General features: G+C 67.6%; 76 protein-coding genes, 1 tRNA gene and 10 pseudogenes. 37 read left to right on the top strand and 50 right to left on the bottom strand.

Going from position 1 to position 93,361, the window contains the following annotated elements:
• Positions 1-84: 84 nt before the first annotated feature.
• The 3 genes from ID132_RS00420 to ID132_RS00410 form a co-directional block, all read right to left on the bottom strand.
• Positions 85-1,458, bottom strand: a complete 1,374-nt coding sequence (locus ID132_RS00420) for an LCP family protein (protein ID WP_193127576.1) — start codon at positions 1,456-1,458, stop codon at positions 85-87.
• 145 nt (positions 1,459-1,603) lie between these two features.
• Entirely contained in the window at positions 1,604-2,014 is a 411-nt protein-coding gene (gene purE, locus ID132_RS00415; protein WP_459562412.1) for a 5-(carboxyamino)imidazole ribonucleotide mutase, read from the bottom strand.
• 59 nt (positions 2,015-2,073) lie between these two features.
• Positions 2,074-3,210 carry a 5-(carboxyamino)imidazole ribonucleotide synthase gene (locus ID132_RS00410; protein ID WP_125106893.1) on the bottom strand — a complete coding sequence of 379 codons (1,137 nt, stop codon included), beginning with the start codon at positions 3,208-3,210 and terminating at the stop codon, positions 2,074-2,076.
• 159 nt (positions 3,211-3,369) lie between these two features.
• Between ID132_RS00410 and ID132_RS00405 the strand changes: the two genes are divergently transcribed.
• Positions 3,370-3,951: a GtrA family protein gene (locus ID132_RS00405; RefSeq protein ID WP_235988147.1), complete on the top strand. Its 582-nt coding sequence runs from the start codon at positions 3,370-3,372 to the stop codon at positions 3,949-3,951.
• A gap of 23 nt (positions 3,952-3,974) precedes the next feature.
• Here the strand turns inward: ID132_RS00405 and ectB are convergent, their stop codons facing one another.
• Genes ectB through ID132_RS00390 form a run of 3 tightly spaced genes read right to left on the bottom strand, consistent with a single transcriptional unit; the run spans position 3,975 to position 6,756 of the window.
• Positions 3,975-5,237, bottom strand: coding sequence for a diaminobutyrate--2-oxoglutarate transaminase (gene ectB / locus ID132_RS00400; protein ID WP_459562411.1), 1,263 nt, complete (start codon positions 5,235-5,237; stop codon positions 3,975-3,977).
• A gap of 38 nt (positions 5,238-5,275) precedes the next feature.
• Complete coding sequence (locus ID132_RS14525) at positions 5,276-5,866, bottom strand: PH domain-containing protein (RefSeq protein WP_125106891.1); 591 nt, start codon at positions 5,864-5,866, stop codon at positions 5,276-5,278.
• Positions 5,863-6,756: a biotin--[acetyl-CoA-carboxylase] ligase gene (locus tag ID132_RS00390; protein WP_164509745.1), complete on the bottom strand. Its 894-nt coding sequence runs from the start codon at positions 6,754-6,756 to the stop codon at positions 5,863-5,865. The genes ID132_RS14525 and ID132_RS00390 overlap by 4 nt, the downstream gene beginning before the upstream one ends.
• A gap of 159 nt (positions 6,757-6,915) precedes the next feature.
• On the opposite strand from ID132_RS00390, the gene ID132_RS00385 reads away from it, so the two are divergent.
• Entirely contained in the window at positions 6,916-8,523 is a 1,608-nt protein-coding gene (locus tag ID132_RS00385) for an acyl-CoA carboxylase subunit beta (RefSeq protein WP_193127574.1), read from the top strand.
• Positions 8,523-8,786: an acyl-CoA carboxylase epsilon subunit gene (locus tag ID132_RS00380; protein ID WP_125106888.1), complete on the top strand. Its 264-nt coding sequence runs from the start codon at positions 8,523-8,525 to the stop codon at positions 8,784-8,786. The genes ID132_RS00385 and ID132_RS00380 overlap by 1 nt, the downstream gene beginning before the upstream one ends.
• Before the next feature lie 24 nt (positions 8,787-8,810).
• Here ID132_RS00380 and ID132_RS00375 read toward each other — a convergent pair whose 3' ends face one another.
• Positions 8,811-10,109: a class I SAM-dependent RNA methyltransferase gene (locus ID132_RS00375; protein ID WP_193127573.1), complete on the bottom strand. Its 1,299-nt coding sequence runs from the start codon at positions 10,107-10,109 to the stop codon at positions 8,811-8,813.
• A 56-nt stretch (positions 10,110-10,165) separates the two neighbouring features.
• Between ID132_RS00375 and ID132_RS00370 the strand changes: the two genes are divergently transcribed.
• The 3 genes from ID132_RS00370 to ID132_RS00360 all read left to right on the top strand — a co-directional run bounded on the left by ID132_RS00370 (position 10,166) and on the right by ID132_RS00360 (position 12,160).
• A complete protein-coding gene (locus tag ID132_RS00370) occupies positions 10,166-10,384 on the top strand; it encodes a hypothetical protein (protein ID WP_193127572.1) in 219 nt (72 codons plus the stop codon).
• Positions 10,385-10,422: 38 nt separating this feature from the next.
• Positions 10,423-11,058 carry a Maf family protein gene (locus tag ID132_RS00365; RefSeq protein ID WP_125106885.1) on the top strand — a complete coding sequence of 212 codons (636 nt, stop codon included), beginning with the start codon at positions 10,423-10,425 and terminating at the stop codon, positions 11,056-11,058.
• Between the two features lie 70 nt (positions 11,059-11,128).
• Positions 11,129-12,160 (top strand): hypothetical protein, encoded by a 1,032-nt coding sequence (locus tag ID132_RS00360; RefSeq protein WP_125106884.1) that lies wholly within the window; start codon positions 11,129-11,131, stop codon positions 12,158-12,160.
• A gap of 56 nt (positions 12,161-12,216) precedes the next feature.
• Here ID132_RS00360 and ID132_RS00355 read toward each other — a convergent pair.
• Positions 12,217-14,323 (bottom strand): annotated as a pseudogene (locus tag ID132_RS00355) (ABC transporter ATP-binding protein).
• Positions 14,320-16,052, bottom strand: a pseudogene (locus ID132_RS00350) (ABC transporter ATP-binding protein). Before ID132_RS00350 ends, ID132_RS00355 begins: the two co-directional pseudogenes overlap by 4 nt.
• A 204-nt stretch (positions 16,053-16,256) precedes the next feature.
• On the opposite strand from ID132_RS00350, the gene ID132_RS00345 reads away from it, so the two are divergent.
• The 6 genes and pseudogenes from ID132_RS00345 (at position 16,257) to ID132_RS00320 (ending at position 21,698) form a co-directional block, all read left to right on the top strand.
• Positions 16,257-17,225 carry a helix-turn-helix transcriptional regulator gene (locus ID132_RS00345; RefSeq protein ID WP_193127571.1) on the top strand — a complete coding sequence of 323 codons (969 nt, stop codon included), beginning with the start codon at positions 16,257-16,259 and terminating at the stop codon, positions 17,223-17,225.
• A 94-nt stretch (positions 17,226-17,319) separates the two neighbouring features.
• Positions 17,320-19,074: pseudogene (locus ID132_RS00340) on the top strand (acetyl/propionyl/methylcrotonyl-CoA carboxylase subunit alpha).
• A 169-nt stretch (positions 19,075-19,243) separates the two neighbouring features.
• Entirely contained in the window at positions 19,244-19,627 is a 384-nt protein-coding gene (locus tag ID132_RS00335) for a hypothetical protein (protein WP_193127570.1), read from the top strand.
• A gap of 145 nt (positions 19,628-19,772) precedes the next feature.
• Positions 19,773-20,177, top strand: coding sequence for a GntR family transcriptional regulator (locus tag ID132_RS00330; protein ID WP_193127569.1), 405 nt, complete (start codon positions 19,773-19,775; stop codon positions 20,175-20,177).
• 1 nt (position 20,178) lies between these two features.
• On the top strand, positions 20,179-20,877 hold the full coding sequence (locus tag ID132_RS00325) for an ABC transporter ATP-binding protein (protein WP_241209135.1): 699 nt from the start codon (positions 20,179-20,181) through the stop codon (positions 20,875-20,877).
• Positions 20,874-21,698: a hypothetical protein gene (locus tag ID132_RS00320; protein WP_193127568.1), complete on the top strand. Its 825-nt coding sequence runs from the start codon at positions 20,874-20,876 to the stop codon at positions 21,696-21,698. Before ID132_RS00325 ends, ID132_RS00320 begins: the two co-directional genes overlap by 4 nt.
• 80 nt (positions 21,699-21,778) lie before the next feature.
• Here ID132_RS00320 and ID132_RS00315 read toward each other — a convergent pair whose 3' ends face one another.
• Together ID132_RS00315 and ID132_RS00310 are read right to left on the bottom strand one after the other, a co-directional pair.
• On the bottom strand, positions 21,779-23,161 hold the full coding sequence (locus ID132_RS00315; RefSeq protein ID WP_125106875.1) for an aspartate aminotransferase family protein: 1,383 nt from the start codon (positions 23,159-23,161) through the stop codon (positions 21,779-21,781).
• A 183-nt stretch (positions 23,162-23,344) separates the two neighbouring features.
• On the bottom strand, positions 23,345-24,778 hold the full coding sequence (locus ID132_RS00310) for an NAD(P)H-quinone dehydrogenase (protein ID WP_125106874.1): 1,434 nt from the start codon (positions 24,776-24,778) through the stop codon (positions 23,345-23,347).
• Positions 24,779-24,827: 49 nt separating this feature from the next.
• Here ID132_RS00310 and ID132_RS00305 point away from each other — a divergent pair, with 49 nt between their 5' ends.
• Both ID132_RS00305 and ID132_RS00300 read left to right on the top strand, forming a co-directional pair.
• A complete protein-coding gene (locus ID132_RS00305; RefSeq protein WP_193127567.1) occupies positions 24,828-25,706 on the top strand; it encodes a purine-nucleoside phosphorylase in 879 nt (292 codons plus the stop codon).
• The gene (locus tag ID132_RS00300; protein WP_193127566.1) at positions 25,703-27,427 is read left to right on the top strand and encodes a phospho-sugar mutase; all 1,725 of its coding nucleotides are present in this window, start codon (positions 25,703-25,705) and stop codon (positions 27,425-27,427) included. Before ID132_RS00305 ends, ID132_RS00300 begins: the two co-directional genes overlap by 4 nt.
• Here the strand turns inward: ID132_RS00300 and ID132_RS00295 are convergent.
• From ID132_RS00295 to lysA, 6 genes and pseudogenes are all read right to left on the bottom strand, one after another.
• On the bottom strand, positions 27,424-27,891 hold the full coding sequence (locus tag ID132_RS00295) for a PTS sugar transporter subunit IIA (RefSeq protein ID WP_193127565.1): 468 nt from the start codon (positions 27,889-27,891) through the stop codon (positions 27,424-27,426). The two genes, ID132_RS00300 and ID132_RS00295, sit on opposite strands and share 4 nt — an antisense overlap.
• Positions 27,888-29,051 (bottom strand): adenosine deaminase, encoded by a 1,164-nt coding sequence (locus tag ID132_RS00290; RefSeq protein WP_193127564.1) that lies wholly within the window; start codon positions 29,049-29,051, stop codon positions 27,888-27,890. The genes ID132_RS00295 and ID132_RS00290 overlap by 4 nt, the downstream gene beginning before the upstream one ends.
• A 185-nt stretch (positions 29,052-29,236) precedes the next feature.
• Positions 29,237-30,049: pseudogene (locus tag ID132_RS00285) on the bottom strand (amino acid ABC transporter ATP-binding protein).
• A complete protein-coding gene (locus ID132_RS00280; protein ID WP_125106868.1) occupies positions 30,046-31,038 on the bottom strand; it encodes an amino acid ABC transporter permease in 993 nt (330 codons plus the stop codon). The pseudogene ID132_RS00285 and the gene ID132_RS00280 overlap by 4 nt, the downstream one beginning before the upstream one ends.
• Entirely contained in the window at positions 31,038-31,934 is an 897-nt protein-coding gene (locus tag ID132_RS00275) for an ABC transporter substrate-binding protein (protein ID WP_193127563.1), read from the bottom strand. The genes ID132_RS00280 and ID132_RS00275 overlap by 1 nt, the downstream gene beginning before the upstream one ends.
• 23 nt (positions 31,935-31,957) lie before the next feature.
• Positions 31,958-33,286 carry a diaminopimelate decarboxylase gene (lysA, locus tag ID132_RS00270; protein WP_193127562.1) on the bottom strand — a complete coding sequence of 443 codons (1,329 nt, stop codon included), beginning with the start codon at positions 33,284-33,286 and terminating at the stop codon, positions 31,958-31,960.
• A gap of 124 nt (positions 33,287-33,410) precedes the next feature.
• On the opposite strand from lysA, the gene ID132_RS00265 reads away from it, so the two are divergent.
• On the top strand, positions 33,411-35,024 hold the full coding sequence (locus ID132_RS00265) for a helix-turn-helix domain-containing protein (RefSeq protein WP_193127561.1): 1,614 nt from the start codon (positions 33,411-33,413) through the stop codon (positions 35,022-35,024).
• A gap of 40 nt (positions 35,025-35,064) precedes the next feature.
• Here ID132_RS00265 and ID132_RS00260 read toward each other — a convergent pair whose 3' ends face one another.
• The 7 genes and pseudogenes from ID132_RS00260 to ID132_RS00235 all read right to left on the bottom strand — a co-directional run bounded on the left by ID132_RS00260 (position 35,065) and on the right by ID132_RS00235 (position 43,365).
• Positions 35,065-36,348 carry a thymidine phosphorylase gene (locus tag ID132_RS00260; protein WP_125106864.1) on the bottom strand — a complete coding sequence of 428 codons (1,284 nt, stop codon included), beginning with the start codon at positions 36,346-36,348 and terminating at the stop codon, positions 35,065-35,067.
• 33 nt (positions 36,349-36,381) lie between these two features.
• Positions 36,382-36,807 (bottom strand): cytidine deaminase, encoded by a 426-nt coding sequence (locus ID132_RS00255; RefSeq protein WP_125106863.1) that lies wholly within the window; start codon positions 36,805-36,807, stop codon positions 36,382-36,384.
• Between the two features lie 15 nt (positions 36,808-36,822).
• Positions 36,823-39,378, bottom strand: a complete 2,556-nt coding sequence (locus ID132_RS00250) for an ABC transporter permease subunit (RefSeq protein ID WP_193127560.1) — start codon at positions 39,376-39,378, stop codon at positions 36,823-36,825.
• Positions 39,368-40,866, bottom strand: a pseudogene (locus ID132_RS00245) (ABC transporter ATP-binding protein). Before ID132_RS00245 ends, ID132_RS00250 begins: the two are co-directional and overlap by 11 nt.
• A 139-nt stretch (positions 40,867-41,005) precedes the next feature.
• The gene (locus ID132_RS14520; protein WP_328743243.1) at positions 41,006-41,422 is read right to left on the bottom strand and encodes a BMP family lipoprotein; all 417 of its coding nucleotides are present in this window, start codon (positions 41,420-41,422) and stop codon (positions 41,006-41,008) included.
• A gap of 134 nt (positions 41,423-41,556) precedes the next feature.
• Positions 41,557-41,961: pseudogene (locus ID132_RS14515) on the bottom strand (BMP family ABC transporter substrate-binding protein); the annotation flags it as partial.
• A 285-nt stretch (positions 41,962-42,246) separates the two neighbouring features.
• On the bottom strand, positions 42,247-43,365 hold the full coding sequence (locus ID132_RS00235) for a mannose-1-phosphate guanylyltransferase (RefSeq protein WP_125106858.1): 1,119 nt from the start codon (positions 43,363-43,365) through the stop codon (positions 42,247-42,249).
• A gap of 126 nt (positions 43,366-43,491) precedes the next feature.
• Between ID132_RS00235 and ID132_RS00230 the strand changes: the two genes are divergently transcribed.
• The 5 genes from ID132_RS00230 to ID132_RS00210 all read left to right on the top strand — a co-directional run bounded on the left by ID132_RS00230 (position 43,492) and on the right by ID132_RS00210 (position 48,368).
• Positions 43,492-44,640, top strand: coding sequence for a glycosyltransferase family 4 protein (locus ID132_RS00230; protein WP_125106857.1), 1,149 nt, complete (start codon positions 43,492-43,494; stop codon positions 44,638-44,640).
• 167 nt (positions 44,641-44,807) lie between these two features.
• The gene (sdhC, locus tag ID132_RS00225) at positions 44,808-45,230 is read left to right on the top strand and encodes a succinate dehydrogenase, cytochrome b556 subunit (protein ID WP_193127559.1); all 423 of its coding nucleotides are present in this window, start codon (positions 44,808-44,810) and stop codon (positions 45,228-45,230) included.
• Positions 45,231-45,242: 12 nt separating this feature from the next.
• Positions 45,243-45,692: a succinate dehydrogenase hydrophobic membrane anchor subunit gene (locus tag ID132_RS00220; protein WP_193127558.1), complete on the top strand. Its 450-nt coding sequence runs from the start codon at positions 45,243-45,245 to the stop codon at positions 45,690-45,692.
• A gap of 55 nt (positions 45,693-45,747) precedes the next feature.
• The gene (gene sdhA, locus ID132_RS00215; RefSeq protein WP_193127557.1) at positions 45,748-47,586 is read left to right on the top strand and encodes a succinate dehydrogenase flavoprotein subunit; all 1,839 of its coding nucleotides are present in this window, start codon (positions 45,748-45,750) and stop codon (positions 47,584-47,586) included.
• A gap of 23 nt (positions 47,587-47,609) precedes the next feature.
• Entirely contained in the window at positions 47,610-48,368 is a 759-nt protein-coding gene (locus tag ID132_RS00210) for a succinate dehydrogenase iron-sulfur subunit (RefSeq protein ID WP_193127556.1), read from the top strand.
• 111 nt (positions 48,369-48,479) lie between these two features.
• Here ID132_RS00210 and ID132_RS00205 read toward each other — a convergent pair whose 3' ends face one another.
• Positions 48,480-49,241 carry a TSUP family transporter gene (locus ID132_RS00205; RefSeq protein WP_459562410.1) on the bottom strand — a complete coding sequence of 254 codons (762 nt, stop codon included), beginning with the start codon at positions 49,239-49,241 and terminating at the stop codon, positions 48,480-48,482.
• A 172-nt stretch (positions 49,242-49,413) separates the two neighbouring features.
• Positions 49,414-51,072: a phosphoenolpyruvate--protein phosphotransferase gene (gene ptsP / locus ID132_RS00200; RefSeq protein WP_193127555.1), complete on the bottom strand. Its 1,659-nt coding sequence runs from the start codon at positions 51,070-51,072 to the stop codon at positions 49,414-49,416.
• Positions 51,073-51,155: 83 nt separating this feature from the next.
• Between ptsP and ID132_RS00195 the strand changes: the two genes are divergently transcribed.
• The 8 genes and pseudogenes from ID132_RS00195 (at position 51,156) to ID132_RS00165 (ending at position 58,229) form a co-directional block, all read left to right on the top strand.
• Positions 51,156-52,475: a YihY/virulence factor BrkB family protein gene (locus ID132_RS00195; protein ID WP_193127554.1), complete on the top strand. Its 1,320-nt coding sequence runs from the start codon at positions 51,156-51,158 to the stop codon at positions 52,473-52,475.
• Between the two features lie 10 nt (positions 52,476-52,485).
• Complete coding sequence (locus tag ID132_RS00190; protein WP_125106849.1) at positions 52,486-53,325, top strand: exodeoxyribonuclease III; 840 nt, start codon at positions 52,486-52,488, stop codon at positions 53,323-53,325.
• 78 nt (positions 53,326-53,403) lie between these two features.
• Positions 53,404-54,429 (top strand): tryptophan--tRNA ligase, encoded by a 1,026-nt coding sequence (trpS, locus tag ID132_RS00185; RefSeq protein ID WP_193127553.1) that lies wholly within the window; start codon positions 53,404-53,406, stop codon positions 54,427-54,429.
• Between the two features lie 31 nt (positions 54,430-54,460).
• Positions 54,461-54,748, top strand: a complete 288-nt coding sequence (locus ID132_RS15415) for a glycosyltransferase (protein ID WP_459562408.1) — start codon at positions 54,461-54,463, stop codon at positions 54,746-54,748.
• Complete coding sequence (locus tag ID132_RS00180; protein ID WP_459562409.1) at positions 54,666-55,256, top strand: glycosyltransferase; 591 nt, start codon at positions 54,666-54,668, stop codon at positions 55,254-55,256. Before ID132_RS15415 ends, ID132_RS00180 begins: the two co-directional genes overlap by 83 nt.
• On the top strand, positions 55,253-55,876 hold the full coding sequence (gene ribA, locus ID132_RS00175) for a GTP cyclohydrolase II (protein ID WP_125106846.1): 624 nt from the start codon (positions 55,253-55,255) through the stop codon (positions 55,874-55,876). The genes ID132_RS00180 and ribA overlap by 4 nt, the downstream gene beginning before the upstream one ends.
• Positions 55,877-55,930: 54 nt before the next feature.
• Positions 55,931-56,290, top strand: a complete 360-nt coding sequence (locus tag ID132_RS00170; RefSeq protein ID WP_125106845.1) for a hypothetical protein — start codon at positions 55,931-55,933, stop codon at positions 56,288-56,290.
• Positions 56,291-56,299: 9 nt separating this feature from the next.
• Positions 56,300-58,229 (top strand): annotated as a pseudogene (locus tag ID132_RS00165) (ABC transporter ATP-binding protein).
• A gap of 3 nt (positions 58,230-58,232) precedes the next feature.
• Here the strand turns inward: ID132_RS00165 and ID132_RS00160 are convergent.
• The 8 genes from ID132_RS00160 to ID132_RS00130 form a co-directional block, all read right to left on the bottom strand.
• Positions 58,233-58,814, bottom strand: a complete 582-nt coding sequence (locus ID132_RS00160; RefSeq protein ID WP_125106843.1) for an isochorismatase family protein — start codon at positions 58,812-58,814, stop codon at positions 58,233-58,235.
• Between the two features lie 52 nt (positions 58,815-58,866).
• Complete coding sequence (locus ID132_RS00155) at positions 58,867-59,538, bottom strand: D-alanyl-D-alanine carboxypeptidase (protein ID WP_235988158.1); 672 nt, start codon at positions 59,536-59,538, stop codon at positions 58,867-58,869.
• On the bottom strand, positions 59,438-60,130 hold the full coding sequence (locus ID132_RS00150; protein WP_235988157.1) for a D-alanyl-D-alanine carboxypeptidase: 693 nt from the start codon (positions 60,128-60,130) through the stop codon (positions 59,438-59,440). Before ID132_RS00150 ends, ID132_RS00155 begins: the two co-directional genes overlap by 101 nt.
• Before the next feature lie 167 nt (positions 60,131-60,297).
• Entirely contained in the window at positions 60,298-61,728 is a 1,431-nt protein-coding gene (locus tag ID132_RS00145) for an MFS transporter (RefSeq protein ID WP_193127551.1), read from the bottom strand.
• Positions 61,729-61,834: 106 nt separating this feature from the next.
• A complete protein-coding gene (locus ID132_RS13035; RefSeq protein WP_211198180.1) occupies positions 61,835-62,134 on the bottom strand; it encodes a M20/M25/M40 family metallo-hydrolase in 300 nt (99 codons plus the stop codon).
• 20 nt (positions 62,135-62,154) lie between these two features.
• Entirely contained in the window at positions 62,155-62,889 is a 735-nt protein-coding gene (locus tag ID132_RS00140; protein ID WP_235988154.1) for a M20/M25/M40 family metallo-hydrolase, read from the bottom strand.
• A gap of 167 nt (positions 62,890-63,056) precedes the next feature.
• Positions 63,057-64,280, bottom strand: coding sequence for a M24 family metallopeptidase (locus ID132_RS00135; RefSeq protein WP_193127550.1), 1,224 nt, complete (start codon positions 64,278-64,280; stop codon positions 63,057-63,059).
• 99 nt (positions 64,281-64,379) lie between these two features.
• A complete protein-coding gene (locus tag ID132_RS00130; RefSeq protein WP_193127549.1) occupies positions 64,380-65,303 on the bottom strand; it encodes a LysR family transcriptional regulator in 924 nt (307 codons plus the stop codon).
• 105 nt (positions 65,304-65,408) lie between these two features.
• On the opposite strand from ID132_RS00130, the gene ID132_RS00125 reads away from it, so the two are divergent.
• On the top strand, positions 65,409-66,890 hold the full coding sequence (locus ID132_RS00125; protein WP_193127548.1) for an aminotransferase class I/II-fold pyridoxal phosphate-dependent enzyme: 1,482 nt from the start codon (positions 65,409-65,411) through the stop codon (positions 66,888-66,890).
• Between the two features lie 77 nt (positions 66,891-66,967).
• Here ID132_RS00125 and ID132_RS00120 read toward each other — a convergent pair whose 3' ends face one another.
• Entirely contained in the window at positions 66,968-68,377 is a 1,410-nt protein-coding gene (locus tag ID132_RS00120; RefSeq protein WP_193127547.1) for a cation:dicarboxylate symporter family transporter, read from the bottom strand.
• A gap of 155 nt (positions 68,378-68,532) precedes the next feature.
• Between ID132_RS00120 and ID132_RS00115 the strand changes: the two genes are divergently transcribed.
• The gene (locus ID132_RS00115; RefSeq protein WP_193127546.1) at positions 68,533-69,807 is read left to right on the top strand and encodes an ATP-binding protein; all 1,275 of its coding nucleotides are present in this window, start codon (positions 68,533-68,535) and stop codon (positions 69,805-69,807) included.
• Positions 69,804-70,499 carry a response regulator gene (locus ID132_RS00110; protein WP_193127545.1) on the top strand — a complete coding sequence of 232 codons (696 nt, stop codon included), beginning with the start codon at positions 69,804-69,806 and terminating at the stop codon, positions 70,497-70,499. The genes ID132_RS00115 and ID132_RS00110 overlap by 4 nt, the downstream gene beginning before the upstream one ends.
• A gap of 497 nt (positions 70,500-70,996) precedes the next feature.
• Here the strand turns inward: ID132_RS00110 and ID132_RS00105 are convergent.
• The 7 genes and pseudogenes from ID132_RS00105 to ID132_RS00075 all read right to left on the bottom strand — a co-directional run bounded on the left by ID132_RS00105 (position 70,997) and on the right by ID132_RS00075 (position 80,623).
• Positions 70,997-71,069 (bottom strand) — tRNA-Thr (locus ID132_RS00105).
• Between the two features lie 73 nt (positions 71,070-71,142).
• Positions 71,143-72,789 carry an alpha/beta hydrolase gene (locus ID132_RS00100; RefSeq protein WP_125106834.1) on the bottom strand — a complete coding sequence of 549 codons (1,647 nt, stop codon included), beginning with the start codon at positions 72,787-72,789 and terminating at the stop codon, positions 71,143-71,145.
• A 37-nt stretch (positions 72,790-72,826) separates the two neighbouring features.
• A complete protein-coding gene (locus ID132_RS00095) occupies positions 72,827-73,927 on the bottom strand; it encodes a DNA polymerase III subunit delta' (protein WP_328743171.1) in 1,101 nt (366 codons plus the stop codon).
• Positions 73,928-73,983: 56 nt separating this feature from the next.
• Positions 73,984-74,610, bottom strand: coding sequence for a dTMP kinase (gene tmk, locus ID132_RS00090; protein WP_193127543.1), 627 nt, complete (start codon positions 74,608-74,610; stop codon positions 73,984-73,986).
• 14 nt (positions 74,611-74,624) lie between these two features.
• Positions 74,625-77,419: pseudogene (topA, locus tag ID132_RS00085) on the bottom strand (type I DNA topoisomerase).
• Positions 77,420-77,639: 220 nt separating this feature from the next.
• Positions 77,640-79,010 carry an APC family permease gene (locus tag ID132_RS00080; protein WP_193127542.1) on the bottom strand — a complete coding sequence of 457 codons (1,371 nt, stop codon included), beginning with the start codon at positions 79,008-79,010 and terminating at the stop codon, positions 77,640-77,642.
• Positions 79,007-80,623 (bottom strand): amidohydrolase, encoded by a 1,617-nt coding sequence (locus tag ID132_RS00075; protein WP_193127541.1) that lies wholly within the window; start codon positions 80,621-80,623, stop codon positions 79,007-79,009. The genes ID132_RS00080 and ID132_RS00075 overlap by 4 nt, the downstream gene beginning before the upstream one ends.
• Positions 80,624-80,745: 122 nt before the next feature.
• Between ID132_RS00075 and ID132_RS15045 the strand changes: the two are divergent.
• Both ID132_RS15045 and ID132_RS00065 read left to right on the top strand, forming a co-directional pair.
• Positions 80,746-80,889, top strand: a pseudogene (locus ID132_RS15045) (LacI family DNA-binding transcriptional regulator); the annotation flags it as partial.
• A gap of 148 nt (positions 80,890-81,037) precedes the next feature.
• Positions 81,038-81,751 (top strand): substrate-binding domain-containing protein, encoded by a 714-nt coding sequence (locus tag ID132_RS00065; protein WP_328743168.1) that lies wholly within the window; start codon positions 81,038-81,040, stop codon positions 81,749-81,751.
• Between the two features lie 149 nt (positions 81,752-81,900).
• On the opposite strand, the gene ID132_RS00060 is transcribed toward ID132_RS00065, so the two are convergent.
• The 6 genes from ID132_RS00060 to ID132_RS00035 all read right to left on the bottom strand — a co-directional run bounded on the left by ID132_RS00060 (position 81,901) and on the right by ID132_RS00035 (position 86,506).
• Complete coding sequence (locus ID132_RS00060) at positions 81,901-83,142, bottom strand: hypothetical protein (protein ID WP_193127538.1); 1,242 nt, start codon at positions 83,140-83,142, stop codon at positions 81,901-81,903.
• Between the two features lie 109 nt (positions 83,143-83,251).
• The gene (locus ID132_RS00055; protein ID WP_193127537.1) at positions 83,252-83,737 is read right to left on the bottom strand and encodes an Rv3654c family TadE-like protein; all 486 of its coding nucleotides are present in this window, start codon (positions 83,735-83,737) and stop codon (positions 83,252-83,254) included.
• A 44-nt stretch (positions 83,738-83,781) separates the two neighbouring features.
• Positions 83,782-84,153, bottom strand: coding sequence for a TadE family type IV pilus minor pilin (locus tag ID132_RS00050; RefSeq protein ID WP_193127536.1), 372 nt, complete (start codon positions 84,151-84,153; stop codon positions 83,782-83,784).
• Between the two features lie 8 nt (positions 84,154-84,161).
• Positions 84,162-84,362 (bottom strand): DUF4244 domain-containing protein, encoded by a 201-nt coding sequence (locus tag ID132_RS00045; RefSeq protein WP_125106825.1) that lies wholly within the window; start codon positions 84,360-84,362, stop codon positions 84,162-84,164.
• A 46-nt stretch (positions 84,363-84,408) separates the two neighbouring features.
• Positions 84,409-85,338 carry a type II secretion system F family protein gene (locus ID132_RS00040; protein ID WP_193127535.1) on the bottom strand — a complete coding sequence of 310 codons (930 nt, stop codon included), beginning with the start codon at positions 85,336-85,338 and terminating at the stop codon, positions 84,409-84,411.
• Positions 85,331-86,506, bottom strand: a complete 1,176-nt coding sequence (locus tag ID132_RS00035) for a TadA family conjugal transfer-associated ATPase (RefSeq protein ID WP_235988145.1) — start codon at positions 86,504-86,506, stop codon at positions 85,331-85,333. The genes ID132_RS00040 and ID132_RS00035 overlap by 8 nt, the downstream gene beginning before the upstream one ends.
• Before the next feature lie 131 nt (positions 86,507-86,637).
• On the opposite strand from ID132_RS00035, the pseudogene acs reads away from it, so the two are divergent.
• Positions 86,638-88,571 (top strand): annotated as a pseudogene (gene acs / locus ID132_RS00030) (acetate--CoA ligase); the annotation flags it as partial.
• Between the two features lie 131 nt (positions 88,572-88,702).
• On the opposite strand, the gene ID132_RS00025 reads toward acs, so the two are convergent.
• Both ID132_RS00025 and ID132_RS00020 read right to left on the bottom strand, forming a co-directional pair.
• Entirely contained in the window at positions 88,703-89,164 is a 462-nt protein-coding gene (locus tag ID132_RS00025) for a RidA family protein (protein ID WP_193127534.1), read from the bottom strand.
• A 27-nt stretch (positions 89,165-89,191) separates the two neighbouring features.
• Entirely contained in the window at positions 89,192-89,365 is a 174-nt protein-coding gene (locus tag ID132_RS00020) for a DUF4177 domain-containing protein (protein WP_328743157.1), read from the bottom strand.
• On the opposite strand from ID132_RS00020, the gene ID132_RS00015 reads away from it, so the two are divergent.
• The 3 genes from ID132_RS00015 to ID132_RS00005 are packed head-to-tail and all read left to right on the top strand — an operon-like array spanning position 89,337 to position 92,936.
• The gene (locus ID132_RS00015) at positions 89,337-90,080 is read left to right on the top strand and encodes a transglycosylase domain-containing protein (RefSeq protein ID WP_459562407.1); all 744 of its coding nucleotides are present in this window, start codon (positions 89,337-89,339) and stop codon (positions 90,078-90,080) included. The genes ID132_RS00020 and ID132_RS00015 overlap by 29 nt on opposite strands.
• Entirely contained in the window at positions 89,996-92,002 is a 2,007-nt protein-coding gene (locus tag ID132_RS00010) for a transglycosylase domain-containing protein (protein ID WP_193127532.1), read from the top strand. Before ID132_RS00015 ends, ID132_RS00010 begins: the two co-directional genes overlap by 85 nt.
• Before the next feature lies 1 nt (position 92,003).
• The gene (locus tag ID132_RS00005) at positions 92,004-92,936 is read left to right on the top strand and encodes a metallophosphoesterase (RefSeq protein ID WP_193127531.1); all 933 of its coding nucleotides are present in this window, start codon (positions 92,004-92,006) and stop codon (positions 92,934-92,936) included.
• Positions 92,937-93,361: the final 425 nt, after the last annotated feature.

The raw sequence follows: 93,361 nt of genomic DNA, 5'->3' as shown, positions 1-93,361 counted from the left end.
TGTAACTTGCCATCACTTTGTGTCGTGGGCCCGGCCACGTGCACGGGTCGGCCCTTCGACAAGCTCAGGGACCGGATGCGCGCGCTACTGCGTCGCGTTCGGGTCGTTGCCCGCCAGGGCGTCCTCGATGAGGGTGTGGCCGTACTCGTAATCGGGCACGACGTCCTCGATCTGGAACAGCGGCGGCGCGAGGTCGAGGCGGATGTTGTCGTCGCGGCCGCGCGACTTCAGCGCGAGGTCGGCGATGATGCCGATCTGCCCCTTCGGGATGTCAGTTGTCACGACCTCGTCGAGGGAGTTCATGATTGCCCTCGAGTGCTGCACCATGGCGCCGGGCAGCTGCGCGATGATCGCGTCCTGCAGCTCGCGCTGCCGCTCCATGCGGGCGTAGTCGGTGGTTTCGTAGCGCGAGCGGGCGTACCAGAGGGCGTGATCGCCGTTCAGCGTCTGCAGGCCAGGCTCGATGTACGCCGTCGGCGGCGTCCAGCCGGGTGAGCCATCGTCGTTGATGCCCATCGCGATGCGCTCCTTGACGTCGATCTCGACGCCACCCATCGCATCCACGAGGTCGGCAAACCCCTGCATGTTGATCATCACGTGGTACTGAATGTCGAGGCCGGTGATCCACTCGACCGCGTCCTTCGTCGCCTCGATGGCCGGCTCGGAGCCGTGGTCGGCCGCATCCTGGTACATGTCGTAGTTCCACACCGTCACCTCGGTGTAGACCGAGTTGAGGTAGCAGACGTCGACGTTGCAGCCCGTGTAGCCATCGGGATACATGTCGTGCATCGGGCCGTCGACGAAGCCAAAATCGGTGAGCGTACGCGGCAGACCGATCGTCGTAACCTGGCCAGTGAACGCGTCGAAGCTCATGACGCTGATCGAGTCGGGGCGCACGCCCTCGCGGTCCGCGCCCGCGTCACCGCCGAGCAGCATGACGTTGATGCGGCCGTCGGCGGGCAGCTTTAGCCCCGCGCTGCCGCCGCCGAAGATGTTGTCGACGGTGTTCCGCACGACGCCGATCTGCGTCGCGATGAAACCGCCAACGAACACCGGAATCACTGTCGCGATCAGCGCGACCACGAGCACCAGGCCGCGAGCGAGCGCATCCACGCGAATGAGCCTCGCTTGCCGCATCGTCTCGACCATCGTCACGGCCATCCAGAGGCCGTAGCCGAGGAACACCCACGCGAGCAGCCGCAGCCCCCAAGACGTGGTCAGCGGGAAGAACAGCGCACTGCGGAGCACGAACCAAAGCACGAGCACTGCGATGAGCACGTACACCCACAGCAGCCAGAGCCGCAGCCCCGCGCGCCCGAATCGGCGGTTGCCGGCAAGCAGCGGGCCAGCACCCGGCACGAGCAGGTTGGCGACGAGTAGCCACCAGGCTCGCCGAGTCATGAACTCGGGTGAGGACACGTCGGGCTGACGCAGCGGGCGGGCGAAGGATGAGTGCATAAATGAAAGGCCTAGGTCGCGGACGCGAAGGGGCGCGGCTGACGGAACACCGCAATCACGCCCCGAGGGAATATACCCGGCGCGCTCGCGAAAAACCGTCGGCCAAGCCGAACGCTAGAGCTGCGCCTTGAGCGCCGCGTTCTTCTCATCGACCATCGCGGTGAGCCCGTCGGCGTACTCCTGCAGCCGATCGGCCACTGCCGCGTCGTGCGANACCGAGGATGCGCGCGGCGAGAATTCCCGCGTTCTTCGCGCCGCCGATCGACACGGTCGCGACCGGGATGCCCGCGGGCATCTGCACGATCGACAGCAGCGAGTCCATCCCGTCGAGATACTTGAGCGGCACGGGCACACCGACCACCGGCAGCGTGGTCATCGAGGCGACCATGCCGGGCAGGTGCGCCGCGCCGCCGGCGCCCGCGATAATCACCTCGAGGCCGCGCGAGCGCGCCTGCCGGGCGTAGTCGACCAGCTTGTCGGGCGTACGGTGGGCCGAGACGACCTCGACCTCGCAGGCGACCCCGAACTCAGCGAGGATGTCGCGGGCCTCGTGCATGACTCGCCAGTCGGAGTCTGAGCCCATGATGATGCCCACGCGGGGCGTCGCGTCCGTGGTCATTCCGCGATCTCCTCATCGTCGAACGTCGCGGCCGCGGATCGCGCGGCGTAGGCGACCTCGTCGAGGTTGCCACCGGTCACGGTCACGTGGCCCACCTTGCGGCCGGGGCGCGCCGACTTGCCGTAGGTGTGCAACTTCGCCTCGGGGTGGCGGGCCATCACGGCGGCGAAGCGATCGGTGATCGCTTCGTGCTGCGGGCCGCCGAGAATGTTGATCATGACGCTCGCGGCCTCGCGGGCGCTCGCGTCGCCAAGCGGCAGGTCGAGCACGGCGCGCAGGTGCTGCTCGAACTGGCTCGTGCGAGCGCCGTCGATCGTCCAGTGCCCCGTGTTGTGCGGGCGCATCGCGAGCTCGTTGATGAGCACGCGATCGTCGGTGGTTTCAAACAGCTCGACCGCGAGCACACCGGTCACGTCGAGGCCGGATGCGATCTGCTCGGCGATCGCGCGCGTCACCTCGCGCTCGCGTGGGGAGGCGGAAGGAGCCGGGGCGAGCACCTCCTTGCACACGCCGTTCTGTTGCACCGACTCGACGAGCGGCCAGGCCACGATCTCACCGGAGGGTCGGCGCGCGACAAGCTGCGCGAGCTCGCGGCGGAAGTCGACGAGTTCCTCAACGAGGAGCGCCTCGAAGTCGCCGAACCAGTCGGCGCCCTCGCTGCCGGCGCGCACGATGCGCACGCCGTGGCCGTCGTAGCCGCCGCGGGGCGTCTTCAGCACCGCCTCGCCGTCGTGCGCGGCGATGAATGCGTCAAGCTCGGCCTCGGTGCGTACCTCGGCCCACTCGGGCACCGGCGCGCCGAGTTCGGTGAGGCGGCGACGCATCGCGAGCTTGTCCTGCGCGAACTCGAGGGCGTGGGGCCCGGGATGCACGGCGACGCCGTCGTCGACGAGCGCCCGGAGGACGTCCTGCGGCACGTGCTCGTGGTCGAAGGTGACGACGTCGACCCCGCGGGCGAACTCGCGCACCGTCTCGAGGTCGCGGTAGTCGCCGACCTCGGTCGCCGCGAGGCGTGCCGACGAGCCCTCTGTCTCGGCGAGCACGCGGATCTCAATGCCAAGTTCGAGCGCCTGCGGCACCATCATTCGGGCGAGCTGGCCGCCGCCGATAACACCCACGATTGGCACTGGCATGAAAATCCTCCGCTCGTTGTATGACGTGCACGCTGGCCGCCGACATCCTCTCCATTGTGGCATCCACAACCGCCAGATCAGCGTGCGCAGGGGTCTCTCATGCGAGAATGGTCGACGGCCCGCGAGGACTTTCCCTGCACCCGACCCATCGGACACGCATTGACTGAACAGCAGCATCCCCACCACGATCCGTCGTGGCGCGACACCAGGCACCCCCAATCGGGTGCGATCGCGATCATTGCTGCTGAAGAGGCCGACGCGCGAACCCACCCCGGCAATCACCCCCGCCGCGGCACCCGCGACTGGTGGGGCCACCTCTTCAAGCAGCTCATGAAGTTCGGGCTCATCGGCGGCCTCGGCGTCGTCGTCGACATGGGCGTGTTCAACTGGCTGCGCGCGACAGTGCTGTCGCCCTCCGAGGTCACGTGGGGCCCGATGGCCGCGAACATCATCGCGACGCTCGTCGCGATCATCTTCAACTGGGCCGGCAACCGCTTCTGGACGTTCCGCAAGGAACGCCACCACACCTCAACCTCGCGCGAGGCGATCGAGTTCTTCGCCGTCAGCCTCGCCGGCATGCTCATCGGCCTGCTGCCGCTGTGGTTCACCCACTACGGCATGGGCTGGACGAGCCCGATCGCCGACAACATTTCAAAGCTGGTCGGTATCGGCCTCGGCTCGGTTTTCCGCTTCGTGCTCTACCGCTGGTGGGTTTACTCCCCCAGCCGCGCGACCGCCTAGCGGCCGCGCGACCGGCGGACTAACTAGCTCGCGACGGCGGCGAGGTTCCGGGCCGAGCGCGCGAGCACATCCACGCCGGCGCGCAGCTCGTCGAGCTCGATGACGAGCGGCGGCAGGAACTTGAGCACCTGATCGTCCGAGCCGGCGCACTCGATGATGACGCCGTTCTTGAAGGCTTCCTTGCTCATGCGGCCGGCCCACGTGCGGTCGGCCTTCGACTCGACGCCGTAGACGAGGCCGCGGCCGCGCACCTCGAGCTCGAGGGCGGGATGCTCGGCGGCGAGCTTCTCGAGCTCCTCGCGCAGCAGCTCGCTGCGCTCGGCGATGCCGCGCTCGAACTCGTCGTTCGTCCAGTACGTCTCGATAGCGCGCTGCGCGGCGACGAACGACAGGTTGAGGCCGCGGAAAGTGCCCGAGTGCTGACCCGGCTTCCAGATGTCGAGATCGGGGCGAATGAGCAGCAGTGCCATCGGCAAGCCATAGCCACCGATCGACTTCGAGAGCGTGACGAGGTCGGGCACGATTCCCGAGTCTTCCCAGCTGAAGAACTNGCCGGTGCGGCCGACGCCGACCTGGATGTCGTCGACGATGAGCAGAATGTCGCGGTCGGCAGTGAGCTTGCGCAGGTGCTGCAGCCACTCGCGCGAGGCGACGTTGATGCCGCCCTCGCCCTGCACCGTCTCGACGATCACGGCGGCAGGGGCGTCAACGCCGCCCGATGCGTCGTCGAGCATCTTCTCGAGCAGGTCGAGCGTGTCGAAGTCGGCGCCGAGGTAGCCGTCGTAGGGCATCCGGGTGACGTTGCCGAGGTTGACGCCGGCGGCCTTGCGGAAGCCCGAGCCCGCCGTGGCCGCGACCGCGCCGAGCGAGACGCCGTGGAACGCGTTCGTGAAGGCGATGATGTTGCTGCGGCCCGTCGCCATGCGCGCGAGCTTCAGCGCCGCCTCGACGGTGTTGGCGCCGGTCGGGCCCGTGAACTGCACGCGGTAGTCGAGTCCGCGGGGCGTAAGGATGTGCTGCTCGAACGCCTCGAGGAACTCGCGCTTCGCGCTCGTGGCCATGTCGAGGCCGTGCACGATGCCGTCCCGCTCGATGTAGTCGAGCAGCGCCTGCTTGAAGTTGTCGTTGTTGTGCCCGTAGTTGAGCGTTCCGGCACCGGCAAAGAAGTCAATGTACTCGGTGCCGTCTTCAGCGATGAGTCGCGACCCCTTCGCCGAGGTGAACACGGCTGGGAATGCGCGGATGTACCCGCGGACCTCAGATTCGCGTCGTTCAAATACATCCATGCTCATGTAGGCCTCCTAGTTATTGCAGTGGTTTGACCCTACCGCTCGGGGTTTCCCGTCAGCTCACGCAACGCCTGGGTCACGGTGACCGCGTTCGGCACGTCGCGCAGTTGCATCCGCAGTCCAGATACCGAGAGCAACGTGATCGTGCCGCTGCCGAAAATCGCCTGCCAGGCGTTGCGGCGCATCTCGACGCTCGAAACGACATGATGCGGTAGCTCGTGGGTGGTGTTGTGCGGTTGGCCCTTGCGGGTCGAGGTGCGATAGGTGGTGATGGTGTAGCGGGTGCGCAGCCAGAGAATGATCGGCACGAAGCCGAGCAGCACCAGCGCGACGGCCGCGATGATGCCCCACCACAGCCACGGGCCCGACTCGCGCAGCTCGCGAAACGCGTAGCCAATGAACGCGGCGCACACGATGATCACGAGGCTCGGGATCACGATGCGATTCGCGTGCTGCCGGATGCGCGCAATGGTCACCTCGGCGACGCCGCGCGGAGGCTGCGCCTGGTGCGCCGGCTGCGCGTGGCGGGGCGGATACGCGGCGTCGCTCGATTGCGGTTGGTCGGCGGCCTGCGGCGGGCCAGCGTGCTGCGGGTGCCCGCCTCCGGGTGCGAAGGGGCTGCTCACGCGAGCGACCCGTCGTCGAGGCGTAGGTGCTGCACGTCGCCGACGCGCACGGCGTGCTCGGTGCCGGCGTCGTCGGTGACGAGGAGTTCGCCCGTCGAGGCGACCCCGCTCGCGGTGCCGACGAGGTCGGTGTCTTCGAGACGGCTGACGCGTACGCGGCGGCCGAGGGTCGTGAGGTTGTCTCGCAGCTCGGCCGCGAGCCCTGAGGCCTCGGCGTCGCCGTTGTGCGCGATGAGGGCGTCGATGCGCGAGGCGAGCTCGCCGACGTACCGGACCGTCAGGTCTTCGTGTGGCACGTGGAGGCCGAGGTCGGCGATCGACGTCGCGTTCGCGAGCGCGTCGGCGTTCGCGAACGCCTCCGACACCTGGGCCGCGGCGAAGGCGGCACCCGCGGCCGCCGGCGGCGCGACGATCGGGATCGGCGTCGTGAGTGCCTGCGGGTCGCGCAGGTTGATGCCGGTGCCGACGACGCAGGCGAAGCGCTCGCCGCCCGCGATCACACCGAGGATTTCGCCGAGGATGCCCGCGGTCTTGCGGCCCTCGATGAGCACGTCGTTCGGCCACTTCAGCTGCAGGCGACTCGCCTGGTGGGGGCCCGCCAGCTCGGCGAGGGTAGCCCGAAGCGCGAGGCCAGCGGCAAGGGTGACCCAACCAATCGACGTGCGCGCCGCATCCGCCGAGAACTCGAGATATGTCGAGATGGCGAGCGACGCATCCGGGGTTTCGATCCACTCGCGGTCGAGCCGGCCGCGGCCCGCTGTCTGGTTCGTGGTCGCGAGGGTCTGGAACTGCGCGAACTGCTCCTCGTCAGCGAAGCGGCGGCGAACGGCGTCATTCGTTGAGTCGACGGTGTCGAGCCATTCGATCTTGGGTCCCCTGGCAGCAGTCATAGTGCTCCCATTATTGGCCGCATCGGCCGAGATCGGGCTGCATCCGTGCGTGATCATGGAGCACCCTGCCGCGCTTTGTGGCATTCGTCAAGAATCTTCCGCGATGTATACGAGGTTTCATCCACAGATTGGGACCCCGGCGCGTATAGGGTGGGCAGGATGAATGACAAGCCCGCCGCGAGCGAGCCCGAGGTCGACCTCTCGACCGCAGGCCGCATCCGAGACCTGAAGCACCGCCACGCCGAGGCCGTCACCGACGCCGAAGCTCGTGCCGCCGAGAAGCAGCATGCCAAGGGCAAGAACACCGCCCGCGAACGCATCCTTGCGCTGCTCGACCCGGGCTCGTTCGTCGAGTTCGACGAGTACGTGCGCCATCGCACCACCGCGTTCGGCATGGACAAGAGCCGGCCGTTCGGCGACTCCGTCGTGATCGGCACCGGCACGATCCACGGCCGCAACGTCGCCGTCTACTCGCAGAACTTCACGGTGTTCGGCGGCTCGCTCGGCGAGGTCGCCGGGCAGAAGATCGTGAAGATCATGGAGCACGCGCTGAAGACCGGCGTGCCGATCATCGGCATCCTCGACTCGGGCGGGGCGCGCATCCAGGAGGGCGTGATCGCGCTCGGTAAGTACGGCGAGATCTTCCGTCTCAACACGCGCGCGTCGGGCGTGATCCCGCAGATCTCGATCGTCATGGGCCCCGCGGCCGGTGGCGCCGTGTACTCGCCCGCACTCACCGACTTCGTGATCATGGTCGACAAGACCTCGCACATGTTCGTCACCGGCCCCGACGTCATCAAGACTGTCACGGGCGAGGACGTCGGCATGGAGGAGCTCGGCGGCGCGCTCGCCCACAACAAGGTGTCGGGCGTCTCGCACTACCTCGCGTCGGACGAAGACGATGCGCTCGACTACGCGCGCAACCTGCTCAGCTACCTGCCCGACAACAACCTCGCCGAGCTGCCGACCTACGACGCTGTCTCGACCCTCGAGGTCACCGACGCCGACCGCCAGCTCAACACGATCGTGCCCGACTCGCCGAACCAGCCGTATGACATGCTCTCGGTGATCGAGTCGGTCGTCGACGACGGCGAGTTTCTGCAGGTGCAGGAGCTCTATGCGCCGAACGTCATCGTCGGTTTCGCCCGCCTTGAGGGCTCGCCGATCGGCATCATCGCGAACCAGCCGAACCAGATGGCCGGCACGTTGAACATCGCCGCGGGCGAGAAGGCGGCGCGCTTCCTGCGGATGTGCGACTCGTTCTCGATCCCCATCGTCACCCTCGTCGACGTGCCCGGCTACCTGCCCGGCACCGAAGAGGAGTGGTCGGGCGTTATTCGCCGCGGCGCGAAGCTGCTCTACGCATACGCCGAGGCGACCGTGCCGCTCGTCACCGTGATTCTGCGCAAGGCCTACGGCGGCGCATACATCGTCATGGGTTCGAAGCAGATCGGCGCCGACCTCAACTTCGCGTGGCCGACCGCCGAGATCGCCGTGATGGGCGGCCAGGGCGCCGTGAACATCCTCTACCGCCGCGACATCAAGGCCGCCGAGGAGGCGGGTGAGGACGCCGCCGCGCTGGGCAAAAAGCTCGCCGACGAGTACACGTACTCGGTGGCGACGCCGTACCTCGCGGCCGAGCGTGGCGAGCTCGACTCGATCATCGAACCGGCGTCGACCCGCGTCACGCTGACGAAGGCGCTGCGGTCGCTGCGCTCGAAGCGCGCGTCGCTGCCACCGAAGAAGCACGGGAACATTCCGCTCTAATGTCGAAGCAACCAAAGGTCCGGATTCCGGATATCGACCTCACCGACTCGCTCACGCCGGGCGACGCGCGACTGCCGCGCGGCAACCCGACCGAAGACGAACTCGCCGCGATTGCGGGCACCCTCGGCGTCATGTTCACCGCGGGTGTGTCGGTCGACCGCCCGCGCGACCGCCCCGCGCGGCTCACACCCTGGCAGCGCACGCAGCGCGCCACGCGTGGCGGCGTCACCGCGCAGCAGATCCTCACCGACCGCTACCGCTAGCGAGCGCCCGCGCGGCACCGCCTGCTAGTGGGCGGCGCGGATGAAAGTGGCCACGGCCTCGACGTGGTGCGTGTTCGGGAAGAGGTCGAAGGCGCGCAGGCGGGTGAGTTCGTAGCCGCGCTCGCGCAGGAGTCCGGTGTCGCGGCCGAGCGCGACGGGGTCGCAGGCCACGTAGATGAGTTGCTGCGGCTCGAGCGCCGCGAGCGCGTCGATCACTGGGGCCTTGGCGCCCGAGCGCGGCGGGTCGAGCACGACGGTGCCAGCGGCGAGGGATTCGCGCAGCGACGCATCCGCCGTCGTAGCCAGCCCGCGCAGGTAGCGGTCGACCGCCGAGGTCACCGCCGAGGTGCCCTCCCAGCGGGCAAGGTTCGCGGCGGCGTGCGTCGTGGCTTCCTCGGCCACCTCGACCGACTCGAGCCGGATGCCCGGCTCCCCCGCCGCGGCCGCAAGCGCCGCACCGAGCAAGCCGACGCCGCCGTAGAGGTCAAGGTGCTGGGCTGCGGCGTCGAAGTGCTCGCGATCAAGCGCCTCGCCGACCGCGTCGAACAGGGTCGTCGCGGCGCCGCGGTGGATCTGCCAGAACCCGTCTTCGTTCACGTCGAACGCGAAGTCGTGCACTCGCTCGTGCACGATGCCGGCAGCGCGGGCCGGCTTCGCATCGGGGCGGCGAAGTAGGTGCACCTCGTGGTCAGCCGGCGCGACGAAGTCAATGCGTCCGGGCGAACGCGAGCCGGCGCGGATCTCGGCGAGCGCCGACTCCTCGATGTCGCTGAAGGCGAGCGGCAGGTCGTCGACATCGACGATGCGGTGCGATCGGGCGGCATACGGCCCGACGCGCTTGTCGGCATCGACGTGCAGCGTGAGGCGGGTGCGCCAGCCGGTGCCGCGCGACTCGTCGTCGCCGGGCAGGCCCGCCACCTCGAGTTCGCCAAGCAGCGCGCCATCGGCGTCAACGCCGCCGAAGCGGACCATCGCATCGGCAAGCACGCGCCGCTTTAGCTCGCGCCCGAACTCGGGCAGGGTGTGCCCAAATTCGGCACCGCCGGCGCGATCCTCAGGCGCACGGTCGAGCGACGCCGCCGCCCAAACGTGCTCCTGACGCTCGGGCGCGGCCTCGAGCACGCGCAGCGTCTCGCCACGGGCGAAGCGCTTCTTCACTTCGGCGACGCGCACCTCGACGCGCTCGCCGGGCAACGCATCCGAGACAAACACGACCCGTCCCGACTCGTGGCGAGCGACGAAGATGCCGCCGTGGGCTACATCGCCGACGGTCAGTTCAACGATCTGGCCCGGAACGAGCTCGGATGCAGTGGTTTCAGTCACGCCAACAAGTCTAGTTGGCGCGGCCCGCTGCGGTCCCGGCTGCTAGCGTTGGCGCGATGAGTACTCCGAAGGCACCGAAGCGCAAGGGCGGCGTCGCCCTCATGATCGTCGGCATCATTCTCATCGTTGCCGGGGCACTCAGCTCGGACGGCATCAAGCGCAGCGCCGGCGACGACATCGCGATGGCGGTCTCGCTCATCCTCACGCTCGTGTGCCTCATCGCGGGCATCGTGATGTTCGTGCTCGGCCTGCGCATCCGCACGCGCCGCGACTGACGCCGGCCGCGTTCACCCGCCTGCCTAAACTGGCGCGCATGTCGTTGATTCTTGCCTCCACCTCCCCCGCCCGCCTCGAGGTGCTCCGCGCCGCCGGCATCGAGCCCATCGTGCGCCCGAGCGACGTCGACGAGGATGCGGTGCTTGCGGCCGCGGGCTCGCTCACGCCGGCCGAGACAGTCCTGACGCTCGCGCGCGCGAAGGCGCTCGCGGTGGCCGATGGCGAGGATACGCTCGATGGCTTCGTGCTCGGCGGCGACTCGATGTTCGAGGTCAACGGCGTGCTTCAGGGCAAACCGCACACGCCTGAGCGCGCCCGCGAACGCTGGGAACAGCAGCGCGGCAAGAGCGGCACGCTGTGGTCGGGCCACTGGCTCGTCGATCGGCGCGAGGGGCACGACGGCGCGGTCGGCGTCGGCGCCGTGAAGTCGGCGACCCTGACGTTCGCTGACGACCTCGACGACGCCGAGATCGACGCGTACGTCGCCTCGGGCGAACCACTCTTCGTCGCGGGCGCCTTCACAATCGACTCGCTCGGTGGTGCCTTCATTGACCGTATCGACGGCGACCCATCGACGGTCATCGGCATCTCGTTGCCCGTCGTGCGTCGTCTCGTGCGCGAGCTCGGCGGCTCGTGGCCTGCCCTCTGGAATCGCCCAGGCGCCGCGAGCTAGCGCGACTGGGGTGTGGCGGGCCGCTGCTCATGCGACGATGGAGCAAGCCCACCGAACAATGGAGATTCGCGTGACTCGACGCCTGAGCCCCGCCCCTTTCGCCCTCACCGCGGCAGCGATGCTGTTGCTCACCGGATGCGCATTCGGCGGCTCCGACCCCCGCCCGTCCGCGACGCCACCGCCGGTGAATGAGTCGCCCGGTGCATCCTCGACGCAGACCGCCGCGCCCGAAACGACCGATGCCGCCGAGACCGCGCCAGTGTCGACGCTGAGCTGCCCCGGCGTGATGGCGCACGATGCTGCGTTCGACCTCTCGATGCCCGGCTGGGGCCTCAAGGAACAGGTCGCCGTCACCGGCGGCACCTTCCAGCTCGACAAGACCGGCGCCACCGGCACCGCGACGCCCATCGATCGCGGCCTCAGTTGCTCGATCTACGGCAGCGACTACGAGGTGGGCGTGCTCTATTCCTACGTGGAGACGTCTGACTCGTTCGACGCGTTCATTGCCGACCTCGAAGCCAACAACTACACACTCACCGATACCCCGACGCCGAACGTGGCCTTCTATCGAGTCGAGGGCTCCGAGAGCGAGGGCCACGGTTTCGACCACTTTGCGGCGATTGGCGATGGCTGGGCGGTCGTCGGATGGTCGGCGCTCGACCGCGAACTCAATGCGACGCTATTCACCGGCGAGTACCGCGATGTCGACCCCAACGACTATGTGTCGAGCGAACAGGCGACACTCGGTTGCTCGATGTTTCTCGGGGAGCAACTCGAAACCGACGCGACGACGCAGGTACCGATTCTTCAGGAGAGTCACCTCAGCCTGCTCCGCGGCGGCGAAAACGCGCTCACGACCAATCGAGACCCCTACTCAACCAATTTCGACGTGCTCTGCGACCAGGTCGTCTGGCACGAGGGCGAAGTGGCGCCCGATGCGCCGGGCGACGCAATCGCGTCGACGCCCGAGTGCGAGATCTACCAGCGCGGCGAGCGCGACTACCTCGCCGACTGTGGCGACGCGGGGTACGCCGAGGTTGCAGCGAGTGACCTCACGGCCACCCAGGTGCGCACCCCGGCCTTCCGCGGCTTCGACGAGTAGTCCCGAGAATGAGTGTGGGCCGCATCCCCTTCGGGATGCGGCCCACACTCGTTTCGCTAACTCACCGTCAGTTGCTCGCCCGCAGGACCGCCGACGACCGGGGTTGCACCGGTCGCCGACTGCGCGTGCTCGGCCGTGCCGTCGCCGGGGGCCTCGTCGAGGTCGGTCGCGGCGCCCGAGAACTGCGACTGGTAGAGGCGCCAGTAGGCGCGCTGCTGCGCGAGCAGCGAGTCGTGGTTGCCCTGCTCGACGATCGAACCCTGCTCCATCACGAGAATGAGGTCGGCGTCGCGAATCGTCGAGAGGCGGTGCGCGATCACGAAGCTCGTGCGGCCCTGACGCAGCGCGTTCATGGCTTGCTGCAGCAGAAGCTCGGTGCGGGTGTCGACCGAGCTCGTGGCCTCATCGAGGATGAGTACGGCCGGGTTGGCAACGAACGCGCGGGCGATCGTGATGAGCTGCTTCTCACCCGCCGAGACGTTCGAGGCGTCCTCGTCGAGCATGGTGTCGTAGCCGTCGGGCAGCGACTGCACGAAGCGGTCGACGTAGGTCGTGCGCGCCGCCTCCTTGATTTGCTCGTCGGTCGCGTCGTCGTTGCCGTAGCGGATGTTCTCGAGGATCGACCCCTGGAATAGCCACGGGTCTTGCAGCACCATGCCGGTGCGGGCACGCACGTCGTGACGGCGAAGCTCGCCCGTCGTCTGCCCGTCGAGCAGGATGCGCCCGGAGTCGACGTCGTAGAACCGCATGACGAGGTTGACGAGCGTCGTCTTACCGGCGCCCGTCGGCCCAACGATGGCGACGGTCTGGCCGGGCTCGACGCTGAAGCTGAGGTCTTTGATCAGCGGGCGCCAGTCGGGCGAGTCCTTGTCCTTTGAGTACGAGAACGCGACGTGGTCGAACTCGATCTTGCCGGGGCCCGGCACGAGGTCGGGCGAGTTCGGGTCGTCCTCCGGCTCATCCTCGGCGTCGAGCAGCTCGAACACGCGCTCGGCCGAGGCGGTGGCCGACTGAATGACCGGGGCCATCTGCCCGACCTGACCCATCTGACCCGAGAACTGCTGCGAATACTGCATGAACGCCTGCACATCGCCGAGGCGGAGGTTACCGCTCGCGATCTGCAGGCCACCGATAACGGCGACACCGACGGTCGACAGTGNTGCCGGCGAACTGCATGAGCGGCATCATCAGACCGCTGAGGAACTGCGCCCTGAACGATGCCTGGAACAGCTCGTCGTTCTCGTCGTTGAACTTCTCGCGCGAATCCTTCTCGCGGCCGAAGACACGCACGAGCGCATGGCCCGAGAACGACTCCTCGACGCGGGCGTTGAGACGACCCGTCGACTTCCACTGGCCCTGGTAGGCCTTCTGCGAACGCGGGCCGATGACCGCCATGATGATGCCGGTGATCGGCAGCGTCACGAGCGCAATCAATGCCAGCAGCCATGAGATCGTGAACATCATGATGAGCAGACCGATGATCATCAGCACGCTGTTGATCACGTAGATGAGCGACTGCTGCAGCGCGTTGGTGATGTTGTCGACATCGTTCGTGACACGGCTGAGCAACTCACCGCGCTTCGTGCGGTCGAAATAGCTCAGCGGCAGGCTGTGCACCTTATCTTCGACGCTGCGGCGCAGGCGGTGCATCGCCTTGATGACGATGCCGTTGAGCATGTAGCCGACCCAGTAGTCGAGCAGCGTCGCGATGAGGTACACCGCAAGCACGACCAGCAGGGTCTGCGAGAGCGCGGAGAAGTCGACGCCCTGGCCAGGCACGAGGTCCATCGCCGACACCATTTCCGCGAAGTTATGCTGCCCGTCGGCCTCGAGCTGTGAGACCACCTGTTCCTTCGAGACGCCCGCGGGCATCTGCGCCGAGATGACGCCCTCGAAGATGAGGTTGGTGGCGTTGCCGAGCAGGCGGGGCGCCCAGAGGGTGAGGAGCACCCACACCACGCCGAGCCCAGTGGCGAACACGAACTTCAGCTTCCACGGTGCCATGAGGCTCAGCAGTCGCTTGAAGCTCGGCCAGAAGTTCTTCGCTGGGCGCGAGTCGGCGCCCATGCCACCCCAGTCGCCGCCGGCAGCGGCGGCCGCGGCGGTCTCTTCGTCGAATTCGTCGACGGTTGCGGTGGAATTCGTCTTGGGTGCGTCGGTCATCGAGTTGCCTCCGCGCCGAGCTGCGACTCGACGATCTCCTGATACGTGGGGTTGTCCGCGAGCAGTTGCTCGTGAGTGCCGTCACCGACANTGCGGCCGCCATCGAGCACGATGATGCGGTCGGCGTCGGTAATGGTCGACACACGCTGGGCGACGACGAACTTCGTCGTCTGCGGCAGCTCCTGCCATAGCGCCTCGCGCAGGCGGGCGTCGGTCGTGAGGTCGAGCGCCGAGAAGGAGTCGTCGAACACGAGCAGCTTCGGCTTGCGAATGAGCGCGCGGGCGATCGAGAGACGCTGGCGCTGACCGCCCGAGACGTTCGTGCCGCCTTGGGCGATCGACGCCTCGAGCTGGCCCGGCATATCGCTGACGAAGTCATCGGCCTGCGCCACGCGCAGCGCCCACCACATGTCGTCCTCGGTTGCGCCCTCAAGGCCGACCTCGAGGTTGGATGCGATGGTGCCGGCGAAGAGGTACGGCCGCTGCGGCACATAGCCGATCGAGTCCCAGAGGCTCGACGCATCCGCCTCGCGCACCGGTACACCGCCGACGCGCACTTGGCCGTCGGTGACGTCGAACAGGCGCGGGATGAGGNCGCGAGCGTCGTCTTGCCCGACCCCGTCGAGCCGATCACGGCGACCGTCTGGCCGGGCTCGGCGGTGAAGTTGATGTCGCTGAGCACCGGCTTGTCGGCGCCCGGGTAGGCGAACGTCACGTTGTCGAACTCGACCCGGCCTGGGGTGGGCTGCTCGGCGATGCCCTGTTCGGGGAACTTCAGCGACGTGTCGGTCGCGAGCACCTCGCTGATGCGGGTCGCGCAGACCGAGGCGCGCGGAATCATCGTGGTCATGAAGCTGACCATGATGACGCCCATGAGGATCTGCATCGTGTACGAGATGTAGGCGATGAGCGCGCCCACCTCGATGGTGCCGGAGTCAACGAGGTGGCCACCGAACCAGACGACGCCGACCGAGGTGATCTCCATGATCAGCATCGCGGCGGGGAACACGATGACGAAGAGATTACCGACGCGGAGGCCGATGTCGGCGAGGTTGTCGTTCGCCTCTCCGAAGCGGCGGCGTTCGATGTCCTCGCGCACGAAGGCGCGGACGACGCGGATGCCCGTGAGCTGCTCGCGCATCACTCGGTTGACGCCGTCGAGGCGGTCTTGGAGCTTGCCGAAGAGCGGAATCATGCGGCCGACGATGGCGCCCATAAGGAGTAGCAGGACGGGCACGGCGACGGCGATCACCCACGAGAGCTCGATCGACTGACGGATGGCCATGATGACGCCACCGATCGCGAGCATCGGCGCCGAGACCATGACGAGGGCGCCCATGAACACGAGCATCTGCACCTGCTGCACGTCGTTCGTGCTGCGGGTGATGAGTGAACCGGCGCCGAACTCGGCAACCTCACGCTCGGAGAAGCCGGCAACGTGGTCAAACACGTCGCGGCGCAGGTCGCGGCCGACCGACATCGCGGCGCGTGCCGAGCAGTAGGTCGCGACGAGGATGCACACGAGTTGGCCGATCGCGACGAGCAGCATCACGCCGCCCGTCTGCCAGATGTACCCGACATCGCCCTTCGCGACACCGTTGTTGATGATGTCGGCGTTGAGCGTTGGAATGTAAAGCATTGCGAACGCCTGGAGCAACTGGAACACCAGCACGCCTATGACGAGCGGCAGGTGCGGGCGCAAATACCTGCCGAGCAATTTAAGCAACATGAAATACCGCCTTGTGGGCCACTTCTTCGAGACAGAGCGTCGGGCGCCTGGGTGGAGCGAGACCCGATCGTAAAAACGGGTTCTATCCTTGCAGACTCAGGTGGCCGACGCATTTGTGGATCGCATCGTTTTTTCTCTGGTCACGGGCAAAACTATCGACATTTGCGGACACATCTTGTCCGCAAAGTCGGCCAGACTGTCGACATGTCCGAGGTGACCGCGCGAACTCTTCGACTGCTCGACCTGCTGCAGTCGCGTTCGGTGTGGTCGGGCGACGAGCTCGCGGCCGAGCTCGGCGTGACCACTCGCTCGGTTCGGCGCGACATCGACCGCCTGCGCGAGCTCGGGTATCCGGTGCTCGCGACCGCCGGCCACGGCGGCGGGTACCAACTCGGCGCGGGGCGCTCGCTCCCGCCCCTCCTCCTCGAGCAGAGCGAGGCCGTCGCGATGGCCGTTTCGCTCCAGCTCGCGGCGACGTCGGGCATCGACGGCCTCGCCGACGGTGCCGTGCGCGCCCTCACGAAGCTTGACCAGGTGCTTCCGCCCAAGCTCCGCCCCGAGATCGCCGCGGTCACCGAGTCGGTCGATGTGCCCGCGCCAAACGGGCCCGTCGTCGATGCCGAGGTGCTTCGCGTGCTCTCGCGCGCGGTGCGCGACGGAGTCCGGCTCGAGTTTGGCCATACGGCGGCGGATGGGCAGGCGAGCGAACGCCGCACCGAACCGTACCGCGTGCTCGCGATCGATCGGCGCTGGTACCTGCACGCCTTCGACCTCGACCGCGACGACTGGCGCGTGTTCCGCCTCGACCGCATCCGCGAGCCGCGCGCATCCACCCTGCGCTTCGAACCCCGAGACGCACCCGACTCGCTCGAGGCGGTGCGGCAGGCGCGCGCCTACCAGCCGGGCGAGCCGATGCAGCTGCGCATCCTCGCCCCGCTGCACGAGGTGCGCGAGCGGATGCCCGAGTGGCTCCGCGGCGACCTCGAGGCCATCGACGACGACACGACTCTGCTCACCACGCGCGGCGATCCCCGCTGGGTTGCGGCGCTCGCGACCATGAGCCCCTTCGACTTTGTGCCCTTCGGCCCGCCGCAACTCGCTGAGGCGGTCGCCGATCTCGCGACGAAACTCGGCCGAGCCCACAGCGTCGCCAGCCGCGACAACCCGCGCTAGGCCGAGCGCTTCGTGATTTCCGCAACGATTTCGCGAGAAACACTGTTGGGAAGTTCCAACGCCGACGGTGCCTTTCCTCATAAGCTAGGGAATTATGCCTCGCATTGAGAAACTCCTGATCGCCAACCGCGGCGAGATTGCCGTCCGGATCATTCGCGCCGCCCGCGACTACGGCATCCCCTCGGTCGCTGTCTACGCCGACCAGGATCGCGAGGCTCCGCACGCCCGGCTCGCCGACGAGGCGTACGCCCTGCGCGGCACAACCGGCGCCGAAACCTACCTCGTCATCGAAAAGCTGCTCTCGGTCGCCCGCCGTTCGGGCGCGAACGCCGTGCACCCGGGCTACGGTTTCCTGTCTGAGAACGCCGACTTTGCGCGCGCCGTCATCGACGCGGGCCTTGTCTGGATCGGTCCGTCGCCCGAGGCGATTGAGGCGCTCGGCGACAAGGTGACCGCTCGCCACGTGGCCGAGTCGGTGGATGCGCCCCTGGCACCCGGCACGCTCGAGCCGGTGCAAGGTGCGTCCGAGGTCGTCGACTTCGCTCGCGAGGTCGGCTTCCCGGTTGCCATCAAGGCGGCCTACGGCGGCGGCGGGCGCGGTCTCAAGATCGTGCGCGAGGAGTCGGAGATCGCCGACGCGTTCGAGTCGGCCACGCGCGAAGCGGTCGCAGCATTCGGCCGCGGCGAGTGCTTCGTCGAGAAGTTCCTCGACCAGCCGCGCCACGTCGAGACCCAGTGCCTCGCGGATGCGCACGGCAACGTCGTCGTCGTGTCGACNCCGCAACCAGAAGCTCGTCGAAGAGGCACCCGCGCCGTTCCTCACCGATGCGCAGCGCGAGCAGATGTACTCGGCATCGAAGGCGATCCTCAAGCACGTCAGCTACCAGGGCGCCGGTACCTGCGAGTTCCTGCTCGCGAACGACGGCACGGTCGCGTTCCTCGAGGTGAACACCCGCCTCCAGGTCGAGCACCCCGTCTCGGAAGAAATCACGGGCATCGACCTCGTGCGCGAGCAGTTTCGCATCGCTGAGGGCGCCGAGCTCGGCTACGACGACCCGGTGCCAACGAAGCACTCCTTCGAATTCCGCATCAACGGCGAAGACCCGGGCCGTAACTTTCTGCCGGCCCCCGGCAAGATCTCGACCTACGAGGCACCGACCGGCCCGGGCGTGCGTGTCGACTCGGGCGTGCGCCAGGGCGACACTGTGTCGGGCGCCNGATGATCGCGAAGCTCATCGTCACGGGTGCGACTCGCAAAGAAGCCCTCGAGCGGTCGCGCCGCGCCCTCGACGAGTTCGTCGTCGCCGGCATGCCGACCGTCATTCCGTTCCACCGCGACGTCGTGCGCCAGCCAGCCTTCACCGCCGAGAACGGCGAGTTCGGCGTCTTCACGCGCTGGATCGAAACCGAGTACGACAATCAGTTTGAGCCGTGGGACGGCGAGGCCGAGGAGCTTGAGCACCCGGGTGCGCGCCGCGAGGTCGTCGTTGAGGTGAACGACAAGCGCATCGAGGTCTCGCTGCCCGAGCGCCTCGTCATCTCGGCCGGCATCGAGCACGGCGGCGTCGGCCGCAACATGGCCGGCCACGCGCCCCGCCGCCGCTCGCGTGGCTCCGTCGACACGGCATCCGGCAACGACGTCACGTCGCCGATGCAGGCCACCATCGTGAAGTTCGCCGTTGAGGAGGGCCAGCGCGTCGTCAAGGGCGACCTGCTCGTCGTGCTCGAGGCCATGAAGATGGAGCAGCCGATCTCGTCGACGCGCGACGGTGTCGTGCGCGGCATCACCGGCGGCCCCGGCGAGACGATCAGCTCGGGCACGAAGCTGCTCTCGGTCGAAGACGAATAGGCCGCACTGCGCAGGCCACAACTGCCGGCTTACCCTCGCGGGTGGGCCGGCAGTTTCGTTATTCGGGCCCCGCATAGCGAACGCATAGCGAGGTGCTGCCCCGCCCATAGTTCGCCCGCCGAAGGTAGTCACAAGCCCGAAGACGAGCCGCAACGCAAGGAGCATCACCATGACCGAGCAGCACATGAACGAGACCCGAATGACCGACCGCCGCGCACGCGGTCGCCGCCGCGGATGGCGCAACGCCGCATTCGGACTCGGAGCAGTCGCAACCGTCGCCGTGACACTCGGATTCTCCACCCCGGCCTTCGCGGACGAGGCCAGCACACAAACCTCGATCACCCAGACCACCGACGCCCCGGTCCTCCAGGGCGCCGCGGCCGACTCAACCTCCGCATCCGTCGCTGCCCTCGTCCTACTGAACGAACAGCATCGCTACGACGCCGTAGCCACCTACATCGATACCGACGCCTCGAGCAATCAGGTCGAGACCACGGCCCTCGCCTACAACTCGCAGTTCTCCGACAACCTCATCGAGCTGCTGTCGGTCTAACCACCCACCCCACGCCCGGGCCGGCGTGGCAGCCAGGAGCATCCTGGTCGCCACGCCGGCTCAACTCGTTCTCCAGAAACCCTTGCGCGCATCCGCCACCTGTGCCACTGTATTAATCACCTAATACAACAACACAAGGATACCGATGGAGTTCAGCACCGCCTCCCCCATTTGGGTGCAGCTCGTCGCCGAGTTTTCCCGGCGCATTGTCGTCGGCGAATGGCTGCCAGGCTCGCGTGTTCCCGCAGTGCGCGAGATTGCCGCTGAAGTCGGCGTCAACCCCAACACCGCCCAGCGCGCGCTCGCCGAGCTCGAGCGTGCCGGCCTTGCCCGCTCCGAACGTACGAGCGGGCGCTTCATCACCGACGATCTCGACCGCATCGACGCCCTACGCGCCGACCTCGCCCGCGATGCCACCGACGACTACATCTCCCGAGTTCGCGGCCTCGGCATGCACCTCGCCCAGGCCGCCGACATCATCCAGCAACGATGGGACGACGCGAATGTCCACTCTGACCACACCCCACACACCCGCACGGGAGGGCAGTAACGTGACCAGCCCGGCCATCCAGGTCCAACACCTCAGCAAGACGTACGGCAAGACCTCGGCGCTGAACGAGCTCAACCTTGAGCTCGCGCCGGGCCACATCGTCGGCCTACTCGGCGAGAACGGCTGCGGCAAGACGACACTGCTGAAGATCCTCGCCGGCCTCATCGCCGACTACCGCGGCGACGTGCGCATCTTCGGCCACGAACCCGGCCCCGAGTCAAAGGCGATCGTCTCGTTCCTGCCCGACGCAAGCTTCCTGCCGCAGGACGCCCGCGTAGCCCACTGCATCCGCCTCTACCGCGACTTCTTCACCGACTTCGACGAAGCCAAGGCCCGCGACCTCATCGGCTTCTTCGGCCTCGACGAGCAGATGCGCCTCAAGCAGATGTCGAAGGGGATGCGCGAAAAGGTGCAGGTCGCGCTCACTATGTCGCGGCGTGCCAAGCTCTACCTGCTCGACGAGCCGATCAGCGGCGTCGACCCGGCCGCCCGCGAAGTAATCCTGAACGGCATCCTCCGCAATCTCGATGAGGACTCGATGCTCCTCATCGCGACCCACCTCATCCACGACCTCGAGCCCATTCTCGACAGCGTCGTACTGATGCGCCACGGCAACGTCGTGCTGCAGGGCGACGCCGACGACCTCCGCGCCGAACACAATCTGAGCCTCGACGCACTGTTTAGGGAGACGTACCGATGACCGCCACACTGCTCAAGCACGAGTTCCTTCGCACCCGCACGCTGCTCGGCCTGCTGTTCGGCGGCGGGCTCGCAATCGTCGCCCTCTCGACACTGTTCGCCCTCATGAAATGGCCCGTGCTTTCGGAGCTCGGCGTCGCGCTCGGGCTGCTCATCACGTTCATCATGCTGCCCGCAACCCAGATCGCCCTCGCGGTCGAGTACTGGCGTTCGAGCTACCGCCAGCAGGGGTACCTCACGCAGTCGATTCCGGTGAAGGGCAGCACGATCTTCTGGTCGAAGATGCTCTGGACGTGGCTCGCGTCGCTCGTCGCGATGGCGGTCACCGTCATCTCGGCCGCGATCTTCTGGACCGCCTTCGGCCCGATGGTCGGGCTCTCGGGCAATCCGTTCACGATGCTCGGCGAGACGCTCGACTTCGTCTCGCAGTATGCGTCGTCCGGCATGATCGTCGGGCTCCTCATCGCGTTCGTGCTGCAGATGCTCGTCTGGCCGGTGCAGTACTTCTTCTGCGCCTCCATCGGCAGCGAGGCGCCGCTCAACCGCCTCGGCATCGGCGGCCCGATCGTCACGCTCATCGCGTTCTACCTCGTGACGCAGGTCATTACGACGCTGTTCATCATGTTCATGCCGATCGGCCTCGGCCTCGAGGGCGGCAGCCTCGCGTTCGTCGGCTTCGAGACGAACTTCCTCGACGCCTTCGCCGGAAACGGAAACGACGATGTCATGCCGCTCGGGTTCGTGCCGGCGCTCGCGATCATCGCCGCCGTCTGCCTCTGGCGCACGCACTACTCGTGGAACCACAAGGTGTCGCTCGCATAACCGCACCCGCACCCGCACAAAGAAGCCCGCCCCAGCATCCGCATTGGATGCTGGGGCGGGCTTTCGCGCGGAGGCGAGAACTAGCTGCGAATCGCGGCCGCGAGCTGGTCGAAGGCCTCGACGTAGGCGTCGATCGCCGCGTCGTCGTGGGTGACCGAGAGCGTCCATTCCTCTTCACGACCCGGGGTCATGAAGATGCCGCGGTTCATGTTGAACAGCCAGGCGAGGTCGGCGAGCTTGCCGCCGGTCTTCGCGTTGGCCATGTAGGACTCGTAGTCGGTGACCTTGTGGTCGCTGAACACGACGCAGCCCTTCGAACCGATGCCCACCGTGTAGGCGTCGAGCTCGTAGCGCTGGATGACGTCTTCGCAGCCCGCGATGATGCGGTCGTTGAGGTGCGCGAGGTGCGCGTATGCGTCGTCGGTCATGACCTCGAGCAGCGAAGCACGCGCCGCGGCGAGCGTCAGCGGGTTGCCGTTGTAGGTACCCACCTGGTAAACCGAGCCGTCCTCGACCACGGTCGCGACCTCTTCGGTCATGCCGATCGCGCCGGCGGGCAGGCCGCCACCGAGCGCCTTGGCGAGGGTGACCATGTCGGGCATCACGCCGAACTTCTCGGTCGCGCCGCCGGGGGCGATGCAGATACCGGTCTTGACCTCATCGAAGATCAGGATGATGCCGTACTTCTTCGTGATGTCGCGCACGGCCTGGAGGTAGCCGTCCTCAGGCAGCACGACGCCGAGGTTCATCATCGCGGCTTCCATGATGACGCAAGCGGGCTTGCGGCCCTCAGCGTCGAGCGCCTGGATGCGCTTCTCCATGGTCTCTGCGTCGTTGAACGGCACGGCGACGGTCATGTCAACGGTCGCCTGCGGCACGCCAGCGCCGTAGGGGATCGACGCGTAGTTGTCGCGAGGGCCGATTTCCTGCTCGTCGATCCACCCGATGTCAACCATGACGGTGTCGTGGTGGCCGTGGTACGAGCCGAAGATCTTCATGACGGTGTCGCGGCCGGTGATGGCGCGGGCGATGCGGATCGCGTCCATCGTCGACTCCGAACCGGAGTTCGTGTAGCGCCACTTGGGCAGGCCGAAGCGGCGAGCGAGCTCGTCACCGACGACGATCGCGTCCTCGGTCGGCGCGGCGAAGTGCGTGCCGAGCGGGTAGCGGTCGATGACGGCCTTGCCGATCGCGGGGTGCGCGTGGCCCTGCACCATCGAACCGAAACCGTTGTGGAAGTCGTAGTACTCGTTGCCGTCGACGTCCCACACGCGGGGGCCATCGCCCTTCTCGACGTAGATGGGCCACGGGTCGTGCAACTGGTATGACGAGGCGACGCCGCCCGCGAGGTGCTTGCTCGCGTTGGCGTAGTAGTTCTTCGACTCCTGCGTGCGCTCGTTGAGCTTGTCGCCTTCAACCTTGGCAAGCTCTTCGACGCGGTCAAAATTAATGGGCTTTCCCACGGTGTGCTCTCTTCTCTCTGGGCCGGCCTGGCGCCAGTTCGTTTCGAGGTGATGTGTTGCGGCGACCGGCCTGGCGTCGGCAACACGCTTGGGGCTTCAGCGCCCAGAGCTGAGCCTATTATAAATATGAATCAGATTCACTGGGGCTGAGAAAGTTCTGGAATTTGCAGCCCTGCGCCGAGCCTACTCGTCGCGCACGTGCATGTCGCGCGCCGCATCCACCATCGACCCCGAGAGCGACGGGTAGACCGCCCACGACGACGCAAACTCGTCGACGGTCAGTCGCTGCTCGATCGCGATCGAGAGCGCGAGCAGCAGCTCGGATGCGCGGGGCGCGACAACCACGCCCCCGATGATCGTGCCGAGGTTGTTGCCCGCGATGAGCTTGACGAAGCCATCACGGAAGCCCTGCATCTTCGCGCGCGGGTTCTGCGCGAGGTCGAGCTTGTAAACACGGCCAGTGCGCTTGCCCTCCTCGATGTCTTTCTCCTGCCAGCCCACGGTCGCGATCTCGGGGTAGGTGAAGACGTTCGAGGCCACGTTGCGCAGCGTGATCGGGTGCACCTCGTCGCCAAGCGCGTGAAACACAGCGGTGCGGCCCTGCGTCGACGCGACCGAGGCGAGGGGGAAGAAGTTCGTGCAGTCGCCAGCGGCGTAGATGTTCGGCACGCTCGTGCCGGCAACGCGGTTAACGATGATGTGGCCCGAGTCGGTCGTCTTCACACCCGCGCGCTCGAGGCCGAGGCCCTTCGTGTTCGGAATCGAGCCGACCGCCATCAGGCAGTGCGAGCCGCGCACCTCAGCGCCGTCCGAGAGCGTCACGACGACCTCGTCGCCGTCGACGACGACCGACTCAGCGCGGGTCTTCGAGAGCACGTTCATACCGTTGCGCTTAAAGACCTCTTCGATGACGTCGGCCGCGTCCTTGTCTTCGCCCGGGAGCACGCGGTCGCGGCTCGAGACGAGCGTGACCTTGAGGCCAAGCGCGCGGTACGCCGAGGCGAACTCGGCACCGGTGACACCGGAACCGACCACGATGAGGTGCTCGGGGGTCTCCTGCAGGTTGTAGAGCTGCTTCCAGGTGAGGATGCGCTCGCCGTCGGGCTTGGCTGTCGGCAGCTCGCGCGGGCTCGCGCCGACCGAGACGACGAGGGTGTCGTATTCGATGCGGTCGAACTCTTGGCCGTTCTCGCCGGTGCTGACGCTCACGACGCCGGGCGCCGCGATGCGGCCGAGGCCCTCGACGATACGCACGCCACGGTCCTTGAGGTTGAGGCGCATGTCGTCCGACTGGTTTTGTGCGAGACGCAGGATGCGCTGGTTCAGCTTGCCGAGATTGACCGCCATTTCGGGGCGGCGCGGGTTGTCGGCGTCGTCGCGCACGAAGTACTGCAGGCCAAGTTCGTCGGACGACTGCACCTGCGTCGCCGCCTCGGCGGTCGCGATGAGCGTCTTCGACGGCACGACGTCGGTCAACACCGCCGAACCGCCCACGCCGACCCATTCGACGAGCGTGACATCAGCCCCCAGCTGCGCGCCGGCGATCGCCGACTCATAGCCTCCCGGCCCTCCACCAATGACAACAATCCGATGACGTTCTGCAGCAAGCGCACCCATGTTTCCAATTTTGCCACGGAGTTCAGCGACGCTCACCTACGCTGACTCCATGGCTGAACTGATCAACAACGACGCCCAGTTCGCGCACCCCCTCGACGACCCGGCCGCCCGCCCGGTCGACGTTGCTGCCGAAGCCGCGCGCGTCATCGCAGAACGCAGTGGGGTTGCCCACCACGACATCGCTCTCACGCTCGGCTCCGGCTGGGGCAAGGCGGCGGATGCGCTGGGCGAGACCGTCGCGACGCTGGCGGCCGACGAGGTGCCCGGCTTCTCGAAGCCCGCGCTCGCTGGCCACGTCGGCACCATCCGCTCGGTGCGCCTCGACTCCGGTCACCACGCACTCATCATCGGGGCACGCACGCACTTCTACGAGGGCCACGGCGTGCGGCGTGTCGTGCACTCGGTGCGCACCGCGGCCGCGACCGGCGCGAAGATCATGGTGCTCACGAACGGCGCGGGCGGGCTCAACCCGGCCTGGGCGCCCGGCACCCCGGTGATCATCCGCGACCACATCAACCTCACCGCCGCGTCGCCACTCGAGGGCGCGACGTTCATCGACCTCACCGACCTCTACTCCGAGCGCCTGCGCACGATCGTGCACGGCGTCGAAGACCTCGACGAGGGCGTCTACGTCCAGTTCCGCGGCCCGCACTACGAGACGCCAGCCGAGGTGAAGATGGCCGGCGTCATCGGCGGTGACATCGTCGGCATGTCGACCGCGCTCGAGGCGATCGCCGCGCGCGAGGCCGGTATGGAGGTGCTCGGTATGTCGCTCATCACGAACCCCGCCGCCGGCATCTCGCCCGATCCGCTCAGCCACGAGGAAGTCATCGCGGCTGGCGAGGCCGCCGAGACGCACCTCGCGACCCTGCTCGCTGACGCGGTCAAGCGCATCCTGACCGACGACGCGACCGGGGCAGGCGCATGAGCCTGCCACTGATTCGCGAGTCGCAGCTTGCCCTGCGCCACGCCGCGACGGCCTGGCTCGAGCAGGACCCCGACAACGCGACCCGCGCCGAGCTGAGCGAACTGCTCGGCCGACTCGGCGACGTCAACGTCGTCGGCGAGGAGATTGCCGACGACGACACCTCCGACCGCGCCGAGGCGTGGCGTGAGGTTCGCGACCGCTTCGCGACGCGACTGCAGTTTGGCACCGCTGGCTTGCGCGGGCGCCAGGGCGCCGGTTCGAACCGGATGAACCGGGTGGTCGTCGCGCAGGCGGCCCGCGGCCTCGCCGACTTCCTCCTCGCCCGCGGCGAGGCCCACCCGAGCGTCGTGATTGGCTATGACGCTCGCCTCAACTCCGACACGTACGCTCGCGACACCGCCGAGCTGATGCAGGCCGCCGGCGTGCGCGCGACGCTGCTGCCGAGCGCGCTGCCGACCCCGGTGACGGCGTTCGCCGTGCGCCACCTCGACGCCTCCGCGGGCGTCATGGTGACGGCCTCACACAACCCGAAGTGGGACAACGGCTACAAGGTGTACCTCGGCGGCGCCGACAACGGCTCGCAGATCGTGCCGCCCGCCGACGGCGAGATCGCGGCCGCCATTGCCGCGGTCGCGAGCGTCCGCAAGGTGAACGAGCTGCCGCGCGACACTGGATACGCGGTCGCCGATGCGTCACTCGTCGACGCCTACGTCGAGGCGACCGCGAAGGTGCTCCGACACTCCCCCGTGCCACTCAAAGTCGCGTATACCGCGATGCACGGCGTCGGTTGGAACACCTACCGCCGAGTGCTCGAGACGGCCGGCATCGGGGCGCACGAGGTCGTGCGCGAGCAGATCGAACCCGATGGCACGTTCCCGACCGTCGACTTCCCGAACCCCGAGGAGCCAGGCGCGCTCGACCTCGCCTACGAGACCGCGAGCCGCGTCGGCGCGCAGCTCATCATCGCCCACGACCCCGACGCCGATCGCCTCGCGGTCGCCGAGTCGGACGGTGCGGGCGGCTGGCACCTCTTCGGCGGCAACGACATCGGCAAGCTGCTCGGCTGGCGCGCGGCGAAGATCGCGACGGAGGCTGGCGCATCCGGCACCCTCGCGACCTCGCTCGTGTCGTCACCCGCACTGTCGAAGGTCGCCGAGCACTACGGCCTCGGCTATGCCGAAACGCAGACCGGGTTCAAATGGATCTCGCGGGCCGACGGCATCATCTACGGCTACGAGGAGGCGCTCGGCTACCTCGTCAACACCGAGACCGTGCGCGACAAAGATGGCCTCTCTGCCGCCCTCGCGGTGCTCGACCTCGCGTTTGCGCAGGCCGCCGAGGGCAAGACGCTGCAGGACCTCGATGACGAGTTCGGTGAGCTGTTCGGCGCGTTCGCGTCGCGCCAGGTGGCGCTGCGCTTCGACGACCCGGCACAGCTGCCCGCCGTCATGGCCTCGGTACGCGCGACCCCGCCGACGCAGGTGGGCGCCGCGGCGGTCGCCGAGGTGCACGACTTCGAGACGGATGCGCAGCCCGCGAACATCGTGCGGCTCGTGCTCGACGACGGCACGCGGCTGATGATTCGCCCGTCGGGCACCGAGCCAAAGATCAAGGTGTACATCGACGCGGTGTCGACCGACGGCACGCTCGGCGAGCGCCGCGCCTCGGCAAACGAGCGCGCCGACGCGGCCGCCGGGGCGATGCGCGCGCTGCTGAGCTAAGGGGCGACCTCGCCGAGGGCGTCCACGAGGGCGGCGTCGGTGCTCGCGCGGATCGCGCGGTCAACGATGCCGCCGTCGTGTTCGAGCTGGGATGCGATGTCGGCGATGAGCTCGATGTGCGCCGACGGGTTCGTGGTCGCGATCGCGATGACGAGGCCGACCGGGTCGAAGTGCGCGTGGCCGAAGTTCACGCCTTCGGGGAAAGTCATGGCGGCGACGCCCGGCTTGATCGAGTCGGCGCTCGGCTGCGCGTGCACGAGCGCGAGGCCCGGCGCGATCACGGTGTAGGGGCCGTACCGGTCGATCACGGCGATGACCTTGTCGGGGTAGCGACGCGTAACGTAGCCCGCCGACACGAGCAGGCGCGTGGTCTGCCTCACCGCATCCCGCCAGTCGACAGCCTTGCCGCCGGCGCGCACGAGCCCCGGGTCGGTGAAGATGGTCTTCGCGGTGTCTGCGCTCACGCGCCCACCTCCTGCTCGTACCCTTCGGTGATGCGGTCGGCCAGGTCTTCGCGGTCCTCGAGCGGCGCGAAGGCCGCCTCGGCCGCGTTAAGTTGCAGCTGCTCGAGATCGCCGAGCCGCAGGTCGAAGGCGTCGGCGACAAGCTGTAGCTCTTCGGATGCGCTGGTCGCGCTCATGAGCCGGTTGTCAGTGTTCACCGTGGTCGAGAAGCCGAGCTGGTAGAGCAGATCGAACGGGTGCTGCGTGATGGTCTCGACGGTGCGGTGCTCGAACAGCGGGCTGTCGAGCTCGAGGCCGGTCTGCAGGTTCGACGACGGCGCGAGCTCGAGGGCGATGCCGCGCTCGCGCACCCAACTCGCGATCGGGCCGAGCGTGACGCGCGTGCCCGAGTCGTCCTGCTGCTCGAGCGTGATGTCGTCGGCGATGCGTGCCCCGTGGCCGAGGCGCAGCGCGCGACCATCGATGAGCGCGGAGGCGATCGACTCGAGGCCCGCGGCCTCACCCGCGTGAATCGTGACCGGCATGAACTCGCCCGCGAGCTTCTCGAGGGCGCGGCGGTGCTGGCTCGGTGGGAAGCCGATCTCGGGGCCCGCGAGGTCGAAGCCGCGCACGCCGCCCGACTCGCTGTCGCCGCGGTGCCGGAGCGCCGCATCCGCGATCGTGTCGGCATCGTTCGCATGGCGCATGGCGCACAGCAGCTGGCCGACCTCGATGCCCTCGTGGGCCTCGCAGCCCTCGCGCAAGCCGGCGGTGACCGCGGCGATGACGTCGTCGAGCGTGAGCCCGCCGCGCAGGTGCTGCTCGGGGGCCCAACGCAGCTCGGCGTAGATCACGCCATCTGCCGCAAGATCAGCGACCGCCTCGCGGGCGACGCGGTGCAGCGCCTCGGGCGTCTGCAGCACACGCAGCACGACGTCGAAGGTCTCGAGGTAGCGCTCAAGCGAGCCGGAGTCGGCGTTCGCGCGGAACCATTCACGCAGCTCGGGCTCCCCCGCCGCCGGCAACTCGATACCCGCGTCCTGCGCGAGGTCGAGAATCGTGTCGGGACGAAGCCCGCCATCGAGGTGATCGTGCAGCAGGATCTTGGGCAGACTGCGCGCATCCACTCCCTCAGCTAGCCAGACTTCCGCACTCTGAGTTGCGGCTCGGTCTTGTGTCACAGGAGTCCACCTCCAACCTCGTCTTCGAAATCGTGCACGCGTTGATGCTACCCAGCCTGAATGACCGGTTTGCTCAGATTTCTACAAGTCGTAACACTCATGCGTTCGGGGCTCGGCTCGAACCGGGCTGGCACTGGTGGCAACGCGCCGCAGCCCGGGGTAGACACCCACCCCGGGCCACGCCGCTACAGCACGTTACTCAGGAATGCCTTCGTCCGTTCGTGCTGCGGATTGCTGAACAATTCGGCGGGATCCCCCTGCTCGACCACCACGCCACCGTCCATGAACACGGCTCGATCGGCGACCTGCCGCGCAAACCCGATCTCGTGGGTGACGACGATCATGGTCATTCCTGCCGCCGCAAGGTCGCGCATCACATCGAGTACGTCACCGACAAGTTCCGGGTCCNAGCGCCGAGGTCGGCTCGTCGAAGAGCATGAGCTCGGGATCCATCGCCAGCGAACGTGCAATCGCGACCCGCTGTTGTTGTCCGCCCGAAAGTTGGCTCGGGTAGTGATTGGCGCGGTCCGCGAGCCCGACCCGCTCGAGCAGGATGCGGCCCCTCTCCCGCGCTTGCGCTCTGGGAATTTTGCGGACGCCCGCCGGCGCCTCGATGACGTTCTCAAGCGCCGTCATGTGCGGGAAGAGGTTGAATCGTTGGAACACCATGCCGATCGATTTGCGCTGACGCGCGATTCGCTCAGGGGAAAGTTCATGCAGCACGTCGCCGCGCTGCCGGTAGCCCATGATCTCGCCGTCAACGGTAATTCGGCCGCCATCGATCGTTNGAGGTGGTTGATGCAGCGCAGGAGGGTGGATTTTCCCGAGCCCGACGGCCCAAGCAACACCACGACTTCGCCGCGTTCGACCGTGAGGTCGATGCCTTTCAACACCTCGTTTTGTCCAAATTGCTTTCGCACGGATTCGAGCCGCACGATCGGCGCGTCGTCGTCGTCGACTGCGGTGGCCTGCGTCCATGGATTCACGGTCCTACTCATCGCTGGCCCTCCTTCGTCCCGGCGTCGGCGACCTGTGCCGCACCTGTTTCGTCGTCCGTCGTACCCGGCGTCTTCGCCCGCTTTTCAGAGGCTCCCGAAACGCCCCGACCGAAGTACTTCTCGAGGTAGTGCTGGGGAATCGCGAGCAGCGAGGTGAGCAGCAGATACCAGAGACTCACGACGATCAGCAGTTCAATTTGCTTGAGGTTCTGTGCCGAGATTTGCGTCGCCACCGTGTAGATCTCCAGCACCGCAATGACCGAGAGCAGCGACGTGTTCTTCAGCATCGAGATGAACTCGTTGCCCATCGGCGGAATGATGACCCGCATCGCCTGCGGCAGCAGAATGCGACGGAAGGTGCGCACCGGCGTCATGCCCAGCGACGCTGCAGCCTCCCGTTGTCCCGAGTCGACCGAGAGCATGCCCGAGCGAACGATCTCGGCCGAGTAGGCTGCCTGGTTCAGGGTGAGGGCGAGCAGGCCGGCGACAAACGGGGTCACGAGCAGGTTGGTGGGCATCGACCAAAACATGATGCTCGTGAATGGGACGCCGATGCCAAGCCGGTCAAAGAGCAGGCCGAGGTACCCCCAGAGCACGACCTGTACGAGCAGCGGCGTTCCACGGAATGCCCAAATGTAGACCGCCGACACCGCCTGCATGACAGGGTTCTTGCTCATCCGCATCGCCGCAATCAGGATCGCGAGCACGGTCGAGATGGCCATGGCGAGGACGGTCAGCACGATGGTGAGGACGAGGCCCGAGAGGATCCTCGGGCTAAAGAGGTACTGGCCGATGGCCGCAAAGTCGAGCTTCTTGTTTGTCGCGATCGCGTGGATGAAGATCGCGACGAGGAACAGGACCGCCGCACCCGAGATCCACCGCCACGTGTGTCGCAGTGGCCGGATGGTCAGGTCATCGGCAGCGACCCGGGGTCCGCTGCGCTCGCCGGGCGAGCTATTGGGTGCCGTGGGAGAGGTCACGGTACTCATTACTTCTCCGCGAGGTTCACGTCGATGCTCTCGACCCGGTACTGCTTCAGGTCGTGCTTCTCGAGTAGCGCGTCGTAGGTGCCATCCGCCTCGATTGACTGCATGGCGAGCGTAAGCGCTTCCGTCAGACCCTCGTCCTTGAGGACGCCAACGCCGGTATACACGGGCTCAAACCCCTTCGGTGCATCGGCGAAGTCGACGAGTTCGAATGTGCTGCCGTCGCCGGCCGTGGCAACGAGGTATTCCATAATCGGGGCGTCGCCGATGAACGCGTCGGCGTTGCCTGCCTGCACCGCGGTCTGGCCGTCGTTCGTCGTGGCGAGTTCGTGAATCTGAATCTCGGCCTTGCCGGCGCTCGTGCATTCTTCGCTGAGGTCGCGCAGGATGTCGCCGCTTGTCGAAGCCTTCTGCGAGGAGATCGTCAGTCCGCACAGGTCCAGCTCGTCGCTAATCCCCTCGGGGTTGCCCGCGGGCACCGCAATCGCGAAGCCAGCGTGCAGGTACTCGACGAAGTCCAGCACTTCCTGCCGCTCCAGCGTGTCATTCATGCCCGAGAGGATGATGTCGTTCTTGTTGGCTTGCAGGCTCGCGACCACGGAGTCGAACGGCTGCTTATTGATCTGCACGGGAATGTCGAGCTTCTCGCCAATCGCATACGCCAAATCGATGTCGAGCCCGGTGATCTCACCCGCATCGTCCTGGTATTCGAACGGCGGATACGGGTAGTCGACCGCCACGTTGATGACCCCGGCGTCGCGGATCTCCTGCGGCACCGCCGCCTTCGCGGCTTCGTCAACACCTGAAGTGAGTTGCTCGGTCTGAGTTTCCGACGCGGAGCAACCGGTGAGTGCCAGGACGGACGCGCCCATCAGAGCAATTAGCGTACGAGTTTTCATCAAATTCTCCTTGGTGTTGTGAGTCACATCGTTGCGGCGGGGACTGCGCTGGTCGCCCAGTCGTGGTCCAGCGCAGGTTGGTGGAGGCGGAGCAGGTCGTCGGTGGTTTCGCGGCGAACGGCGAGCCGTGCCTCGCCATCCTTGACGAAGACGACCGCGGGCCGTGCGGCACCGTTGTAGTTGTTGGTCATCGTGTACGTGTAGGCGCCGGTGGCGGGGATGACAATGACGTCGTCAATGCGCGGGTTGGGCAGCTCGGCCTGGTCGATGAGCAGATCGCCGGACTCGCACTGACGCCCGACGAGCTGGACTCGCGAGTTCGGCACCGCGGTTGCTCGGTTCGCGACCAGGGCGGAGAATCGCTGGCCGGTGAGGGCCACCTCGACGAAGTCGGCCATGCCGCCATCGACCGCCACGAACGTCCGACCCGTTTCCTTAGTGACCACCGTTCGGTAGGCGGTGACTCCCGACCGAGCCACGGTCGAGCGTCCTGGCTCAATAAGGATCCGAGCATCGGTCGGCAAGTAGCGCTCGGCGGCGCCGATCAGCGTGTCGAGATAGTCGTCCACGGAGGGTGCCTGCTCGCCCTCGTGGTGGGCGATACCGAGGCCGCCACCAAGGTCGTAGACCGCGAGCCCGCCGAGCGGCTTCAACGCTTCGACCGCGCTCGCGAACTGCTCGACGCTGAGGATCTGAGAGCCGATGTGCACGTGAACGCCCGCGACCTCGAGCCGATCGTGGCCCGCGAGATGCTGAATCAGCTCGCTCACGACGCTGATCGGCAAGCCGAACTTGGAGTCGTTGCCGCCCGTGTTCATGTTCGCGTGCGTCTTCGCGTCGACGCCGGGCATGACCCGGAACAGCAACTTCTGGCGGCGTCCGCGAGGCACGAGACGCTCGAGCCGGTCAAGCTCGGCCTCGTTGTCGACGATGATGACACCGACGCCGACCTCGATTGCTCGAGCGAGTTCCGCATCTGTCTTGGCGTTGCCGTGCAGGTGGATCAGCTCCGGCGACACCCCTGCCGCGAGTGCAAGCTCAAGTTCACCCGGTCCGGCGACGTCGATGCCCATCCCCTCGGAAGCCGCGATGGCGTAGATCGCGAGAATGGGCGCCGACTTGGAGGCGAACACCGCTTCCGAATTCGGCCACCGACGGTGGAGTCCGTCGACGAGCGCACGCATCTGGTGTCGAAGGGAGGCCTCGTCATAGATGTGCAGCGGAGTACCGAATTCCGCTGCGAGGTCGCTCACCCGGCAGCCGCCAATCGTCAGTTCGCCGTCGGCGTCGGCAGCAGCGGTAGGGGGCAGGACGTCCGCCAAACGCTCGAGCGACGATTGGTTCGCGGTCATGTGGTCTCCTCGCACGGTGAAGTTGCTCTGGCGTTGGCGTCCTGTGAGCACGACCAACTTGGTTGCAAGCAACGGTACGAATGCCAACCACCGCAATTTTTGGTGGATCCCATAGGCTTATGAAATGCGTCTGTCGGTATCCACAAATTCTTCGCCACAGGGGTCGACCGTTGCCGCGCTGCTTGAAGATGCCGCACCGCTGGCCTCGGCGCTTTTCCTCCCGGATGCGGAGCTGCCGACCATTGTTGGGGTCGAGTTCTACGACGATGCGGCCCCCGAGCGCGTTGCCGAGGGGCTTCTCGTGCTCGTTCCCTCGTGGCGTGCGCTCCGGCAGCAAGCGATGCACGGCCTCGTCGAGTTGGCAGCGAAGCGCGGGGCTGCGGGCGTGGTGATTCAGGGCGGCGAACCACCGCAACAAGTACTCGCCGCGTGCGCGCAGACGGGGCGTGGCGTTGCGCTACTTCGCCTCGATGATCACATCACCTGGCGAGAGTTCGAGGCGGTCGTTGACCTCACGATCGGCGAGACGTCACCGAGCATCACGGCGTCGCTGTTGCAGTCGGATTACCTCTTCGCGATCGCGGATTCCATCGCGGAGGTCTTCGGCGGTTCAGTCGCCGTTGAGAACCATGCCAGAACGCTGCTGGCCTATTCGACTGTGGAACACCAAATCATCGACGAGACGCGCAGCGTCGGCATCCGTACCCGCCAGGTGCCGCATGCCATCCGCAACCACGAGCAGTACCGGCAGGTGCAGTTCACCGACGGCCCCGTGCAGTTCCCGCAGTTCGACGCGCACGAGCTGCCCCGCGCCGCGATTGCAGTGCGGGCCGGCAGCATGCAGCTCGGCAGCATCTGGGCCATCGACCCTGACGGCGGGACCGACGTTCCGCTCTCCGAGGAGAAACGCGATGCGCTCGAGCGGGGCGCGCAATCGGCCGCGGCGCACCTGCTCGCGGCGTGGCGAGTGAGCGACGCGGAGGCGCGGCGTCGTGACGCGGCGCTCGGCCGGATGCTCGAGATCGCGCCAACGAGCGGCGATCTCGTTGCGCTGTCGCTCGCGCCCACCTCCGAGGTGCGCCTAATTTCACTGCAGTTCGCCGGCGAGGCAGCCAGCCCAGGAGACGAGCGACAGCTGCAGGCCTTCGCAGATCGACAGTTGCAGGCACGACTCTCGGTCGTCGCTGCGGCGCTCACGAACGGCGCCTGCTACGTCGCGGTCACGGGCGCCACCGAGTCTCGGATCAGGGATGCGCTGACCGCCACGATCCGTGCCGCCGCACGGTCCTTCACGCAAGAAATTCGCGCCGCCATCGCCTGCCCCACCACTGCAGGGGTGGGCTTCGTCGCCGCGCGAGAAGAACTCGACGCGATTCTCCGCACGCCTCACGAGCGCACTCAACCGGTCAAGAGTAGCGACGACGTCCGTGCCTCGCTCATCGCCGACCATCTCGGGCAGCTGTTTGCAACGTACCCGTACCTGCAGCATCCGGCGGTCACGATGGCCGACGGCAGGCGCCAGCGCGAGCGGCGCGACACGATGCTCGCCTGGTTCGAGCAGGGCGGGCCGGCGGGTGCGGCCGCCCACCTGCACGTGCACGAAAACACCGTGCGCTACCGAGTTCAGCAGGCGCTTCGCGACTGGGGTGTCCAGCTCGACCAACCAGATGAGGCCTTCGCCCTCTGGACGACACTGGTCGCGTGGCGGGCGCGCGACCGCAGCACACACACCGACTAGACCGACCAGCCCGACCAGCAGTCGGCTCACACGCCGAAACTCAGCGGATACGGTCGACGATGAGCGGTGCGGGCTCGGGTGCCGCGTCGCCGAGGGCCCACGCGCCATCGAGCGCATCAAGGGCGCGGTGGAAGCGCGACGCGTCGTCGGCGTGGAGGGTCCACAGCAGGTCGCCGCGGCGCACCGCGTCGCCGGGCTTTACGGCGAGGTCGATGCCGGCGGCGTGCACAACCGGGTCGTGCTTGCGCGCGCGTCCCGCACCGAGGCGCCACGCGGCCAGGCCGAACTGGAACGCATCCTGGCGGGTGACCACGCCATCGCGCTCGGCCCGCACCTCGTGCGACTCGCGCGGGGTCGGCATCGCCGCATCCGGGTCGCCGCCCTGCGCCACGACAAACTTGCGCCAGACATCCATCGCCTGGCCACCACGGAGGTGCGCCGCGACGTCAACATCGCGGATACCCGCGAGCTCAAGCATCTCCTGCGCGAGCGCGACCGTGAGTTCGACGACGTCGGCGGGGCCGCCGCCGGCGAGCACCTCGATCGACTCGCGCACCTCGTTCGCGTTGCCGATCGTGAGGCCGAGCGGCGTGTTCATGTCGGTGAGAAACGCCGCCACGTTGACGCCCGCATCGGTGCCGAGGCGCACCATCGTCTCGGCGAGCTCGCGTGCCCGCTCGCGCTCGCGCATGAACGCGCCCGAGCCGAACTTCACGTCGAGCACGAGCGCGCCCGTGCCCTCGGCGATCTTCTTCGACATGATCGACGACGCGATGAGCGGAATCGCCTCGACCGTGCCCGTGATGTCGCGCAACGCATAGAGCTTCTTGTCGGCCGGCGCGAGTTCGGCTCCGGCCGCACACACGACGCCGCCGACCTCCTCGAGTTGCCGGAAGAGCTCGTCGTTCGTCAGCTCCGCGCGCCAGCCGGGAATCGACTCGAGCTTGTCGAGCGTGCCACCGGTGTGGCCGAGCCCGCGGCCCGACAGCTGCGGCACGGCCGCGCCGAACGAGGCGACCAGTGGCATGAGCGGCAGGGTGATCTTGTCGCCAACGCCACCGGTCGAGTGCTTGTCGGTGGTCGGCTTCGACAGCTTCGAGAAGTCGAGGCGCTCGCCCGACGCGATCATCGCGTTCGTGAGGTTGAGGATCTCCTCGCGCTCCATACCGTTGAGGAAGATCGCCATCGTCATGGCCGCCATCTGCTCGTCGCCGACGAAGCCGTCGGTGTAGCGGGCGATCAACCAGCGAATCTCGTCGCCGCTCAGGGCTCCCCCGTCGCGCTTGCGTCGAATGAGCTCGATCGCGTCAAACTGCTCAGCCAATTTTCCTCCTCGATGCGGGCGACCGGGTCGGTACTAGGCGGGCTCGCCTCGGTCGTCAAAGTCGTTCAGGTTGCGAGGCCCGAAAGCCATGGGCAGGATGCCCTCGATGTCGGTGATGCCGGCGATGGTATCGAAGAGACACCCCGGTGCGGCGAACTCGTTGAGCAGTTGCCGACACCGACCGCACGGCATGAGCCGCTCGCCGTTGCCGTCGCAGCAGGTAAAGGCGATGAGCTGCCCGCCGCCGGTGCGCGCGAGCTCCGACACGAGGCCGCACTCGGCGCAGAGGCCCACGCCGTAGCTCGCGTTCTCGACGTTGCAGCCCGTGACGATGCGACCGTCGTCGACGAGCGCGGCCGCGCCGACTCGAAACTTCGAGTACGGCACGTACGCGTGCGCCTGCACCTCTCGCGCGGCGGCGCGAAGCGTCTCCCAGTCGATATCGACTACGGCGCGCATCCGGTCGTTCACGAGCTACCGGCCCTGCGTGATGTAGGGCGTGCCGCTCGCGGCGGGCGCGCGGGACTGGCCCACGAAGCCGACGACGGCGAACACGGTGACGATGTAGGGCACCATCGCCATGAGCTCGGTGGGCAGATCAGCGCCCACTTGCGAGGCGAGGGTGCGGAAGTTCGAGGCGAAGCCGAAGAGGATCGCCGCGAGCGTCGCGTACACGGGGTGCCAGCGGCCGAAGATGAGCGCCGCGAGCGCGATATACCCCTGGCCACTCGTGACCTCGGAACCGAAGGCGCCCACCAGGCCGAGCGTGTAGTACGAGCCGCCGAAGCCGGCGATCGCACCCGAGAGCAGCACGTTTCGCCAGCGGGTCGCATTGACGTTGATGCCGACGGTGTCGGCGGCCTTGGGATGCTCGCCGACCGCGCGGGTGCGGATGCCCCACTTCGAGTTGAAGAGCATGAAGACCATGAACGGCACGAGCAGGAACAGCGCGTAGACGACGATCGTGTTCGAGAACAGCAGCGGGCCGAGCACCGGAATTTCGCTCAGGCCCGGGATGGACCAGGTCGGGTAGCGGTCTGGGCTGTTGTAGCGCTGCGGGTCGCTCGACATGAGGCCCGAGTAGAGGAAGTCGGTGAGGCCGAGCACGATCATGTTGATCACGACACCGACAACGACCTGCTCGACCCAGTACGTGATCGAGAACAGCGCGAGGATGGCCGAGATGAGCACGCCGGCGACGATCGCGGCGACGAGGCCGGCGACCCAGCTGTTCGTGAGGCTCGCGACGAGCGCCGAGGCGAAGGCACCCGACAGCAGCTGACCCTCGATGGCGATGTTCACAACGCCCGAGCGCTCGGCAACGAGGCCCGCCATCGAACCGAACACGATTGGGGTCGACAGCGCGAGGGTGCCGGTGAGCAGCCAGGCGAGCGGCACGTTCGCGCCCGCGCCGACCCAGATGATGAGCGCGATTGCCCAGAGCGCCGCGAACACGGCGGTGACCCAGATGGGCACGGGCTGGCGCGCGAGCGAGCGCAGGAAGGCGAAGACCGTGAGCACGACCATACCGACCGTGAGCACGGCGTTCGTCAGCATCGTCGGGAACACGAGCGGGTCGAGCTGAATCGTGCCGCCGCGGTTGCTGATGTCGATCTGCGTCGATTGGTCGCCGACGGTGAACACGAAGGCGAGCAGCGCGATGAGCGAGAACACGGCGAGCAAGATCGGGGTCTTGAGCTTGCGGGGCGCGAGGGTTTCGCTGCCGGCGGGGGCCGCCTCGGCGCGGGTGAGCTGGTCGTTCGTCATGGTTACGCCTCCGAACCCTGCTTGCGCGCCGACAGTCGGTCGGCGAGTTGGATGCCCGTGGGCTTCGGCAGGAAGCCGAGGAACCTCGGGGCGGCGACGAAGAGCACGATGAGGCCCTGGATCACCGGGATGATGTCCTTCGGCACACCGGCGCTGACCTCCATCGAGACGGCACCCNGCCTTGAGCGCGCCGAACAGCAGCGCGGCGAAGATGATGCCGATCGGGTTGTTGCCACCGAGCAGCGCGACCGTGATCGCATCGAAGCCAATGCCCGCATCCACCGAAGGCTCGATGCCGGTCGGGTGCACCTCGAGCGTCTGCGTCGCGGCAGCGATGCCGATGAACCCGCCCGAGAGGGCCATTGTGAGTACGGTGACGAGCTTCACGTTGATGCCGGCGGTCTTCGCGGCGTTCGGGTTGATCCCGACGGCACGAATCTGGAAGCCGATTGTCGAGCGATCCATGATCCACCAGTACGCGACGGCCGCGAGAATCACGACGACGACGCCGGTGCCGAACACTCCCGCGATCTCGGGGAAGCGGGCGGTCTCGAGAATCGCTTTGCTCTTCGAGTAGCCCGGCGCGTTCTCGGCCTGGAACGGCTGCTGCTTGAGCAGATAGGTGACGCCCCAGTAGGCGATCCAGTTGAACATGATCGTGAGGATCACCTCGTGCGCGCCCGTCTGTGCCTTGAGCCAGCCGACGATCGCGGCCCACATCGAGGCGGCGAGGATCGCGATGATGATCGTGACGACGAGGTGGAGCACCGGGGGCAGCGCCCAGTTCGAGCCGACGTAGGCGGCGAAGAACGCGCCAACGAGCAGCTGTCCCTGACCACCAATGTTGAAGAGGCCGGCCCGGAACGCGATGCCGAGGCCGAGACCGGCGGCGATGAGCGGGGTCGCCCACTGCAGCGTCGTCAGCAGCGGCAGGAACCCGCGCTTCGGGTTGTAGATGGCGCCGTTGATGAGCGCCTGCACGGCGTCGCCGATGAGCGTGCCGGCGGCCTGGAAGAAGTGCTGCGGCGCGGCGAACACGTAGCCGAGCGTGCCCTGTACATCGGGGTCGGTGAAGACCGCGATGAGCAGACCAATGAAGAGGGCGATGACGATCGCGATGAACGAGCGGGCGAACGAGCCGCCGAGGATGTCGCGCCAGACGCCGCGCCAGGGCTCGTCGGCGAGCGCATTCGTGGAGCCGGTGCGCACCTTGTCGACCGGCGGCTGGTCGACGTCGGGCGTGAGTTTCGTGTCATTCGCCATGGGGAATACCTGCCATCATCTGTCCAAGTGTTTCGCGCGAGGTGTCGGCCGAGACGATGCCCATCGAGCGGCCGTCGTACATCACCATGATTCGGTCGGCGAGCTGCACAACCTCGTCGAGCTCGGTCGACACGATGAGCACCGGGATGCCCGAGTCGCGCGTCGCCACGATCTGGTCGTGCACGAACTCGATCGAGCCGACGTCGAGGCCGCGGGTGGGCTGGGATGCGATGAACAGCTCGAGCTGTCGCCCGAGTTCGCGNGAGCACGACCTTCTGCTGGTTACCGCCCGAGAGCCGGCCGACGGCCGTCTCGGTCGACGGCGTGCGCACATCGAACGACTCGACCTTCTGCTCGGCGTTCTCGTGGATGGCGGCGAGGTCGAGCGCGATGCCTTTCGAGAACGGCTTGCGGTCGAACTCGTCGAGAATCAGGTTCTCGGCGATCGTGAACTCGCCGACGATGCCGCCGACGGTGCGGTCCTCCGGCACGAAGCCGATGCCGGTGTTGAGCGCCTGCTTGACGCTGAGGCCGAGCACCTCTTTGCCGTTGAGCGTGATCGAGCCGTCGGTCTTCGGCTGGAGGCCGAGGATCGCCTCGGTGAGCTCCGTCTGGCCGTTGCCCTGCACGCCGGCGACGACGAGAATCTCGCCCTCACGGATGTCGAAGCTGAGCCCATCCACGAGCCGCTGGCCCGTCGGGCTGAAGACGGTTAGGTCGCGCACCTGGAACGACGCGGAGCCGAGCTTCGGCGCATCCTTCTGCACCGTTAGCGATACGTCGTGGCCGACCATGAGCGTCGCGAGCTCCTCGTTCGAGGCCGTTGGTTCGGCGGTGCCGACGACCTTGCCGCGGCGGATGACCGTGATGCGGTCGCTCACGTGGCGCACCTCGCGGAGCTTGTGCGAAATGAAGACGATCGAGGTGCCCTGCTGGCGCAGCTCGTCCATGATGCGCATGAGCTCGTCGGTCTCTTGCGGCGTGAGCACGGCGGTGGGCTCGTCGAGCACGAGCACCTTCGCTTCCTGCGACAGGGCCTTGATGATCTCGACGCGCTGCTGCTGGCCGACCGAGAGGTCTTCGACGACCGAGTCGGGGTCGATGCGGAAGCCGAAGCGCTCGGAGATCTCGTTCACGCGGTTGCGCGCAGCCGGAAGGTCGAGGATGCCCGCGCCCTTCGTGGGCTCGTGGCCGAGCATGAGGTTCTCGGCCACCGTGAAGACGGGAATGAGCATGAAGTGCTGGTGCACCATTCCGATGCCGGCGCGCATCGCGTCGCCAGGCCCGGAGAAGTTTTGAACCTCGCCATCGAGGAGGATTTCACCTTCTTCGGGCGTGTAGAGCCCGTAGAGCACGTTCATCAGGNTTGCCCGCGCCGTTCTCGCCGAGCAACGCGTGGATCTCCCCCTCCTCAACAGTGAGGTCGATGCTGTCGTTTGCGGTGAAGTTGCCAAAGCGCTTCGTAATACCGCGGAGTTCGAGTTTCATACGAGACCTTCTCCAACCAACGGGTGGGGTTCTGCAGGAAGCCTAACGGGCCACCGGCGCGATTTGAGCCCGGCCGAGCTACTCAGGGCTTGACCGGGCTCAAATCACATGCGGGTCGCGCGTCAGCGCGAGGGGATGGTTACTCCGACGCCGCGGGCGACGAAGGCGACTCGACCTCGATCGTGCCGTCGATGATGCCCTGGCGGATCGTGTCGAGCTCGTCGAGCATGCCGTCCGGCAGCTCCGACTCGAAGTCGCCGAAGTCCGAGATGCCAACGCCCTCGTTCTCGAGCGTGCCTGTGTAGGTGGTGCCGCCGGCGAAGTTACCCTCGACCGCGCTTTCGATCGCCTCGTAGACCGTCACGTCGAGACCCTTCTCGATCGAGACGAAGATGAGGTCTGCGTAGTCCGGCTCCTTCTCGCGAAGGTCGCTGTCAACGCCGAGCAGCAGCGCGTTGTCGCCGTCGGCGCGGATCGCCTCAGCGGCACCCTGGTAGAGCGGGCCACCAACCGGCAGGATGATGTCGGCACCCTGCGCGAGGAAGCCCTCAGTGATCTGGTTCGCCTTGGTCTGGTCGCTGAAGTTNCGACGAACTCGCCGTTCTGGCCCTCAACGTCCCAGCCGAGCACCTCGACGTCGGCGCCCTTCTCTTCGTTGTAGTAGTCAACGCCGTCGGCGAAGCCGTCCATGAAGATGGTGACCGAGGGGATCTGGGCGCCACCGAAGGTGGCGACCTTGCCGCTTTCGGACTGGCCCGCGGCCGCGTAGCCCGCGAGGAACGCAGCCTGCGCGGTGTCGTAGTTGAGCTGCAGCAGGTTGTCGGCGCTCAGGTAGTCGACGTCGACAATCGCGAAGTTGGTCTCGGGGTTCGCGTCGGCCGCCGCCTGGGTCGCGTCGGCGAGGTTGAAGCCGACGGGAATAATCAGGTCGCAGCTCTGGTCGACCATGGCCGAGAGGTTCGGCGCGAAGTCGTCGGGCGAGCTCGACTGCGCCTCAGCCGACGAGATGCCAAGCTGCTCGACGGCCATTTCGAGGCCCTCGTGCGCGAGTTGGTTGAACGAGCGGTCGTCGAAACCACCCTCATCCGACACCATGCACGCGAGGAAGTCGCTGTTGTCGGCACCCGCGCCACCGGTCGACTCGGTCTCCGCGGGCGGAGCGCCACACGTCGCGAGCGCGAGCATACTGATCGACGCGACGCTGAGCGCGCCGACAGCCTTCTTGCGAGACATACCCATTGGTTCTCCTCAAGTAGTTCCGCAGCCGTGCGGAATGTTCACCTTGAGTTGAGTCTATGTTGATTTTTCTCACAGCCGCGGCGACTAGTGTCGCGCGCCCTAACAATTTGGCTACACCTGCCGTGCACGGCTGTCAGGTGGCTACAACACCTCGGGGTGTTCGGACTCCTTAATCAGTGAGACGACCTGCTTCACCTGCTGGGCGTTCTTGCGCGTCGTAACGAGCAGCGCATCCGCCGTGTCGATGAGCACGACATCTTGCAGGCCGGCGATCGCGATGACGCGATCGGTCTCCGAAATCACTAGCCCGCTCGACTCGTAGGCGACGACGCGCTCGGGCGAGCCGATGGCACTGACGCCCTCGTCGCAGTTGCTGACGCCCTCGTGCACGCGCGAGACGGCGGCGAAGTCGCCGACGTCGTCCCAGCCGAAGAAGCCGGGGATGACCGCGAGGCCGCCCTTCTTCGCGGCGGGCTCTGCGACGGTGTAGTCGATCGCGATCTTGTCGAGCGTCGGCCACACGCGGGCCACGACCTCGTCGCGCGCCGGCGAATCCCAGGCCTCGGCGATCTCGTGGATGCCCGCGGCGAGCTCCGGCGCGTTCTCTTCGATCTCGGTGAGCAGGCGGCTCGCGCGGGCGATGAACATGCCGGCGTTCCAGAGGTACTCGCCCGAGGTGAGGTAGCGGCGTGCGGTGGCGGCCTTCGGCTTCTCGATGAAGGCGTCGACCTGGCGGGCCGAGGGCGCGCCGAGAATCTCGAGCGGTTCGCCGGCGCGGATGTAGCCGAACGCCGTCGACGGCTCGATCGGTTGAATGCCGATGGTCACGATGAGCCCCTCGTTCGCGGCGCGCACGGCCTCGACGACCGCGCGGCGGAAGCGCGTGTCGGCCGAGATGAGGTGGTCGGCGGCGAACGAGCCGATGACGGCGCCGGGGTGGCGACGCTCGATGATCGCTGCGGCAAGGCCGACGGCGGCGCTCGAGTCGCGCCCCTCGGTCTCGAGAATCACGTTTTGCTGCAACAGCTCGGGCAGCTGGTGCTGCACCTCCTCGCCGTGGGCAGCGCCCGTCACGACGTAGATGCGCTCGTCGCCGGTGAGGGGGGCGAGGCGCTCCCAGGTCGAACGGAGCAGCGAGGTGCCGGTGCCGGCAATGTCGCGCAGGAATTTCGGGCGGTCCGCACGACTCAGCGGCCACAATCGAGACCCCACGCCACCGGCCGGAATCACCGCATAGAAGTGGTCCAAGTTATTGGGCATGCGCATGACTGTAGTGCCCGACGGTTCAAGGTTTGCGGCANGATACGTCCCCGCAACCCAATCTCGTCCCGAAGTTCGCCTGGGGTTCAACCCACGGCCATTGGCGCCTCCTACGGTCGATACATCATGCGAGTCGCAGTGGTCACCGAAAGCTTCCTGCCGACGCTGAACGGCGTCACGAACAGCGTGCGCAAGGTGCTCGAGCACCTGCGGCTGCGGGGTCACGAGGCGATCGTCATCTGCCCGAAGGCCGGTGCGCCGGCCGAATACGCAGGCTTCCCGGTGCATGAAGTCACGACGGTGAACCTCCGCGAGTTCCCGGTCGGCCTCCCGAGCCTCCAGGTCGACCAGCTGCTGCGCGACTTCAACCCCGACGTGGTGCACGCCGCATCCCCCTTCATGCTCGGGTGGAACGCGCTCGCGACTGCCCGGCGCCGCGGCATTCCGACCGTCGCGATCTTCCAGACCGACGTCGCCGGCTATACCGAGCGCAACCGCCTCGGCGCGATGCGCGAGGTCACGTGGATGTTCCTGCGCAGCGTGCACTCGCAGGCCGACGTCACGCTCGCGCCGTCGACCCATTCGATTCGCGACCTCGAGCGCAACCGCTTCGAGCGGGTAAAGACCTGGGGCCGCGGCGTCGACCTCGAGGCGTACCACCCGAACCACCGCCTCGCGCCCGACGCCGCCGAGCTGCGCGCGAGCATCGCCGGGCCCGACGAGGTCGTCGTCGGCTACGTCGGCCGGCTCGCACCCGAGAAGCAGGTCGAGCGGCTCGCGCAGCTGCGCGGCATTCCGGGCATCCACCTCGCGATCGTCGGCGAGGGCCCGAGCGACGAGTCGGTGCGCGCCGCCCTGCGCGGCATGCAGGTCACCTATCTTGGCCGCCGAAGCGGTCGCGAGCTCTCGCTCGCCTACGCGAGCTTCGACCTGTTCGTGCACACCGGCACCGAAGAGACCTTCGGCCAGACGCTGCAGGAGGCGCACGCCGCCGGCCTGCCCGTCGTGGCGCCGCTCGCCGGCGGCCCGGTCGACCTTGTTACGCACGGTGACGACGGCTACCTCTTCGACCCCGCCTTCGCCGGCGGCGTCGACTCGATGCGGGCCTACGTCGAGCGCCTCGTCGGCGACCGGATACTCCGGGCCCGGATGGGCGAGGCCGGCCGCCGCCGCGTGCTCGACCGCTCGTGGGAGGGCATCTGCGATGAGCTGCTCGGCCACTACGACGACGTGATCGCGGCGACCCAAACGGCCCCCGCATTCAGCCGCGAGTAAGGCCCACCTAATAGCGCTCCTCGCTGAAGGTTGCCTCAAAACGGGGTAACCTGACATCACGTGTGAGCTGTGCAAAAAAACGCAAGATCACGTCACGTGGTGCCCTGCGCCACTCACACGCCAGGCGACGTAGCGCCGCCGGCCTAGATCAAGAGAAGGGTAGTTCCGTGTCATCATCCTCGACCGGCACCCCCGCCACTGCCACCGCACCGAAAAAGAGCGCCCTTGGCGGTCGCCTCTATCGCGGTAATGAAGGCATGTGGTCGTGGGTGCTCCACCGTATTACCGGTGTCGCCATCTTCTTCTTCCTGCTGGTGCACGTGCTCGACAGCGCGCTCCTGCTGGTGAGCCCCGAGGTGTACAACACCGTGATCGGTACGTACAAGAACCCGATCATGGGTATTGGCGAGCTCGGTCTCGTGGGTGCGATCACCTACCACGCCTTCAACGGCCTGCGCATCATCCTCATCGACTTCCTCCCCGGCGGCACCCGCATCCAGCGCGGAATGTTCTGGGGAGTCATTGTTATCTGGTTCGTCGTCATGATCCCGTTCGCGATCATGCACCTGTCGAACGTGTTCGGTCACTAAGGGGGACGCATCATGACTATCGAAACTGTCGAATACCCTCGCACCCCGCTCTCCGAGCGCAAGAAGAGCTCCGGTAACCTCGAGCGCACCGGCTGGGTCTTCATGCGCGTCTCGGGCGTGCTGCTCATCATCCTCGTTTTCGTGCACCTCTACTCGAACCTCATCGCAGGCGACGGTGTGCACCAGATTGACTACCAGTTCGTTGTCGCCGAGAAGTTCCAGTTCTCGTTCTGGCTCATCTGGGACGGCCTCCTGCTCGTGCTCGCGATGATCCATGGCACCAACGGTCTTCGCACCATCGTGAACGACTACGTCTACAAGCCGGGCCCGCGCAAGGCGCTCATCACCACGCTGTGGATCGCCTGCGCCGTCGAGATCATCCTCGGCATCATCGTGCTCATCGCCTTCGGCGTGAACCCCTGCATCCACGGCGCCGGGTCGGTTTCGGTCTGCGCCGCCTAGTGCGCCGCTGAACACCGCTCGCGAACGCGTAGAACGAAGGAACTTTTCGAACATCATGGCTGCTGAACAGCTGAAGGACACCACCAAGGTTGTGGACGGCGTCACCGTCCACTTCCACCGCAACGAGATCGTGATCGTCGGCGCCGGCGGCGCGGGCATGCGCGCCGCCATCGAGGCGGCCGAGCAGGCCGGCACCGGTGCGGTGATCGACGTCGTCACCAAGCTCTACCCGACCCGCTCGCACACCGGTGCAGCGCAGGGTGGCATGGCCGCCGCCCTCGCGAACGTCGAGGACGACAACTGGGAGTGGCACACCTACGACACCGTCAAGGGTGGCGACTACCTGGTTGACCAGGACTCGGCCGAGATCCTCGCGAAGGAGGCCATCGAGGCCGTCCTCGACCTCGAGAACATGGGCCTGCCCTTCAACCGCACGCCCGAGGGCAAGATCGACCAGCGTCGCTTCGGTGGGCACACGCGCGAGCACGGCAAGGCGCCCGTTCGCCGCGCCTGCTACGCCGCCGACCGCACCGGCCACATGATCCTCCAGACGCTGTACCAGAACTGCGTCAAGCACAACATCCGCTTCTTCAACGAGTACTACGCGCTCGACGTGTCGTTCGTTGAGGTCGACGGCGTGAAGCGCCCGGCCGCGGTCATCGCGTACGAGCTCAAGACCGGCCACCTGCACGTGTTCCAGGGCAAGTCGTTCATCTTCGCGACCGGTGGCTTCGGCAAGGTCTTCAAGACCACGTCGAACGCGCACACCCTCACGGGTGACGGCGTCGGCATCATCTGGCGCAACGGCCTGCCGCTCGAAGACATGGAGTTCTTCCAGTTCCACCCGACCGGCCTTGCCGGCCTCGGCATCCTCCTCACCGAGGGTGCGCGTGGTGAGGGTGCGATCCTGCGTAACGACTCAGGTGAGCGCTTCATGGAGCGCTACGCGCCGACCATTAAGGACCTGGCGCCGCGTGACATCGTGGCCCGTTCGATGGTGCAGGAAGTGCTCGACGGCCGCGGTGCCGGCCCGAACAAGGACTACGTCTACCTCGACTGCACCCACCTCGGTGCCGAGGTGCTTGAGACGAAGCTCCCCGACATCACCGAGTTCGCTCGCACGTACCTCGGTGTCGACCCGGTGACCGAGCCCGTGCCCGTGTACCCCACGGCGCACTACGCCATGGGTGGCATCCCGACGAACAACGACTCCGAGGTGCTCGCGAACGATAACGAGGACATCGTGCCCGGCCTCTACGCGGCCGGTGAGTGCGCGTGCGTCTCGGTGCACGGCTCGAACCGTCTCGGCACCAACTCGCTCCTCGACATCAACGTCTTCGGTAAGCGCGCCGGCCGCTCGGCCGTGAAGTACGCGAAGACCGCCGACTACGTTGAGCTCCCCGCCGAACCCGACGCCTTCGTGCGCGGCCTCGTCGCCGACCTGCGCGCGACCGACGCCGAACAGCACACCGAGTCGGTCGCCGACATCCGCAAGGAGCTACAGGAGACCATGGACACCAACGTCCAGGTGTTCCGCACCGAGGAGACCCTCGAGGAGGCGACCAAGGTCGTCCACCAGCTGCGCGAGCGCTACCGCAACGTGCACGTGCACGACAAGGGCCACCGCTTCAACACCGAGCTGCTCGAGGCCATCGAGCTCGGCTTCCTGCTCGACCTCGCCGAGGTCGTCACCTACACGGCGCGCAACCGCAAGGAATCGCGCGGTGGCCACATGCGTGACGACTACCCGAAGCGTGACGACGAGAACTGGATGCACCACACGATGGCGTACCTCACGGGTGACCGCACTTCGGCCGACCCGGCCGACCACATCACCCTGGGGCAGAAGCCGGTGCGCATGACGCACTACGTGCCGCAGGAACGCAAGTACTAGGAATTTGAAGGGAGATCATCGCAATGACTGAATCGCAGGTAGACACCGCCGCGCCCCAGGTCGAAGAGCCGGAGAAGCCCTTCAAGGTCGAGATTGTCGTGCGTCGCTACAGCTCGGAGACCGACCAGGAGCCGTACTGGCAGTCGTTCACCGTCGACATGTACTCGACCAACCGCATCCTCGATGCCCTGCACCAGATTAAGTGGGAGCAGGACTCGACCCTCGCGTTCCGCCGCTCGTGCGCGCACGGCGTGTGTGGCTCCGACGCCATGCGCATCAACGGCCGCAACCGCCTCGCGTGCAAGACGCTGATCAAGGACCTCGACATCACCAAGCCGGTGTACGTCGAGGCCATCAAGGGTCTGCCGCTCGAGCGCGACCTCATCGTCGACATGGACCCCTTCTTCGAGTCGTTCAAGGAGGTGCAGCCCTTCCTGCAGGCTTCGGACAAGCCCGAGAAGGAGCGCATCCAGTCGATCGAGGACCGCGCCGTGTTCGACGACACGACCAAGTGCATCCTCTGCGCCGCGTGCACGACCTCGTGCCCGGTGTTCTGGACCGACGGCCAGTACTTCGGCCCCGCCGCGATCGTGAACGCACACCGCTTCATCTTCGACTCGCGTGACGAGGCCGCGTCGACCCGTCTCGACATCCTCAACGACCAGGAGGGCGTGTGGCGCTGCCGCACCACCTTCAACTGCACCGAGGCATGCCCCCGCGGCATCGAGGTCACCAAGGCCATCGCCGAGGTCAAGCAGGCCGTGCTGCGCGGTCGTCCGTAGCCTGAGGCTGGTAACCGGGGCGCGCATCCGATTCGTCGGATGCGCGCCCCGGCTCGTTTCCCGGGCGAGCGTCGCGCGCGCACCCAGCTAGGCTGCGACGCGCGGCACGGGTCAGAGCAGGAAGAGGTCGAGGGTGTCCCAGCCGAGCTTGAGGGCGAGGATCGAGATAGCGACGATGAAGATCTTGCGCACGAACGACGAGCCGCGCCGAACGGCCATGCGGGCGCCGATGACGGCGCCGAGCACGTTCGCCGCGCCCATGCAGAGGCCGAGCACCCACACGACCTCGCCGTGGAGGCCGTACAGCGTGATCGCGGCGATGTTCGTCACGACGTTCGCAATCTTCGCGTTGACGCTCGCCTCGAGAAAGCCGAAGCCGAGCACCGCGACCATGAGAATCACGAAGAACGAGCCGGTCCCCGGCCCGAGCAGGCCGTCGTAGAAGCCGACCGAAACGCCGATCAGTCCCGAGCGCCAGCCCAGTGAGCGGCCCTCATGACGCGGCTCGTGGCTGAGGCCGAGGCTGGGCTTGAACAGGATGTACGCGCCGATGCCCACGACCGCGACGAGCACGATCGGCGTGAGCACCTCGCGCGGCAGAAAGCGCGACAGCCACGCTCCCCCGGTCGAGCCGGCGTAGGCACCAATCACGAGCGGCAGAATCACCGCCAGCTGCGTGCGCAGCTTGCGCAGGTAGACGAGGCTCGCACTCAGCGTGCCCATGAACGACGCGAGCTTGTTCGTGCCAAGCACGTAGGGGCTCGGCAGCGTCTGCGGCAGGCCGATGACGAGCGCGGGCAGCTGAATCAGCCCGCCACCGCCGACGACGGCGTCGATCCAGCCGGCGCCGANCGCGGCGACGATGAGCAGCACGAGGGTCGTCCACGCGACGGGCAACCACGGGGCGAGCTCAGCAGACACCAGGCCACCCTACGCCGCCGCCACTGCGCCCAGCAGCAACAAGAAACTCCCCGCCCCGACGCGGCAGCACACGCAGCCAAGCGCATCCCATCCCGCCAAAGCCGGGGAGTCCCGAACAACCGAACTAGCCCTGCTCGGCGACGTAGTCGTCGAACAGTTGGCGGGCCTCGTCGCCCGAGGCTGCGGCGAGCACGCGCTGCGCGACCTCGTTCGCCTGCTCGCGCGAGAACTTGCGCAGCTCGACGCGCACGCCCGCGAGCGCGGGCGGCGCCATCGAGAGGCTCTTCACACCGAGTCCGACGAGCACGACCGCGAGGCGCGGGTCGGCCGCGGCCTCGCCACACACACCGATGGGCTTGCCCGTCGCCTGGCCGGCGCGGCCGGTCTCGGCGACGAGGCGCAGCACGGCAGGGTGCCAGGGGTCTTGGAAGTTCGCGACGGTGCCGAGCACGCGGTCGGCGGCGAGCGTGTACTGGGTGAGGTCGTTCGTACCGATCGACACGAAGTCGCTCGTGCGCAGCACCTGCTCGGCGAGGATCGCGGCCGACGGCACCTCGATCATCGAGCCGACGACCTCGAGCCCGAACTCGCGGCCGAGTGCGGTGAAGTACTCGCTGTCGGCCGCATCCGCGACCATCGGCGCCATCACCCAGAGCTCGACACCCGAGCGGTCGCGCGCCTCGGCGAGGGCTGCGAGCTGGTCGCGCAGCAGGTTCTCGCGCTCGCGCAGGATGCGGATGCCGCGCATGCCGAGCGCGGGGTTCGCCTCGGCCGCGTCGTTGAGGAACGACAGCGGCTTGTCGGCACCCGCGTCGAGCACGCGCGCGACGACCTTCTTGCCCGCGAACGGCTTCATCAGCGAAGTGTAGACCTCGATCTGCTCGTCCTTCGTCGGCGGCGTGGTGCGGTCGAGGAACAGGAACTCGGTGCGGAAGAGGCCCACGCCCTCGGCCCCGAGGTCGACGGCGGGCTGCGAGTCGGCCGGCTTGCCGACGTTGGCGAGCAGCTGCACGGGCTCGCCGTCGGCGAGGGCGCCCGGGGAGATCGGGGCGGCCGCGATCTCGTCCTGCTCGCGCTGCTTCGCGCGGGCCTCGTCGAGCTGGTGCTTCGTCGGGCCGACGATGACCTGACCCGTCGCGGCATCGACGACGAGCAGGGCGCCGTCGGGAATGTCGTCGGCACCGGCCGCGGCGACGACCGCGGGCAGGCCCTTCTCAGCGGCGATGATGCCGGTGTGCGCCTTCGGTGAGCCGTCGCGGGTCACGAACGCGAGCACCTTGTCGAGGTCGAGCTTGCCGGTGTCGGCGGGCGCGAGGTCGACGGCGACGAGGATGAACGGCTCGTCGCGCTGCGGCACCTCGGGCGCGGGCACGCCCGCGAGCTGAGCCCGGATGCGCTGCGACACGTCGTCGAGGTCGGTCGCGCGCTCAGCCATGTAGCCGCCCATCGCCTTGAGCGTGTCGGCGAACTGCTGGAACGACTCGTAGACTGCGCGCTCGGCGGTCTTGCCGGCCTCGATCGCCCCGGTCACGAGGCCCTCGATTGCGGGGTCGGCGGCCATCATCGACTGCGCCTCGAGCACCTCCTTGAGCGAGCCCTCGGCTTCGCTCGCACGCGACGCGATCTGACTCTGGGTCAGCTTGATTGCGGCCTTCGCGCGCTCCTGCTCGGCAGCAACGTCGCCACGGAACGCGACGTCCTCGGGGATGGGCAGTGGGTCGGGCATGCGCACGGCATTGCCGATCGCAATTCGAGTCCCGACTCCGAAACCGTGAAGCTCCATCGTGCAAACCTTTCGGCTCGGTTCGTGCGCTCCGGGCAGAGCGCATTAGGTCAGCGTAGTGGCGCGCCGCGTAAGGTGTCTGTGTGACCTCAGCAAAGTCGACCAAGTCTAGCCCCGACGCTGCCGCCGCTCACTCGACGGCGAAGCAGTCGTCCACCCACGCGCCCACCGAGCTCTCGATGGCCCGCGTCACCATCTTCCCGCCGTTCCCGAAGCTCCCCGACGACGCGACGTTCGCCGACCGCATCCAGGCCTTTGTCAAGTGGGTGCAGGCGACCCGCCCGATGCGCGCGATCAAGCAATGGTCGGAGCGCCGCGGCGGCACCCTCGCGAGCGGCATGGCCTACCAGGCCCTCTTCTCGGTCTTCGCGGCCCTCCTCGTCTTATTCTCGGTGATCGGCCTCGTGCTCGGCAACAATGAGGAGCTGCTGGGCTCGCTCATCGGCTCGCTCGCCGACATGGTGCCGGGCCTCATCGACACCGGCGACGGCGGCGTGGTGAAGGCCGACAAGCTCCTCGAGCTCGACACCGGCAGCTCCTTCACCATCGCCGGTATCATCGCCCTCGCCTCGACGCTGTGGACGGCGATGAACTTCCTCAACGGCTCGCGCCTCGCGATCCGCGCGATGTTCGATCTCCCCGCCGCGCCCGAGCGCAATATGGCGGTCACCCGCCTCATCGACCTCGGCCTCATGGTTGCCGGCGGCCTCATACTCATCCTCGCCGTCGGTGTCGTCGCCGCCGGTAGCGGTGCCGCAAACTGGTTGCTGCGGGATGTGCTGGGATTCGACCTCGGCATCGTCACGGGCATCCTGATCCAGCTCGCCGGTATGGCGGTGACGCTCGCGGTCTACACCACCGTCGTCGCCGGTATGCTCCGAGTGCTCGCGCAGATCCGCGTCCCCGGCAAGACACTGTGGTCGGGCTCGCTCATCGGCGGCATTGCGATCGGCATCCTCACCTACCTCGGTAGCGCGCTGCTCGGGGGTGCGACCTCGAACCCGCTCATCGCGACCTACGCGACAATCCTCGGTGTGCTCATCTTCTTCAACTTCCTCTGCATGGTGCTCCTCATCACCGCGGCCTGGGTTAAGGTCACGATGGACGATCTAGGCCAGGCTCCGCGCCTCCTCACGCTGGAGGAGGCGGAGCGTGTCACGCACGAGGCCGAGCTCGAGGCGCACCGCGACCGCCTCGCGACCACGCGTCTGCGCCTCGAGCACGAAATGGAGCAGCTCCCCCGTTGGCGCCGCCGCACGGTGCGCCGCCGCTACGAGCAGGTCATCTACGAGCAGGTCGAGGTAGAGAACGAGATCCGGGCCCTGCGGATGGGCTACGACCCGCTCGAGGCGGAGGCCGAGCGCGAGGGCATCGACGAGGACGACATCACCCTGCGCCGATAGGATGGCGGGCATGTCGCTTCGCATCGCCACCGTCAACGTGAACGGAATCCGCGCCGCCGCCCGCAAGGGCATGGCCGACTGGGTCGCCGAACGCACGCCCGACGTCCTCACGATGCAGGAGGTGCGCGCCTCCCTCGACCAGGCGCAGCCGCTTATCCCGTCGCACTGGCACGTCACGCTCGACGAGAGCAATCAGAAGGGTCGCGCGGGCGTTGCCGTGCTCACGCGCAACGCGCCCGTCGACGTGCGCCGCGAGCTCGGCGACGACGCCGTCGACTCGGCAGGCCGCTGGCTCGAGGTCGACGTGCAGCACGGCGAGCACGTCGTCACGGTCGTGAGCTGCTACACCCACTCCGGCGAGGCCGACACCCCGAAGCAGCAGGCGAAGTGGGGCTTCCTCGAGGCGCAGGCNGAGCGGATGCGCGAGCTCGCGTCCGAGCGCGACTTCGTCGTCGTCACGGGTGATTTCAACATCGGCCACACCGAGCTCGACATTAAGAACTGGAAGGGCAACGTCAAGCGCGCCGGCTTCCTCCCCCGCGAGCGCGGCTACCTGAGCCGGATGTTCGGGGCGACGGGCGAGGACGTCACGGGCGTCGATGGCTCGGTCGGCGCCGGCCTCGGCTACGTCGACGTCGGCCGCACGTTCGCGGGCGAGGTGCCCGGCCCCTACACGTGGTGGTCGAATCGCGGGCAGGCCTTCGACAACGACTCCGGCTGGCGCATCGACTACCAGGCGGCCACCCCGAAGTTGGCCGCCACTGTGGAGAATTACGCGGTAGACCGCGCGGCGGCCTACGATCAGAGATGGTCAGATCACGCACCCGTCGTCGTCGATTACGCCATCTAGCGCGCTCGCGTTCGCGCAGCTGGCCTGCTCCCCACGCGGTGCCGATCGCCAGATGCGCTCGAAAGGACCAAGAACTTCATGACTCAGCCTGCCACCTCGCAGCCCGTGCTCTACTCCGGGATGCAGCCGTCGGCCGACTCGCTCCACCTCGGTAACTACGTCGGCGCGCTCACCAACTGGGTGAAGCTGCAGAACGAGTACGACGCGATCTTCTGCGTGGTGAACCAGCACGCGATCACCTCGGGCATCGACCCCGAGCAGTTGCGCACCCGCACGCTCTCGACCGCGGCGCAGTACATCGCGGCCGGCATCGACCCCGAGAAGTCGATCCTCTACGTACAGTCCGACGTGCCCGAGCACGCGCAGCTCGCGTGGATCCTCGGCTGCATGACGGGCTTCGGCGAGGCGAGCCGCATGACGCAGTTCAAGGACAAGTCGCAGCGCTACGGCAGCGACAAGACCACGGTGGGCCTGTTCACCTACCCCGTGCTCATGGCCGCCGACATCCTGCTCTACCAGACGCAGCAGGTGCCGGTCGGCGTCGACCAGAAGCAGCACATCGAGCTCACCCGTAACCTCGCCGAGCGCTTCAACTCGCGCTTCGGCGAGACGTTCACGATTCCCGAGGGCTTCATTCCGAAGGCGAACGCGAAGGTCTACGACCTGCAAGACCCGACGGCGAAGATGTCGAAGTCGGCGCCGAGCGAGGCTGGCCTGCTGTCGATCCTCGACGACGCGAAGGTGACGACGAAGAAGGTCATGCGCGCGGTCACCGACGCCGACGGCGAGATTCGCTACGATCCCGAGGCGAAGCCCGGTGTCTCGAACCTGCTCACGATCTTCGCGGTGCTGTCGGGCCGCGAGCTCGACGACGTCGCGAACGAGTACGCGGGCCGCGGCTACGGCGACCTCAAGAAGGGCCTCGCCGAGGTCGTCGACGCGACCTTCACACCCATCCGTACTCGCACGGCCGAGCTGCTCGACGACCGGGGCGAGCTCACGCGCCTGCTGCGCTCGGGTGCCGACCGCGCCCGTGAGCGCGCGGCGGCGACGCTCGACCTCGTGCACGAGCGCATTGGTTTCCCGACGCGTGCCGACCTCTAGGCCGCGCCGAACGACGAAGGACGACTTGCCCATGGCATCCCAAACCGACGGCCCGCGTCACGCTTTGCCCGAGGCGACGACCACGCGGGGCGATGTGCTCGTGGTGATTCCGACCTACAACGAGTGCGAAAACATCGCCGAGATCGCCGAGCGCGTGCTCGGGGCCTCGCCCCGCATCGACCTGCTCATCGTCGACGATGCCTCGCCCGANCGGCACCGGCGACATCGCCGACCAGATGGCCGCGAGCGATACCCGCGTGCACGTGCTGCACCGCAGCGGCAAGCTGGGCCTCGCAACGGCGTACCTGCAGGGTTTTGACTGGGGCCAGGAACGCGGCTACGAGTACCTGTTCGAGTTCGACGCCGACGGCTCACACCCGGCGGCGAAGCTGCCCGAGCTCATCGAGCAGCTGGATGCGGGCGCCGAGCTCGCGATCGGCTCGCGCTGGGTGCCGGGCGGCGCTACCGAGAACTGGCCGCTGCTGCGCCAGCTGCTCTCGCGGGGCGCGTCGATCTACTGCAAGGTCTGGCTCAAGTCGCGCATCAACGACATCACCGCAGGATTCCGCGGCTACCGCGCCGCGACACTGAAGACCTTCGACCTGAGCAACATCGGCGCCGCCGGTTACTGCTTCCAGATCGAGATGGCGTGGATGTACGAGCGCAAGGGTCTCCCCGTCGTCGAGGTACCGATCACCTTCGTTGAGCGCATCCACGGCGTCTCGAAGATGTCGAGCAACATCATTCTCGAGGCGTTCTGGCGCGTCGCGGCGTGGGGCATCGGCTACCGCGCACGCGGCGTCGAGCATCTGGTGACCCGCAAGTGAGTGACGATATTCGCTTCGAGGTCGAGACCCACCTCCCCACCGTGCACGGTACGTTCCGCGTTCGGGCGTATCACGATGTCGAGACCGGCGACGACCACCTCGCCCTGATCGGCGACGTGCCGGGCGACGATGTGCCGCTCGTGCGCCTGCACTCGGAATGCCTCACGGGTGAGGCCTTCGGTTCCATGAAGTGCGAGTGCGGCCCGCAGCTGCGCACGGCGATGGATGTTGTGGCCGAGCACGGCGGCGTCGTGCTCTACCTGCGCGGGCAGGAGGGGCGCGGCATCGGCCTCGTCAACAAGCTCCGCGCCTACCACCTGCAGGGGGAGGGGCTCGACACCGTCGACGCGAATCTCGCCCTCGGCCTGCCTGCCGACGCCCGCGACTACACGGCCGCCGCCGCGATCCTGCGCGATCTCGCCATCACGCGGGTGCGGCTGCTCACGAACAACCCGCTCAAGCAGGCTGCGCTCACCGAGCACGGCATCGAGGTCGCCGAGCGCGTGCCGCTCGAGGTCGGCCGCAACGCCGTCAACGACCACTACCTGCGCACAAAGGCCGAGCGAATGGGCCACCTCCTCCACCTCGACCTCCCAATCGAGGACGAACAAGACGCCTGATCGGCCACGGTTTTCGCCACTCGCCAACAGCTCGACAACTCGTAGAATAGCGACATGGAAATTCTTAAGGACATCCTGCTCGTCTTCCACCTCGTGGGTGTTGCGGGACTCTTCGGCGGGTGGTTCCTGCAGATCAAGGCCATCGGCAAGGGCGAGGCCACGATTCCCGCGGGCATGCTGCACTCGGGCTGGCTTGCGCTACTCACGGGCCTCATCATGTTCGGCCTCAACGAGGCGCTCTACGACGTGACGATGGACATCCGCATCAAGCTCACGGTGAAGCTGCTGTTCCTCATCGTGATCATGGTGCTGCTCATGCTTAATCGCAAGAAGAACCCGGTGCCGTCGGGCGTCATGTGGACCGCCGGCGCGCTTACCTTTGCAAACATCGCCATCGCGGTGCTCTGGCACTAAGCACTAGCCGTGAGCAACTCTCGATCCCCCTTCGCGCGCGGCACCGACTCTTCGGCGCCGCGCGCGACGCTGCGGCAGCTGTGGCCGTACCTTTTCGCCGACAAGCGCATGCTCGCGCTGATCATCATCATCTCGCTCGTCGGCGCCGTCTTCTCGCTCACACAGCCGGTGCTCATGGGGCTGCTCATTCAGCAGGTCGAGCAGGGCGCGATGCAGTGGTGGATCGCGTGGCTGCTTGTCGCAGTCGTGATTCTCGCCGCGCTGCTCTCGGGCATGCAGCACTTCCTGCTGCAGCGCACGGGCGAGACGATCGTGCTCAACGCCCGGCGCAACCTCATTCGCAAGATCCTGCGCCTGCCGATCTCGGAGTTCGACGCGCGCCGCACTGGTGACCTCGTCTCGCGCGTCGGCAGCGACACGACGCTGCTGCGGGCCGTCCTCACGCAGGGCCTCATCGAGGCGATCGGCGGCGTGCTCACCTTCGCCGGCGCAATCGTGGCCATGCTCATCCTCGACTGGGTGCTGTTCCTCATCACCTTCGCCTGCGTCGCGATCTCGGCGGTCGTGGTTGTGGCGCTCGGCGGGCGCGTGATGCGCGCCTCCGCCGCCGCCCAGGCGAAGGTCGGCGAGCTCAGCTCCTCGACCGAGCGGGCGATCTCGGCGATGCGCACCCTGCGCGCCGCGAACGCGACCGAGCGCGAGGAGCGCAAGGTGATCGAGGACGCCGAGGGCGCGTACCGCCGCGGGCTCGACATCGCCGCGATCTCGGCCGTCATGGTGCCGGTGTCATTCCTCGCCCTGCAGCTCTCGCTCGTGCTCGTGCTCGGCGTCGGCGGCGCCCGCGTCGCCGCGGGGAGCCTCACGGTCGCCTCGCTCATCTCGTTCATCATGTTCCTCTTCCTCATGATCGCGCCGCTCACGCAATTCTTCGGCGCGATCTCGGCGGTCGCCTCGGCGCTCGGCGCGCTCGGCCGTATCGAGGAGATCGTCAACCTGCCCGACGAGGAGGCGAACGACCGCACGTCCTGCGCCGTCGTCGCGCTGCGCGGGCCCGCCAACGTCGACGCCGAGCCGTCGGCCCCCGCGATCGAGTTCGCGAACGTGTCGTTTCGCTACCCCGAGCGGGTCGTGCGGGCCGCGCAGGCGCGCGCCGACGCATCCGCCCGTTTCGACGGCTTCGTCACCGCTCGCGGCCGCGCTGCGCAGAAGGACGCCGACAAGCTGCTCATGATCGACGAGTCGACGCAGGTCGAGTCGCCGCTCGTACTCGACGAGGTCTCGTTCACGGTGCCGCGCGGCCACAAGGTCGCACTCGTCGGCCCNCTCGGGCGCCGGTAAGTCGACCTCGCTCGCGCTCATCGAGCGCTTCTATGACCCTATCTCGGGCGTTATCTCGCTCGGCGGCGTCGACCTCCGCGCGATCGAGCGACCCCAACTGCGCGACCAGCTCGGCTACGTGCAGCAGAACTCGCCGACGCTCGCGGGCACGATCCGCGACAACCTGCTGCTCGGCAACCCCGGCGCGAGCGATGACGAGTGCGTTGCCGTGCTGCGCCAGGTGAACCTCGGCGGCGTCGTCGACCGCTCCCCCGCGGGCCTGGATGCGCAGGTCGGCGAGTCGGGCGTGCGCCTGTCGGGCGGCGAGCAGCAGCGCCTTGCGATCGCGCGCACGCTGCTTTCGGCCCCGCCGGTGTTGCTGCTCGACGAGTCGACCTCGGCCCTCGACGGCGAGAACGAGGCGCTCATGCGCGGCGCCCTCGACACCGTCTCGGAGGGCCGCTCGATGCTGATGATCGCACACCGGCTCTCGACGGTCGTCGACGCCGACGAGATTCNCGTGCTCGATGGCGGCCGCATCATCGGCCGCGGTACGCACGAGCAGCTGCTCGAGACGACGCCGCTCTACCGCCGGCTCGCCGAATACCAGTTGCTCGCGTAGCGGCTACGCGACGCCGACGTACTCGATCTCGGCGCCGGCCTCTTCGAGTTCGTCGAGGGCGGCCGCCGAGGACTCGGGGGCGACGCCCGCGCAGAGGTCGCTCAGCACCCGCACCTTGAACCCGAGGCTCAGCGCCGCGAGCGCCGAGGCACGCACGCAGTGGTCGGTCGCGATGCCGACAATGTCGAGCTCGTGCACGTCGGCCTCGCGGAGCACCTCGAGCAGCGAGCGCTGCTGTTCGTCGACCCCCTGGAACGCCGAGTAGTCGGGCTTGCCCTGGCCCTTGCGCACCTCGGCGGTGAGCGCCGTGGTGTCGAGGTCGGGGTGGAACTCGGCGCCCTCGGTGCCGGCGACGCAGTGCACCGGCCACGAGTCGACGAAGTCGGGGGTCGCGGCGAAGTGCCCGCCGTTGTCGCCCTCGGCGTTGTGCCAGTCGCGCGAGGCGACGACGCACGCGTAGTCGTCGCCGTAGCGACGCAGGTGTTCTGAGATGTCTCGGGCAACCTGGCCGCCGCCGCTGCAGGCGAGGGCACCGCCCTCGGTGAAATCGTTCTGCACATCGACGATAAGGAGTCCGCGCGTCATAGGCCCAGCGTATCGAGCCGTGGGGCACGAGTCACCGGTTTTCGGGCGCGAGTTATCGGTTCGTGAGCTCGATGCCGCAGTTGTAGATGGCCGTTGCCGCCGCATCGAGCGCGTTGCGGTTCGTGATGGTCGTCGTGGTCGCGTCGGTTTCGGGGTTGGGCACCGCGACGAAGAGCGCGAAGGTGAGTTGCACGCCCTCGGGCAGCACCATGAAACCCGCCAGCGCGTAGACCTGGTCGGTATAGCCCGTCTTCGCCTGTACCGCGCCGTCGGGCACCCCGTTGATGCGCTGCTCAAGCGTGCCCGACTGCATGTTCTCGGGCAGGTAGTCGCGCAGGATCCCGAGGCCGTCGTCACCCGCGTCGATGAGCTCGAGCAGGCCGACGATCGTCGCGGCGCTGCCGCGGTTGTCGCGCGAGAGGCCCGAGCCGTCGGCGCCGACGAAGCCGGCCGTCGACACGTCCAGGGCGTCGAGCGCGAGCTGCTGCCCCGCATCCACGGCGTCGAAGTCGCTGCCGGCGCCGAGCTCGATCGCGACGAGGCGCGCGAGCACTTCGGCGATCACGTTGTCGCTGTCGAGCAGCATCGTCTCGACGAGCTGCTCGACCGTCGGCGACCAGACCTCAGCGATCGGTTCGCTGTCGGGCTCGATGCCGATCGTGTCGTCGACGTCGGCGCCGAGGGCGGCAGCAAAGGCGTCGGCCGCATCCTCCGATGGTGTCAGCGTGCGCGGCGAATATTCGGTCGTCGGGTCGGCGCGGCCGGCGTCGATCATGAGCGCGGAGATCGCCGAGGTCGAGCCGTCGACTCGGTCGGCGTCGTTCCAGCTTGGCTGCCAAGTGTCGCCGGTGAAGAGCGAGTCGTCGTAGCNTCACGGTGGTCGCGCCGCCAGCCGCGGTCACGGCATCGGCGAGCTCGGCGACTGACGCCGTGGCCTGCGCGTAGTAGCTCGTGGTCTGTGACTTCAGCGTCGGGTCGCCGCCGCCGACGAGGACGACACTGCCGGCCTCAGTGCCGGGGTAGACGGTGGTGGGCAGGCGGGTGTCGGCGCCGAGCGTCGACACCGCCGTGACCGCGGTCACGAGCTTCATGACGGATGCGGTCGGGGTCGCCTCGTCCTCCTGACGCGCGAAGAGCACCTCACCGGTGTCGGCGCGCTCGACGATGCCGTGGAAGTCGAGGGCGGCCGACGAGGTGACGTCGTCGGCGATCGAGCAGGTGCGCGGCGTCGACGAGCCGGTCGTCACGGTCGGATGCGGCACGACGACCTCGGTCGGGGTCGGCGTGGGTGCCGCCGACTCGGGCAGCAGACCCATGCGGGCGGCGCCTGCACCAAGCGCGAGCCCGCCGACGAGGGCGATCGCGAGCAGTGTCACCAGCCACGGCGCCCGCCGTCGCCCGGGCGCATCCGCCTGCTGCGTGTTCACACCGCTCCTTTCGACCGCCTTAGCCTACTTNTGCCCGGCCGTTGCCATCCGCGTGGTTAGGCGGGGGTGTTGATCTTGCCCACGAGCTTCTCTCCGCGAGCGACGCGCTTCTCATCGTCGCTGCCGGGGATCACGTTGCCGCGCAGCGACCGGCCCGCGGTCTCGTTAAACGTGAGCACCGAGATGAGGCCGATGAGGCCCGCAACGGCGAGGTAGAAGCCGGGCACGAGCGGGTTGCCCGTGACCTCGACGAGCCAGGTGTTCGCGGCACCAGCGGTGCCACCGAACAGGGCGGTCGAGATGTTGTAGCCGATCGCGAAGCCCGAATAGCGCACCGCGGTCGGGAACAGCGCCGGCAGCGTCGAAGAAATCGTCGAAATCACCATGACGAGGCAGATACCGAGGATGCCGAGGCCGAGCAGGTGCGACCACACGGCCTCGATCTGCAGCAGCATCACCGCCGGTACCGAGAGCACGACGAAGCCGAGGCTCGCCGTGATGAGCAGCGGCTTGCGCCCTATTCGGTCGCTCAACGCGCCGAACGGCACGATCACCGCCATCATGACCACCTGAATCGCGACGAGCGTCCAGTTCGACGCGACCGGGTCTTGCCCCAGCGTCGTCGCCATGTAACTCGGCATGTAGGTGAGCACGATGTAGAACGCGACGTTGATGAGGATCACGAAGCCGAAGAGCTTGAAGACCTGCTTCGGGTAGTGCTTGAAGAGGTTGCCGAGCGCCTTAAACGCCGACTCGTTCTCGTCGGTGTGCTTCGAGTCCTGCTTGAACGTCTCGGACTCCTGCAGGCTCGACCGCAGCCAGAGCGCGACGCCACCGAGCGCGAGGGTGACGAAGAACGGCACGCGCCACCAGAAGTCGAGCATGCCCTGTTCGCCGACGACGGCGGTGAGCGTGGTGCAGAGGATCGCCGCGCAGCTCGCGCCGAGCAGCGTGCCAAACTCGAGGAACGAGCCGTAGGCGCCGCGTCGGTTGTCGGGCGCGTGCTCCGACATGAACACGGCCGCGCCGGCGTACTCGCCGCCGGCCGAGAAGCCCTGCAGCATGCGCAGCAGCACGAGCAGCACGGGGGCGAGGAAGCCGACCTGCTCGAAGGTCGGCAGAATGCCGATGGCCGCGGTCGCGAGCGAGATGAGGATGATCGTCAACACGAGCACCTTCTGGCGGCCGACACGGTCGCCGAGCGGGCCGAGGATGATGCCGCCGAGCGGTCGCACCAGGAACGACACCGCGAAGGTGAGGAAGGCGAAGATCGTGGGCCACGCCCCCGAGTTGTCGCCGAACGTGAAGAAGTGGGCCGCGATGTACGTGACGAGGTAGCCGTAGATGCCGTAGTCGAACCACTCGATTGCGTTACCGAGGGCGGAACCGGCCACCGACTTGCGCGCCAGCTTCTTTTGGATAGGCGTGAGGTCGATCTCTTTGGTGATGGGTGGGAGTTCGTCGTACGGGGGTGGGGTCGCAGTCACCGGATTTCCTCTCTGCGCATGGCCGCGATCGGTGCGGCCAAGGTGCGCGCCTCGTGCGCGCTTGGGTCTCGGTGGGGCGATCCTTTCTTGCTCGAAGGCGGGTCGATCAGTTGGGGGTCTGCGCCGGGTGCCGGCCCGCGAGGGCGGCACGCACGGCCATAAGTGCGTAGGCGCGGGCGGCGAGATGCAGGTCGGAGACGAGCACGTGTTCGTCGGGTTGGTGCGCCTGCGTCGTGAGGTCTCCGGGGCCAAACACGAGGCAGTCCACGCCGTGATGGCGGTGCAGGAATCCGCCCTCGCACGCTGCGGTCCACACGCCCACCGAGCCGTCGCCGCCGGCGTCGCGCACCGCGTGCACCGCGGCGTTCACGAGTTCGGACTCCGGCTCCGTTTCGAATCCTGGCATCACCATCTCGACTTCCCCGCTCACGCGGATGCGGTCGGTGCCGACACGGGCTCGGTCACGGATCCTGCCGCGCGCGTCCGCAAGCAGGTTGTTGAGGATAGCATCCGGCTGCNGTCGGGCAGGATGCGGCGGTCGATCGTGAGCGTGCAGCGGTCGGCGACGATCGACGTGCCGTGGCCGCCCTCGACGGTGCCGACCGACCACGTGCCACTGCCGAGCACGGGATGCGGGTGGCGGCGCAACGCCGCGTCGTCGGCCTCGACCGCGGCGATCACCTCGATCGCCGCGACGATGGCGTTTGCACCCTCGTCCGGCTTGCCGGCGTGCGCGCTCGCACCCTCGAGATTGACGCGGACGTTCATCGCGCCGCGGCACGCGGTGATCGTCACGAGGTTCGTCGGCTCGGCGACGATGCAGGCACGGTAGCTGCCGACCGGCTCGTGCTCGATGTAGTGGAGCACGCCCTTCGCCCCGAGCTCCTCGTCGACCGTGACGACGAGGGTCATCGGCAGGTGCGGCAGCTCGGCATTCACCGCCGCCATCGCGGAGACGACGGCCGCGAGGCCGCCCTTCATGTCGGTCGTGCCGCGGCCGTAGAGCGCGTCGCCCTCCCGCAGGCAGGCGTAGGAGTCGCGCGTCCAGCCCTCCCCCGCGGGCACGACGTCGCTGTGGCCGAGAAACAGGATGCCGTCGCCGAGGCTGTGGTCACCGATCCGAGTGATGAGGTTGGGGCGCCCCGGCTCGACGGTCTGCATTTCCACCTCGGCGCCGAGCGCGCGCAGCGCGAACGCGAGCCGCGTCGCCGTCGCCTCCTCGGTGCCGCCGGGGTTCTCGCCGCCGACGCGCACGAGCTCGGCCGTGAGCTCGGCGATCGCGTCGGCGTCAAGCCGGTCGATGACGGCCTGTTCTGCGTCGGTGATACTCACGCCCCGCCTCCCGTGCTCGGCCGCAGCACGAGGTTGCGGGGCACGTCGGCGAAGGTCTCGACCCCGTTCGCTGTGACGCGGATCGCCTCCGAGGTCTCGAAGCCGTAGCCCTGCATCCACATGCCCGCGATGAGGTGGAAGGTCATGTTTTCGACGAGCACGGTCGGGTCATCGCGGCGCAGACTCACGGTGCGCTCGCCCCAGTCGGGCGGGTAGCCGATGCCGATCGAGTAGCCGAGGCGCGAGGCCTTCTCGTAGCCGGCGGCCGAGAGGACCTTGGTGAATGCCTCGCTCACGTCGTGCGCCGTGACGCCTGGGCGCGCTGCCGCGAGCGCGGCCTCGAGCGCGTCGGTCGTCGCGTCGGCGAGGCGGCGCAGCTCGGCGCTCGGGGTGCCGAGGTAGGCGGTACGCGCGATCGGTGAGTGGTAGCGGCGGTGGGCACCGGTGAGCTCGAGCGCAACGCCGGTCTCGTCGGGCAGCGGGTCGTGGCTCCAGGTGAGGTGGGGCGTGTCGGCGGCCGCGCCGACCATCATGAGTGGCACGATCGCCGGGTAGTCGCCCGCGGCATCATCGACCCCCCGCGCCTGCGCGGCCTGGATCGCCGCGGCAACCTCGTTTTGCGGCCGGCCGGGCACGAGCGCCTCGAGGCCCGCCGTCATCGCCGAGGTGGCGACGCGGCCTGCGATGCGCATGAGCTCGATCTCGGCGGGCGACTTCACGAGTCGCACCCAGCCGACGAGATCCTGGCTGTCGTCGAGTTGCCAGCCGGGCAGGTGCGCCCGCAGCGAGAGGAAGGTGCGCACCGTGAAGAAGTGCGCCTCGCCTTCGTAGCCGACCCGGCGCGGCTCGGAGCCGACACGATCGAGCAGTGCCTGTGCGATCCAGTCGCCGGGATGGCAGTCGGGCTGGTGGATGAGCGACTCGGGGTAGCCGAGGATCTGCTCTGGCGGGAAGGTGGTCGCGGTGCGGTGGGCGCCGTTCGCATCCATTTCGCGCATGATGAGCAGCGGCTCGCCGTCGAGCGGCAGAAACAGCACCTGTGGCATGTAGAACGACCACGCGTTGTAGCCCGTGAGGTAGTAGAGGTTCGCGGGGTCGGCCACGAGCAGGGCGTCAAAGCCGCCAGCACGCATCCGCTCCCGCACGCTGTCGCGCCGCGCGATGAACTCTGTTTCGCTGAACGGGGCGCCGATGCTCGGTCCAACGTGCGGCTGCGACATTCGTTTCCCTTCGACAGCACGGCGCTGGCTTGCGGCTTCGCGTCGTTACGACGGTGATGTGCTGGCAATACTGCCACGCTCCTCGACGAACGTCGTTAATTACCCCACGGATGCTGCGGGATTCACCTCGGCTGCCTCGATCAGCAGCTCTTCGAGGCGCGCGAGGGCGGCGGCACGACCCGGCTCGGGGGTGGCCGTCGCGACGAAGCGCACCCGGCGCATCCCCAGGTCTTGCACCGTCGGCCGCGCGACGACGCGGTAGCGGGTGTCGACGGCCGACTCGACGATGAGGCCGACGCCGACGCCCGCGGCGACGAACCCGTGCACGAGCGAGTAGTCCTCGCTCTGCAGGAGGGTGTTCGGCACGAAGCCAGCCGCGCCCGCTGCCGTGAGCAGCGCGCGCTCGGAGGCCTCGAGCACGCTGCGCGAGCGAATCCAGTCGGCCTCGGCGAGGTCGGCGAGGTCGATAACCTCCTGCGTAGCGAGCGGATGATCGGCGCCGAGCATGATGCGAAAGGGCTCGCGCTCGAGGGTCCGCTGGCGCAGCGCCGCGTCGGTCACCGAGGTGTCGCCGTCGAGGTCGTACAGCAGCGCGCAGTGCAGCGAGCCGTCGAGGAGCTGCTCTTGCAGCCCGAGCGGCTCGCCCTCGACGAGCTCGACCTGCACCGTGCGACCCGTGCCAAGCTTCGCGAGCACCTGCGGCAGGAGGCGTGCGCCGGCCGATTCGAAGGTACCCATGCGCAGCACGGGCCCGCCTGACTGACCGAGCTCGGCGACGTCGCGTTCGGCAACGCGCAGGCGGGTGAGCACGGCACGGGCGTGCTCGAGCATGAGCTCGCCGGCCGCCGTGAGCGCCGTGCCGGTGGCGCTCGAGACGACAAGCTCGGAGTCGAGGTGTCGCTCGAGCGCGCGCAGGTGGTGGCTGATCGTCGGTTGCCCATAGTGGAGGTCGCGGGCCGCGGCAGCGAGCGAGCCGGTGCGGGCGATCGCGTCGAGCACGGAGAGCTGGCGAAGGTCGAGCATACAAGCAGCCTAGGGCCGAGCACCCATGGCCACCATAGGGAGTATTGAGGGATCTCGACACTTCTGCGCTTGTGCCAAACCGACAGGTGGGGCAAAAATCTGCATATGACTGCCTTAAACGACTCCCAATACGCGGCCCCCTATTCCGAACAGCTGCAGGTCTTGGCGTCATTGCAGCTCGAACGCTACTTCGTGCCCGGCCACGGCGCCGACGCGGAGGGTTCGACGCATCTCACCCGCGTCTTCGGCGAGAAGGCCGTCGCCCTCGACTTCCCGATGATCCTCACCGAGTTTCCGCTCGCCGACCCGCAGATTCCCCTCGGCGACGCGCCCGACACGATGCAGCGCGCGCTCACGCTCGCGGCGGATGCGTGGGGCGCGAGCCGCGCCTGGTTCCTCACCAACGGTGCCTCGGCCGGCAACCAGATCGCGATGCTCGCGCTCGGCACGCTCGGTGACAAGCTCATCGTGCAGCGCAGCTGCCACTCGTCGACGATCGACGGCATGATGCTCGCGAACGTCGAGCCGGTCTTCATGCGGGCGTCGATGGACCTCCGCCTCAGCCTCGCGCGCGGCGTCACGCCGCAGCAGGTCTCCGAGGCCCTCACCGAGCATCCGGATGCCGCGGCCGTCTTCGTCGTCAGCCCGAGCTACTCGGGCGCCGTCGCCGACATCGCCGCGATCGCGAAGGTCGCCCACGACGCGGGCAAGCCGCTCATCGTCGACGAGGCGTGGGGCTCGCATTTCGGCTTCCACCCCGAGCTGCCGACGAACGCGATTCGCCTCGGCGCCGACCTCGTCATCTCGAGCACCCACAAGCTCGCCGGCAGCCTCACGCAGTCGGCGATGCTACTGCTCGGGCAGGGCCCGCACGCGGCCGCCCTGGGCGCCGCGGTCGACCGTGTCTCGAAGGTTGTCACCTCGACGAGCTCGAGCGCGCTGCTTATGGCGGCGCTCGACGAGACCCGTCGCTTCCTCGCCACCGAGGCGAGCACCGCGTTCAACCGCGGCCTCGAGTCGTCCGAGGAACTGCGGGTGCGCCTCGCCGAACACGGCCGCTTCACCGAGGCGCGCGAGCAGCAGCTCGCGGCCGAGGACACGATCGCGATCGACCCGTTCAAGCTCGTCATTGACACCCGCTCGGGCAACATCGGTGGCTTCGAGACGTACCAGCACCTCGCCTACGAGCAGCGTGTGGTGCCCGAGCTCGCGACCGACGGGGCCGTGGTGTTCGTGCTCGGCGCCGCTCGCACCGCGAATGTTGACCGCTTCATGCGCGCGATCGACGCACTGCCCGAGATGCCGAGCAACGCGATCGCCGCCCGCGTCGTCGACCCGGGCCCCCGCGCAATGTCGCTGCGCGACGCGTTCTTCGCGCCGAGCGAGGTCGTGCTCGCGAAGGATGCGGTGGGTCGCGTCTCGAGCGACTCGCTCGCGGCCTACCCGCCCGGTGTCCCGAACCTCACACCCGGCGAGACGATCACCGAGGAGATCGTCGACTACCTGCAAGCCGTCGCCGCCGCCCCGATGGGCTACGTGCGCGGCGCGGTCGATCCGGCCGCCGCGACCTTCCGCGTCGTCAAGTAGCGGCGGCAGAGCGCGACAGCAGGGCCCGGTGGCGGGTTGCGCCGGCCGGGCCCTGTTGTGGGTTACCTCGGTAGTGGTTAGCGCGAGTCGGCCTGCTCGAGCTGCGCGCCCGGCTTGGCCGCCGCATCCTCAGCCGCATCGTGCTCGCCGACGCCGTGGTCGTCGGCGCCGAGCGTCGACTCGTCGAACGGCAGTTGACCCGAGAGCACGAGGCGCACGCGCTCCATGTCGACCTGCTTCGTCCACGTGCCGATGAGCAGGGTAGCGATGGCGTTACCGCTGAAGTTTGTGATGGCCCGACCCTCCGACATGAAGCGGTCGATGCCGACGATGACGCCGACGCCGCCGACGAGGTCGGGGCGGTACGCCTGCAGGCCCGCGGCGAGCGTCGCGAGGCCCGCGCCGGTGACGCCCGCGGCGCCCTTCGAGGCGATGATCATGAACACGAGCAGGCCGATCTGCTCACCGATCGACATGGGCGAGCCCATACCCGAGGCGATGAAGAGCGACGCCATCGTGAGGTAGATCGCGGTGCCGTCGAGGTTGAACGAGTAGCCCGTGGGCACCGTGATGCCGACGACGGGCTTCGCGACACCGAGGTGCTCCATCTTCGCGATGAGACGCGGCAGCGCCGACTCCGACGAGCTCGTGCCGACGATGAGCAGGTACTCGCGGCCGAGGTAGCCGATGAGGCGGAACACGTTCACCCGCGTGAACGCGTAAAGCAGCGTACCGAGCACCACCACGACGAAGAGGAAGCAAGTGATGTAGAACGCAACCATGAGCAAGCCGAGGCTGAAGATCGCGCTGATGCCGGTCTTGCCGATGACGGCGGCGATCGCACCGAACGCACCAATCGGGGCGAGCCAGAGAATCATGCTGAGGATGCGGAAGACGAGCGTCTGCAGCTGCTTCACAACGCCAAGGATCGGCGTGCCGCGCTTGCCGAGCCCCTGCAGCGCGAAGCCGGTGATGAGCGCGATGAAGAGCACCTGCAGCACATTCTCGCCCGTGAACGGCGAGAAGAAGGTGGTGGGGATGATGCCGAGCAGGAAGTCGGTCGTGCCCTGCGCCTCGGCGGTCGCCTCGTAGGTCGAGCCCGCGATGTTCAGGCCGTCGCCCGGGTGGATGATGTTGCCCACGACGAGACCGATTGGGAGCGCGAACGTCGACATCACCAGGAAGTAAATGAGCGCGAGGCCACCGATCTTGCCGACCGTCGCGGCTTTGGCGATCGAGCCCACGCCGACGACGATCGTGCAGAAGATGATCGGCGCGATCATCATCTTGATGAGCCCGACGAACGCGGTGCCGAGCGGCTCGAGGCCGATCGCGAAGTCGGGCGCTGCGAGTCCGACGATCGCGCCGAGCACGACCGCGCCGATCACCGAAACGTAGAGCCAGGTGTGCTTGTCCCAGCCGGCGATCCCGCGCGGTTTTGCCGCAGTCTGGGCCGCACCCGTGGGTGTCTGATTCGAAAGAGCCATCATTGCCTCCGTTGTGAACTTCGTTGTCACGTGCGGGCGGGCACCCGTACTTCCATTTACCCTGGGGTGTGCACGCGCGCGGACCCCGCTTGTGGTCGTATTGGTCTTCGCGCGCACGTCGCACGTCGACCGCACACGAGGGAGGGGTGGGTCTGATGGCACGATTTCGCTGGAGCGCCGCGACGCTCGTATTCGTGCTCGTCGCGCTCGCCTCGGCCCTGTTCATGGCGGTCACGTCGACCTACCTCGTCATCGACGCGCTCGCCGATGCCCGCGGCGACGCAACGACAACGACACACGCTGTGTCGATCGCGCTCGCCGACTCCCCGCTCGTGCGTGAGGCGCTCGCGGACGACGACGCCGCGACCGAGACCCTCCAGCCCGTCGTGACCGAGGTAGAGCACGACGCTGGCCTCGACTTCGTGACGATCATGCGGCCCGACGGAACGCGCGTCACGCATCCAACCGACACGCAGGTCGGCGCGCACTACCTCGGCACGATTCCGGATGCGCCCGAGCCGCTCTCCGAAGAGTTTGTCGGCTCGCTCGGGGCCTCTCTCCGCACGATCGTGCCGGTGCTCGACGACGACCAGGTCGTCGGCTGGGTCTCCTCCGGCATCACGATCCGGAGCATCGACGCCGGGCTGCCGCAGCGACTCGCGACGGTCGCGATCGTGTCGCTGTTCGTACTGCTGCTTGGCCTCGGCGGCGCGGTGCTCGCGCGCCGGGGCATCCGTCAACTCGCCGGCGACCTGCCGGCCTCAACAATCCGCGACGCCGTGTCATCGCGCGAGTCGGTGCGCACGCTGAGCTCGGCGATGCGCGCCCAGGCCCATGAGCATGGCAACCGCCTGCACACCGCCGTTGGCTTGCTCGAGCTGGGACGCACCGACGAGGCCATCAGCATCCTTACCGAAACCGCGGGGCGGCAACAGCTGCTGCTCGATATCGCCGCCGACGGCAGCCGGCTCGAGCCCGCTGTGCAGGCACTCCTGCTCGGCAAGGCGTCAGCCGCGGCAGAGCGCGGCATCGAGTGGTCGATCGAGATCGACCCCGCGGCACCGCGCTGGACACTCACTGCGGTCGACGCCGTCTCGGTGTGCGGCAACCTCATCGACAATGCCCTCGACGCGGCAGGCGAGAGCGAGGCGGCGCGGTGGGTCGAAGTGTCGATCATGCCCGGCGCGGACGGCGCGGTCGTCTTCGCGATCGCCGACAGCGGGCCCGGCTTCGCGCCCGGCATCGAGGCGCGGATGTTTGAGGAGGGCGTCTCGTCGAAGCCAGCCGACGCGTCGGGTCGCGGCATCGGCCTCGCCCTCGTACGATCGATCGTCGACGCGGCAGGCGGCACGATCGAGGTGAGCAAGGCACCGACGCTGTTCACGGTGACGCTGCCGGGCCGTGCCGTGCAGGAGGAGGGTCAACGGTGATCAATGTGCTGCTCGTCGACGATGAGCCCCTCGTCCTCGAAGCGCACCGCGAATACGTCGGGCGCATCGACGGCTTTCGTGTCGTGGCCGAGGCCTCCGGGGCCCGGGCCGCCCTCGACCGGCTCGCCCCGAACATCCATGGCGGGGGCGGCGACACGATCGACCTCGTGCTGCTCGACATGACGATGCCCGACGGCACTGGGGTCGACGTGCTGCGGTACGCGCGGGCGAAGGCGACGCCGGTCGACGTCATTGCCCTCACAAGCGTGCGCGACCCCGAGGTGGTGCGGCAGGTGATCATGCTCGGCGCCGTGCAATACCTCGTGAAGCCGTTCACCTTCGCCGATTTTCGGGAGAGGCTCGCGCAGTACCGCGACTATCGGGCGCGCCTGCGGAACGCGTCGGGCGCGGCGACGCAGTCTGAGATCGACGCGATGATCGGCGCCCTGCGGCCGGCGCCGACGGCGCTGCCGAAGGGGTTATCGCCGCAGTCGCTCGAGGCGGTGCTCGCCGTCGTGCGCGCGCGGGCGCAGGTGACGGCAGCCGAAGCGGCCGAGGTCGCGGGCATGTCGCGCGTGACGGCGCGGCGCTACCTTGAGCACCTGGCTGAGCTCGGCAGTGTCGAGCGCGTGGCGCACTACGGCACCGGCGGTCGGCCGCGCTCGGAGTACCGCTGGCGCGGTGCGCGGTAGTTGATGCTCTTCGTGGGCGGTGGGCGGCCTGACGTGTCTTTTTGGCGCTGTCAACGACGCAGCGTGAGTGTTTGTGGCGCTGTCACCGACGCGGTGAGCCAGGTTGTGGCGCTCTCTCCGACGAGCGCGAACGGTGGTGGCGCGCTCAGCGACAAGTGGCGCGATGCTGACGACGCCGCTTGTCGCTGACGGCGCCAATTCGCACCATCGGTGCCGCCCCAACCGCGACACCCCTGGTTCGAAGGACGCTGTCGAAGTGGCGGTGCAGCGGCAGCCCGAACCCACGGGCCGAGTTGCCGCACGCGGCGCGTGGATGCGAGCTGCTCGTCGCCGCCGAATCGGGCGACGCGCTCGGCGACCCGTTGGCCGTCGAGCACCACAACGCGCCCCTCGAAGCGAGGCTCGCGCAGCTCGACCGAGCCCGAACATCCGCCTGCACCGAAACGCCCCGGTCACCTTCGCGCTGCTGCGCGGGTGACCGGGGCGTGTGTTGTCGGAGCCGCCTACCAGAATCGAACTGGTGACCTATTCATTACGAGTGAATCGCTCTACCGACTGAGCTAAGGCGGCGTGCCGCCAGTGACAGGCGACACGAAATCTTATCGTACGTTTCGTGTCGCGCGCCACTCGGGGCAAATCAGCGCTAACAGTTGATGTCGCCCTCGGGCAGGTTGCCCGTGATGAGGTAGTCGTCGACGGTGCCGATGACGCACTCGCTGCCCTCGTCGTAGGCGATGTGGCCCTCGCCCTCGTAGACGAGCAGCGACGCCGACTCGAGCTGCTCGGCGACGGCCTCGGCCCACTTCAGCGGGGTTGCGGGGTCGTTCGTCGTCGCGACGACGAGCACGGGGGCCGCGCCGGCGCCCACGACGGGCTCCTGCTCGGTCACGCGCGACTGCACGGGCCAGTTCTCGCAGGTGACATCGCCGACCTCGAGCTGTGCCTCGGTCATTGGCGCCTGGAACAGCGTGACGTCCTGCAGCTTCTGGTTGAACGCCTTGATCGTCGCCTTGTCGGTCACGAGCGGGTAATCGAGGCAGTTGATCGCGGTGAACGCCTCTTCCTGGTTCGAGTAGTAGGTGCCGCTCGGGTCGCGACCGTTGTACGAGTCGGTGAGCGAGAAGAAGATGCTCGAGTCCTTGTTGCGCTCCCACTGCACGAACGCCTGTGTGACGTACTGCCAGCTCGTCTCGTCGTACATGCCAGCGACGATCGCCTGGTAGATGACGCTTGAAGTGAAGACGCGGCCATCGGCGGCGCGCGGGGTCGTCTCGTCAACGTCGTTCATGATGTCGCTGATCTCGTCGATCGCACCGTCGACGCCGCCCGCCTGGTCGAACGGGCACTCGGCCGAGGTGAGGCAGTCCTCGAGATACGCGCGGATCGAGTCGCTGAACTTCTCCTGTTGGTCGAGGATCACGTCGAACATCGGCACGGTCGGGTCAGTCGCGCCATCGAGCACGACACGGCCAACCTGCTCGGGGAACATGTCGATGTACTGGGCCCCGATGTCGGTGCCGTACGAGAAACCGAAGTAGTTCAGTGCGCTGCCTTCACCCACGACGTAGCGGAGCATGTCGAGGTCCTGCACCGTCGACTTCGTGTCGACGTACTCGAGCAGCGGGCCGGTGTTCTCGTAGCAGGAGTCGCCGAACGCGGCGGCCTTCGCCTGCTGGTAGGCGAGCAGCTCATCTTCGCTCATGTCGGCGTAGCCGTCGGGCACGCCGTAGAGGTAGTCGTCCATGCCCGCGTCGTCGACGCAGTAGACCGCGCTCGAGTAACCGACGCCGCGGGGGTCCCAGCCGACGATGTCGAAGTTCTCGCGCAGATCGCTCGAGAACATGTAGTCGCCACTCTGAGCAACGAAGTCGACGCCGCCCGCGCCCGGGCCACCCGGGTTCGTGAACAGCGCGCCTTGCGAGTTGCCGCCTGTGGCGGGCAGCTTCACGAGCGCGAGCTCGATCGGGTCATCTGAGCCGGGCTCGGCCCAGTTCAGGGGCGCGTCGACGTAGGCACACTCGGCGGTATCGTCGACCGCCGCGTACTCCTCGGGACACTCGCCCCACTCGATGCCCTGCTCGTAAAAGTCTTCGCCGCCCGGCGCCACCGACTCGGGGATGCCCACGGCGCCCTCGCTACCGCCGTCGTTCTCTTCCTCGTTCGACTGCTGCTCGTCGGGCGTCTGGAGCTCCTGAATCAGGGTGCAGCCGCTGAGCACGAGGGATGCGGTGAGCGTGATCGCCCCGGCGCCAATCAGTCTTGCTCGTCGTCGCTTCGCTGCTTCTCGCATCGGTGTCCTCTCAGCGCGGGCTTCGGGCGGGGTCGCGCTAGCTCGAGCCGATGGCGTAACCGATCAGCAATTCTTCGAGCGCGAGCTGCGGCGGCACATTTGCCGCCAATCGTTCGCGCACCAGCGCAATTGCTTCAATGCTAGCGATCGTGTGCCACGCGGGCGCGCGATTTGCGACGGCTTCGAGTTCGCCACGTCGAGATTCATTCACGAGCGGCACGCCAACTTGCAACTTCAGCATGAGGAGATCGCGCAGCAGCGACTGTATGTCGGTGAGGATGCGATCGACACCGTCGATCGTCGCGCGCTTCGCAACCCTCTTCTGCTGTTCTTCCAAGTCACGAAAAATCTTCTGCAGCTTGCGTGGAACGGGTTTGCCAGGTTCGAGACCCAGATCGCGGTAGGTTTCCAATTTTTCACGCTCTGCTCGCTCGGCGAAGTGTGCTTCACCGTCGGACTTTGCGATGTCTGTCCATTCCTGAGCCTTTCGCACCGCGTCTCCGACCGTCGCGAGTCCAAGCACACCGTCGAGGGAGGCATCGCGTCGTCGCCAGGCCTCAGGGGAAGTGACGAGCCGCGAGGCCATTCCAACGTGCGACTGCGCCTCGCGGGCCGCGCGCATGGCGGTCTCGTGGTCGATGCCGTGGCGACGCTCAAGGAGATCGGCCACGTCTTCAACCTTTGGAGTGGTCAGCGGAACGACCCTTACGCGTGATCGGATCGTCGGCAACAAGTCCGCTTCGCTTGGGGCACATAGCACCCAAACGGTCGTGTCGACTGGTTCCTCGATCGCCTTGAGCAGTGTGTTTGAAGAACGCTCGACAATGCGATCCGCGTCTTCGATCACTATTACTCGGAAGTCAGCCGTCGTGGGAGAGTTGGCTGCGCGACCGACCAGACTTCGTGCTGTCTTGATGTCGATCGATACTGTCTCGGTCGCGACGGCGGTCAGGTCGGCGTGGCTGCGCGCGGCGACCTGCTGGCAACTCGGGCAGACGCCGCAGCCGTTGTCGGGGCAGAGCAGCGCGGCGGCGAAGGCGTACGCGATCGTCGAGCGGCCCGAACCCGCGGGCCCGGTGACGAGCCACGAGTTGGTAAAGGCCTGCGGATCTTCGGCGCCACGGCGGGCGCCGAGCACGGCGCGCTGGAAAGTCCCGACCGCTCGCGGCTGGCCGACGACCTCATCCCAGACACTCACGCTTGCTGCAACTCCTCAAGCTTCGCCTCGACGAGCCGGCGGATCTCGTCGCTCACGAGCCGCTCGGGGCGGTCGGCATCGACGACATGGATGCGCTCCGGCTCCTCCCCCGCGAGCTTGAGAAATTGCTCGCGCACGTTCAGGTGGAATTCGAGGCCGAGCGACTCGAGGCGATCGAGGCGACCGCGACCGGTGCGCATCCGCTGCATTGCAATCTCGGGCTTGAGGTCAAGCAGCACCGTGAGGTCGGGCATAAGCCCGTCGGCGGCCCACATCGAGAGGTCGCGAATCTGCTGCTCGCCGAGGCCGCGCCCGCGGCCCTGATAGACGATCGACGAGTCGAGATAGCGGTCCTGCACCACGATCGCCCCGCGCTCGAGGGCGGGCCTCACGAGGGATTGGATGTGGTGGGCTCGGTCGGCCGCGAAGATGAGCGCCTCGGCGCGGTCCGAGAGGTCGTCCGGGCCGTGGAGCACGATGTTGCGCAGTTGCTTGCCGAGCTCGGTGCCACCGGGTTCGCGCGTCTGCACGACCTCGTGGCCGAGGCCGCGCAACCACTCGACAACGCGGGTGGCGTGCGACGACTTGCCCGTACCATCCCCGCCCTCGAAGGTAATGAACATGCCCCGCGACGCCACTACTCGGCCGACTCGGTGGTCGTCTTCGTCGTGCGCGCTGTCGCCGGCTTCTTGGCCGCGGTGCTCTTGGCCGTCGTCGTCTTCTTGNCGCCGTCGTCTTCTTCGCCGCGGGCTTCTTCGCGGTGGTCGCCTTCTTCGCCGCCGGCTTCTTGGCCGCCGTGGTGCGCTTCTTCGCCGGGCCCTTCGCCCGCTTTTCGGCGATCATCTCGACGGCGCGCGCGAAGGTGATCGTCGAGGCGTCCTGCCCGCGCGGCACCGTGACGTTCGTCTCGCCGTCGGTGACGTATGGGCCGAAGCGGCCGTCCTTCACCTTGACCACCTTGCCCGAAACGGGGTCGGGCTCGGCGAAGTCAAGAATGACCGTCTTCGACTGGCGGTTGGCGTACTTCGGCTGCGCGAAGAGCTCCTGCGCACCCGCGAGGTCGATCGAGAAGATCGACTCTTCGTCGGGCAGCGAACGAGTGTCGGTGCCCTTCTTGAGGTAGGCGCCGTAGCGGCCGTTCTGCGCGGTGATGTCGTTGCCCGACTCCTCGTCGGTGCCGACGACGCGCGGCAGGCTCAGCAGTTGCATGGCCTGCTCGAACGTGAGGGTGTCGGGCGACATCGACTTGAAGAGGGATGCGGTGCGCGGCTTCGGCGCAGCCTTCTTGCGCTTGGCACCCTCGGGCTGCTCGGGCTCGGGGATGACCTCGGAGACGTAGGGGCCGAAGCGGCCGTCTTTCACCACGATGTCGTGGCCCGACTCGGGGTCTTGGCCGAGCACGCGGTCGCCGGCAACAGGCGCGTCGATGAGCTCCTGCACCTTGTCGGCGGTGAGTTCGTCGGGCGCGAGTTCTTCGGGCACGTTGATGCGGCGCGGGTCTTCGCCCTCGCCCTGCGCAACCTCGATGTAGGGGCCGTAGCGGCCAATGCGCAGCGTCGCCGTGTCGGTGAGGCGCGTCGAGTTGATCGCTCGTGCGTCGATCTCACCGAGGTTGTCGACGACACGGCGCAGGCCCGGGTGGTCGTCGTTGCCGAAGTAGAAGCCGCCGAGCCACTCAATGCGATCCTGCTCGCCCGAGGCGATGGCGTCAAGGTCGGACTCCATTTGCGCCGTGAAGTCATACTCGACGAGGTCGGTGAAGTGGTCTTCGAGCAGGCGCACGACGCTGAAGGCGGTCCAGCTTGGCACGAGCGCGTTGCCGCGCCGGTTCACATAGCCGCGGTCCTGAATCGTCGCGATGATCGACGCGTACGTCGACGGGCGGCCGATGCCGAGGTCGTCGAGCACCTTGACGAGGCTCGCCTCGGTATAGCGCGGCGGCGGGGTCGTTTCGTGCGGCTTGGCCTCGGCGCCGGCGACGTCAACCTGCACGCCGGTCGTGAGCTCGGGCAGCTTCGCGTTGCCGTCGCTCGAATCCTGCGAGTTACGGGTCTCGTCGCGGCCTTCCTCGTACGCGGCGAGGAAGCCGCGGAACGTGATGACCGTGCCCGACACCTGATATTCGGTCGCGACCTTCGTCAACGTGCCCGCCGCATCCGGCAGTTCGTGGGCGGCACCCGCGAACGTGATGGTCTGTGTCTGACCCTTCACGTCGGCCATCTGGCTCGCGACGGTGCGCTTCCAGATGAGGTCGTAGAGCTTGCGCTCGTTGTCGTTGACGCCGCTCAACTCGCGCGGGCGGGCGAATTCGCTGCCTGCCGGGCGGATCGCCTCATGCGCTTCCTGGGCGTTCTTCGACTTCGAGCCGTAGAATCGCGGCTTCTCGGGCACCGTCTCGGCGCCGTAGAGCTCGCGAGCCTGGCTGCGGGCCGCGTTGAGCGCCTGCGCCGACAGGTTCGGCGAGTCGGTACGCATATAGGTGATGTGCCCGTTCTCGTAGAGTGACTGGGCGACCGACATCGTCTGTCGGGCCGAGAAGCCGAGCTTGCGCGAGGCCTCCTGCTGCAGCGTCGACGTCGTGAACGGCGCGGCGGGGCGGCGGGTGTACGGCTTCGACTCGATGTTCGAGACCGTGACGTCGATGCTGCCCGCGGCTAGCGCGTCAGCGAGGGCCGTCGCGGTCGGCTCGGTAAGGATCGTCGCGTCGCCAGTGAGCTGGCCGTGGTCGTCGAAGTCGCGGCCGGTGGCGACGCGGCTGCCGTCGACGCGCGTGAGGCGCACGCCGAAGGCCTGGCCGGATGCGGCGAGGTCGGCCTCGACACCCCAGTAGCTGGCAGCGACGAATGCGAGGCGCTCACGCTCGCGGTCGACGATGAGACGGGTCGCGGCGGACTGCACGCGACCGGCGCTCAGGCCCGGGCCAACCTTGCGCCAGAGCACCGGCGAGATCTCGTAGCCGTAGAGGCGGTCGAGGATGCGACGGGTCTCCTGCGCGTCGACGAGGTGGTCGTCGATGTCGCGGGTCTTGTCGCGGGCGGCCTCGATGGCCTCCTGAGTGATCTCGTGGAAGACCATGCGCTTGACCGGCACCTTGGGCTTGAGCACTTCGAGGAGGTGCCAAGCGATGGCCTCACCCTCGCGGTCCTCATCAGTTGCAAGGATGAGCTCGTCGGAGTCTTTGAGCGCCCGCTTCAGGTCGGTGACCGTCTTTTTCTTCGCGTCGCTGACGACGTAGAACGGCTCGAAGCCATTCTCGACATCGACCGAGAATTTACCCAGCGAGCCCTTCTTCTGCTCGGCGGGGAGGTTCTTCGGCTCGATCAGGTCGCGAATGTGACCGACCGACGCCATCACCGTGTAGTCGTCACCCAGGTACTTCGAGATGCTCTTGACCTTGGTTGGTGACTCGACGATGACGAGCTTGTGCGACACGATGTGCTTTCTGTTGCGGGGTTGGGGGTGCGGCGGTACGCGGATGCGTCAATCGCACGCGGGTTGGAGGATGCCCGTGACGGGGAGTGCAGCGCGTTCCGACAAAAACTGCCACGTTGCGCAGAGTAGCGCAACATCAGCGTGCGGCGCCGGGGTTCTCCACAGGGCGAAGTCATTCCTTTATATATGCACTTGTCTCCGAGTGTGCTCGAACCCGACCCTACGCGTCGCGTTCGAGCTGCGCCCGCTCCTCCTCGTCGAGGTGCATGATCGCCTTCGTATCGATGCTCGAATCGGGGATCTTGCGGAAACCCTTCGAGATCACCGCGAGGTAGATGATGCCGATCGCAACCCAGACGAGGCCGACCGTGAGCGCCTCGGCACTGAGCGAGAACCAGAGCCACATGGTGAGCGCGAAGCCGAAGACCGGCAGCACGCCGTAGAGCACGATTGCCTTCGCGCCGCGCTCCTTCGCATCGATGAGGAAGAACTTGATGACCGCGAGGTTCACCATCGAGAACGCCGCGAGGGCACCGAAGCTCACGACCGAAATGACGGTGTCGAGCGGCAGCACGAGCGCGAGCAGCGAGACCGCCGCGACCACGAGAATCGCGTTGCTCGGCGTCTGGAAACGCGCGTTGATCTTGCCGAACAGCGACTGTGGCAGCATCCGGTCGCGGCCCATCGAGTAGAGGACGCGCGAGGTCGAGGCCTGCGAGCTCAGGGCGCTCGCGACGCAGCCGACGATGTAGGCGGCGAGGAAGAACGCCTGCAGCGCCGAGCCGCCGACGAGGCCGAACAGCTCGTTCGGGGCGGTGTCGAGGTTCTCGAACGTCGAGTGGTCGGGCCACACCATGGTGCCGATCCACGAGACGAGCACGAACATCACGCCGCCGACTACAACCGTGAGCAGCACCGCGCGCGGAACCGTGCGGCGCGCATCCTTCGCCTCCTCGGCGAGGGTCGAGACCGCGTCGAATCCGAGGAACGAGAGCGCCAGGATCGCCGAGCCCGCGACCACGGTCGCGAAGTCGGGCCCAACCGCGAAGGGTGCGGTCGCGCTCGCGTCGGGCGAGAACTTGCCGAGGGCGAGCACCACGAAGAAGACGAGGAACAGCACCTGGAACGCGACGAGCAGTACGTTGATGTTGCGCACGACCTCGATGCCGATGATGTTGAGCACCGTGACGAGCGCGATCGCGAGCACGATGACGAGCCACACCGGCACATCCGGAAACTGGCTGTTTACGTAGAGCCCGACGAGCATGTAGTTGAGCATCGGCAGCAGCATGTAGTCGACCATGAGGCCCCAACCGGTGACGAAACCGACGCCGCGGCCGAACGCCTGGCGCGCGTAGCCGTAGGCGCTGCCCGCGGTCGGCAGGCGGCGCACAATGCTCGCGTAGCTCAGCGCCGTGAAGAGCATCGCGATAGTCGTCACGATGTAGGCGAGCGGCAGGCGGCCGCCGGTGATGTCGCTGACGACACCGTAGGTGCTGAAGATCGTGAGCGGCACCATGTAGGCGATGCCGAACATGAGCAGGGTCGGGGTGCCCATCGCTCGCTTGAGCTGCGGCTGGTTCGTGGTCATGCCGTCGTACCTTTCGAAGATGCGTACTGCGCCACCACGACGCCGTCGAGCGTGGTGGCAAGGATGCGAATGTCGGTGACGTCGTGCGGTGACGCGGTGATGGGGTCGGCGGCCCAGATAGTGAAGTCGGCGGGTTCACCCGGCCGCAGACCGCTGCCGGTCTCGCCGATGGATGCGCGGCCGGCGGTCGTGTAGCCCGCGAGGATCTGCTCTGGCGTCAGGGCTTGCTGCGCGCCGACCGCCGGGCTGTCTTGGTCGTGCGGGTGCCGGAGCTGCGCATCCGCGAAGGTGATGCGCGGGTCGTACGGCGCGACCGGCCAGTCGCTCGCGAGCGCCTGCACGATGCCGGCCGCCGCGAAGTCGCCCGTGCGGAAGCCTTGCTGGTTGCGGGGCTCGCCGAGCCGCTGCGACCACGAGTCATGCTGGTCGGGATGCACGAAGAGCGTGCAGTGGGTCGGCTGCACGCAGACGGCGATGTCGTGCTTGGCGAGGATCTCGACGGTCTCGTCGTCGGCGAGTTCGAGGTGTTCGATGCGGTGCTGCACGCCGGTCTTCGGCAGCGCGGCAAGCGTCTCGGCGACAAAGCGGACGCCGCGGTCGCCGATCGCGTGGGTCAGGGTCGGCACACCGAGGGCGTGCAGCAGCTGGATGCGCGCCGCGTAGGTCTGCGGGTCGTGCCAGAAGCCGGCGCGGCCCTCGCCCTCGGTGTCGGGCTCGTGCAGCCAGGCCGTGCCGTTGTCGATCGTGCCGTCGATGAAGAGCTTGACGCCCTCGAGGCGCCAGCGACGGCCGTGTCGACCGAGACCGGCGACGAGCTCGCGCACCTGCTGCTCGGTGAGGTCGGGCGTGCACCAGGGCGCGATGCGCAGGCGCACCGGCAGCTCGCCGCGCCGCTCGAGCTCTTCGAGCACGTCGGTGACGGCGTCGCCGCCCTGCGCGTCGGCGACGACGAGCGAGGTGAGGCCGGTCGCGGCCATGCCGTGCAGCAGTTCGTCGAGCTTGTCGGCTCGCGCCTCGAGCGGCTCCTGTGGCACGAGGTCCTCGACCTCCCCCATGGCCGCGAACTCGAGGGCGTGGCCCGAGAGCCGACCGTCGGCGCGCGCGGTGAAGCCGCCGCCGTCGACGGTGCGGTGGGGTTCGGTGACGCCGACCTCGCGCAGGGCCGCGTCGGAGAGCAGGGCCGAGTGGGCGTCGAAGAGCATGAGGTAGACCGGCAGATCGGGGCCGACCGCCTCATGAATGGTCGTGTTGTCGACCAGCCCCTCGAGCGCGTTGGGGGCGAGGCCCCAGCCGAAGAGCCACTCGCCTTCGGGAAGTTCTTGGGAGCCCTTCGCGAGTGCGGCGATGATCTCGGCGCGGGTCTCGATTCCAGTGAGGTCAACGCCGCGTGCCATTGAGAGGCCCCAGATGGGGTGGCTGTGGCCGTCGATGAGCCCCGCGGTGATCGTTGACTCGGGATACTCGAGCACCTCGGCGTCGGGATGCGCGGCCCGAAGCTCGTCCCACGTGCCGACCGCCGAGATCTCCCCGTTGACGACGGCGATGGTGTCGCCGAGGACGCGCTCCGGCGATCGCACCGTGTGCGCTCGGAACAGTGTGGTGGCAGTCGTCATGTAGGCGCCCTCCATTGGGTCCGACGTGGTTGGTGTCGACGTTTCCGCTGCTGTGCTGAAACGTTTCGACATCTTGTCACGATGCCGCCGAGACGCGCAAGCATCCCCGTAGGATCGACGACATGGCAGCCGACCGAGTCACGATCCCCCAGCTCGCCCTCGAGCTCGGCGTGAGCGTCGGCACTGTCTCGAGCGCACTCAGCGGCACGGGCCGCGTCGCACCGGCAACGAGGCAGCGCGTGATCGACCACGCCGCGGCCCGGGGCTACCGTAAGAACTCGGCCGCGCGCAATTTGCGGGTCGGCGCGACGCAGGCGATCGAGCTGCACCTGCCGCGGAACGCGCGGCATCTCTCGTTCTACATCGATTTCGCGTTCGGGGTCGTCGACGCGGCCGCAGCCGCGGGGCTGGATNGTGCTGCTCACGACCGCCGACCGGCCGCGCTCGGGCGGCCTGCTCGCCGCCGACGGCGCCGTGTTCATCGACGCCGAGGAGGATTCGGAGCGCCTGCGCGAGCTCATCGCATTTGGCGTGCCGGTGGTCGCCGCCGATGGTGCGCCGGTGCCCGGCCCGAAGCCCAGCCTGTCGATCGACATCAACTACGACGAGGTCATCGGCCACCTGCTGCGATCCGCGGTGGCCTCCGGGGCCCGACGCCCCATGCTCATTGCCCCGGATTTGTCGCTCGCGTCGTCGTGGCGCGACCGCGTGACCGCCGCGTTCGAGCGGTGGTGTGAGCACCTCGGGGTCTCGGGATCGGTGCGCATGTTCCCGGTCAACGGTCCTGATGCCGACATCATCGCGCTCGTGCGCGGCGAGCTCGAGCAGAAGAATGCGCCCGACACGATGATCTTCGCCGGCCAGCGCCTCGCGGCGGTGTGCTCGGCCGCCCTACACATCGGCTACGCGGATTCTGCGGTGCCGTGGATCTCCTCCTGCGCCGGCGACCCGCTCAGCGAGGTCAACGCGCCCCAGATCTCGGCGCTCGACACGCAGCCGCACGAGTTCGGTCGTCGGTCAGGCGAGGCGCTCGCCGGGCTCATTTCTGCGGACAAGCTCCCGTCGTCCACGCACGAGGTGTGGCCGACCCGAATCGCCTGGGCGGAGCACTGGGCTCGGGTCGACTGACCTTCGCCGCGCGCGAGGAGCTCCCGGCGGACCTCGCCACCGAGTTCACGGCCACCGCGGCCGCCGTCCCCGCGGTCGAGGCGAACGTCGACCTGGCTCGGCGCTACTCCCTCGACGAAGACTGCGCCACCGAGCCGGGGCACCGTCGACTATCCGATGATCTCGACGGAATAGGCGAGCACGGTGATTGCCGTCGCCGTGCCGCCGATCGCGGTGTCGTACGACGTCGAGCCCTGCACCTCGACCAGGAGCTTCACGGTGTCACCGGTAATCACGGTCGACAAGAGGTCGTCGCTGGCTGCCAACACGATGGTGTTGATCTCGTAGTCGTACCAACTACCGAGCTGTTCGCCGGAGGTATTCACGCGAATGCCATACGAACCCATGGCGCTGTCGGCCTGAGTTACATAGCCGTAGAGCACGTACTTCTCGCCCGTGTGGCTGTCCGCAGTGCGCTCGAGCAGCTGCCAGTCGCGATCGGAGATTGTGCCGTAGTTCGCGGGGTCGGTCAGCGCCTGCTCTTCTTCGGCTGTAATCCAGGCCTCGTTGCTTGATTCGACGTTGTCCGACGCATTCTCGACATCGCCCACGGCGCCCTCGAGGTTGGTAAGTGCTTCCGAGTAGCCGTCGGCCTCGGCGTGGTCCGCGTCCAGGCCCAACTCCCACTCGAGGGAATTGATTGCGTCCGCGAGTTCCGTGCGCGTGGCGTCGTTGTCGACCTGGCCCGAGGTCGTTTCGAGGAGGCTCTGCGCGTCGGCCATGACGTCGTTGGCGTGGCTCACGTAGTCGTCGTAGTCGGCCTTGGTCTGCAGTGCGGAATCCAGTTCGTCGGTGAGCGCGAGAATGCCCTGGCGGGATTCGTAGATTTCGTCGGCCTGCGCCCGAATCGTGAATGAGTACGCGTGCGGTTCGTCCGCGTCGAGCAGTGCGCCTGCCGCCTCAACGTCGCTCTCAATGTCGGCGACAAGACTCGCTTCGTAGCCGTCGGGCACCTCACTCAGGAGCGACTCTGAGTCAGATATGACGCCGTCGAGTTTGCTGACCTGCTCGCGATAGTCGGCCAGGTTCGGCTCGTTCACGAGCGGAGGCACGATCAGCGCCGCGGCGAGCACGACCACCAGTGCCCCGATCACGACGCGGATCCGCGCCTTCCGCGACGACTGCTTCCGCTTCTTGCGCGGAGGGACGGTCGGCCCCTGAGACGGCGCGCCAGTGCCCTGGTTGCTCGTTGTGGCCGCTGCGGGCCGACCGTATGCGGGGTTGGGCACGGTGGCCGCTGCGGCACGGCCGAACTCGAGCTTTGGAACCGGCTGCGGCAGCGGCGGCAGCTGTGGCATGCGGTTGTCGGGTAACGAAACGTGGTCGTTGGAGCCAGCTACGCCATCAGTCATGGTGGTGTGCGTCTTTCTCGAAAGGCAGCTCGGAACCCGGCTGCGAAGCCGCATGAGGGTGATTTCTCACGCACCTGAACTCTCTCCCGAGCCTCCGACATGACAATCGCTACGGCACCGAATCGGGCAGCCCCGCCCTCGACGACGCGGTCAGAGTGATCCAGCCGAAGTCGAGCGAGACAGTGACGAAGGTCTCGGTCCGGCCGGCGTCGCAGCCGTTGAGGGTGGCGTCGTGTTCGGCAGCGATGGCCGCAGCGCGACCACAAGCATCGCCGGGGATGCGACCCGACGCGGTGTCGGCCGCCGCGAGCGCGGCGGCGTCGGCGGCAACCTGGGCTCGAGTGTTCGCGGCGTGTGCTGCGAGCACGAGGCAGAGCGCGACCGCGATCGACACGGTTGCCCCGATGATCGCCACCGCGAGCACGCTGCCGCTCCCCCGCTCCAGGTGGCGGCGGTGCACGTTCTGGCGCGCCGGTTTCGATCTCCAGCACTTCGCGCCCCGAATCGTCTGCTGCGAATTGCCGCGAGGCACACCCCGCCTCGAGTGCCAGTGCGGCGCATCCCCGTTCACGCGCTCCGAATTCCAGTCAGGCACGTCCCGGCTCGCCCGCCTGAAGCGCGCACCCCACGAATCCCGGCTCATCGGTCGACGTCCCGCAGCGCGCAGGAGGTCGCGTCGGCGCTCACACCGAGTTGCGCGCCGAGCAGTCGGATCGGCACCGTGACGCGCGCGCAGCGAAACTCGCCCGCATCCCACACCTCGGCGCTCGCTCCGTCGCCGTGCCCTACGAGGGCGGCACCGTAGTCGTCGCCTCGCGCCGCGAGCCGAGCGACCTCGCCCGCGGAATCCTGCGCCTGCACGAAGGCGGCCGACCCGACGACGGCGCCGACACAGAGCGCGAGCACGAGCACGACGGCGGGCATGGTGACCGCGAACTCGACTGCAACCGACCCGCGCTCGTCGGCGCGCATCCGCCGCCGCCGCCGCGAACGCGGCCACCACATCCGCATCGCCGCGCCTAACCGAACGCGCTGATGACGAGGTCTTCGATGATCTGGCGCACCGCGTCAGACTGCACAACGGCGACAAGGACGCCGGCCAGCGCTACCGCCGCCATGATCACAATTGCATACTCTGCGGTCGCCGCACCCTGCTCGTCGCGGAGCAGCCGCTGCAACCAGTTGCGGTCGGGAGAATCGGGAGTCGGGGTCTCGGTCATTTCGGTTCCTCTCGTAGGGGTGGATGCACGGCACGTTATTGCGGGATTACCCGATGGTTCGTTGCAGCACGGCGATGACGAGCGGCGCGACCCCGACGGCGAGGAACGCCGGCAGGATGCACGCCCCGAGCGGCAGCATGAGCTGCACGCCGAGCTTCGCCGCCGACTGGGCTGCGTCGGCCCGGGCGCGCGCCCGCTCGAGCGTCGCTTCCGAGCGCAGCAGCTCGCCCGCCGGCACGCCCGCCTCGGCGGCGAGGTGCACGATGCCCTCAGCACGCTCGAAGCCGCTCCCTTCGAGGCGCCACTCGCGAAGGGCGTCGCGTACCGCCGACTTCGCGTGGTCGGCACTGCGACCCGAAAGCATCACCATGGCGATGAGGTCAAGGCCGAAGCCCGGGGTCGTGGGATGCTGCGTCGCCTTCGCGATCATGCGGCGGTTCCAGAGCCAGCCGATGAGCATGAGCACCCCGCCGACAGCGAGGCAGCCGAAGCCGAGCGCGCTGCCCGTGAGCACACCGAGCGTGTCGAACCCGAGCATGGCTCCGAGCACGAGGCCGACGACGGGCAGCAGCATGACGATGCGCGACGCGGATGCGGGGCCGGCCAGCGCGACCTGTACGTCGCGGGCCGACTGTCCGAGATCGCGAAAGCCATTCGCGAGCTGCCGCAGCGACTGCGCGAGCGGAGCACCGGTGCGATTCGCGAGCGCCCAGGTCACGCCGAGGGCCCGCCACGTCGCATCGGGATGCCCCTGCAGCAGCATCCCGGCGTCGCTGCCGCCGCCCACCTCGCGCGCGAGCCGCGCGATCGTCGTCTCTGGCGCGCGGCGCCGTCGCTTCCCCTCGGGCGCCTGCTCAAGGGCATCAGCCTGCGCCACCCGCTGCCAGGCAGAGTCGGGCACGACCCCGCCGCCGAGCAGCGTCGCGAGCCGCTCGACCACGGCCGCGGTGTGCTCGGATTCGTGCCGCTTAGCCACCCGATCGCTCCAGCCGCTTGCCGGTGCGCACGCTCGTGACGCGCAGCCGCCCGTGGTCGTCGAGCCCGAACTCGCCCATGTCGACGAGCTGCCGCAAGCCGCGATCGCGCTCGATGTGCATCACGAGGTCGAGCGCCGAGACGGTCTGCCGCGCCACGGCCTCCTGTGACATGCCGGCGAGCGCTCCGAGGGCCTCGAGTCGCGCGGGCACATCGGCGAGCGAGTTCGCGTGCAGGGTGCCGGCACCGCCGTCGTGACCGGTGTTCAACGCAGCGAGCAGCTCGCGCAGCTCGGCTCCGCGGCACTCGCCGAGCACGAGCCGATCGGGGCGCATGCGCAGGGCTTCGCGCACGAGCCGCTCGAGCGTGACCTCGCCGGCGCCCTCGACGTTCGCCTGCCGCGCCTCCATCTGCACGACGTGCGGGTGCCGGATGCGCAGCTCGGCGACGTCCTCGATCACCACGAGCCGCTCATCCTTCGGCGCCTCACCGAGCATCGCGCCGAGCAGGGTCGTCTTGCCCGAGCCGCCCGCTCCGGTGACGAGGATGTTCGCACGGTCGGCGAGTGCGCGGCGCACAATCTCTTCGGCGTCATCATAGAAAAAGCCGGCCGCGGCGAGGTCGTCGAGGCTGAGACGTGTCGCCCGGGGCGCGCGAATCGAGAGCAGCGTGCCGGTCGTCGACACCGGCGGCAGCACCGCATGCACGCGAATACCCGCGCCAATACGCACGTCGACGGTCGGCGCCGCCTCATCGAGGTGCCGGCCACCCGCTGCGATGATGCGGGTCGCGAGTTCGCGCAGGGCCCGCTCTCCGGGGGCCTTCCACGAGCGGTCGAGCTCGGCGCCCGAGCCGCGGTCGACCCACAGGCCGGTCATGCCGTTCACGAAGAGGTCGGTCACCTCGCCGTCGGCAACGTAGCCAGCAAGCGGGCCGAATGCCTCGGCCTGGCCGCGCGTCAGCTCCCGCCGCGGGCGGGCCTCGTCGGGGCGCCCGGGCCGGGACACGAGCTGCACCTGCGCGGGGCGGTCCGCGGCGCGCTGCAGCACGAAGGGCTCGGGGTCGCCGGCGTCGTAGGCATCAAACGAAGTGCGTTGCATGCGCCCCAGGATGCTCGGCTGGCGAGCCGTGCGCTTGCCGAGCCCATACGCCTGTGGAGAGCCGCGCATCCACCGTCCGAGCGGGAGGCGTTGCGACGCGCCGTGCAACTACCTACCAAAGTTGGTAAGCCGAGCGCGCCCCGAAACCCGAGGCATAGACTTCGCGTGGAGATTCCGCATCACAACGAAGTGAGGTTCCTATGGTTGCTGCCAGCGACGACAAGATCGAGAAGCTCGTCAACCCGATTGAAACGTTCCCGCCGAGCGAGGACTTCATTGCGGGCACGAAGGTCCCCACCGACCTCCGCGATCGAGCGGAGGCAGACCGGCTCGGGTTCTGGGCCGATCAGGCGCGCGAACTCACATGGGGTCAGGAGTTCACAGAGGTGCTCGACTGGAGCGATGCGCCCCGCGCCCGCTGGTTCGCCGATGGCAAGATCAACGCCACGGTCAACGCGGTCGACCGCCACGTCGAAGCCGGCAACGGCGACCGCGTCGCGATCCACTGGGAGGGCGAGCCCGGCGACAAGCGCGCCATCACCTACAACGACCTTCACCGCGAGGTGCAGCAGGCGGCCAACATGCTGCTCTCGCTCGGCATCAAGAAGGGCGACGTGGTCGCNCATCTACCTGCCGATGATTCCTGAGGCCGTCGTCGCGCTGCTCGCCTGCGCGCGCATCGGCGCGATCCACTCGGTGATCTTCGCGGGTTTCTCGTCCGACGCCATCCGCCAGCGCGCCGATGACGCCGACGCGAAGCTGATCATCACCGCGAACGGGTCGAACCGCAAGGGCAAGGTATTCCCACTCAAGCCCACCGTCGATGAGGCCCTCAAGGCTCCGGGCCACACCGTCGAGCACGTGCTCGTCGTGAAGCGCCCCGAGTACGACGTCGAGATGGTCGAGGGCCGTGACCTCTGGTGGCACGAGGCGGTCGCCGACCAGCCCGCCGTGCACGAGGCCGAGGCCTTCGACGCCGAGCACCCGCTGTTCATCCTCTACACCTCGGGTACGACCGGCAAGCCGAAGGGCCTCTGGCACGCGACGGGCGGCTACCTCACCCAGGTCAACCTCACGTTCCGCACGATGTTCGACCTACGCGACGACGACATGTACTGGCTCAGCGCCGACATCGGCTGGGTCACCGGCCACAGCTACCTCATCTATGGCCCGCTGCTCGCCGGCGCGACCCAGGTGATGTACGAGGGCACGAACGACTATCCGTCGCTCGACCGCTGGTTCGAGATCATCGAGAACTACAAGGTGACGATTTTCTACACGGCGCCGACCGCGATCCGTGGGTTCATGAAGACCGGACGCGAGATTCCGCTGCGCCACGACCTCTCGTCGCTGCGCCTGCTCGGCTCGGTGGGCGAGCCGATCAACCCCGAGGCCTGGGAGTGGTTCCGCGACGTCATCGGCTCGGGCAAGACCCCGATCGTCGACACANTGGTGGCAGACCGAAACGGGCGCACACATGATCGCGCCGATTCCGACGCAGGATGCGCTCAAGGCGGGTTCGGCGCAGAAGCCGGTTCCCGGTGTAGTCGTCGAGGTCGTCGATGAGGCCGGCAACCGCGTCAACCCGGGCGAGATGGGCCTGCTCACGATCACCGAGCCGTGGCCCTCGATGGCCCGCGGCATCTGGGGCGACGACGAGCGCTTCAAGGAGACCTACTGGTCGCAGTTCCCGGGCCGCTACTTCGCTGGCGATGGCGCGGGCGTCGACCTCGACGGCGACCTGTGGCTGCTCGGCCGCGTCGACGACGTCATGAACGTGTCGGGCCACCGCCTCTCCACCACCGAGATCGAGTCGACCCTGGTCGAGCATCCCTTCGTCGCCGAGTCGGCGGTCGTCGGCGCGGCCGACGAGGTGAAGGGCCAGGCCGTCGTGGCTTTCGCGGTGCTCAAGCGTTCGCAGGCCGACGCGATCGCGAAGGCCGACGTGCCCGAGGAGCTGCGCAAGTTCGTCGCCGAACGCATCGGCGCCATCGCCCGCCCGCGGCAGGTGTTCGTCGTCGACGAACTGCCGAAGACGCGCTCGGGCAAGATCATGCGCCGGCTGCTCAAGGACGTCGCCGAGGGGCGCACCGTCGGCGACACGACGACGCTCACCGACGCGAACGTGATGGCGTCGATNCCGACAACGTCGCGGCCGGCGCGCAGGACTAGTCCACAGCAAGAAAAACGCCTCGGCGGTGTCGTCTCCGACACCGCCGAGGCCTTTTGTTGTTGTTGCGCGTGGTTACGAGCGGATGCGCGCGCCTACTCGAACGCGACCGTCACCTCGAGCTCGACCGGCGAGTTGAGCGGCAGGGCCGCGACGCCGACGGCCGAGCGGGTGTGGCGGCCGCGCTCGCCGAACGCCTTGCCGAGCAGGCCGGATGCGCCGTTCGCGACCTGCGGCTGCTGCGTGAAGTCGGCGGTCGAGTTCACGAACACCGTGACCTTGAGCACGCGGGTGACGCGGTCGAGGTCGCCGATCTGCTGCTTGATCGCTGCGAGGGCGCCGAGTGCCGACAGCTCGGCGAGCTCCTGCGCCTCTTCGACGGTGACTTCGGCGCCGACGTGGCCGGTCGCTTTGAGGGTGCCGTCGACGAACGGCAGCTGGCCCGAGGTGTAGACCGTGCCGCGGTCGACGAGGGCGGGCACGTAGTCGCCGGCCGGGGCGGCGACGGTGGGCAGGGTCAGGCCAAGTTCGCGCAGGGCGGATTCAACACGGCTCATCTGGGTTCTCCTTCGTAGGGGTGCGGCTTAGGCGGTCGCGTCGTGGGCGAGCGGACGCTTCATGTAGGCGACGGAGCCACCCTGCTCGTTCGTGACGATCTGCACGAGTTCCCAGCCCTGCTTGCCCCAGTTGTTGAGGATTGCACCCGGCGTGTGCAGAGGCAGCGGCGTGATGAAGTACTCCCAGTTGGTCATGGTCATGGCCCTCCGTCGATTTGGTTCTGGCAATGAGATTCGCCCGTGTTTGCGGGCGAGAGTGCCGTGGGGCGGGAGCCAGTTTTCTGAACGCACCGCCCGCAATTACACGTTTCCAATTACCCTAGTTGGCATGCCTAACAACTCCTCCACTGCGCCGAAACGCAACGTCGTTGCGACAATTCTCGGCCTTCTTGGGATGAGCGGTATCGCGGGCGTGTTGGTTGCGGCTCTCGTGACCCCGCTCATTGCCGTTGCCGGTGTTGCGGCGAACTCGTCAATCACGCTGTTCGAATCGCTTCCCGACTACCTCGAGATCCAGCCACTGCAGCAGAAGACCGAGCTCTACGGTGACTTGAACGGCGAGCGCGTCAAGTTCGCCGAGTTCTACTCGCAGAACCGCGTCGAGGTGGCGCTTGACGACATCTCGCCGTACGTCGCCGAGGCCGCGGTCTCGACGGAGGACCCGCGCTTCTACGAGCACGGCGGTGTCGACGTCATCTCGGCGACTCGTGCCCTCCTTGTCGGCTTGATCGGCGACGACGGTGGTGGCGCGTCGACGATCACGATGCAGTACGTGCGCAACCAGCGCGTGCAGGCGGCCGAGGCCATCCTCGACNCGCCACCGAGATCTCGATGGGCCGCAAGCTTCAGGAGATGCGCCTCGCGATCGGCGTCGAGCAGCAGTTCTCGAAGGAGGAGATCCTCCAGGGCTACCTGAACATCGCCCTCTTCGGCGGCCAGATCTACGGCATCGAGGCGGCCGCGCAGTACTACTTCGGGAAGCCAGCGAAGGACCTGACGCTCTCGGAGTCGGCCACGCTGGTCGGCACCGTGCAGAACCCGAACGCGTTCCGCATCGACAACCCCGACAACATCGACGCGAGCACGAACCGACGCAACTACGTGCTCGGCCGGATGCTCGACGAGGGTGCGATCACGCAGGCCGAATACGACGAGGCGAAGGCGGAGGAGATCACGCCGAACATCACGCCGAGCCAGCAGGGCTGCATGAACGCGCAGTACAACGCGCAGTACTTCTGCGACTACGTCGAGAAGGTCGTGCTCAACGACCCGGCCTTCGGCGCGACGTACGACGAGCGCCGCTTCGCGTTCCAGACCAAGGGCTACCAGATCGACACCACGATCGACCTCGCCCTGCAGCAGACGGCGACCGACGCGATCCGCGCCAACTTCCCCGCCGCGATGGAGGGCCTGAAGTTCGGCGGCTCGGCCGTGGCGGTGCAGCCGGGCACCGGTCACGTACTGGTCATGCAGCAGAACACCGAATACGACGGGACAGATGCGGCGAAGGATAATCCCGCGCTGACGTCGATCAACTTCAACACGGACTACGACTACGGCAACTCCGCGGGCTTCCCGCCCGGGTCGACCTACAAGGTCTTCACCTTGGCGAACTGGCTGCAATCCGGCCATTCGCTCTACGAGAGCTTCAACGCGGCCGACCGCAAATATGGCCCCTTCTACCAGTCGTGCGACCGACCGGGCAGTAACGAGGCCTACGGGCCGGGCAACGACGCGGGGGCGAATTTCGGCAATATCAACGCGCTGCAGGCGACGCAGGACTCGATCAACACCGGCTTCCTCGCGATGGCCGAGAAGCTCGACCAGTGCACCACCGCCGACATTGCGGAGGCGCTCGGCGTACACAACGCCAACGGCACGCCGCTCGAGACAAACTCCTCGGACATCATCGGTTCAGGCAGCAACAACGTTGCGCCGCTGTCGCTCGCCACGGCGTTCGCCGCGATCGCGAACAATGGCGAGTCCTGCAGCCCCATCGCGATCAAGAGCATCTCGCTGCGCGACGGCACCGAGATCGATCCGCCATCGAGCAACTGCACCCAGGCGATCGATGAAAACGTCGCGCACGCCATGGCCGTGGCGATGAAGACCGTGATGTCGGCCGGTTCGGGTAGCGCCTCGAACCCGGGCATCACCTCAGAGATCATCGGTAAGACCGGTACCACCGGTGGCACGATCGGCGACGGTGACGGTGCCGCGTACACCTGGATGGTCGCGGCCAGCTCCGGTTTCTCGCTCGCCGTCTGGAACGGCAACGTCGAGCGGATCGATGGCCGGCTCGCGTCGATGCGTAAAATTGGCCAGGGTTGGACACGTCACGAGGTCGCCCGCCCGATCCTCGCCGCGGGCATCACGAAGTACGGTGCGGAGACGTTCCCGGCACCCACCGGCGACGCCGTCCAGCGCGAGAACGTGACCGTGCCGAATGTCGTGGGGATGTCGGTCGATGCGGCCACCTCGGCGCTCGAATCGGCGGGCTTCACCGTGACGGTGGGCGACTCGGTCGCCTCCGAGGAGGCCTCAGGCACCGTCGCACGCACGAACCCTTCCGCGAACACGAGCGCGCAAGAGGGTTCAAGCGTGACCATCAGCCCGTCGAGCGGTGGCAGCGATTCGACGGACGGCATCGCGATGCCAGACATCGTCGGCAAGTCCTATGACGAGGCAGTGGATGCGCTTTCGGCGGCGGGGCTCGGCGACCAAGGCACGCAGTTCCAGTGGCAGGGGTCGAAGGACAAGCCCGTCAAGAGCACCTCGCCCGCCGCCGGTGAGATCGTCGGACCCGACGACACCGTGACCATTCAGGCCGAAGACTAAGGTGCGCATCACGCGTCTTCTCGGGACCGGGGCCGCCACGCTGATTGCGGGCGGCCTCGGTTTCGTTGCCTGGGCTGCGGCCATCGAGCGCCGCCGATTTACGCTGCGTCGCTACGAGTTGCCGGTGCTGCCTGCGGGCTCGACGCCGGTGAAGGTGCTGCACCTCGCCGACTTCCACTTCGCGCCCGGACAGCGCAAGAAGCAGCGCTTCGTGCGTGGCCTCGCGAAGCACGAGCCCGACCTCGTCATTGCGACGGGCGACAACTACGGCCACCGTGACGGCCTCGCTGGCATCGCCGAGATGCTCGAGCCGTTCCGCGGCGTGCCTGGGCTCAGCGTGTTCGGCTCGAACGACTACTACGGGCCGATCTTCAAGAACCCGTTCACCTACTTCACTGGCAAGAAGATCAAGGTCGAGCGCCAGCCCGACCTCGATGAGGCCGGCCTGCGTCAGCTGCTGTTTGATGACCTCGGATGGGTCGACCTCACGAACTCGGCCGCGATCGTGCGGGCGGGCGGGATGCGCATCCGCGCGGTTGGCGTCGACGACCCGCACATCCACCTCGACAAGCCGGATGCGGCGCTCGCCGACCTCGAGCGGCTCGCCCGCCGCGGCGGCGAGTGGGATGTCACGCTCGGGCTCGTGCATGCTCCGTACCAGCGCATTCTCAATCGCTATGTCGAGGACACCGACGTCGCGGCGATCTTCGCCGGCCACACCCACGGTGGGCAGGTCTGCTTCCCGGGTCGGCGCGCGATCATCGCGAACTGCGACCTGCCGAAGGACCAGGCCGGTGGCGTTTCGGACTGGACGGCCGGTGGCCGGACCGTGCCGCTGCACGTGTCGCGCGGACTCGGCACGTCGATCTACGCGCCGTACCGCACGTTTTGTCCGCCGGAGGCCTCGCTCATCACGCTGACCGCGCGCAACTAGGTGCTGCCACGTGTCACGAATCACGTGATTGGCGGGCATTGCGCGTGCCGCTCGCCGCGAATCGCGTGATTGGACGGCCCCCCAATTTGGGGTAGTATTGACGAGTTGCCGACCTGGTTGGNTTCAAATCCTGTCATCCCGACGTTGGTGAAGTCGCGGGGTATCCAGTAGTGGATGCCCCGCGACTTTGTTGTATCGGCGCACGACGACGCACGTCCAATCGCCTCACCGAGTGCGCTGCGGGCAACGGGCATGCGGCAGCGAGCAGCGAGCCTAGGGTAGCGACGATTGCGAGCTCGCTGTCTTGTTGACGTACGTGTAGGCGGCGGGGTACCTAGCGCCCGGGCCTGAGGACGCGTGGGGGCAGGCAGAGCCCTCCCCCGCGTTACCAGCCGCGCCCGACCGTCTCGGGCAGCGGGGTCGGT

It is taken from the genome of Gulosibacter sediminis (assembly GCF_014904065.1).
GTDB classification, from domain to species: Bacteria; Actinomycetota; Actinomycetes; order Actinomycetales; family Microbacteriaceae; genus Gulosibacter; species Gulosibacter sediminis.
Note: the sequence above shows the minus strand (reverse complement) of the source record. Positions and strands in the feature narration are given on the sequence as shown.

Coding starts and splice junctions, on each gene's coding strand:
- trpS (WP_193127553.1), top strand. CDS start 53,404: ATGACTCAGCCTGCCACCTCGCAGCCCGTGCTCTACTCCGGGATGCAG.
- ID132_RS00180 (WP_459562409.1), top strand. CDS start 54,666: ATGGCCGCGAGCGATACCCGCGTGCACGTGCTGCACCGCAGCGGCAAG.
- ID132_RS00255 (WP_125106863.1), bottom strand. CDS start 36,807: ATGCGCGCCGTAGTCGATATCGACTGGGAGACGCTTCGCGCCGCCGCG.
- ID132_RS00130 (WP_193127549.1), bottom strand. CDS start 65,303: ATGCTCGACCTTCGCCAGCTCTCCGTGCTCGACGCGATCGCCCGCACC.
- ID132_RS00380 (WP_125106888.1), top strand. CDS start 8,523: ATGTCGAAGCAACCAAAGGTCCGGATTCCGGATATCGACCTCACCGAC.
- ID132_RS00265 (WP_193127561.1), top strand. CDS start 33,411: ATGCGTCTGTCGGTATCCACAAATTCTTCGCCACAGGGGTCGACCGTT.
- ID132_RS00280 (WP_125106868.1), bottom strand. CDS start 31,038: ATGAGTACCGTGACCTCTCCCACGGCACCCAATAGCTCGCCCGGCGAG.
- ID132_RS00345 (WP_193127571.1), top strand. CDS start 16,257: ATGTCCGAGGTGACCGCGCGAACTCTTCGACTGCTCGACCTGCTGCAG.
- ID132_RS00235 (WP_125106858.1), bottom strand. CDS start 43,365: ATGCCCAATAACTTGGACCACTTCTATGCGGTGATTCCGGCCGGTGGC.
- ID132_RS00420 (WP_193127576.1), bottom strand. CDS start 1,458: ATGCACTCATCCTTCGCCCGCCCGCTGCGTCAGCCCGACGTGTCCTCA.
- ID132_RS00010 (WP_193127532.1), top strand. CDS start 89,996: ATGGGCCGCAAGCTTCAGGAGATGCGCCTCGCGATCGGCGTCGAGCAG.
- ID132_RS00220 (WP_193127558.1), top strand. CDS start 45,243: ATGACTATCGAAACTGTCGAATACCCTCGCACCCCGCTCTCCGAGCGC.
- ID132_RS00335 (WP_193127570.1), top strand. CDS start 19,244: ATGACCGAGCAGCACATGAACGAGACCCGAATGACCGACCGCCGCGCA.
- ID132_RS00305 (WP_193127567.1), top strand. CDS start 24,828: ATGGCTGAACTGATCAACAACGACGCCCAGTTCGCGCACCCCCTCGAC.
- ID132_RS00035 (WP_235988145.1), bottom strand. CDS start 86,506: ATGCGCGGCTCTCCACAGGCGTATGGGCTCGGCAAGCGCACGGCTCGC.
- ID132_RS00125 (WP_193127548.1), top strand. CDS start 65,409: ATGACTGCCTTAAACGACTCCCAATACGCGGCCCCCTATTCCGAACAG.
- ID132_RS00320 (WP_193127568.1), top strand. CDS start 20,874: ATGACCGCCACACTGCTCAAGCACGAGTTCCTTCGCACCCGCACGCTG.
- ID132_RS00115 (WP_193127546.1), top strand. CDS start 68,533: ATGGCACGATTTCGCTGGAGCGCCGCGACGCTCGTATTCGTGCTCGTC.
- sdhA (WP_193127557.1), top strand. CDS start 45,748: ATGGCTGCTGAACAGCTGAAGGACACCACCAAGGTTGTGGACGGCGTC.
- ID132_RS00385 (WP_193127574.1), top strand. CDS start 6,916: ATGAATGACAAGCCCGCCGCGAGCGAGCCCGAGGTCGACCTCTCGACC.
- ID132_RS00210 (WP_193127556.1), top strand. CDS start 47,610: ATGACTGAATCGCAGGTAGACACCGCCGCGCCCCAGGTCGAAGAGCCG.
- ID132_RS00060 (WP_193127538.1), bottom strand. CDS start 83,142: ATGACTGATGGCGTAGCTGGCTCCAACGACCACGTTTCGTTACCCGAC.
- ID132_RS00075 (WP_193127541.1), bottom strand. CDS start 80,623: ATGACGACTGCCACCACACTGTTCCGAGCGCACACGGTGCGATCGCCG.
- ID132_RS00050 (WP_193127536.1), bottom strand. CDS start 84,153: ATGCGGATGTGGTGGCCGCGTTCGCGGCGGCGGCGGCGGATGCGCGCC.
- ID132_RS00100 (WP_125106834.1), bottom strand. CDS start 72,789: ATGCGAGAAGCAGCGAAGCGACGACGAGCAAGACTGATTGGCGCCGGG.
- ID132_RS00310 (WP_125106874.1), bottom strand. CDS start 24,778: ATGGGTGCGCTTGCTGCAGAACGTCATCGGATTGTTGTCATTGGTGGA.
- ID132_RS00365 (WP_125106885.1), top strand. CDS start 10,423: ATGTCGTTGATTCTTGCCTCCACCTCCCCCGCCCGCCTCGAGGTGCTC.
- lysA (WP_193127562.1), bottom strand. CDS start 33,286: ATGACCGCGAACCAATCGTCGCTCGAGCGTTTGGCGGACGTCCTGCCC.
- ID132_RS00230 (WP_125106857.1), top strand. CDS start 43,492: ATGCGAGTCGCAGTGGTCACCGAAAGCTTCCTGCCGACGCTGAACGGC.
- ID132_RS00025 (WP_193127534.1), bottom strand. CDS start 89,164: ATGAGCCGTGTTGAATCCGCCCTGCGCGAACTTGGCCTGACCCTGCCC.
- ID132_RS00330 (WP_193127569.1), top strand. CDS start 19,773: ATGGAGTTCAGCACCGCCTCCCCCATTTGGGTGCAGCTCGTCGCCGAG.
- ID132_RS00300 (WP_193127566.1), top strand. CDS start 25,703: ATGAGCCTGCCACTGATTCGCGAGTCGCAGCTTGCCCTGCGCCACGCC.
- ID132_RS00020 (WP_328743157.1), bottom strand. CDS start 89,365: ATGACCATGACCAACTGGGAGTACTTCATCACGCCGCTGCCTCTGCAC.
- ID132_RS00390 (WP_164509745.1), bottom strand. CDS start 6,756: ATGACTGCTGCCAGGGGACCCAAGATCGAATGGCTCGACACCGTCGAC.
- ID132_RS00120 (WP_193127547.1), bottom strand. CDS start 68,377: ATGGCTCTTTCGAATCAGACACCCACGGGTGCGGCCCAGACTGCGGCA.
- tmk (WP_193127543.1), bottom strand. CDS start 74,610: ATGTTCATTACCTTCGAGGGCGGGGATGGTACGGGCAAGTCGTCGCAC.
- ID132_RS00275 (WP_193127563.1), bottom strand. CDS start 31,934: ATGAAAACTCGTACGCTAATTGCTCTGATGGGCGCGTCCGTCCTGGCA.
- ID132_RS00410 (WP_125106893.1), bottom strand. CDS start 3,210: ATGCCAGTGCCAATCGTGGGTGTTATCGGCGGCGGCCAGCTCGCCCGA.
- ID132_RS00135 (WP_193127550.1), bottom strand. CDS start 64,280: ATGTCGCAGCCGCACGTTGGACCGAGCATCGGCGCCCCGTTCAGCGAA.
- ID132_RS13035 (WP_211198180.1), bottom strand. CDS start 62,134: ATGCCAGGATTCGAAACGGAGCCGGAGTCCGAACTCGTGAACGCCGCG.
- ID132_RS00170 (WP_125106845.1), top strand. CDS start 55,931: ATGGAAATTCTTAAGGACATCCTGCTCGTCTTCCACCTCGTGGGTGTT.
- ID132_RS00045 (WP_125106825.1), bottom strand. CDS start 84,362: ATGACCGAGACCCCGACTCCCGATTCTCCCGACCGCAACTGGTTGCAG.
- ptsP (WP_193127555.1), bottom strand. CDS start 51,072: ATGGAGCTTCACGGTTTCGGAGTCGGGACTCGAATTGCGATCGGCAAT.
- ID132_RS00370 (WP_193127572.1), top strand. CDS start 10,166: ATGAGTACTCCGAAGGCACCGAAGCGCAAGGGCGGCGTCGCCCTCATG.
- ID132_RS00080 (WP_193127542.1), bottom strand. CDS start 79,010: ATGACCACGAACCAGCCGCAGCTCAAGCGAGCGATGGGCACCCCGACC.
- ID132_RS00160 (WP_125106843.1), bottom strand. CDS start 58,814: ATGACGCGCGGACTCCTTATCGTCGATGTGCAGAACGATTTCACCGAG.